Below are 114,110 nucleotides of genomic sequence, written 5' to 3' on the forward strand. Positions count from 1 at the left end.
TGTAGGGTCCCGGATGATTGACTACTCGCTTGGTAAATAGCGCTGGCCGTTTAGCCTCCCATTCTTTCATCGCTGCAATTGGTGATTGATGGTGCAGCGCCTTCTGGGGGATATGGTGATTGTACAACCAACAATACCGCTTCAGCGTCTGCTCTAGATCCTCACCTGATGCATAGCATCGAGTGGCCAGCACATCGCTGATACGACCGTTGAAGCGCTCCACCATGCCGTTCGTCTGAGGCCGCCCAGGCTTGATCAAGCGATGCTCGATGCCATGTGCCTGGCACTCCTGGTCAAACGGATGCCGGCCGCTGGGCTTGCGCTCACCGGCCCGTGTGAAGCGATCGGTGAAGGATTTGCCGTTGTCAGTCAGCACCGTCTGGATCTTGAAGGGCGCCTTCTCTTCCACCTGTTTCATGAACGCGCGAGCATCCTTCGCGGACTGGCTGCTGCGGACCTCCAGATACACCCAGCGCGTTGCCCGGTCGATGGCCACGTACAGGTAGCGCTTCTGCTGCTCGTCAGGCATCTGGGGCAGGTGCTTGATGTCGATGTGCACATACCCCGGTTCGTAGTCCTTGAAAGGCTTGTATCGGGGCGTCTCATCACCGCCGACATCTTGACGGGCCAGCTCCGCGAGCGTTGGCACGTCACGCCGCTTGAGCATGCGGTGCAGGCCGGAACGTGACAGCCGAGGGTTCAGGAACTCGCGGGCAACGATCAGCAGATCATCGAGGCCGAGCCGAAGAAACTCGCGAGCGGCGACCAGCACTTCCTCCTGCTCGTGGGTGAGCGTGGTCAGCAGGTTGTGGCGCGTGTGGGGTCGATCATGGACATCGCCTCGGTAGCGCCAACGGCGAATGGTCGAGTCGGACACACCGTACTGACGGGCCAGTTCGCTGTCACTGATACTGGCGGACGCTGCCTGGATCTCAGCACGAATCTTCGGTGTCGTCGTCGCTTGCTTATGCAGCTTGATGTCCATGAACCTGCTCCCGGATGAATTGCTGTAGAAGCTCTCTGGCTGCCAGCAGAGGATAACTCCTATAGCTCAGTTGATCATCCGGGACCCTACAACTACTGATTCGTTGGTTGCCAGCCCAAGCCGAACTGCCATATCATTAAAGACGAACATGAGCACTGCTGATACCAAGATAACCCACAATAGGACGTATCCATATTGGCTACCTGCTTGGACAGCGGATGTTAGGGCGCCAGGTCCGAATCTCCAGGCGCCAGCCACGAAGGCAGGCCCCATGAGGGCAAGCATTTGTGGAACTGAAAGTGAAAAGCGTGAGCGATTATCAGCTATCGTTGAAGAGGCGGTACTTGGATTTTGCTTTGAGCCACTTTTCATCCTGTTCTCCTGATAAGCTTATATTTTATAAGAAGGAGCGAGAGACTGGCCAGACGGTGATACCCCCTGGGGCACCACCGCCAGGTAATAGCTGTCTCTGAGACAAGCCCACCTTACGGCTCAGGCCAGTCCGGCTTCACGCATGGCGTCAGCAATCTGTCGATCTGCGCCTTCAGCGAGCGGGCGCAGAGGTGCACGTACAGTGGCGTGATCAAGAATTCCGCGAGCTACGAGTGCCCACTTGAGCGCCACGGTGCCTTCCATGTGCGAGCCCCGGTGGTAGACATTCTTGGTCACGGGAAGCAGTCGATCATGAAGTTCCCGCGCCTTAGCGTAGTCCTTGGCCTTGCCAGCTTTGATCATCTCGATAAGTGGCTCAGGAGCAATACCACCGTAACCTACCAGTGCTCCATCCACATCGAACATGGTGTGCAGCAGGTACTCATCGTGGCAAGTCAGGATTTGCAGGTCCGGCTGCTCAGCGCGAATCACAGGAATTTCTGTGTCCCAGCGCTTCATGTTACGCACACCGTTTTTCATGGCAAAGACGCCAGGCTGCGCTGCAATATCAAGCTGTGTCTGAAGGTTGTAGTTGGCCTTGGTGTTATCCGGGTACTGGAAGAGGATGAGTGGCAGCCCACTTTCAGCGTGGATGCGGCGGTAACGCTCCTGCGGGGCACCTTCTTGGTAGCCGAACCGCAGCCATCCATGTGACGGGTAGACCAGCCCCGCAGAAGCGCCAGCCTTGACTGCACGCTTGGCTTCTTCAGCAGCAACGTAATCGCCTTCGCCTGTGATGCCAGCGATGATGGGAATTTCACCTTTCACCGATTCGACGAATGCTTCGATGACGCTTGTTTGCTCTTGGGAGGTGAGGAAGGTGCCTTCCCCGGCATGGCCTAGCACTACCAACCCTTTGACACCATCGATGCTTCCCAGCCAGGCGCCTAATTTGTTGATCGCCGCGTAGTCGATTTCGCCATCACGGGTGAAGGGGGTGACCGGTGCGGGGGTAAGGCCTCGGAGGTCCAGACTCATGGTAATTCCTCATGTACGTGGTTATGATATCGTTCCTGGGAACGATTGCATGGTGGCTCGGGAAGTCAGCCTCGTCAAATACGACTTTGGTCTAGGGCGGCGCTGGGCTGGGCAATTTGCCTTGTCATGGTGGGGTTGGATCGAGGGGGAGGGGGCATGCTGCTGTATGATCGCGACCGAATCGCCCAAGTCGTGTAGGTTAGTAATTGCCTATGAGCACGAAGGGCACCTGGATGGCGCTTCCTTGACGTAGATAGTGGTAGGGACTCGAGCATCGATGAATGAGAAACCGGTAACTATGCGTGACGTTGCTAAGGCCGCAGGCGTAAGCACGTCTACCGTCTCGCGCGTCTTAGACGAACGTCTACCTCCTTCCAAAAGTCCAGCAGCCCAGCGGGTGAAAGAGGTTGCGGACGCGCTCGGATACAAGCGCGATATTCTTGCCTCTAGCTTGCGACGGGGGGGGACCGGCACCATCGGTGTGTTGGTTCCGCGCTTGAGTGACACGGTCATGGCACTGATCTATGAGGCTATTGCTCGTGCCGCTATGGACCGGCAATGTTTTGCCATCGTAGCCACCTGTGGTGACGACCCTGACAGTGAACGCCAGGCGGCTGAGTCGCTGTTGAATAGGCGAGTTGATGGGTTGATCTTGGCGACCAGCAGGCTTGATGATCAGCTACCCTCACGGTTGAGAGCCCAAGGCGTTCCACATTCCTTAGTACTGAGAACCGATGGGATCAGCCCTTCGTCAGTGGGTGACGATTCTCAGGGTGGCTATCTAGCTACCCGGCATTTGCTTGATCTTGGCCACCGGGATATTGGGCTAGTGGCTGGACCGAGTTTCGCCTCCAACGCCCGAGGGAGACAAGAAGGATTCCGTCGCGCAATGCGTGACGCGGGGGTTCAGGTGCGAGAAGAGTGGGTTGTCGAGTCGGGTTTCAGTATTGAGTCAGGGGAAGCGGCTGGTTTCGACCTCCTCTCGCAACAGGAGCGCCCCACAGCTATTTTTGCTGTCAATGATAATCTTGCCATCGGCGTTATGGCCGCTGCACATCGTCTTGGAATCATGGTCGGACAATCGCTTTCTCTTGTCGGTTATAACGACACGCCTCTAGCAAGCCGTCTACCGGTCCCTTTGACCTCTGTGCATATCCCATTCGATGTTATCGCTCAACAGGCAATTGAGCTTCTTTTTAAAGATAACCTTGAAGAAGGTTTGTTTATCAAGCGTGTTATGCCCAGCTTGATTCCAAGAGATTCATCAGTTAGGTATCGGTGAGATAGAGAAGATTTCTTGCCATGGAGCATCATGATTTAACTATACAATATGGAGTGGAGCTACAGGGATTACCACGGCGGCTGGCATTTGGTTCACGGTCGCGACAGGAATAGCCGTTGGCCTGGGGCGCGAGCAAACCGCTGTGCTGTGTACTGCTTTGGCTTGGTTGGTACTATATGTAATGCCTTTCTTCATTCGCTTAACGCTCAAGAAAATTCCATAACCCTGGACACTCAAGCATTAGATTATTTTCAGAACATCGGCGTAACATCTGACTAATCAATTGAATGCGCGCCCCACACCTACAGTCACTTGGCGCTCATGGCTCGCGCCAGTGATCACAGGTTCTTCTTCACATCATATCAACCCTTCGAACGTCCACTCCTGGCCGGATGGAGAAGTTTACGCCACGCTGATGCAAAAGTTTGGCAACTGACGACCCGAAGCGGCCATGTCGGAAAAGGTAGCGGGCGTGCGAATTTTGGGGGCTACCTTCGGATTGGGCAGGCAGGCGAAGGTGAACGGAGTGTCCTAGACTCGCTGGTATGGCGGGGCCGCCGGCAAGCGTGGCCGTTTTCCGGCGCTGCTCGCCCGCAGCGCCTACAGGCGTCCGGCCGCCTCAGTGGAGCGATCCAGGGACTGCGGTGGACTTGTGAACGACGCAGGTGGATTTCCTGTCCTTTCCAAGGGAGGGCACCATGACTTTTCGACCCGACCCGACATTCCACGCCACGGCGCAGCTGGCCATGCGGGCGCCCGTGGAGAACTATGGCTTCACCGTGATGCTCAGCCCGGACGGCGCGCAACCGGACGCGCTCGCCGTGGTCGATCTGAATCCGGACTCGGATCGCTATGGCACCATCGTGCACACCCTGGCCATGCCCTATACAGGCGACGAGTTCCATCATTTCGGCTGGAACGCCTGTTCCTCGTCGCTGTCGCCGATGTCCGGTCATGCCTTCCTCGAGCGCCGCTACCTGATCGTGCCGGGGATTCGGTCCTCGCGCATCTACGTGATCGACGTGAAAGATCCGCTCGACGCGAAGATCCACAAGATCATCGAGCCCGAAGAGGTTTTCGAGAAGACCGGTTATTCGCGCCCCCACACCGTCCATTGCGGGCCCGAGGGCATCTATATCTCGACACTCGGTGGCGGCGGAGCGGACGGTACGGACGGACCGCCCGGCGTCTTCATCATGGATTGCGAGACCTTCGAGATCCTCGGCCGTTACGAGATGGATCGGGGCAAGCAGGACAAGCATTACGATTTCTGGTGGAACCTGCCGCAGGACTACATGGTCAGCTCCGAATGGGGGCTGCCGCCGCAGTTCGAGAATGGCATCGTCGCCGAGGACCTTCTGGCGAACCGGTACGGCCATTCGATCCATTTCTGGGATCTGCGCCGGCGCAAGAATATCCAGACGATGGATTTCGGCGAGAACTACCAGATGGCGCTGGAAATCCGGCCCGCGCACGACCCGAAGAAATCCTACGGTTTTTGCGGCATTGTCGTGGACACCACCAACCTGCAAGGCGCGATCTTCACCTGGTGGCGCGGTGACGATGGCACCTGGCAGTCCAAAAAGACCATCACCATCGATCCGCGCCCCGAGGCGGCGGAAAACCTGCCGCCGCTCCTGCAGGGGTTCGAGGCGGTGCCACCGCTGGTCACCGATATCGATCTCAGTCTCGACGACAAGTACCTGTACGTGGCCTGTTGGGGCCTGGGCGAGATGCACCAGTATGACGTGTCGGACCCCATGAACCCGGTCCTGACCGGAAAGGTGGAACTGGGCGGCATCGCCCGAGGCACGCCCCATCCAGGCGGCGGGGCCTTCGTCTTTGGCCCGCAGATGGTCGAGATCAGCCGCGACGGTAAACGGGTCTACTGGACCAACTCGCTCTATTCCTCATGGGACAATCAGTTCTATCCCGGGCAGGAGGGCGGCCAGATGGTCATGGCCCGTGTCGGTGACAATGGCGGTCTGACGCTCGATCCCGATTTCTACGTCGATTTCCCCAAGGGCTATCGCGCCCACCAGATCCGGCTTGAGGGCGGCGATTGCTCGACCGACAGTTTCTGCTATCCCAACCTCTGAATGGGGCTCGACGACGCGGGCACGGTGACGGCCCTTTGGGGGGCCGTCCTGCTTTCCGGGTTCTATCACGGCGTCAATCCCGGGATGGGGTGGCCGCTTGCCGTATCGTCCGGCTTGATGGACGGGCGGGGCCAGGCCATGGTCAAGGCGCTCGGGGCGCTGGCGGCCGGCCACCTTCTGGCGATGCTGGCGATCCTGCTGCCCTTCTCCATGATGACCGTACTGCTCGACTGGCAGACCGAAATCCGCGTCGGCGCCGCAGCACTGGTGATTGCCGCAGGCGCCTACCTGCTGATCAATCGCCGGCATCCGAGGATTCTTGCCCGGGTGCATCCCTCGCGCCTGGTGCTCTGGTCGTTTCTCGCCGCGATGGCGCACGGTGCGGGCTTGATGCTGCTGCCGATCTACCTGGGCATTTCCGGAACTGAGCCGGGCGAGGCCGGCCACGCGGCCGCGCGCGAACTGATGGGGCGCAACATCGGCTCGGCGTTCGTCGTGGCGCTGGCGCATACCGCCGCCATGACGGTGGCCGGTGGCGTGATCGCCACAGGGACCTATTACTACCTCGGGCTCAGGTTTCTGAAGCGCACATGGTTCAACCTCGATGTGGTCTGGGCGTTGAGCCTGATCCTCGTCGGTCTCTCGGGGCTGTATCTGGCCATCAACGGGCACTGAGGCAGGCGCGGACACGATCTCGGGCCGAGCTGTTTGCCAGGCTGTTTGGTGGTGCGTGGCGTAGGCTTTGCAACGGTTCGCGGCGACTGTCGAGGGGGCGATATCGCCGACGTCGGCCTCGGCCGTGACCAACGCTCTGCCCTCAGCAGTGCTCCTTGCGGGAGAATGGGGCCACAATAGGGCAATGCCACAGCCTTCACATAGCCTCGCGACTTCTCCGGTGGTTACCCCATCACGCCTCGTCTTCCACTTCCTGACTCATCACGACCCGGTTCCTGCCGCCGTGCTTCCCGGCGTATAGAGCCTGGTCGGCCTGGTTTATCAGGTCGGCCAAGTCGGTCTCCTCGTTGACAACTCCGGCGATACCGATGGTGACGGTCAGGCGGTGTCGGGCATCTCCTCCCTCACCGGTAGCTCGGCGACCTTGCTCTGCAGGCGCTCCGCTACCATGTGCGCGTCCTTCAGGTGCGTGTCCGGCAGGGCCACGATGAACTCCTCGCCTCCGAAAAGACCGATCACATCCTGGGGCCGGAGGGATCGCTTGCAAGTTTCCGCGATCGCGGCCAGCACCCGGTCGTCCTGGCTGTGCCCCCAGGTATCGTTGATGGCCTTGAAGTGGTCCACGTCGATCATCATCAGGCTGAAGGGTGACCTGTCGAATTGCGCTCGCAGTAGCAGGTCCTGGGCTCGGGTCATGAAATGACCGCGACTGTCCAGGCCCGTCAAACCATCCCGTTCGGCGACCCTGCGCAGCTGGGCTTCCAGCGACTTCCGGTGAGAGATTTCCTCGGCCATCTGCTGGTTCTGGATACGCTCTTCCTGCAGAAGCTCGAACTGCTTTCGCTGCAGCTTTTCCAGGCGCAGCAGCGCGAAGAAGCCCACGGCATTGGTCATGATGAGCAGCAGCGATATGCGCAGTGCCACCACTGCAGGAGTGTCCGCCACCATCACCGCTGAGGCCAGGAAACCCAGGCTCAGGTAGAGGCTGGCGGTGGCCACCACGGGCAGCAGGTTGGGGATCAGCAGGTAGAACGCCATGGTGGCGACCACCACCGCGGTGACTTGGGTGGGCAGGCTCTCGGGGCGCAAGGGAATGATCAGGATGATGCCCGTCGCCAATATCCAGAGGGGCAGGGCGTGCAGCCACACCCGGCGGTTATAGTCGCCGGCGCGTCCGATCAGGAAGGCCAGCACCAGGCAGGAAACCACCACCAACAGGCGCATGGCGAGCAGCAGGGTGAGCTCGGTGCTCACGCCGGTGTAGTGGTAGTCGGAAATGGCAAACATGCCGAAGACCAGGGCCGCCACGCAGAGCGCAAGGCCGGACTCGAGGCGCACCCTGGGCGTGATCTCCCGGCGATACGTCGCCTCCCTGACCGGTTCGCGAAACTGACCGGTCAGCCGGTGCAGCGGGTCTCTTGTGATGGGTGACGACAAAGGGCGACTCTCCCTGTCCCTTAGAGATCTAGGCTTTGTCCGAAAACTGGCTGCGCTCGGGCCATACGGCGTTAAAAATCGACTCAAAGTACTCATTTACACCTCGTAAACTCTGTCTTTTCGCCGATTTTTTCCTTGTCTGACCTTCGGTCGCCGACTTTTCAGAAAAAGCCTAGTATCTCGGTGATCTTTAGCTCGCCGTTCGACAAGACCTTGGATGAGAGAGACAGCGGAGTCCCCCTGCTCTGCCAGCTTCCGTTGCCAGCCTCGGCGTCTGATAGAGTCATCTTGCTGTTGTGGTACCAGCTGACAAATTCAGAGTCTTGCAGCAAGGAACCGAGAGACTCGCGCACCCTTGCTCCCACCGCGCTCTGATCGGGGCTGATCAGGCTGGCAAGAATACGCTGCAGCTCAGGATGTCGAGTCGAACAGCCTCCATGACACGCTGCCACTGCCGCCAGCGAGCCATGTCATCTGACTCGGCTTGCAAGTCCTCGAGCGTGTCCCACACCTCACATTCCAGGTAGAGGCCTGCCTCTGCCAGTGGCGCGCCGAACTCCTCGAGCAGCCTAGCGGCTTTATCTCCCGACAACTGCCATCTACCGTCTTTGCCTTCCGAAATGCGGGAGTCCGCCACCTAGAGCGTATAGCAATATTCCTGCACATTCTTTGAATCGCCCCGGGTATTCTAGACATACGTCAAGCTCTGAGTGTAACGCCGTTCGTGCTCGATAAGGGACAGGTAATCGATCAGTCAGACAGGGTTGCCGCCTATTTGCCATCCACTAGGATTTACTATAATTCGACGGGAAATAAGCTAAGACCAAAATTTTCGGTATTTGTCTATCGCAGACTGCCCGATATCTCACTATCTTTCAATTATAAATTTTGATGACGATAGCTGAGTTTCTCCCCTGCGCTTGCGCTATCGCGGCAGGGATTTTCTGTGCTGGATGTCGGAAATTGAGTCGACTGTGGAGAGCAGAGGGCAGGTTTTCAGCGTACTTGGCTCCATGCTATCCGGATTCGAGGTGCATCGGATGGTTACCGATAGACTCAACAGCAGTTAGCGGCTTTTGAACTTGGGGAAAAAAGGCATTTTTTGCAAGACTTCGACCTTATGGGAGTACCTGTGCCATGAAGTGTCGTGCAGTTCTCAAGATTTCGGCGTGCCTGCTGTTGCTGCCCGCAGCGACGGCCTCGGCGAATGCGGACTTCATAGTCAAGTTCGCCACCAGCACCACCCAGGGCATCTTCGACGACGGCAATAACAACCTTTCCGACGGACGCCCGGACGGAGCCTGTGGCGTTGGCTTCGGCGACGTGCCGCTCGCCACGGACAACGACGCCTCGAGCTCCGATCCCGGCGACATCTACGCGTCCACCGCCTCCAACGGCCTCGGCGCTGCGCAGCTCTACACGAGCTTCCCGACGCTGAGCCTTTTGCGGGTGTATTTCGGAGGGTTCGGCGGCAACTGCCCGGCGACCAATGTGTACGAGAACAACAACGGCAGTCCGTGGGGCTTCTTCAACGGCGAGACCGCGCTCTGGATCGAGGCCAGCAGCTTCGTTTGGATCGACGCGAACGGCCTTGCCATCGACGACGGGCCGCCGCGCCCCATCGGCCCGATCCTGGATCCGGACAGCAGCGGCACGTTGGGGACGGAGATCGAGACGATCGATTTCCTGCTGAAGAGCCTGGTCCTGAAGGCTAACGTGGAGCGGAACGCGGAGATCGCTACGGCAGTGGCCGGGCGTCTCGACGGCTTTAATCGGTCGCGCAGCGATTACGACAAGGAGGCCCGCTCGATGGTTTCGGAGACGCTGGACCGCGCAGCCAAGGCCGCTGGCTGGTGCGACGACGCGATCGCCGCGTTCCGGGCTGCGCAGGACGACTCTGACGCCTTGATCCGCGAGGCGCGGCGAGGCGTGGCGCAGGAGACCTGCGCCGCGGCGGCGACGCTCGCGGGTCAGGTGCGCCTGGCGCGCGACGTGGAGCGCAGCATCGGCGAATGAGAACGGCGTCTCCCGGGCGCGAGGCGGTGCGCGGTTGACTGGTCCGGTCAGCTCTCCCGGGAGCTCTTTGTGAGCGATTCCGCGAAGGGCCGGATCAGGTAGTCCAGCGGGGCGCTCGCCGGTCAGGATCACGCGCCGCGAAAATGCCGCACTCCTTCCATGATCATGTTCGATCTGTTCGTGAAAACGACTGCCATGATCATGTTCGATCTGTTCGTGAAAACGACGCGAGCATTTCGATTTGCTGGAGGAATAATGATGCTTCGACAAATTTTGTACTACGATTTTGCCCTTGCTGGGCAAGCGATTGATCGTTCAGGACATTTCAATCACGGCCACCACACGTCGACCAATGCGACGTCGGGTCCAGGGGACTTTCGCGGCATCGCCTTTCTGTCAGAGCAGAGCCGCGTGACGGTCCCGCATCAACGGTCGTTTAACATCATGACGGCAGTGCGGGTGGATATAAGGTTTGAGCTTGAAGCCTTGGAGCGACGGGTCAACCTCGTTGAAGCCGAGCGATCGTTCGCGCTGTTCGTCCGCGGGGACGGCGTGATCACCTTCGTTTACTACGCCCCGGCCGAGCAGGGTGAGCCGGAGGGCACGCTTTTGGGCGCCAGCGGGCTCACGTTGACACCCGCCCCAACGGGCTCGACTGACCCGTTTTCGGTGGAGTCCTTGACGGCAAATCCGCCACCGCCGATGCCGAACTATGAGTGGCACGGGTTGAACACGTCCGCCGAGTTCAGCCCGGACGGAGCGGAGCGGACGGTTGGGGTGGACAGGTTCCACACGGTCTCCGTGCTTCACGACGGGCTTGCCACCATGAGCATCACTCTCGACGGGGTTCTGGCAGCCTATCGATCCGACATTCGCTATCCCGTTGTGCCGATCCAGGCGCCGGGGGCTATCACGATCGGTGCGTGGCCCCACGACGGCCGCTACACGCTCAATGGGCGGCTCGATTTCGTCCGGATCTGGCGCTACGACCCGGCGAACAATTTTAGGCAATTCAACTGCCGGCCCATGTCACAGGAGGCCCGCAATGCCTGGCGCGCCCTGAAACGACGGGTGCTCGATGGTCTTCAGGATCCGGCCGAGCGGGCTCATCTTGCCAAGCTTTTCGTGTGTCTTGATGAGCTAGAGGGCGAATTCTATCGCCGGATCGCCAAGGCAGGACCTGCGGCGATCGACCAGCTGGAGACGTTTGCGCGCCGCTATGTGGACCTTTGGTGCGGGGGGCGTGTGAGCGGCCAAGATATGAAGGTGCTCATGCAGGAGTTCTTCGCCTGGCTGGCCGTCGTTGATCCGGACTTTCTCGAAAAATCATTCGGACAGATGCTGTTTTGCCTGAAGGGGATCGGGCAGCTCGATTTCTGCGATACGACAATGAAAGTGGCAACGTGTGATCCGGACTGGGGCACGCTCGTCGACGTGATTGCGGAGGCAATCCCCAACCCGATTTGCCCGGACGCCCGCCCGGGGTGCATGCACCGCAAAAGCCATACGGAGGAGACTCGGTATGACCCTGACACTTGAGGAAAAAGCCGTACTGATCGACGCTTACGAGCCGATCGTCTACTACCATCCGCAGGAAAAATTTCCGCCAATCAACCCTGCCACGTTTATGCGAGCGTCGGCCATGTGGTGCAACAAGCCGCCCCGCCACCGGCTGGAAAGTTGGGGCAACTGCGCGCATGATCCAGAGGAGACGGCCTTCCCCCGGGCGCCGCTCATACCCCTCGGCCAGTTGAAACTGACACCCGAGGAGCATGGCATCGACGGCGGAATTTGGATCGGCAATCAGCCTACCGGAGACGGGTTCTACCGCTATCTTGCCGACAACGAAGAAGCGGGGCTATTCCTCCAGCGGGGCGACTGGACAGGTCGTGGCCCGAACGACGTCCAGCCGCCTGACCCCGGCGACCTCATGTTTGCCGGGATCGCCGCGGAGCCGTCGCCGTTCGGCGCCAACATGGTCCACGTCTGGGCCGATGTTCGCGACCAGGACACCGCGCCACTCGTACCTCAGAGCACCACGGCGGCGCTCCCGCCTGGCATTGCCAACGTCATGCAGATCCATTATCCCCGCGGATACTGGATGATTACGTACCACTACTTTTATGCGTATCACGAAGAACGGCTCATCGATTGCGAGATCGACAGCGAGTGGGCCCGCGCCCGCATCGACGAAGAACCGATGCACGTGCTGCCCCACGGGACGTATGAAGGGGAGTGGCAGGCCGTCACAGTCCTGGTGCCGAACCCCGGGGCGCCGCCGCAGCAGGGATCGCCAACGCATGTGCCGCCAGGGCCAGAGAGTCCGCTCAACATCGACCCGGAAGACATGCCTCAACCGGATCAGATCGGTCTCAGCCGGCGTGCACGGGGTGTGCTTGCCAATTTCGTTGGACGTACCGCGCAACCGGAAGACCTCACCTTTATGGTCACTCGGTCATTCGTCGGTACCGATGTTGCGAGGATCGACCGCCACGCAAAGGTCTTCGTTGCGCGTGGAACCCATAACATGTACTTCGAGGCTGGCCAGCAGACGGCGCCGAAGTTAGACAATGCTCTGCCCTATCAGGTCGACATCCCCGATATTTGCGAAGACTACGACAGTGTGATCGATGAGTGGCAGGGCTGGATCCAAACGATCGACCAGACCCGGTTTCGCTTTCGAAAGGGAAGGGAGGTGTCGGTCGGCCTCAACAAGATCTTCATGGGAATTGCGGTTGGCGGGATCATTGGCGGGCTCTTTGGGTTTGTCACAAGCGTGCATGAAGGGGTGGCCCAGAGCCGCCGCACCTTCGACCCGCCTGAGTGGCCACAGGGCCCCGAAGAGGTCGATGATGAGGGCCCGCCGGTGACGCCTCCAGAGGGGCAGCCGAATTTTGGGCTGGTGCTTGCGCCGGCGGCCCTGGTGGAGGCAGTTGAGGCGGACCTCAACGTGCTTGGGCAAACCGCGCAGCAGGTGAGTTCGCCGGAGGGAGAGGCGGCCGAGCGGGTCGTCATTCGCGACCTTCAACGCCAACCCTGGTGGCAGCCGGACGGGCAGAGCCCCGTCGGCTATGAAGGGCGCTGGGGGATTGTGACCGAACGCGATCCCTTCGATCGGCGATCAGGGTCGAAGATCCCCGCCTTCGAGGCGGTGTTCCTGAACTCACTGTTCCTTGAGTAGGTGCGCTAGGGCGCCATCAGTTCATCACGACGTTGTGCCCCGCCCCAACCTCTTTGTCGAACGCGCGCTGGTAGAATTCGGCGGCCATATCGCGTTCGGTTTGGTCGCACTTGTTGAGAAAGTGCACCTCAAAGGCGAACGCAACGGCAACGAAAATTTCACTGATTATACAAATAATTTATAATGTATTGATGAGGCGCCCATCACTGTTGCCTAGTTGTATGGTCCCGGGAAGTAGTGGACGGGGGCTTCATGAAATCTCTCGGGATCATCCTGCCAGCGTTCAAGCATGAACCAAATGGGAGTTTTCCTTGAGCGAACGGAGCGGACGAGCAGTATTGTACGCCCACAGGTAGTCCTTCAGATAGTATCTAAGACGTGACGATGGTGGCGCTCGCGGTGAGCGCCCCTGCTGCCGGCCTGGTGCAATATAAGCGTTTCTAGGTAGCGGTAAAACGGGCGGCTGCCAACGCTTATCTGGCGCCCAGTCCGCTCACCCGCATCACGCGCCTCTCCACCGCCTCCGGCAACTGGCCGCGTCCGGTCTCGACCAGGGTAAGCCAGTGCCTGGCGCGGGTGATGCCGGTGTAGACCAGCTCCCGGGTCAGGATGGGGTTTGGGGCGTCGGGGAGCAGCAGGGCGGTGTGGGTGAACTCCGAGCCCTGGGACTTGTGCACCGTCATGGCGTAGACCGTCTCCACCGCCTGCAGGCGGCTGGGCAGCACCCACTTGATCTGGCCGCTGCCATCCCCGGCGGGGAAGGCGACGCGCAGCGCCGGGCCGCGTTTGGTGCCATCGCTTGAGCTTGCCGGCTGCGGCAGCGCCAGGCTGATGCCGATATCGCCGTTCATCAGCCCCAGGCCGTAGTCATTGCTGGTCACCAGCACCGGGCGGCCGGGGTACCAGAGCCGGCGGCCATCGCCGGTGTCGATCAGCCCCTCCCGCTCCAGTGCGGCGCGGATGCGCTCGTTCAGCCCCTCCACGCCCCAGGGGCCGCGGCGCAGGGCGCAGAGCAGCTGGAACTGGCCGTGGGCGGTGAGCACCGTGCGGGCCCAGTCATCCAGGGCCTCGCGGTCGATCTCGCCATCCTCTCCTGACTGCGGCGCGGCGGCCCTCATGACCTCCAGGTAATGGCGATAGCCCACCGGCGGCAGCAGTGGCTGGCCGCGCAGCGTGCGGCCCTCGCCTGAATTCGGGAAGGCCGCGGCGTGGCCCGAGACCACCAGCCGCTCCAGGCTGCGATCCTTGTCCGTTTCCAGCTTGAGGTGGGAGAGGTCGGCATAGCCGTGGCCCAGCACGCCGCGGATGGCGGCGCGCTTCTGCTTGCCCGGTTCATCGCGGTTGACGGCGCCGGCGAGCTGGCCGATGCCGCTCTCGGCATTGAAGCGGTGGCTCACTCGTAGCATGGCGATGGCCTGGTCCAGCAGGGCACCCTCGGCGTCGCGCATCGCCGCGGGCAGCGCCTGGCCGGTGGCCTCGGTGAGCCAGTCGGCGGTCTCGGGCGTGTAGTGGCCGCCCTCGGCCCGGGCGCACAGGTCGCCCAGCACCGAGCCGGCCTCCACGGAGGCGAGCTGGTCCTTGTCGCCCAGCAGCACCAGGCGCCCACGGGGCGGCAGGGCATCGAGCAGGGCGGCCATCATCTCCACGTCGACCATGGAGGCCTCGTCCACCACCAGCACGTCCAACGGCAGCGGGTGGCGGGCGTTGTGGCGGAAGTGGCGGGTATCGGGGCGCGAGCCCAGCAGCCGGTGGAGGGTGGTGACCTCCTTGGGGATGGCGGATCTGAGCCTGCTGACACTGCCATCGCCGAAGTGTCGGACCACCAATAAATTGGGCTCCCACACTGGGTTGCTGCCCTCATCCTTCTCGGAGGCAGTCAGCAGTGGGGCCAGGCTATCCAGTTGCAATGAGCTGACCTGCCCGGCAATGGATTCATTGAGGCGCGCGGCGGCCTTGCCGGTGGGGGCGGCCAGGCGGATGCGCAGCGCTCGCTGGCCCGCGCCCAGCGCCAGGGTCTGCAGCAGGGCGAGCAGCTTGACCACGGTGGTGGTCTTGCCGGTGCCGGGGCCGCCGGTGATCACCGCGAAGGGCGAGCGGGCGGCCAGGGCGCAGGCGGCCTTTTGCCAGTCCAGGGAGTCGCTGGAGGGAAAGAGGGCGGCCAGGGCCTGGGCCAGGGTGGTGGTGTCGTGGGCGTCGGTGGCGCCGCTTTCCAGCCGGGCGGCGATATGCTGCTGGATCGAGCGCTCGTGGTGCCAGTAGCGGCGAAGGTAGAGCCGGGTGCCGTCGAGCACCAGCGGGGTGTTGCCGGGGCCGTCGCCGATGATCAGAGGGTGAGTGAGCGCTTCCTGCCAGTCGGCCAGCGCCAGCTCGCCGAGCAGCTGGCTGGGCCGCGGTGGCGGGTCCTCCAGGCTGTCACCCTCCGGCGGCAGCGAGAGCGCCAGGTCCGGCTCGGCCAGGGTACGTTCGAGGTCCAGGCAGACATGGCCGCGGCCGAACTGGTGGCTGGCCAGCGCCGCGGCCAGCAGCAGCGGGGCGGGGGCGTCCGGCACCTCGCGGGCCAGGAAGGCGGCAAAGGCGCGGTCCAGGGCGCGCAGCCATCCGCGGGCCACCCAGCGGTCGAGCAGGGCGAACAGCGCCTCGGTATCGTGCAGGGCCTCGTTGGGGGCGGCCTCGTCGGTATGCGGGTGGTCACTCATGGCTGGTCTCCGGAGTGGCATCGGCGTCGCGGAACAGGGCGTCCAGCGCCTCGATCAGCTCACTTGGCGGACGCTCACGGTGCACGCCGCGGGAGGGCGCGTGCTGGCCGCGCAGGAAGACATAGAGCGCCCCGCCCAGGTGGCGGTCGATGTCGTAGTCCGGCAGCCGCGCCTCGAGCAGGCGGTGCAGGGCCAGCAGGTAGAGACAGTACTGCAGGTCGAAGCGCTTCTCGCGCACCGCCTCCGCCATGGCCGCCTCGGCGTAGGCCTCGTCGTCGCGGCCTAAGTGGTTGGACTTCCAGTCGAGCACGTAGAAGCGACCCTCGTGCTCCACCACCAGGTCGATGAAGCCCTTGAGCATGCCGTTGAGCCGATCGCGTTCCAGTGCCGGGCGAGCGGCGCCGCCCAGTGTGTGAGCGCTCACGAGGGCGTCCAGGCGGCCGGTGTCGACCTTGTGGGCGGCGAACCAGAACTCCAGCTCCACCTGGTAGTGAGCGCTCTCCAGCCGATCCAGGCGCAGCGGCGTCACCGCCCCCTCCGGGGCCTGCGGCACCGGCAGCTCGCTTTCCAGCAGGCCATGCAGCCAGGCCTGCAGCGCCGGGATGCGCTCGCGCCAGCCGCGCAGGTTGGCGCGCCGCGCCAGGGTGTCGTCGAGGCGCTCGGGGTCGGCGGCCAGCCGCGCAAAGCCCTCGTGCCCAGCCCACTCCAGCAGGCCGTGCAGGAAGGTGCCGGCCGCCGGGCCGCGGGGGAAGCGGTGGAGCGAGGCCTCGCTTACCGTCGCGGGAGGATGGGCCGTGTCCTGGGGCTCGTCGCGCATCTCCCGCGCGGTGGCCTCCAGAGCGGTCTCGGGCTCTTCCATAAAGAGCGCAGTCTCGGGCTCTTCTATCAAAACCGAGGGCAGGAGCGCGGTCTCGGGCTCTGGCAAGGTCGTTGTTTCGGGCGATTCCTCCCCCTCACCGATGCGCTCGACACCCAGCCTCAGCGCCGAGTAGCTGGCGATCCACCAGTGCTCCCGGGCGCGGCGGGCGGGGGTGAGCGCCTCGCGCAGGGCCTCGTCGTGGGCCTCGATGGGCACCACCCGATCATCGGGCTCGGGCGCCGGTTCCACCGCCAGCACGCCATCGCGGCCACCGGCATCCTCCACCAGCGGGAAGAGCGCATCCAGCAGGCCGTCTGTCGAGAGCGGCGCCCCGGCGGTCAGCACCTGGCCGATGGCGCTGCGCTCCAGCCCCTTGAGCGGGGCGATGCCCAGCCAGGTGGCATGGCGGGCGCGGGTCAGGGCCACGTAGAGCTTGCGCAAGTCCTCGCCCAGGCGCTCGTCGTCGGCGCGGGCCAGCACCGTGTCGTCGGCCTCCAGGGAGAGGTGGCGTCGGCCCGCCTCGTCGTGCCAGGTGAGCGGCAGGTCGCTGGCCTTCTTCTCGCGGAAGGCGCAGATGAAGGGCAGGAAGACCAGCGGGTACTCCAGGCCCTTGGACTTGTGGATGGTGATCACCTGCACCAGGTCGGCGTCGCTCTCCAGGCGCAGGCGGTGGGTGTCGGCCTGCGCCGGCGGTTGGCTGCGGGCCTCGCTGAGGTGGCGCAGCAGGGCGTGCTCGCCGTCCAGCTCGGCGCTGGCCTGCTGCAGCAGTTCGCCCAGGTGCAGCAGATCGGTGAGGTGTCGCTCGCCACTGGCGCTCCTGAGCAGCCGGGTGGGCACCGCGAAGTCGGCCAGCAGCCGGTGCAGCATGGGCAGCACGCCCTGGCGCTGCCACTGGCGGTGGTAAGCCCGGAACTGCAGCACGCGCTCCTCCCAGGCCAGCTCGTCGTGCTGCAGGGCATCGAGATCGTGGAGGCCCATCCCCAGGCTGGGCATGGCGAGCGCGGCGTGCAGGCGCCGCTCGCTGTCGGGCTCGGCGCAGGCGGCGAGCCACACCTCCAGCTCCAGGGCCGCCGGGGTCTCGAACACCCCCTCCTTGTCGGAGAGGTAGACGCTCTTGATGCCGCGCTCGAGCAGCGCGCCACGGATCGCCCTGGCCTCGTTCGCGTTGTTGACCAGCACGGCGAGATCCGAGGGCTTGAGCGCTCGGAAGGCCTCGCCCGGCGAGCCGAAGCCGGTTCGCCCGGCCTGGCCCTCGCGCAGCAGCTCGGCCATCCGGGTGGCGCAGCGCGCGGCCATCTCCTTGAAGTAGGCGCCCTTGCTGAGTCCATCGCTTGGCCCCTCGGTTTCGTCGCTCGCGAGATGCCCGCCCGTCAAGTGCCACAGGGTCATGGCCGGCAGCGGTTCGCCGTCGCGGGTCAGGGCGTCCTTCCTGCCCTTTGCCGCCACGGGTAAAAAAGGTACCGGGTTGTCGCCCTCGGGCGTCTTGAACAGGAAGGCGCCGCGGCCGGCGGGATGGGCCTCGGCGAAGCGGAACACCCGGTTGACGGCCTCCACCATGGCGGTGGCCGAGCGGAAGTTGGTGCCGAGCGTCACGTGGCGCCCCGCGGTGTCGCGCCGCGCCTGCAGGTAGGTGTGGATGTCGGCACCGCGGAAGGCGTAGATCGCCTGCTTGGGGTCGCCGATCAGCAGGACGGCGCTGGGGTCCTCGGGATCCGGCGCCCGGGCCAGCCGGTAGACGTGGTCGAAGAGCCGGTACTGCACCGGGTCGGTGTCCTGGAACTCGTCCACCAGGGCCACCGGGAACTGGCGACGCACGTGGGCCGCCAGCGCCTTGCCGGCGGGGCCCTCGAAGGCGCGGTCGAGGCGCTCGAGCAGGTCATCGGGGCCGAGCTCGTCGCGGCGCTGCTGCATGCGCTCACGACGCTCTGCCATCCAGTGCACGGCATGGGCCAGCAGGTCGGCGTGGGCGTCGGGCAGGGCCTCGAGCCGCGCCGGCAGCTCGGCCAGGGCGTGCAGGGCCGGGTGGTCCAGCGGTTCGCCCTGCTGCCAGATCTCGGCCATGCCCTCCGGTGTCAGGCGCTTCCAGGCGGTGTCGGTCAGCGCCGGCGTGGCGAGTTCGGGGTCGTTGGCCCAGTCGCGCAGCGCTCCCAGCCAGCCGGCACGGCTTCGGCTGTTGAGCTTGCGCTGGTCGAAGGCCTTGGCGGCGGCGGCCGTCTCCAGCCGCTCGGCGAGCTCATCCAGCCAGGCGGGCCAGGGCGCCTTGAGCTCGGAGAGCACCCGCGCGCGTTCGGCCTGCATGCTGGCAAGTGCCCCGGCGGGGGGCGGGGCGTCGGGCAGCAGGTCGGCGTCGCCCTGCAGGCGGCGCACGTCCTCGGACAGGGCATCGGGGGTCTCCCAGTAGCGGGTGACCACCGCCAGGGCCTCGGCGTCCAGGGCGTAGTAGAAGCTGCGCCAGTAGTCCCGGGCGACCTCGAGCTCGAGCTCCGACTGGTCGAGGTTCATCTCCAGCGAGAAGAGGCTGCCGCTCTCGAAGGCGTGCTCCCGCAGCATGCGATGGCACCAGGAGTGGATGGTGGAGACCGAGGCCTCGTCCATCCACTCGGCGGCGAGCTGCAGGCGGCGGGCGCAGGCGGGCCAGCGCTCGCGGGGGAAGCTGTCGCGCAGGGCCAGCAGCGGGTCGCTGGAGGGAGCGGAGCCAGCGGAGGAATTATCCACTGAGCCCAAGTTATCCACTGGCGGTTCGTCGAAGAGGTCTCCCGTCGGGCTATCGTTCGAGCTGGACGTGGCAGAGTCGGCGGCAGGCCGAAGAGGATGTCCTATGCCAGGGATGGCGTCGGTAGCGCCCAGGGAGGGGTTCACAGCGCCTCCTCGCAGGCCTGCCGCCGACGATCCGTCTCCATTCCTTGACGCCAGAAATGCATCCGCCGCCTCCACCAGCCGGGCGCGGATGCGGTCGCGCAGCTCCCGGGTGGCGGCGTTGGTGAAGGTCACCACCAGGATCTCCGGCGGGGTGAGGGCACGGGGGAAGCTCTCGGCGTCGGCCTCGTCCCGCGGGCCCAGTACCAGGCGCACGTAGAGCAGGGCGATGGTGAAGGTCTTGCCGGTGCCGGCGCTGGCCTCGATCAGCCGGCTGCCGGTGAGCGGCAGGTGGATCGGGTCCAGGGTGGGGGGCGTCTGGTCCTGTGCGCTCATGCCTGGCCTCCCTTGCCCTTGTCGCCATTCCCCTTGGGGCTCTTCTCCTTCGGCGTCTTCACCGCGCGCAGCAGCGGGGCGTAGAGCCGCTCGGCCAGCACCGCAAAGCCGCCACCTTCCGCCGACTGGACCAGCGCCTCCAGCTCCGGCCACTGGCGCATCAGGTAGGGGTCGCGGCCACGCTCGCCGTGGTCGTTGTTGTAGCCGCTGCCGCGGAAGGCGGTGTCGGCGGCCTTCCAGGCCTTCTCGTTCTCCTCGTCGGCGGCGCCGGCGAGGCAGCGTTGCATGGCCTGGGGGGTGCCGCCCTTCTCCAGCCAGGCGAAGGCGGTGTCCCGGGCCAGCGGCAGGGGCGTGGCCATGCCGTGTTGCCAGGCCGCGGCGATGTCGGCCAGGTGCGCGCGGGCCTGCTCGGCGGGGATCGGGGCGAGGGTGCCGCCACCTGCGCGGGAGAGCAGCCGCGTGGTCATGGGGCCCGCCACCTGGCCGGCCAGGTGGGCCACCCAGGGGGTGAGCCAGTGTCGCCACTGGTACTTGTTCTTCTTGACCAGGCTGCTGGTGATAAGCAGCACCCGGCAGCGCTCGCCGGCGTCGTTGACGCGCAGCTCGCCCAGCCAGTCCTCCAGTGCCAGGCCCTCGCCCTGCTCCCGTTGCAGGTCCAGCGAGACACCGAGCGGCTCGTCCAGGGCGTGGGGCCACGCCTCGAGCACCTGGCGGTAGTCGGCGAAGAGCGTGTCCATGGGCTCGACGAGATCGTCGCGCATGCGCTCGGCGAAGCCGCCCATGGCCAGGCGGCCCTGGCGCTCGAGGCGCTCCAGGGTGGCCAGCATGGCAGGCTCATGGGGCTCGCCGGCCTCCACCGCCTCGCGACTCGCCTCGATCAGCACGTGCTGCAGCTGCCAGTGATCGAGGCCATCAAGCCGGAAGGGCTCGTGGTCGAGCCGCTCCATGGCCTCCGTTTCCAGATGGACCTTGAGCCGGGTGGTGTAGAAGGCCTGCACCGGCGCCTTGAGGAAGGCGCCCAGCTGGCCCAGCGTCAGCGGGGCCTCCTGCCGGAACGGCGCCAGCAGCGGCTCCGCGGCAGGGGCCGGCGCGGGCTCGGCGTCGGGGCGGTGCAGCTCGCGCCACTCGTGGGCGTAAGTGAAAAGGCTGGATCCCTCTCCACCGGTGCCCGATGCCGCACCCTCCATATCGGTGCCCGATGCCGCACCGCGGAAGTATTCGATGCTGAAGGGCTGCAGCGGGTGCTCGGTGGTCAGCGCGGCCAGCAGCGCCTTACCGTCATCGTACTCGTTCCCGGCCAGCCGCCAGCCGCGGGCCAGGTGGTCGCGTAGTTGGCCGAGCAGCACCGAGGGCGGCTGCTCCGTGTTGTCGATGATGCTGCGCCCTACCCAGCTGATGCTCAGCCGGTCGCGGGCCGAGAGCAGCGCCTCGAGGAAGAGGTAGCGGTCGTCCTCGCGGCGCGAGCGGTCGCCGGGGCGGTAGTCCTGGGCCATCAGGTCGATGTCCAGCGGGCGCTGGACCCGCGGGTAGTCGGCGTCGTTCATGCCCAGCAGGCAGACGTGGCGGAAGGGGATGGCGCGCATCGGCATCAGGGTGGCGATGTTCACCGCCCCGGCCAGGAAGCGCTGGGAGAGGCTCGCCTCGTCCACCTGGGCGAGCCAGTGTTCGCGCACAACCGAGAGCGGCAGCGGCTCGGTGAGCCCGGCCTCCTCGGCACTCTCCTGCCAGGCTTCCAGCGCCTGCTCGAGCCGGGTCAGCGCCATCAGGTCCTGGTTGGAATCGGCCAGGAAGCAGGCCTCCAGCAGGCCGCGCAGCCGCTCGCCCCAGGTGGCCACGTCGCAGGGCCTGGCCAGGGTCTGCCACTGGGCCTCCAGGGTGTCGATCAGGGTGACCAGCGGGCCGGCCAGCGCCGCCTCCAGCCCGCCGATGTCGTCATAGGGCTCGATGCCCTGCCAGTGACCCTCGGTGGCGCTGCCCACCGCATAGCCGAGCAGCAGCCGGCGCAGGCCGAAGGCCCAGGTGTTGGCGGTGAGGCCTTCCGGCAGGTCGAGGCTCTGGCGCTGGCGGGCGTCGAGTCCCCAGCGGATGCCGGCGCCCTCGATCCAGCGGCGCAGGGTGGGCAGGCCGGCCTCATTGATGCCGAAGCGCGCGCGGATGGCCGGCACCTCCAGCAGGTCGAGCAGGTCGCTCACCGAGAGACGCAGCTCCGGCAGGCGCAGCAGCGATTCGAGGGCGATCAGTAGCGGCAGGCGGTGGCGGCTGGCCTGGTCGGAGAGGGTGAAGGGGATATGGCGCGGGTCGTCGGGGTCCAGCCGGCCGAACACCGCCTGCACCGCGGCGGCGTACTGGTCGACGTCGGGCACCATCACCAGGATGTCGCGGGGCTTGAGGGTGGGGTCCTCGCTGAAGGCGGCGAGCAGCTGGTCGTGGAGGATCTCCACCTCGCGCAGGGCGCTGTGAGCGACCTGGAAGCGCAGCGAGCGGTCGCGGGCCGGGGCCGCGGCGGGCCAGGCCTCGCGGGTCTCGGCCAGCGGGCGCAGCTCCAGGATATCGTCCTGCAGCTGTCGCAGCAGGCTGGGCTCGGCGCTCTTCTCTTCGGTGCCTTCCGCGTCTTCCAGGGGAGAGTCGAAGAGGTCGATGCGCAGCGCCTCGCCCTCGAAGAGGCCCCGGTAGGCCTGCTGCTCGTCGAACTCGTCGAGCAGGCGCAGGTAGTCGCGGCCCTGCTTGCCCCAGGCGGCCAGCAGCGGCTGGGCGTGCAGGTGCAGCTCGGTCTCGGCGAGGTCCGCCGGCATGCCGGGGCGGCGCTGCTGGCGGCGGCGCTCGGCGCGCAGCAGGTCCTTGTGCTCGATGATGTCTGCCCAGTAGTGGCGGCAGGGGTTATGCACGCAGAGCAGCACCTGGCTGACCCGCGCCATGGCGGCCAGCGCCTCCAGGGTCTGGGCGGGCAGCGAGGAGATGCCGAACACGATCACGCGGCGCGGCAGGCCGGGGGGACGGCTGGCCGGATCGAGCGCCTGGCATGCCTCGAGGAAGCGCTCGTGCACCGCCGCGCGGCTGGAGGCCAGGCCCTCGGGGCCCTGGGCTTGAAGAATGTCATCGCGCAGCGCGCGCCACAGCTCGGCCTGCCAGCGCTGCTCCTCGGCCAGCGGGCGTGCCTCGCCGCGAGCGGTGAGGATCACCTCCTCGCCCGCCGCCCAGGCTGCCAGCCAGTCGGCGCGGTAGACCTGGTACTGGTCGAGGAGGTCGGCCAGGCGCTCGGCCAGCTGGTGACGCTTGCGCAGATCGTCGTCGTCTTCCAGGAAGCGCGCCAGGGGCGCGAAGGTGGGCGAATCGAGCAGGGCGGGCAGCAGGCGCATCAGTCGCCACACCAGCCGCGGCTTGTCGAAGGGGGAGACCGGCGGCACCGCGTCTTCTCCCAGCACGGCCCGGTAGGCCTGCCACAGGAAACGCGCCGGCAGGGTCACGTCCAGGGCGGCAGCGATGCCGGCGCCGCCGTGGGCGCGGTCCTCGGCGAGCGCCAGCTTGAGCCACTGGCTGATGCCGTTGCTCTGCACCAGGATCGTCTCGTTCTCCAGCGGCCCCAGCGGGTGGCGGCGCATCCACTCCACCGCCAGGCCGCGCAGCGCCTCCAGGCGATTGCCGTGGATCACCATGAAGCCGGGTTCGAGTTCAGGGCCCTGGAGAGCGGTGAGGGACATGGCGCGGTTCCTTCGCTGGGTGCCGGGGCCTCTCATGGTGCCACAGGGCAAGGGTTGCCGCTGCCCCGGAGGCAAGGGGGACGTGCACCGCGGCCGACGTACCGTGAACTATGCTGGGAAGCAGGCCGCGATATGGCCAAGGTCATACCCAGAAGATCCAGAAAGGAGGCATGTGATGACAGGCTTCACCCCCCTCGCCAAGGGCGCCTGGTGCCCGCTGGCCGTCGTGCTGCTGGTCGCGGCGGCGCCCACCCTGGCCAGTGAGGGCCATGACCTCACCTTCAGCGGCGACGGCACCTTCATCGCGCCGCATGGCGGCCAGGCCATCCGGGTGGCGCTCTACGACGTGACGGCGGGCGAGGTCGTGGCCACCGAACAGGGCACCGTGGCGGCGGAGGAGCCGCCGGCCTTCTCCTTCACCTTCCCCGGCGCGCTGGAGGAGGGCCGGCTCTACGACGTCCACTACTGGATCGACGCCAACTTCGGCGGCGGCAGCGAAGGGAGCTGCGACCCGGTGAACGTCGACCACCAGTGGCGTGCCGCCCTCACGAACGTCAGCGAGCCGGTCAGCCTCGAGGTGGCCCACGACCCCGCCCAGCAGGCGCCCGTCTGCACCAGCTTCGAGTAGTCGTGTCGGCGTCCCTTGGACAACTGAGGCCCGCGGAGGCGACACTCTCGGGCCCGACCCCTGAAGCGAGACCACACCATGAGCGACTACCTGCTGGAGGAGCACGGGCTGAGCCCGGGCAAGATCTACCGCCTGCTCTCGGGCAGCATCTGCCCGCGCCCCATCGCCTGGGTCTCGACCCGGGACGCGGCGGGCAACACCAACCTGGCACCCTTCTCGTTCTTCAACGTGGTGAGCGTCAACCCGCCGGTGCTGGGCTTCTCGCCGCTGCTCGACGGCGATGCCAATCCCAAGGACACCATCCGCAACCTCGGCGAGGTAGGCGAGTGCGTGGTGCATATCAGCGGCGAGGGGCTGGTGGAGGAGATGAACGCCACCAGCGCGGGGCTCGAGCACGGCGACGACGAGTTCGCCCACGCGGGCCTGGAGAAGGTCGCCATGGCGGGTGTCTCGGTGCCGCGGGTGGCCTCGGCGCCGGTGGCCTTCGGCTGCCGGCTGCGCGAGATCATCCGCTTCGGCGACCAGCCGCTGGCCGGCAACCTGGTGCTGGCCGAGGTGGTGTCGATCCATGTCGACGACGCCCTCTGGGACGGGCGCCATGTGGATGCCGAGGCGCTCAGGCCCATCGGCCGCATGGCCGGCAACGATTACGCCCGCTGCAGCGACCTCTTCGAGGTGGAGCGCCCGGCCTCGGGCAGCGCCATGAGCCGCCAGCAGCGTGGCGGCTGAAGGCCGCTCCTAGGGAAGGCCGAGCCGGTCGGCCAGGTCATGGAAGTCGTCGGCCACCAGGTCGACGCAGGGGTCGACGCTGAGGTCGGGCGTGGCATCGGGGCCATGCTCCAGGGGGCGCGGCACGAAGGCGGTGCGAAAGCCCTCGCGGTGGGCGGCCTGGAGGTCGTCCAGGTGGGCGGCGACCATCAGCACCCGCTCGGGGGGCTGGTCGAGCAGGCGGGCCGCCATGCGGTAGACCTCGGGGTCGCGCTTGTAGTGGCCGGCGAGCTCCGCCGAGAGCACGCAGTCCCAGGGCAGGCCCGCGCGCTTCGCCATGTTCACCAGCAGCGACATGTTGCCGTTGGAGAGGGTGGCCAGCACGTAGCGCTCGCGCAAGCGGGCCAGCCCGGCCACGCTGTCCGGCCAGGGATCCAGGCGGTGCCAGACGCGGTTGAAACGCTCCCGTTCGGCCTCGTCGAGGGCGTCGGCGATGCCGAAGTCGTCCAGCAGGCGGTCCAGCGTCATGCGGTGCAGGTCATCGAGGCGCGTCCAGGGCAGCTCGCCGTGGCGCACCCGGTCCATGGCGGGCGCATAGCCGCCGCGCCAGGCGTCGGCGAAGGCCGCCCAGTCCACCGCCAGGCCCAGGCGAGCGCCCAGCGTCTCGCCCTCGAGGATGACGCTGCTGCGCCAGTCCACCACGGTACCGAAGACATCGAAGGTCAGGGCCCTGACATCGGCCAGGGCGGCAGGCGGTCGCGGGCTCATGTGTTCTCCAGGGCCTCCTCGAGCAGTTCCAGGCGGTCCTGGCCCCAGAAGGGCTCACCGTCGAGGAGGTACCAGGGCGCCCCGAAGCAGCCATCGGCCAGCGCGGCCTGGCAGGCCTCGTCCAGGCGCTGCTGGCCCGCCCCGCTCTCGGCGTCCTCCAGCAGCGCCGCGCCGTCCAGCCCGCAGGCCGCGGCGATCTCCCGCAGGGTCCCGGGGTCGGCGATGTCGCGCTCCTCGGCCCAGCAGGCCCGCATCAGCGAAAGCGACAGCCCGGCGATGTCGTGCCCCTGTGCCTTCGCCGTCAGTGCCAGCCGGGCCGCCGGACGGTCGTCGGTGGGAAAGTGTGCCGGTTCCAGGTTGAGGGCAATACCCAGCCGCTGGGGCCAGCGCCTGAGCTCGGCCATGCGGTAGGCCTGCCGCTCCGGGGCGCGCTTGGCCAGCGGCAGCCCGCCGGTCCGGGGGAAGATCGCCCCGAGGGTGATCGGCACGTAGTCGATCCTGGCCCCATGACGGGCGGCGATCTCGCCGAGGCGCGCGTGGCCCAGGTAGCTCCACGGCGAGACGTGGGTGTAGTAGTAGCGGATCGTGGTCGGCACGGACGCTCCTCAGTGATAGGTGTCCTGGTACTGCTCGCGCAGCTGGTTCTTCTGCACCTTGCCCATGGTGTTGCGCGGCAGGCTGTCGGCGAAGAAGACCCGCTTGGGCTGCTTGTACTTGGCCAGCTGGCCCTGCAGGTGGTCGAGCACCCGCGCCTCGTCCAGGCTCGCCCCCGGCTCGGGTACCACCACGGCGGTGACCCCCTCGCCCAGGTCGGGATGGGGCAGGCCGATCACCGCGGACTCATGGACACCCTCGAGCTCGTCGATCACCTGCTCGACCTCCTTGGGATAGACGTTGTAGCCGCCGGTGATCACCAGGTCCTTGTCGCGGCCGACGATGTGCACGTAGCCCCGCTCGTCGACCATCGCCAGGTCGCCGGTGACGAAGAAGCCATCCTCGAGGAGCTCCTCGCGGGTCTTCTCGGGCATGCGCCAATAGCCGACGAAGACGTTGGGCCCGCGGATCTCCAGCATGCCGATCTCGCCCTTCGGTACCGGCTCGTGGGTCTCGCGGTCGGTGATGCGGTACTCTACGCCGGGCAGCGGCATGCCCACGGTGCCGGCGCGGCGCTCGCCGTCGTAGGGGTTGGAGAGGTTCATGTTGGTTTCGGTCATGCCGTAGCGCTCGAGGATGGCATGGCCGGTCTTCTGCTCGAACGCCTGGTGGGTCTCGGCGGTGAGCGGCGCCGAGCCGGAGACGAACAGGCGCATGTTGGCGGTGACCTCCGGCGTCAGCCGCTCATCGGCCACCAGCCGGGTGTAGAAGGTCGGCACGCCCATCAGCACGGTGCCGCGGGGCATCTCCTCGAAGATCACATCGGCGTCGAACTTCGGCAGGAAGAGCATGCTGGAGCCGGCCATCAGGGTGACGTTGCAGGCCACGAAGAGGCCGTGGGTGTGGAAGATCGGCAGGGCATGGATCAGCCGGTCCTCCTCGCTGAAGTGCCAGGCCTCGGCCAGGGTGGCGGCGTTGGAGCCCAGGTTGCGGTGGGTGAGCATGGCGCCCTTGGAGCGCCCGGTGGTGCCCGAGGTGTAGAGAATCGCCGCCAGGTCGTTGTCATCGCGCTCGACGATGGCGTCGCGGGGCGTGGCCGTCTCGGCCGCCTCCATCAGGCTGCCGTCGGCCGTCGTGCCCAGGGTGGCGACCTGCGGGCAGCCGGTATCGGCGGCGATGCTGCGCGCGTCCTCGGCATCCCCCGGCCGGCAGACGAACAGCGCCGGCTCGGCATCGCCGAGGAAGTAGTGGATCTCCTCTCCCGTATAGCCGGTGTTGAGCGGCAGGTAGACCCCGCCCACGCGCAGGGTGGCCAGGTAGAGCAGGATCGCCTCGGGGCTCTTGTCGACCTGCACCGCCACGCGGTCGCCCGGCGTCACGCCCAGTTCGACCAGGGCGCCGGCCAGGCGTGCGGTGGTGGCCAGGGCCTCGGCGTGGCTGTAGCCGCGGCCCTGGCGGGTGGTGATGAAGTCGGCGTCGCCGCGCTCGCGCATGCGCCGCGCGAAGGTGGCGAAGAGGTTGTGATTCATTTTGTATTCTCTCCCTTGGCCAGCTTCCTGGCCTTGCGGACGAGGTCCTTGACCTCGCTCGAACGAGCCACGGTGGCGTTGGCCGTGTAGTTCTCGTGGTTGCGCTCGATGTCCTCGAGCACGTAGAGGTAGTTGACCATCATGCCGGCGGCCTGCTTCAGGCCCTTCTTCGAGACGTCGCCCAGCCAATTGATGCGGTGCAGCTCGGCACCGTTGCCGAGGTGGAAGCGGGCCACCGGGTTGAGCGGCAGGCCGCGGGCGTTCTTCTCCTCCACCAGGTAGCGGGCGGCCAGTGGCTTGACCACTGCCTTGAGTCGCTCGGCCCGCTCGGCGTCGCCGTGCCAGTCCGGCGTTTCCAGTTCGGCGAGGGTTTCGCGCACCGCCTCGGGCAGGGACTCGTCCTCGCGCCGTTCGGCCAACCACTGGGCGAAGCCGGGCACCGGCGAGAGGGTGACGAAGTGCTTGAGCTGGGGCAGCTCCTGCTTGAGCTCCTGGACGACCTGCTTGATCAGGAAGTTGCCGAAGGAGATGCCGCGCAGGCCGGTCTGGCAGTTGCTGATGCCGAAGAAGGCGGCGGTGTCGGCGATCTCGGGGTCGTCGATGCCGACATCCTCGCCGGCGAGTATCGGCTGGATGCGCGCCGGCAGGCCCTTGTGCAGGGCCACCTCCACGAAGATCAGCGGGTCGTCGCCGATCGCCGGGTGGAAGAAGGCGAAGCAACGCCGGTCCCGGGCGTCCAGCCGGCGACGCAGGTCGTCCCAGTCGCGGATCTCGTGCACCGCCTCGTAGCGGATGATCTTCTCGAGTATCGAGGCCGGGGTGTTCCAGTCGATGCGCTTGAGCATCAGGAAGCCGCGGTTGAACCAGGAGCCGAAGAGGTGGGCGAAGTCGGCGTCGACGGCCGAGAACTCGGGGTGCTCGCGGAGCAGGCCGAGCAGGTCCTCGCGCATGCGCACCAGCTCGGCAGTGCCGCCGCTGGTCAGGTTGAGGCGGCGGATCAGCTCCTGGCGGCGCGGCTCGCAGGCCTCGAACAGCGCCTCCAGGCTGTCGTTGTCGCGCTGCTCGGCATAGCGCGCGTAGGCCGCGTCGATCTCCGTCGGCTCGGCGGCAAAGTCGCTGGCCAGCCGCTCGAAGAAGCGCAGTCGCTCGGCAGGCTCGAGGCGCTGGTACATGCCCAGGGCACGGCTGGCCAGGGCAATGCTCGAGGCCTCCCCGTCGCTCTCCAGCAGGCGGTGGCAGGCCTCCACCAGGCGGCGGTGGTCCGGCGGCGTTCCGTCTCCCTGGCGGCGGCGCAGCAGGGCGTCGCGCTGGGTGATCGACTGGAACATCTCCTGCAGGAAGGTCATGTTCACGTTCGAGAATCCTCCGTCAGCCCATGAGCAGATCGGGTAGCCAGGTGGCCAGCCCCGGGAAGAAGCACAGCAGCAGGATCCCGAGCACCATGCACAGCGCATAGGGCAGGCTGCCCATCAGCACGTCACGCAGCGAGATGTCCGGCGCGATGCTGTTGATGATGAACAGGTTCAGCCCCACCGGTGGCGTGATCAGTCCGATCTCCAGGTTGATGGTGAGGATCACCGCGAACCAGTAGGGATCGAAGTTCGCGGCCAGGATGATCGGCAGCAGGATCGGCGCCGTCATCACGATCACCGCCACCGGCGGCAGGAAGAAGCCGGCCACCAGCAGGAAGACGTTGATCACCCCCATCAGCACCCAGCGATTGACCTCGAGGTCGGCGATGGCGCCGGCCACGGTCTGGGTGATGAACAGCGACGACAGGGCATAGGCGAAGACCTCGGCGGCGGCGATGATCAGCATGATCATCACGCTCTCGCGCAGCGCGTCGCGCATGATCAGCGTGAGGGGCCTGACCTGCCACATGCGGTAGATGATGACGGCCAGCGCTATACAGAAGAAGGCGCCGACGCCGGCGGCTTCGGAGGGGGTGGCGACCCCACCATAGAGCGCGAAGAGGATGCCGATCACCACGGCCAGGAAGGGCAGCACCCGCACCAGTGCCTTGAGGTTGGCGTCGACATTCTGGCGCACCGTCTGCTTGATCTTCTCGGTGGCCGTGACCATGGGAGTGCCGTAGCCGCCGGCCAGCTTGCAGGCGATCAGCGTCCAGACCATGAACAGCCCGGCGAGCATGAAGCCGGGCACGATGCCGGCGATGAACAGGCGGCCGATGGAGGTCTCGGTGGCGATACCGTAGATGATCATGGTCACCGAGGGCGGGATCAGGATGCCCAGGGTGCCCCCGGCGGCGATGCAGCCTGCGGCCACGCCATCGGGATAGCCCCGGCTGCGCATCTCGGGAATGCCCATCTTGCCGATGGCCGCGCAGGTGGCGGGTGACGAACCGGAGAGGGCGGCGAAGATCGAACAGGCGCCGATATTGGAGATCGCCAGGCCACCGGGTAGCCTGCCGAGCCAGAGATCCAGCGAGCGGTAGAGGTCGCGTCCGGTGGGCGATGAGGCCACCGCGGCGCCCATCAGGATGAACATGGGGATCGCGACGAAACCGAATTCCGCGATGCGGTCGAAGAAGGTTTCCCCGAAATAGGTCAGCTCTGCCATGCCGCGGTCGGCGACCAGGGCGATCAAGGAGATGGCGCCCAGCGCGAAGGCGATGGGTGTACCGATGGCCATCAGCACGACCAGGCCGATGGCGACGAGAATGCCGGCGGTAACGGGATCCATGTTCACCCCTCCCCACGCAGTATTTCAGCGACGTACTGAAGCGTCAGCAGGGTGATGCCGATGGCCATGGGCAGCAGGGCCGGCCACAGGGGCGGGTTCCATACGGAGCCGGTGGTCCATTCGCCATGCCAGGCCTCGGCGACGTAGATCCAGGAGGCGTAGGCCAGGGCGGCACAGAAGCCGAGGCCGACCAGGGCCGCGATGAGCTTCATCAGCTTGCCGATCACGCCACCGATCGCGTCCGGCAGCAGGGTAATGGCCACGTGGCCGCCGGTCATCAGCACATAGGGGCTGCCCATCAGCATGGCGGCGGTCACGGAAAAGACCGTGAACTCGGTCTGCCAACTGGTGCTCTGGCCGAGGATGTAGCGCACGAACACCATCTGGCAGACCACCACCACGCCGGCGATGAAGAAGGCGGCGGCGAGAAAGGCGGTGGCGCCAGAGAGCCTGTCCATCAGGCGTATATAGCCGCCGACGAGCCCGCCGGGCGTCGTGGCGTCAGTGCGGGAGTGTTCCATGAGGCCCTCCGATATGGCGGATGGCCGCCCTCGCAGGGGCGGCCGGTCGGGTCCGAGTGGATCGCAGCGTTGGCGTCATTCCACGGCGAGGGCGGCGTCGATCAGGGCCTGGCCGTTCTCGACATTATCGGCGAAGTTCTTGTAGGAACTCTGCTTGGCGATCTCCAGCCAGGCGTTGTAGTCCTCCTCGCTCATGCTGACCACCTCGACGCCGTTCTCCTCGAACACCTCGACCATCTGCTGGTCGATGGCGGCGGCCTCGGCAGCGAAGAACTCCTCGGCCTCGTCGGCGGCGGCCGTCAGCGCCTCCTGCTGCGCCTCGTCGAGCTCCTGCCAGACCTGCTCGGAGATCAGGATCGGCTCGTACATGAACCACAGGGCGTGCTCGCCGGGCTCGGTCAGGCACTCCACCTGCTCATAGAGGCGGTAGGAGACGAACGACATGGAGGAGGTGTTGGCGGCGTCCAGCACCCCGGTCTGCATGGCGGTGTAGATCTCCGAGGAAGGCATGGAGGCTATCGAGGCCCCGGCGGCCTCCAGCATCTCCTCGAAGGCGGGCCCGGCGGCGCGGAAGTTCTGTCCTTCCACGGTCTCCGGCGAGGTGATGCAGTTCTGGCTGGAGGCAAAGGCCCCGGAGAGCCAGGCATCGGCCAGTACCCGCGCGCCGCCTTCCTGGATGACCTCCTTGATCATCTCCATGTATTCGGAGTCGTTGAGGCGCTGGGCGTGTTCATGGTTGCGTACCAGGCCGGGCATCAGGGTGGCGGAGAACTCGGGATGGCGGCCGCTGGCGTAGTCCAGCGGCAGCGCGGTGATGTCCAGGCGTCCGCGAACCAGAGCGCCCCACTGCTCGTCGGCCTTGAACAGCGACTGACCGGGATAGACCTGGATCTCCAGACCGACATCGGCCTCGGCGACCTTGTCGGCCATCATCTGCACCATCTCGTCGCGCACATCCCCTTGTCCGCCGGGGAACTGGTGGGAGGCGCGCAGCACGGTCTGGGCGGACGCGACGGAGCTTGCGGCGAGGGCGGCCAGGGCCAGGCCCGCCACGACGGGGGTGAGTGAGGGTTTCATGGCATCTCCAGAGACATTGTTGTTGTGAAATGTTGTTGTGAAATGAAATGTCCATCAGCATCGCTGATGTATACATCAATAGACCCTTGGCTATACTAGTGTCAATTTGGTCGGGCTAGACAAAGGTGGAAGCCCTGCCGTGTTCGGCGCCGAAACCGGCGCAGGGGAGGAGGGGAAAGCGCATGAAACGCTCCAACGCCCAGCGGCTCCGGGACGCCCTGGAGGACGACATCATCAATGGCCGCCGGGCGCCCGGCGAGCGCCTCGAGCCCGAGGCCCTGTGCCGTGACTTCGAGGTATCGCGCACCCCGGTGCGCGAGGCCATCCAGCAGCTGGTGGCCAGCGGCCTGGTCACGGTTTCGCCGAAGAAGGGCACCTTCGTCGCGCGGGTGGGCCTCGACCAGCTGGTCGAGATGTTCGAGGTGATGGCGGAGCTGGAGGGCATGTGCGGGCGGCTCGCCGCGCGGCGCATCACCGAGGAGGAGCTCGACGCCCTGCGCGAGGCCCTGATGCGCTGCGAGGCCGCGGCGAAGGCCGGCGACACCGACGAGTACTACTACGAGAACGAGGGCTTCCACCACGCCATCTACGCGGCCAGCCACAACGGCTTCCTGGCCGAGGAGGCGCGCCAGCTCAAGCAGCGCCTCAAGCCCTATCGCCGCCTGCAACTGCAGGTCCGCAAGCGCATGGGCCGCTCCCTGGACGAGCACCGGGAGATCCTCGCGGCCATCGAGCATGGCGATGCCGAGCGGGCGGAACGCCTGCTGCGAGCGCACGTGGTAATCCAGGGCGAGCGTTTCAGCGACTTCGTCTCCAGCGTGCGCCGCTTCGGGGCCCGACTCGACGCCGTCTGACGGCGTCGGTCGACCCGCGGAGCCTGCCCCGGGCGGACGCTTCGCCGCCCGTCAGAACAGCCCCAGCGGTATCTCCCCCGCCTCGTGGGCGAGCAGCCACTGCTTGCGCCCCAATCCACCGGCATAGCCGGTCAGGCGTCCGTCGCTGCCGATCACCCGGTGGCAGGGCACCACGATGGCGAGGGGATTCCTGGCATTGGCGGCACCCACCGCGCGCTGGCCGCCCTTGCAGCGCAGCTGTTCGGCGATCTCGGCGTAGTTGCGTGTCTCGCCGAAGGGGATGGTGGCGAGTGCCGCCCAGACCCGCTGCTGGAAGTCGGTGCCCGTCGGCGAGAGCGGCAGGTCGAAGTCGCGGCGGGCCCCGGCGAAGTAGTCGTCCAGCTGCTCGCGGGCGTGATCGGTCAGCGCGTTCGGCCGTGCGGGGGCGTCCGCCTCCTCGACGAACTCGATTCCGGTAATGCCGGTGGCGCTGGCGTGAATGCGCACCAGGCCCAGGGCGTCGCTGCCGGGCGGGCGATAGTAGTCCAGATAGTGATCGGGGGGGATGTCGCGGTTCATCGTCTGGCCTCCAGGGTAGCGGGCGGGTGCCCTGCCACGGGCAGGGCGCCCGGAGCGGCTCTACCCTTGAGTGTATCGCAACGTGCCCCGCTGTCAGCGGGAGGCGGTCATGCTGCCGGCGAGCACCAGCACCGCGGCCACCGGCAGCCGCCAGTCCGGCGCGGTGACCCCGGCCAGCACCAGGAACAGCGTGGCGAGCACCGGCACGGCGTGGGCCAGGTTGCCCAGCCGCGCCGCCTGCGGGTCATCCAGGGCGCGGTCCCAGGCGAGCATGGCGATGCCGTAGGGGCCCAGGCCCAGGGCCACGGTGGCCAGCAGTGCCTGGGGCGAGGGCAGCTCGCTGACTCCCTCCAGCAGCAGGCTGGCGACGCCGGTCATGACGCTGGCGGTGAGCAGCAGGTGCGGCATGCGCTCGCCGAGGCGCCAGCCCGGGACCTGGCAGGCCAGGGAGTAGAGCGCCCAGCACAGCGCCGCCACCAGCGCCAGCAGGTAGCCGCTCCAGGCGCCGGAGAGCCCGCCCGCCAGGGCCTGTGGCGCGACCAGCAGGGCGGCGCCCGAGAACGCCAGCAGGGCCCCGCCGAGGGTGGCCAGGGTCAGGCGCCCCTGCACGAGCCAGCGACTCGCCAGCAGGAAGAGCACCGGCCAGGTGTAGGTGATCAGTGCGGCCTCGGCGGGGGGGGCCAGGGAGAAGCTGGCGAAGCAGGCGCCCACCGCCCCGGCCACCAGCAGCGCCACCCCGACATGGACCACTATGCCATGGCCTTTCGAGAGCGCCGCGCCCCGGCGCTGGCGGCCGTGTGCCATGGGCAGTGTGCCCAGCGCCCCGGCCAGCAGCGCCAGGGCCGAGAGGCGCAGCGGCGGCAGTTCCCCGGCGGCGCTCACCAGCAGCGGTACCAGGGCCCAGAGCACCACCGCCAGCGCGGCGGCGCTCCCGCCGAGCCAGGGGGAGCGAATGAGCCGAGAGGTATGGAGCTGCATGGTCGTGGCCTCCGATAGCGTGTGGACAAGTCCGGGTGGATGGTGCCGCCATGCTATCCATGCCATATTCATCACGATAACGATCATTTTTGATCCAATTCATCAAGACTGGTGATGTATCGATGCGTGCCCCGACCCTCGACCTCAGCCTGCTGCGTACCCTGGTGGCCGTCGCCGACACGGGCAGCGTCACCGCTGCCGCGCGGCGCCTGGCCTATACCCAGTCCACTGTCAGCATGCAGCTACAGCGGCTGGAGAGCGCGCTGGGCGTCGCCCTGCACGAGCGGGAAGGTCGACGCCTGCGCTTCACCGCCGAGGGGGATCGCCTGCTGGGCCATGCCCGCCGGATGCTGGCGCTCAATGATGAGGCGCTGGCCGACATGCGGACGCGGCGCGTCACCGGCGAGCTGAACCTCGGGATTCCCGAGGACTACGCCAGCCTGCTGACCTCGGTGTTCTCCTGGTTCCACCAGCTCTATCCCGAGGTGCGCCTGCAGGTGACCTGCGGCACCAGCGCCGACCTGGTCGAACGCGTTCGCGCCGACGAGCTGGACCTGGCGCTGGTCACCCGCCAGCGAAATTCGCCCGGCGGCGAGATGATCCGACGCGAGCCGCTGGCCTGGGCGGTCGGGCTGCAGCACCAGCCCGCGTTGTCCGACCCGCTCCCCCTGGGGCTCTACTCGCCCGGGGCCGATCTCTTCCGCGAGGTGGCCGAGGACGCCCTGGCCGCCGCCGGCCGCGACTGGCGGGTGGCCTACACCAGCCAGTCCATGGTCGGCCTCGGGCCGGTGGTGCAGGCGGGGCTGGCCATCGTGGTGGTGACCCGCAGCATGCTGACGCCGCAGCTGCGCGCCCTGGACGAGTCGAGCGGCCTGCCGCCGCTGCCCGCCGTGGAACTGGCCCTGCACCGTGCCGCACGGCGACCCACCGAGCCGGCCCGACGCCTGGCCGAGCTGATCCGCGAGCAGCTCTCGCCGGTGTCAAACGCGGATTGAGCGCTCCGGCCGGCCATGGGCACGATGGGTCGAAAGCGGTAATCCCGAGCGTTATACTCAGGTATTCATCCTCAGGCCGAGTCTCGGCCGTCGATCGGAGTCGCCATGTTTCCCGAGTTCACCCTTCGCTACGCCCGCCTGCCGGATCGGTTCTTCCTGCGCTTCGATCCCGTCCCGGTGAAGGCCCCGCGGCTGGTGGCCTTCAACCGGCCGCTGGCCGAGCAGCTGGGCTTCGACCTGGCCGCTTTCGACGAGCACCAGGCCGCCGAATGGTTCGCCGGCAATGCCGTGCCGGAAGGCGCCGAGCCGCTGGCCCAGGCCTATGCCGGCCACCAGTTCGGCCACTTCAACCCCCGGCTGGGCGACGGTCGGGCGGTGCTGCTCGGCGAGGTGACCGACCGCGAGGGGCGGCTGCGCGATATCCAGCTCAAGGGAGCCGGCATGACGCCCTTCTCGCGCGGCGCCGACGGCCGTGCCCCCCTGGGCCCGGTGCTGCGCGAGTACCTGGTCAGCGAGGCGATGCATGTGCTGGGCGTGCCCACCACCCGGGCCCTGGCCGCGGTGACCACCGGCGAGCGCGTGTTCCGGCGCGTCCCGGAGCCCGGCGCCGTGCTGACCCGCGTCGCCGCCAGCCACCTGCGGGTGGGCACCTTCCAGTACTTCGCCGCCCGCGATGACCTGGAGGCCGTACGCACCCTGGCCGACCTGGCCATCGAGCGCCATTACCCGGCGCTCGCGGAACGGGAAGAGAGCGAGCGCTACCTGGCCCTGGTGGAGGCGGTACAGGCCCGCCAGGCGTCGCTGGTGGCGAAGTGGATGGGGCTGGGCTTCATCCACGGGGTGATGAACACCGACAACTGCAGCATCGCCGGCGAGACCATCGACTATGGCCCCTGTGCCTTCATGGAGGCCTACGACCCGGCCATGGTGTTCAGCTCCATCGACGAGGGCGGCCGCTACGCCTACCGCAACCAGCCGTGGATCGCCCAGTGGAACCTGGCGCGCCTTGCCGAGACGCTGATTCCGCTGATCGATGACGACCAGGAGCGTGCGGTGGAGCGTGCCACCGCGGTGATCAAGGCCTTCGAGGGGCAATACGAGGCCGAGTGGCTGGCGGTGATGCGCGAGAAGCTGGGGCTGGTGAAGGAAGAGGAGAGCGACCGTGCGCTGGTCGATGCCCTTCTCGAGGCCATGCAGGCCGGTCGCGCCGACTTCACCCTGGCCTTTCGCCGCCTTGGCGAGGCGCTGGAGGAGGATGCCCCCGCGCTGCTCGCGCTGTTCGAGGACGACGAGGCCCTGAAGGCCTGGCTGCCGCGCTGGCGCGAGCGGCTGGTCCGAGAGGACGTCGGCATGGCGGAGATCGCCGGGCGGATTCGCGCGGTCAACCCGCTCTATATCCCCCGCAACCACCGGGTGGAGGAGGCCCTGGCCGCCGCCGCCGAGGGCGACTTCGCGCCCTTCGAGACCCTGCGCCAGGTGCTGGCTGACCCCTTCGCCGAGCAGCCCGGCCGCGAGGACTACACTCGGCCGGCCCCGCCCAGCGAGGCCGTCTTCCGTACCTTCTGCGGGACCTGAGTGCCGCCACTCGCCAGACAGACAGAAAGACGCCCGGGTGCAGTTCATTACCCGGGCGCCTCTGTATAAGCCAGGCTGCTTGCCCGGCTTGGAGCACTGTCACGCCTGGAGCTTCTCCAGGTCGAAGCGGTCGGCGTTCATCACCTTGGTCCAGGCCTTGACGAAGTCCCTGACGAACTTCTCCTGGTTGTCGTCCTGGGCGTAGACCTCGGCGTAGGAGCGCAGGATGGAGTTGGAGCCGAACACCAGGTCGATGCGGCTGGCGGTCCACTTCACCTGGTCGCTCTTGCGGTCGCGAATCTCGTAGAGATTGTTGCCCGCCGGCTTCCAGGTGTTGCCCATGTCGGTCAGGTTGACGAAGAAGTCGTTGGTCAGCTGACCCTCACGGTCGGTGAACACGCCGTGCTTGCTGCCGCCGTGGTTGGTGCCGAGCATGCGCATGCCGCCGACCAGCACGGTCATCTCCGGGGCGGTCAGCCCCATCAGCTGGGCGCGGTCGAGCAGCATCTCCTCCGGCTTGACCACGTAGTCCTTCTTCTGCCAGTTACGGAAGCCATCCGCCAGCGGCTCCAGGTACTCGAACGAGGGGGCGTCCGTCATCTCGTCGCTGGCGTCGCCGCGACCGGGCGCGAAGGGCACCAGGATATCGTGGCCGGCGGCCTTCGCCGCCTGCTCGATGCCCACGCTTCCCCCGAGCACGATCACGTCGGCCACGCTGGCGCCGCTGTCGGCGGCGATCTTCTCGTAGACCTTGAGCACCCTGGCCAGGCGATCCGGCTCGTTGCCTTCCCAGTCCTTCTGCGGGGCCAGGCGAATGCGTGCGCCGTTGGCGCCGCCGCGCATGTCGGAGCCGCGGAAGGTACGGGCGCTGTCCCAGGCGGTGCTGACCATCTCGCCGATGGACAGACCGCTCCCGGCGATCTGCTTCTTGACCGTCTCGACGGAGTAGTTGGTGTTACCGGCCGGCACCGGATCCTGCCAGATCAGGTCCTCGTCCGGCACTTCCGGGCCGATGTAGCGCGACTTCGGCCCCATGTCGCGGTGGGTCAGCTTGAACCAGGCACGGGCGAAGCAGTCCTTGAAGTATTCCGGATCCTTCATGAACTTCTCGCAGATGGCCCGGTAGGTCGGGTCCATCTTCATCGCCATGTCCGCATCGGTCATCATCGGGTTGTGGCGAGTGGACATGTCGGTGGCGTCGACCGGCTTGTCCTCCTCCCTGATGTCGACGGGCTCCCACTGGTTGGCGCCGGCGGGGCTCTTCTTGAGCTCCCACTCATGGCCGAACAGCATGTCGAAGTAGCCCATGTCGAACTCGAGGGGATTCTTGGTCCAGGCCCCTTCCAGGCCGGAGGTGACGGCGTTGGCGGCCTTGCCCTGCAGGTTGGGGTTGAGCCAGCCGAAGCCCTGGGCCTCGACGTCGGCGGCCTCCGGCTCCGGCCCAAGGGCCTCGGCATCGCCGTTGCCGTGGGTCTTGCCGACCGTATGGCCCCCGGCGGTCAGCGCCGCGGTTTCCTCGTCGTCCATCGCCATGCGGGCGAAGGTCTCGCGGACTTGCTCGGCGCTCTTGAGCGGGTCCGGGTTGCCGTTGACCCCCTCGGGGTTGACGTAGATCAGGCCCATCTGCACCGCGGCCAGCGGGTTCTCCATGGTGTCGGGCTTCTCGACGTTGCCGTAGCGCTCGTCGGACGGTGCCAGCCACTCCTTCTCGGCCCCCCAGTAGATGTCCTTCTCGGGATGCCAGATGTCCTCGCGACCGAAGGAAAAGCCGAAGGTCTTGAAGCCCATGGACTCGTAGGCGACGTTGCCGGCCAGGATGAAGAGGTCGGCCCAGCTGACCTTGTTGCCGTACTTCTTCTTGATCGGCCACAGCAGGCGCCGCGCCTTGTCGAGGTTGCCGTTGTCCGGCCAGCTGTTGATGGGAGCGAAACGCTGGTTGCCGGTGCCGCCGCCGCCACGGCCGTCGGCGATGCGGTAGGTGCCGGCCGCATGCCAGGCCATGCGGATCATCAGGCCGCCGTAGTGGCCCCAGTCGGCCGGCCACCACTCCTGGCTCTCGGTCATCAGGGCGTGCATGTCCTTCTTGAGCGCATCGAAGTCGAGCTTCTTGACCTCCTCGCGATAGTCGAAGTCCTCGCCCATCGGGTCTGTCTTGCGATCATGCTGATGAAGGATGTCCAGGTTCAGGGACTCCGGCCACCAGTCGGTGTTGGAATGACCGCTGGCGGTCTGGCCTCCGTGCATCACCGGACACTTGCCGGCGTTCTGCTGATCACCCATATCGCTCTCCAATCTGGCTGCGTTGATTGAACTGCTACCTGTGTATAGACGATGGCAGTCCTGCGGGACAATGAGCCGGTCAACCCTCGGCCTCCCGGTGGCCTGACGGCCGGGACTCCTTGCCCTGTGACTTCAACTTACGCCCCGGCGGTCCATAAGCTCAATGTGACATTGCCGACCATGTCGATAGCGAATCTTTATCGTGCCACCCATGCCCGGGCTGTTTCGCCTGACAATGGCACTCGGGCCAGGCCGGTGGGCACCAGCAGGCCGCGGGTTCGCCCTGCGGCATGCCGCCAGGGACCTCGTGTCGGGAGCCTTCGTTCGTGCGTGCTCCGGCGCCCCGGAGGCGTGCCCTCAGTAGGGGCCGACCTCGGGGACCACCATCGTCTTCGCCTCGCCCATCAGGAAGGCGCGATTGGTCTCCAGCGCCTCGCGCAGGAAGTCCCACAGCAGGCGTACCCGGGCCAGGCGGCGCTGCTCCTGGCGGGCGGTGATCCAGAACTGGCGGTCGATCGCCACCTCGTCCGCCAGCACGTTCACCAGCGACGCCGAGGCGCTGGCCATGAAGCAGGGCAGCACGGCGAGGCCCGCCCCGTGCAGGCAGGCGGCGTGCTGGGTGGTGACGCTGGTGCTGCGCATGGCGAAGTGCGGCCCGGGGTGGCCCACCACGGCGGGGTCGAGCAGCGGCTCCAGGTAGCTGAGCTGCTCGCTGAAGATCAGGTCGTCGACGTAGCCCACCAGGCGGTGCTTGCCCAGCTCGGCGAGGCGCTGCGGCCTGCCGTGGCGGGCCAGGTAGCCCTCGCTGCCGTAGAGGCGCAGCCGGTAGTCGCAGAGCCGCGAGATCACCAGGCCCGGGCTCACCGGGCGCTCCACGGTGATGGCCAGGTCCGCCTCATGGCGGCTCAGGTTGACCACCCGGGGCAGGGCGAGCAGGTCCAGGGTGACACCCGGATGGCGCTCGCAGAAGGACGAGAGCAGCGGGGCGATCACCCAGGTGCCGAAGCCCTCGGTTACCCCCAGGCGGATCTGGCCGCTGATCTGGTGGTTCTTGTCGGTGAGGCTCTCGCCCGCCTCGAATGCGTGGCGGGCCATCTCCTCGGCGTGGGCGAGCAGCTGCTGGCCGGCCTCGGTGAGGTGGTAGCCGTGGGTGCTGCGCTCGAACAGCTGGGTGTTGAGCGCCTGCTCGAAGCGCCGGGTGCGCCGCGACAGGGTGGAATGGTCGAGCCCCAGCCGGCGCGCGGCGTCGGTGAGCCGCTCGCTGCGCGCCACCTCGAGGAAGATCTGGATGTCCTGCCAGTCGAGCATGGAGGCCCTCGTTGGTCGCGGGTCGTGCCCGGGTTCTTGTGACCGGTTGTTGTGCATAGGTGCACAAACAATGTGCCCGAGTGCCCGTTGTCACGCCATCCGACGTCTGTATAGACTCGATGTCACCACGTTTCGTGTATACATACACACAAAGTCTAATGCCCCGGCCCGCCAGCGCGGCGCCGCACGATGGCCGACCACAACGACAAGCCAGTTCGCGGTCGGGGCAGGAACAGCCCAGAGGAGCATGCCACCATGTCCGTTCGCGAGATTCCCATGTACATCGACGGCCAGCCCGTCCAGTCCCAGAGCCAGGAGTGGCGCGACGTGGTCAACCCGGCCACCCAGGAAGTTGTGGCCCGGGTGCCGTTCTGCACCGCCGAGGAGGTAGAGACGGCCGTGGCCAGCGCCAAGGAGGCCTTCAAGACCTGGCGCAAGGTGCCGCTGGCCAAGCGCATGCGCATCATGCTCAAGCTGCAGGCGCTGATCCGCGACAACACCGACGAGCTGGCCGCGCTGATCACCGAGGAGCACGGCAAGACCCTGCCCGACGCCGCCGGCGAGGTGGGCCGCGGCCTCGAGGTGGTGGAGCACGCCTGCTCGATCACCAGCCTCCAGCTGGGTGAGCTGGCCGAGAACGCCGCCAGCGAGGTGGACGTCTACACCCTCAACCAGCCGCTGGGCGTGGGCGCCGGCATCACCGCCTTCAACTTCCCGATCATGCTGCCCTGCTTCATGTTCCCGCTGGCCATCGCCACCGGCAACACCTTCGTGCTCAAGCCCTCCGAGCAGGACCCGAGCTCCACCATGCGCCTGGTCGAGCTGGCCCACGAGGCGGGCATCCCGGCCGGGGTGCTCAACGTGGTCCACGGCGGCCCGGACGTGGCCAACCAGATCGCCGACCATAGCGACATCAAGGCGCTCTCCTTCATCGGCTCCACCCACGTGGGCTCGCTGCTCTACAACCGCGCCGCGGCCGCCGGCAAGCGCATGCAGTCGATGATGGGCGCCAAGAACCACTGCGTGATCATGCCCGACGCCAACCGCAGCCAGGCGGTCAACAACCTGCTGGGTTCCGCCTACGGTGCCGCCGGTCAGCGCTGCATGGCCAACTCCGTGGTGGTGCTGGTGGGCGAGGCCCGCGAGTGGCTGGACGACATCGTCGAGGGCACCCGCAGCATGAAGGTGGGCCCCGGCACCCAGACCGACGCCGACCTCGGCCCGCTGGTCTCCCCCCAGGCCAAGGAGCGCGTCGAGCGGCTGATCACCGCCGGCGAGAAGGAGGGCGCGAAGCTGCTGGTCGACGGCCGCGGCTGCCAGGTGGAGGGCTACCCGAACGGCAACTTCGTCGGCCCGACCCTGTTCGCCGACGTGACCGCCGAGATGACCATCTACCGCGAGGAGGTCTTCGGCCCGGTGCTCTGCGTGGTGAGCGTCGACACCCTGGATGAGGCGATCGCCTTCATCAACGCCAACCCCAACGGCAACGGCACTTCCATCTTCACCAACTCCGGCTGGGTGGCGCGCCGCTTCGAGACCGACATCGACGTCGGCCAGGTGGGCATCAACGTGCCGATTCCGGTGCCGGTGGCCTACTTCAGCTTCACCGGCTCTCGCGGCTCCAAGCTCGGTGACCTGGGCCCCAACGGCAAGCAGGCCATCGCCTTCTGGACCCAGACCAAGACCGTGACCGCGCGATGGTTCGAGCCGGAGAACGTCTCCAGCGGCATCAACAGCACCATCTCGCTGAGCTGATCCCGGCCCGCTGCGAGGCTGTCGGCGGCCCCGTCTCGAGAGAGGCGGGGCCGTACTTTTTTGTGGGAGCGCAATTTATTGCGCGATAGCAGTGATCTGAGCCGGTTATGACCACCTCTCAGCCTGTGGGCACTCGGGTTTCCGGCGGTTCGACGCCTCGACGAATGATGTTGCAGGCGCCCAGCGCCTGTCGGTTACTGCTACCCTGGACGGCATCGACAGGGCAGGGAAGATACACCATGGAACGGTTACCGGAAGGGCTCTACGAGCGGCTGCTCGATGAAGAACTAATGGCGCAGTTGGAAGCGCACCCAGAGCTTAAGCCGGTGCTTCGCTCTCTCGATGATGAGACCGCGCCCCATGCCTACTCCCAGTTTGTCGGCCAACTGCTTCACCGTGCTCTACGGATCGTGGACGCCCAGCAGCGGCTTCCTCTCCTGAACCGCATTATAGAGCTGGTGTCAGCCACCGACGGCCTCGACTATCTGACTCGCAAACGGCTGCTCAGCGCCGACAAGCCGATTCTTACTGAGATCGGGCATAGCCGCGAGCCGTTACCCCGCCCGAATACCCCGCTTTCTACGAGTGCACTACTCACCGGCTTGGGACATGACCCGCCATTGGAGCATGAGCTGCGGGCCGAGATGGCGACGGCAGATAGCGTCGATGTCCTGATCTCGTTCATTAAGTGGTCCGGTCTGCGGCTTTTGATGCCCGCCTTCGAGCGCTTGGCCGAGAGAGGCGTGCCAGTTCGCCTGATCTCCACCAGCTATATGGGCGCGAGCGACCCTACGGCATTGGAGTGGCTGACCCAACAGCCCAATGTCAGCGTGCGCGTCTCCTACGATACCGGTGGTACCCGCCTTCACGCCAAGGCCTACCATTTCTGGCGGAATAGTGGCTTTTCCACCGCCTATATTGGCTCGGCGAACATGTCCCACTCGGCAATGACCCAAGGTCTGGAATGGACCGTCAAGGTCACCGCTCAGGACATGTCACATATCCTCGAACGTTTCGAGGCGGAGTTCTCGGCCTATTGGGAGAGCGATGAGTTCGAGCCCTACACTCAGGCGGACTTTATCCGCTTTCGACAAGCGATCGCGGCGCACAAGGATCGTGACCGCCGAGGGATGACCTTCTTCGCCGAGATTACGCCGCGGCCGTTCCAACTACGAATCCTGGAAGCGATCGATGCCGCGCGTCAGCGCGGTTCCTACCGCAATTTGGTCGTGGCGGCCACCGGTACCGGAAAGACCGTGATCTCATCACTGGACTATCGACGGATCTGTGAGCGCGAGGGTCGTCAGGTACCGCTGCTGTTCGTCGCCCATCGCAAGGAGATCTTGGAGCAGGCCCAGGCCTGCTACCGCACCGTGCTTCGTGATCAGAACTTCGGCGAACTCTGGGTGGGCGGGCATTCGCCGACGGAGCACCGTCACCTGTTTGCCTCGGTGCAGACGCTGAATGGACAACGGCCTTGGGAATCCCTTGGAACAGACCACTTTCACTATGTGGTGATTGATGAGGCGCATCATGAGACTGCTAGCAGCTATCGGGCGCTACTCGAGGAGCTAAAACCTGCCGTGTTGCTGGGGCTGACGGCCACGCCCGAGCGCATGGACGGCACCAGTATTCTTCCGGATTTCGATGGCGACTTCGCCGCGGAAATTCGCCTGCCCGAGGCGCTTGAAGAAAAGCTGCTGTGTCCCTTCCACTACTTCGGGGTCAGCGATAGCGTAGACCTCAGCGACGACAGCCTGTGGCGCAATGGACGCTATGATGCCCGCCAGATTGAGAATCTACTGACCGGCGATGATTTTCGTGCTCGACAACGGGTGGATACCGTCCGACAGGCACTTGAGCGTTACCAGCCTGACCTGACCGGCGTGCGGGCGGTGGGATTCTGTGTCGGGGTGCGCCATGCCGAGTATATGGCTGAGTGCTTCAACAGGTTGGGCGATGACTATCGGGCCGCCGTTCTAGTCGGTGACACTCCGGCAGAGATTCGCGCTGAGCGGCTTCGTGAGTTCCGCGAGGGCAGCTTACCGTTTCTGTTTACTGTCGATGTGCTAAGTGAAGGGGTGGATGTTCCGGATATCAACTTGGTGATGTTTCTACGCCCCACCGAGAGCCTGACGGTATTTCTGCAGCAGCTGGGGCGCGGACTGCGTCACGCGCCAGGTAAGGAGTGTCTGACTGTCTTGGACTTTGTGGGCCAAACTCACCGGCGTTATCGGTTGGATACCAAGTTCACTGCATTGCTTTCCGGCCAGCGGCAGCGACTTGACCGAGAGGTAGAGGCCGAGTTCCCCAGCCTGCCCCCTGGCTGCAGTATTCAGCTTGAACGGGTCGCTCGGGAGCGAGTTCTAAGCAAGATTCGCGCGGTGCTAAGCGACCTCAATCAGTTTATCCCCGAGACCCTGCGCACTTGGCCGGAGGAAGTAGGGCAGCCACTGACGTTTGGGCGTTTCCTGGAGGTGACGGGACTGTCCCCGGTACAGGTGCTGTCGCGCAGGAGTTGGTCGGAGTGGAAGGCGATAGCCGACCGCAACCCACTCCCTGCCGACCCGGACCTCGATCAGGCCCGCAAGGCGCTACCGCGTATCGCTTTGCGTAGCGATCCAGTGCTCTTGAGAGCCATCGAGGACATTGGCGGTCAAGATGGGACGGTTCAGGAGGCGCTGGGGCGCTACGACGTGGCACAGCAAACGGCGTTGCACTATCTGCTGTGGGCCCGGAAGGGCGGACTGGTCGGGGTGGATAGCCTTGAGCAGTCGATGCAGAAGTGGCGCGCTAACCCCAGTGTGGCGGCCGATGCCGTGGAGATTGCCGCCTGGCGGCGTGGCCATCTGCGAGTACCGCTGCAACCCCTGAATGATTTGCCGTTCGGCTGCGGGCTACTGCTGCATGGTGCCTACGGTACCGCCGAAATTAAGGCGGCTCTGGGATTGGCCAGCCTTGAGAAACCGGGCGCAATCGGGGTGGGCGTCATCCACGCCAAGGACATTCGTGCCTATATCCACTTGGTCACCTTCCAGAAGGACGATGGAGACTTCTCTCCTACCACGCGTTATCGCGACTACCCCATGAGCCGGAGACTGTTGCACTGGGAGAGCCAGTCAACCGTCACTCAGGAGAGCCCGACGGGGCAGAACTATCTCCATTTCGAAGAGCGTGGCTATACGATCCTCTTCTTCGCTCGCCTGACCAAGCGGATCGAGGGAGAGACGGCACCGTTTATCTTCTTGGGACCGGCCAAGGCGTTGAAAAGCTATCAAGGAGATCGTCCCATCGCCATGACCTGGGAACTGGAGTATCCGATGCCCGCGGAGCTCTTCGAGGATGCGAGGCCGGCATAGCGACAGGGTAGCCAAAGCGGAATACCGGAGGAGGTTCGACCTTTGCCGGCATGTTGACGTTGACGTTAACTGATATCTTGGTGGCATTGCCAACAACCACAACGCCTGGAGCCTCCATGTCCGCGCCGATCAGCCGCTTCTCCGTCCCCGAATCGATCCACGACCTGCCCGATGATGTCCGCGATGCCATGCTGACGGTACAGGAGAAAGCCGGCTTCGTGCCCAATGTTTTCCTGATGCTGGCTCACCGACCGGCCGAGTTTCGCGCCTTCTTCGCCTACCACGATGCCCTGATGGAGCGCGAGTCCGACACGCTCACCAAGGCGGAGAAGGAGATGATCGTGGTGGCCACCAGCGCCCGCAACCGCTGCCTCTACTGCGTGGTGGCCCACGGCGCCCTGGTGCGGATCTACAGCAAGGACCCGCTGCTCGCCGACCAGGTGGCGATCAATCATCGCACCGCGCCGATCAGCGAGCGCCATCGCACTATGCTGGACTTCGCCCTCTACTGCGGCCTGGAGGTGGGAGAGCTCACCGACGAGTGGGAGGCCCGCCTGAAAACGGCCGGGTTCACGCACGATGACATCTGGGACATCGGCGCCATCGCCGCCTTCTTCGGGCTCTCCAACCGCCTGGTCACCCTGACCGGCACACCTCCGAACGAGGAGTTCTACCTGATGGGGAGGGTGCCGCGGGAGAAGTGATGAATACCGCCAGTTAGGTTAGGATTGACTTCGACCTACCAAGAGGTAGGTCCCACAATCCATTCACTTGTCGCCAGGGGAGTCCCGCCGCCGAGAGCGTCGGCCGGGGCTGAGAGAGCGCATGGCGCTGACCCTGGAACCTGATCCGGTTCATACCGGCGGAGGAAGTGCGACATGCCCTACCTGACGTCTGCCGTGCTCGGCGCGGCGCTGCTCTGCTTTGCCTTCCTGGGCCTCAGGGCCCGCCGGGCCGATGGCCCCCTCGACGACTATGTTACCGCGCGCAACTCCCAGGGGGCCCAGTCGCTGGGCCTCTCCTTCCTGGCCTCCGGGATGGGGGCCTGGATCCTCTTCGCGCCCCCCGAGATCGGGGCCTTCGTCGGCCCGATGGCGCTGGCCGGTTATGCCATCGGCTCGGCGCTGCCGTTCATCGTGCTCGGGCTCTACGGCCCGGCGATCCGCCGCCACCTGCCGGAGGGGCGCAGCATCGGCGAGTTCGCCGAGGCCTGCTATGGCGTCGGGGTGCGGCGCTGGGTGTCGCTGGTCTCAGTCCTCTACATGGCCTGCTTCCTGGCCGCGGAGTTGACGGCCATCGGTGCCATCACCGCACTGCTCTCCGACGTGCCGCCGGCGCTGGTGGTCATCGGCGTGGCGGTCTCCACGCTGCTCTACACGGCGGTGGGCGGCCTGCGGGCGAGCCTGGCCACCGACCGCTGGCAGGCCTGGCTGCTGATCGCGCTGCTGGCCCTGGTCGGTGGCGTGGCGCTGATGCGCATGCCCGCGATGCAGGTGGACGCCGCGCTGCCGTCGATCCCCGCCGGCAGCGCGCTCGCCGTGGCGCTGACCCTGGTGATCGCGGTGACCGCGGCCAACCTCTTCCACCAGGGCTACTGGCAGCGGGTGTGGGCGGCGCGCGACGACCGCGCCCTGGGCCGCGGGGCCTGGCTGGGCGGCGGCGTCACCGTGCTGGTGGTGATGGTGGTGGGCGGCCTCGGCATGCTGGCCGCCATGGCCGGCGTGGCGCTGGGCGAGCCGCCGATCCCCTTCTTCGCGCTGCTCGCGGAGGCGCCGGGCTGGCTGGCCCTGCCGGCGCTGGTGCTGGCGGTCACCCTGGTCGCCTCCAGCGTGGATACCCTTCAGAACGGCCTCGCCTCGCTGGTGGTGGCGGGCTCCGGCCGGCGCGGGCTCTCCATCGGCGCGGCACGGCTGGTCACGGTGGCGCTGATGGTGCCGGTGGTGGTCGTGGCGCTGCAGGGGCTCTCGGTGCTGCGGCTGTTCCTGATCGCCGACCTGCTCTGTGCGGCCATCGTGGTGCCGGTGCTGCTGGGGCTCTGGTCGCGGATGAGCGCCACGGCCGCGGTGGCCGGCGGCGTGGCGGGCATGCTCGGCGCCATCCTGCCGGGCTGGGTCGCCCAGGGCAGCCCCGCGGCGGGCGTGCTGGCGGCGAGCTTCCCCGGCAGCATCCCGACCCTGCCGCCGTTCCTGGGGGCGCTTCTCGCCTCCACCCTGGTCAGCCTGCTGATCGCGTGGCTCCGGCCGGCGGGGAAGGCGCGTCCGGCTTGAGACGTTGCCAGTTCGGCGGAGGGCGGCCACGCTGAGGGGGTCCATCCGTGTTCGCGAGGAATCGCGCCATGCAGGTCTGCTCACCGGTGCGCCCCGGGGTGCTTCTCCTGCTCGGGCTGCTGGCGGGCTGTGCTGCCAGTCCCGACTGGCGCTCGGATGTTGTCGACCGCGACCCGCGGGACGCCCGCTGCCTGGAGCGGCTGGCCGCCTTCGATGCGGCGGTGGCAGAGGCCGGGGTGACCGATGCCGGGGCGGCCCGGGTGGCCGGCTTCCCCTACCTGCGTACCGACCGTCTGCTCGCGAGCCTGGGTGACGAACTGGACACCGACGCGGCCTTCGCCGACTGGGTGACCCGGATGCGCGGGCTGGATGCCGAGGCGCGCGCCATCGAGGCCGCTAACCTGCCGGCTGCCGGACGGGACCCGCTGCCGACCCGCCCCGGCGCCGAGCCGGCCGAGGCCGTCCATGCCTGCGCAGAGCGCCTGATGCAGCGTGAGCTGCTGGCCGGGGTGGGAAGCGGGCCGGCCCGCGAGCGGTTGCGGGCGGCGGTCGAGGCTCCCGACCACTACCGGACCTGGCGCCGGGCGCTGGGGCTCTATCCCCTGACCCGCCTCGGCCTGGCCATCGGCTACAACCGCTGGAAGGCAGGCCACCTGGACACCTTCGAGGCCTCCTTCGCGACGATGCCGGCCGAGGCTCCCCTGGTCCGCTATGCGCCGCCCAGCGGCCAGCCTCGGGATGCCGACGCCGCCGCTCGGTGGCTTCGCGAGGCGCCGCGCAGCCCGCTCGGCTTCGTCGAGCTCGAGCGCGAGGCGCTACTGCGCCTGGCGGCGTACCATGCCCCGGTGTTTCTCGTCGAGACCCGGAGTCACGACGACCGTTTCGGCGCCCCTTACTGGTTCGCCGGCCCCGAAGGACCGCTACCGCGGGTGGACACCACCCGTCCGGTGGCCGACGTGCGGCTGAGCCATACCCGCTTCGAGGGCGAGCTGTTGCCGCAGCTGGTCTATATCCTGTGGTTCCCGGCTCGCTCCAGGCAGGGCGCGCTGGACCTGCTCGGCGGGCGCCTCGACGGCCTGGTGTGGCGGATCACCCTCGACGAGCGGGGGCGGCCGTTGATCCACGACAGCATCCATCCCTGTGGCTGCTACCACCTCTTCTTTCCCGTGCCGCCCCTCGAGCGTGTCGAGGTGGCCGCGGACGCGGACCTGCGCGAGGCGCCGCTGACGCCCAGCGAGGCACCACGCCTGGTGGCGGGACAGCGGCTGGCGGTGCGCCTCGCCGCGGTCAGCCATTATGTGGAGAACCTCGGCCTTGCGGATTCCCACATCGGCGTGGCCGAGACGCGCCGCTACGCGCTCAAGGCGGCGTCGGCGCCACCCGACCATGGCCGGCGCTCCCTGGCGCTGCCCGGTGGCGGACGCCGCAGCCTCTATGGCCCCGATGGCCTGGTGCCGCATACCGAGCGCCTCGAGCGCTTCCTGCTGTGGCCATCGGGCATCCTGAGCCCCGGCGCCATGCGTCAGTGGGGGACCCATGCCACGGTTTTCGTCGGCCGGCGCCACTTCGACGACCCCCGGCTGTTCGAGGCAGCCTTCGAGCGGCCGGCCTCCGCTCTCGCAGCGACACGCCAAGATGCCGTACCCTGACGACCACCCTCGGGGGGAACCCCCGACACCGCAAGAGGACGCCCGACCATGAGTGACACACCTGACGATCGCCGCCGCCGCCATTCCGCCGAGGTAGTGGACGGGGTCGGCAAGTCCGCCAGCCGCGCCATGCTGCGAGCGGTGGGCTTCACCGACGAGGACTTCGCCAAGCCCCAGGTGGGCATCGCCTCCACCTGGAGCAACCTCACGCCCTGCAACAGCCATATCGACGAGCTGGCCCGCCGGGCCAGCGACGGGGCCGACGGGGCCGGCGGCAAGGGGGTGATCTTCAACACCATCACCATCTCCGATGGCATCGCCAACGGCACCGAGGGCATGAAGTACTCGCTGGTGTCGCGGGAGGTGATCGCCGACTCCATCGAGACGGTGGCCGGCTGCGAGGGCTTCGACGGCCTGGTGGCCATCGGCGGCTGCGACAAGAACATGCCGGGCTGCCTGATGGGGCTGGCGCGGCTCGACCGGCCGAGCGTCTTCGTCTACGGCGGGACCATCCTGCCGGGCACCGGGCATACCGACATCGTCTCGGTGTTCGAGGCCATGGGCGCCTACAGCCGCGGCGACATGGACCTGATCGAGGTGAAGCAGATCGAGGAGACGGCCATCCCCGGCCCCGGCTCCTGCGGCGGCATGTACACCGCCAACACCATGGCCTCGGCCATCGAGGCACTGGGCATGAGCCTGCCCGGCAGCTCGGCGCAGAATGCGGTGTCACGCGAGAAACGCGCCGACTGCGAGGCAGCCGGCGCGGCGGTGCTCGAGCTGCTCGAGCGCGACATCAAGCCCTCCGACATCATGACCCGCCAGGCCTTCGAGAACGCCATCACTGTGGTGATCGCCCTGGGTGGTTCCACCAACGCGGTGCTGCACCTGATCGCCATGGCCAGCACCATCGGGGTGGAGCTGTCGCTCGCCGACTTCACCGAGATCGGCCGGCGCGTGCCGGTGGTCGCCGACCTGCGCCCCAGCGGCCACTACATGATGAGCGAGCTGGTGGCGATCGGCGGCATCCAGCCGCTGATGAAGACCCTGCTCGACGCCGGCCTGCTGCACGGCGATTGCCTGACGGTGACCGGTCGCACGCTGGCCGAGAACCTGGCCGATGTCGCCCCCTATCCCGATGACCAGCAGATCATCGCGCCGCTGGATCGCCCGGTGAAGGCCGAGAGTCACCTGCGCATCCTGCACGGCAACCTGGCGCCGGAAGGGGCGGTGGCCAAGATCACCGGCAAGGAGGGCACGCGCTTCTCCGGCTCGGCGCGGGTGTTCGGCTCCGAGGAGGAGGCCCAGGCACGCATCAACGACGGCACCGTGGTGGCCGGCGACGTGGTGGTGATCCGCTACGAGGGGCCCAGGGGCGGGCCCGGCATGCGCGAGATGCTCACCCCGACCTCGGCGATCATGGGCCGGGGGCTGGGCAGCGAGGTGGCGTTGATCACCGACGGGCGCTTCTCCGGCGGCAGCCACGGCTTCGTGGTGGGCCACGTGACGCCCGAGGCCTTCGACGGCGGCCCCCTGGCGCTGGTGGAGGATGGCGACCTGATCACCATCGACGCCGAGGCGGACACCATCGACGTCGACCTCTCCGACGAGGAGCTGATCCGCCGCCGCGCCGCCTGGCGCCAGCCGGCGCCGCGCTACACGCGCGGGGTGCTGTCGAAGTACGCGCGCACGGTGAGCTCGGCCTCCACCGGGGCGGTAACCGACCTGCCGGAGTAGCCGGCAACCGCCTTCCCCCGCCTCCCGGCCGGCTGCCTGTATCGCCCGGCCGACGGGAGACGACCTGCTCCGCGGGCAAGCCATGCCTCCCCGCGGAGTCCCGTCCATCAGCGTGGTCATCCGCCCCGGTGACTCGCTGCGTTGCCCGGTGGCAAGGAGCTTCGTCATGTCTGCCCCCGCCCTTGGCGTGCATTCCGAGACCGGCACCCTGAGGCAGGTGATCGTCTGCCGTCCCGGCCTGGCCCATCGGCGGCTGACGCCCTCCAACTGCGATGCCCTGCTGTTCGACGACGTCTTCTGGGTCAAGCAGGCCCAGAAGGATCATGACGTCTTTGCCGGCGTGATGCGGGCCAGGGGCGTGGAGGTGCTCGACGTCAATGACCTGCTGGCCGAGACCCTCGATATCAAGGAAGCCCGCGCCTGGGTGCTGGACCACCGGATCACCTGGAACCACATCGGGGTGGGCATGGTGTCGGAGCTGCGCGCCTGGCTAGACGAGCTGCCGAGCGAGGCCCTGGCCGAGTTCCTGATCGGCGGGCTGGGGGTGAGGGACCTGCCGTTCGAGCCGGTGGGGCTGTTCGGCAACCATCTGGGGCATTCCGGTTTCGTGCTGCCGCCCCTGCCCAACTTCCTGTTCACCCGCGACTGCAGCGCCTGGATTCATGGCGGCGTCACCCTCAATCCCATGCACTGGGCCGCCCGCCAGCCCGAAACCCTGGTGATGGCGGCCATCTATCGCTTTCACCCGGCCTTCGCCGGCCGGGTGAAGGTGCACTGGGGGGATCCCCTGGCCGACCACGGCCTCGCCACCCTCGAGGGCGGTGACATCATGCCGGTGGGGAACGGCACGGTCCTGGTGGGCATGGGCGAGCGCTCCTCGCCCCAGGCCATCGGCCAGCTGGCGAAGGCACTGTTCGACGATGACAGCGTGACCCGGGTAGTGGCCTGCCAGCTCCCGAGGTCCCGCTCGGCCATGCACCTGGATACCGTCTTCACCTTCTGTGGCGGCAACGTGGTGACCGCCTTCAAGGAGGTCGCTGAGGCGGTGGTCTGCTATGACCTGCGCCCCGGCGAGGGTGACAGGCCCCTGGCGTTCCAGCGGGACCCGCGCCACCTGTTCGATCTGGTCGCAGACGTCCTGGGCTATCCGGCGCTGGAGGTGGTCCCCACCGGCGGCGACAGCCCGGAAGAACGGGAGCGCGAGCAGTGGAACGACGGCAACAACGTGCTGGCGTTGAGCCCCGGTGTCGTCGTCGGCTATGACCGCAACGATGACACCAATGCGGCGCTGGAGGCGGCGGGTATCGAGGTGCTGGCCATCCCCGGCGCCGAGCTGGGCCGAGGCCGCGGCGGCGGGCGCTGCATGAGCTGCCCGACCCGACGTGATCCTGTCTGACAGGGGAGGGGAAGCATCATGGCATACGCTCTCGAGAGCCTTCAGCAGGATCCTCGTCGCGACCCGGGGAGGCTGACATGCTGGTAGTGGCGGCGTTGGGCGGCAATGCCCTCCTGAAGCGCGGGGAGCCGCTGACGGCAGCGGTGCAGCGGACGAACGTGCAGGTGGCGGTCCGCGCACTGGCCGACATCGTGCGTGCCGGGCACCGCCTGGTGATCACCCATGGCAACGGCCCCCAGGTGGGCCTGCTGGCGCTGCAGGCTGCCGCCTACCAGCCGGATGAGGCCTATCCGCTGGACCTGCTGGGGGCCGAGACGGAGGGCATGATCGGCTACATGATCGAGCAGGAGCTGGAGAACGCGCTCGACCATGATCGGCCGGTGGCCACCCTGCTGACCCAGGTGGTGGTGGATCCCCGGGATCCCGCCTTTGCCGCCCCCACCAAGTTCGTCGGGCCGGTCTACGAACGGGCCGAGGCCGAGCGTCGGGCGTCGGCGGCCGGCTGGCGCATCGCCCGGGATGGCGACAGGTGGCGCCGGGTCGTGCCGTCGCCGACGCCGCTGGAGATCCCGGACCTGCGGGTCTTGCAGCTGTTGCTCGCCCAGGGCGTGGTGGTGGTCTGCACCGGGGGCGGCGGGATCCCGGTGCTGCGCCGGGAGGATGGCAGCCTGATCGGCGTGGAGGCGGTCATCGACAAGGACGCCGCCAGCGCGCTGCTGGCTCGCCAGCTGGGCGCCGACGCCCTGCTGCTGCTGACCGATGTGGAGGCGGTGTACCAGGATTACGGGACCGATGCCGCGGCACCGGTTCACGAACTGACGGTTGCCCAGGCCCGCGAGATGGACCTGCCTGCCGGTTCCATGGGGCCGAAGCTGGCGGCCGCCTGTGACTTTGCCGAAACCGGCGGTATCAGCGGCATCGGCCGGCTGGTCGATGCCGTCTCCATCCTCGAGGGAAGGGCGGGGACACGGGTGTCCGCCGACGCATAGGCCGCGCAGGTCCTGAACCCCCGGCGCAGGGCCCTCAATGGGCGCAGGTGCGAAAACCGGCGAGGATGTCCTGGCGGTCCGGTGTGAAGAAGTTGCGGTAGCTGTTATGGGCCAGCCGCGAGCGGGTGGCCCAGGCGCCGCCGCGCAGCACGTAGCGCCCCTCCCGGAACCAGGGGGCCGAGTAGTCGCGGTAGAGCTCGGGCTCGAAACCCGGGAAGGGGGCGAAGGGCGAGGCCGTCCACTCCCAGACGTTGCCCAGCATCTGGCGACAGCCGAAGGCGCTGTCGCCCTCGGGCAGCGCCGCCACGTCAAGCCGGCCCAGGCGCCAGCCGTCCAGGTTGGCCCAGCCGGCATCCGGCGGCGCGTCGCCCCAGGGGAAGCGTCGCTTGCCGGGGGCGAGCGAGCCCCCGTCCGCGGACGGCGAACGGCTCGCGGCGACCTCCCATTCGGCCTCGCTCGGCAGGCGCCGGCCGGCCCAGCGGCACCAGGCCTCGGCCTCGTGCCAGCTGACGTGCACGACCGGCTGGTGGGGAGCCAGCGGCAGCCAGCGGTCGAAGCAGCGCTCCTCCCAGTGGCCATTGGCGTCACGGCGCCAGTAGATCGGCCCCTGCAGCGCCTGGTGCTCGCGCCACTGCCAGCCGGCCTCGCTCCACAGCTCGCGGCGCGCGTAGCCGCCGTCCTCGACGAAGGCGGCGAACTCGCCATTGGTGACCGGCGCCCGGGCGATCGAGAAGGGCGCCACCTCGACCTCCAGGGGCGGCTTCTCGTTGTCGAAGCGGAAGGGCACGGCCTGGTCGGAGCCCAGCCGGTGGCGCCCGCCGGGGATGACGACGTCGCCGGGCAGCCCGCCGGCGGGGCCTTCTTCCGGGTGCTCTTCCGGAGCCTGGCCAGGAACGGGCGTGCCCAGGTCCGGGGCCGGGTCGCCGAGGGTCTGGCGGGTATAGAGGAAGGCCTCGCCGTGCATGTCCTCGTGCAGGGTGGTGAGCTGGTATACATAGCTCTGGGCGGCGCTGGCCTCGCCATCGGGCAGGCGCTCGAGCATCGCCTGCTGCACCCGCGAGAGGTAGTCCAGGGTCTCGTCGCGGGAGGGCAGCGGTAGCGCCCAACGGTCGTCGTGGGCGATGCTGCTCGAATCGAACAACCGGTCGGCGTCGGCGAGCTGGTAGTCGGGCAGGCCATAGAGGCCGCGCAGGGCGAAATGGTCGTGGAAGAACCCCAGGTGGCCGAGCTCCCACAGCGGCGGGTTGACGATCGCCAGGCGCGGGCCCAACTCGCGGGCCTCGAGGGTATCGCGCATCAGTGCCAGGCTGCGCGTGCGGGCATCGATGAGCATCTCCGCCAGCTCATCGGCGCCCCGGGGTGGCGTCGGTGGTGTACCGAGTGTTGTGGATGGCATCTCGACCTCTTCAAGGAGACAGCATGGGATTGAAGGTAGCCCTGATCACCCCGGCGGGTCGAGGGTCACGCGCCGGCAACCGCGCCACGGCGACCCGCTGGGCGGGCCTGCTGCGAGCGCTGGGCTGCCGGGTGAGGGTTGTTGGCCCCGAGGACGACACGGGCCAGTGGCACATCGCCGGCCGGCCGCCCGACCTGGTGATGGCGCTGCATGCCTGGCGCAGCCATGCGGCCATCCTCGCCTGTCGCGATGCCTTCCCGGGCTGCCCGCGGGTGGTGGTGCTGACGGGCACGGACGTCTATCGCTTCCAGTACAGCCATCCCGAGGTGTTCCAGGAGAGCCTGGCCGCCGCGGATGCCCTGGTCGGCCTGCATGACTGCCTGGCCGAGGACCTTCCCTCGGGTTTCCTGTCACGGCTGCAGGTCGTCCACCAGTCGGCGCTGCCCCTGCCGCCGCGTGCCCCGCCGCCGGGGCGCCGGCACCTGGACGTGCTGGTGGCGGGCCACCTGCGCGAGGAGAAGGACCCGCTGCGTGCCGCCCTGGCGGTGCGCGAGTTGCCGGCGGCGTCGCGCCTGAGGATCATCCAGCTGGGCGGCGCCCTGGATGATGCCTGGGCACGGGCGGCACGTGACGAGATGGCGGGCAATCCCCGCTACCGCTGGCTGGGTGACCAGACCCGCTGGCGGGTGCGCCAGTGGATGGCGAGGGCCCGGCTGATGGTGATCAGCTCGCACATGGAAGGGGGCGCCAACGTGGTCAGCGAGGCCTGCGTGGCGGGCCTGCCGGTGCTGGCCTCCGACATCCCGGGCAACCGCGGCCTGCTGGGCGACGACTATGCCGGCTATTTTCCGGTGGCCGATACCGCGGCGCTGCGCGACCGGCTGCGCCGCGCCGAGGCGGAGCCGGCCTTCGTCGACCGGCTGCGCCGGCAGGTTCTGGCGCGCGCGCCCCTGTTCCGGCCCGAGGCCGAGCGCGAGGGGCTGGCGCGGGTCATCGCTGCCTGTGGCCTGATCCCCTGATACCGTCCCGCCCCGGCAGTCTCCGCACGCTATCTTCGGCCCTCAGCCCGTCAGGTGGATGGGCTCCAGCGCCTCGCCGGGGTCGAGGACCCGGCCTATGACGCTGGCCCGGGCATAGCCCAGGGCATGCAGGGCTTCCAGGCAGGCCTCGGCGCGCTCGGCGGGCACGCTGGCCAGCAGGCCCCCGGCGGTCTGGGGGTCGAAGAGGAGCGGGTAGCGGGGGTGCTCGACCCAGTCGGCCTGGTCGCGGATGGCCCGGCGCAGGCGCACGTTGGCGGGCTGCAGGGAGCTCAGGATGCCGGCGGCGACGGTCTCCTCCGCGCCCTCGAGCAGCGGCAGGGCCGCCAGGTCGAGCTCGGCATCCACGCCCGAGGGGCGGGTCATCTCGACCAGGTGACCCAGCAGGCCGAAGCCGGTGAGATCGGTGCAGGCGGTGGCGCCGTGCTCGCGCAGGCAGCTTGCCGCCTGGCGGCTGGACTGGCACATGCTCGCCAGGGCGGCATCGATCCAGCGCCCGCGGGCACCGAGCCGGGCATGGGCGGCGAACAGGGTGCCGGTGCCGATGGGCTTGGTCAGGATCAGTGCCTGGCCGGGTCGGAGGCCGCCTTTCGTCAGGGCGCTGTCGCCGCCGGCATCGATCAGGCCATTGACGGCAAACCCCAGTGCCAGTTCGCTGCCCTCGCCGGTATGTCCGCCGACCAGGGCGCAGCCGGCCTCGTTGAGCACCTCCACGGCGCCGCGCATCATCTGGTAGACGGTGTCCTCCACCTTGGCCTCGAGCCCCTGGGGCACCGTGGCCACGGCGGTGGCGGTCTGCGCCTCGGCGCCCATGGCGAAGATGTCGCCCAGGGCGTGGTTGGCGGCGACCTGGCCGAAGACATAGGGGTCGTCGATGAAGGCGCGGAAGAAGTCGATGGTATGCACCATGTCCTTGCCCGGCGGTACCCGCACCACGGCGGCGTCGTCCGGGGCATGCAGGCCGACCAGCACCTCCTCGCGCGCCACCGGCTCGAGGGTCGAGAGGGCCCGGGAGAGCACCGAGGCGCCCACCTTGGCCCCGCAGCCGCCGCAGCGCATGGCGATGGCCGAGATCGCCTGGGCGTTCTCCTCCTCGTCCAGCACCACCCGGCTGTGGGCCGGGGCCTTCATGGTGTTCTCGTCCATGGGCGGCAGGTCGTTGAATCGAGCCATGAAGCGCCGGTCGATGCCGTCCTTCCAGCGCCACACCCAGTCGCCGGCGAGGCAGAGCCCGCCCCGGGAGGCCACGGCGTGGCGGTCGCCGGTGCTGATCAGGGCCAGCCATCTCGCCTGGGGGCGGTAGGGCGCCAGGGGGCGGCCGGTCACCGCGGCGCGCAGGTTGTCGGCCAGCGGTCGACCCTGGCGCACGGCGAAGACCCCGGCCTTCTCGCGGGGATGGTTGACCTGGCGGGCGATGTCGCCGGCGGCGAAGATGCGCGGGTCCGATGGTGAGCGCAGGGTGTCGTCGACCTCGATGAAGCCGTCGTCGTCGAGGGCCAGCCGGGTGCCGCGCAGCCAGGCGGCGCCGCCGGCGTTGGTCACCCAGACGATCTCGTCGGCGGGGTGCCAGGTGCCGTCGGCGGCCTGCAGGCGGCCCGCCTCGACGTCGACGACCTCGGTGGCGGTGTGCACCTCGACGCCGCGGCGGGCCAGGGTGTCGCGGAACTGCGCCCGTACCCGCGCATTGTGGGTCGGCAGGATCTGCTCGCCGCGGGTGAAGAGCGCGAAGGAGAGCTCGGCCGGGTCACGTCCCCGGGCGGCCAGTTCCCTGCCCAGCCGGTACTGCATGGCCAGCAGCAGTTCGACGCCGCCGGCGCCGCCGCCGACCACCGCGACACGGGTCCGGCCAGCGTGCTCCTCGAGGCGCCGGAGCAGCGTCTGCCAGCGGTCGTTGAACTGGTGGATCGGCTTGACCGGGACGGCATGCTCGCCGGCGCCGCTGACCGCCTCCACGCGCGGCGTCGAGCCGATATTGATCGACATCCAGTCATAGGGGACCGGGGGGCGCGAGCGGCAGAGCACGGTCCGGGCAGCGTGGTCGATGCCGATTACCTCGTCGCTGAAGAAGCGTGCCCCGGCATATTCCGCCAGTCGGCGCAGGTCGATATGCACGTCGTCGTAGGTGTAATGCCCGGCGACGTAGCCCGGCAGCATGCCCGAGTAGGGGGTATGGGTGTCGCGGCAGATCAGGGTGAGCCTGACGCCCGGTTCGGGCTTCATGGCGAAGCGCTTCAGTACGCCCACGTGGGTGTGTCCGCCGCCGACCAGGACGATATCCCGTAACGCTTGTAACCCCTGGGGCTGCTGCGGTTGCTGCATGGTCAGGTTCGCTCTAGATTGGTGAGACATCGGCGTTGCCGCCTCAGTCTAAAGGTAAAACGATGGTACGACGCCATCGCGATGGCCGCGTGTTGTCGTCTCCTGCCACCCGAACCTTTCGCCCGCGAGGGACCTCGATGACCACTGCCGTGCAGTTCCATGACCAGCATCTCGACGAGGCGGGGCCCTCGTTTCGCGAGGAGGTGATCATCGGGCTTGGCCGCTCGCCCAAGGCCCTGTCGCCCAAGTATTTCTATGACGAGCGGGGCTCGCGGCTGTTCGAGTCGATCTGCGAGCAGCCCGAGTATTACCTGACCCGCACCGAGGAGGGCATCCTCTCCACGGTCGCCGACGAGATCGCGGCGCTGGTCGGGCCGGAATCGCTGATGGTCGAGCTGGGCAGCGGCGCCAGTCGCAAGGTCAGGCTGCTGCTGGAAGCGATGCGTCCCCGCCGCTACCTGGGCATGGATATCTCGCGCGACTTCCTGCTGCAGAGCACCCGCCGCCTGGCGGCCGACTATCCGTGGCTGGAGGTGCATGCCGCCTGGGGGGATTTCTCGCGTCGCCTGGCGCTGCCGTCGGGCGTCGAGGGTCGCCGGGTGGTGGCGTTCTTTCCCGGTTCGAGCATCGGCAACTTCATGCCGCGCGAGGCCGAGGCCTTCCTGGCCCGCCTGCGCCAGGCGATGCCGCCGGGCAGCGGGGTGCTGATCGGCGTTGACCTGGTCAAGGACCACGACATCCTGGAGGCGGCCTACAACGACGCCGCGGGTGTCACGGCGGCCTTCAACCTGAACCTGCTGGAGCGCATGCGCCGCGAGCTGGGGGCCGACGTCGAGGTGGAGGCCTTCCGGCACCGGGCCTTCTTCAATGCGCCGGCATCGCGCATCGAGATGCACCTGGTAAGCCGGCAGCAGCAGGCCATCACCCTCGACGGACAGCACTTCGCCTTCGAGGAAGACGAGACGCTGCATACCGAGAATTCCTGCAAGTACAGCGTGGCGGGGTTCCGGGCCCTGGCGGCGTGTGCCGGTTACCGGTCACGCGCCGTCTGGTGCGATGACGAGGCGCTGTTCAGCGTGCACTATCTCTCGAGCGACTAGCCGCTCGGCTGGCCGAACAGCGCTGCCTGTCAGGCCTCGAGCCGGGTCACGCGGATCGGCAGGCCCTGGCGCACGGCGGCGCCGCTGATGGGCTCCAGCCAGGTGCCGTCCACGCTGCGGGTGGGGTCCTTGAAGCCCAGGTCGTTGATGTTGATGCCGGCCCGCAGCCACTCGAGGTCGGGCTGGGACTCGCCGTCGATCACGTGGGGGGTGGCTCCCAGGTCGCGGTGGCCATAGCCGTGCTCGATGCCCAGGGCCCCTGGCATCACTCCCTCGCCGACCAGTGCCAGTGCCACCACGCTGCCGCCGGGGCTCTCGATGCGGATGGTATCGCCGTGAGTGATGCCGAAGCGCTCGGCGTCCTGGCGGTGCATCAACACCGGGTTGTAGGGCTTGATCATGCGCAGCCGCTCGAGGCCGATGGCGTAGGAGTTCATCAGGTTCGACTTGAACGAGAACGCCAGCAGCGGCCACTCCTCCTCGGTGAACACCTCGCGCATGGCGCGGCCGTCGGCCAGCTTCGGCATGCCGTGGAAGGGCACGCCGCGGTTGGGCTCGCCGTTACGGGTGTCGATGCTGGTGCCGACCTGCTCGTTGTAGACGCACAGGGTGCGCTTCCAGGTGCTGGTGAGGTTCTCGCCCTTGAAGTGGTCCTTGACGTCCTCGAAGCGTCCGCCGCGGGCGTAGAGATAGGCCACCGGGCCGTGCTCCTCGGGCTTCAGGGTACGCTCGATGCGCGGCATCAGTGGCGCCAGGCCGGCGTGGGCGATATCGCTCTCGTCGGCGGCGGGCAGTGGCTCACCCTGCATGGCCACATTGGCGGCGGCGCGCAGGTAGAAGTCCTCCGCGCGGTGGAGCGGATGCAGCTTGCCCTCGGCGTCGGGGATGGCGTCGTCGCCGAAGCCGGCCAGGCCCAGGCGCTTGGCCACGGCGATGAAGAAGCTGTCCATGGAGACCGGCTCCCCCTCTTCGCTCTTCTGCTGGCGCGGCTCCACCACCGGCCAGCAGGCGGTGGTCATCTTGCCCAGGCTGCCCTTCCACGAGCCGGTGAAGCCCCACACCTCGTACATCACCGAGTCCGGCACGATGTAGTCGGCGTAGCGGTTGGTCTCGTTGAGGAAACCGTCGACGGCCACGAACAGACCCAGGCGCTTCGGGTCCTTGATCTTCTCGGCGATCAGCGCCTCCAGGCCCGCCTGTCCATAGATGGGGTTGGCCATGCAGCCGATCACCGCCTTGATGGGGTAGGGGTAGCCGTCCAGCGCCGAGGGCAGGTGCTCGGTGAGGGTGGGCGGCGCCAGCGAGCGCCAGGGGGCGCGGGCCGGGTAGGGGTCCTCGCCGGCGGCCACCTTGCGCTGGTACTCGGAGGACTTCTCGTAGGGGAAGCGCGAGCGGGAGAGGAACACGCCCTGGGGGCCGCGCTTGCCGGGGAAGTTGGCCAAATCGTAGCGGGGGCCTTCGCCCACGCCGTTGAACTGGCCGCCGCCCACGGCGCTGCCGCCCTTGCGGTTGTGGTTGCCGGCCAGCACGTTGAGCATCTGCATGCCGAAGGCGGCGTAGAAGCCGTTGCCCGACATCATGCCGCCGTGGGAGTTGGCCACCGCGCGGCGGCCGTGGCGGGCGAAGCGCTGTGCCAGGTCGACGATGGTGGCCTCGGGGATGCCGCAGTGCTCGGCGTAGCTGGCCAGGCTGTGCTCGTTCGCCGCCTCGCGCAGCAGCACCATGCTGCTCTTCACGCGCACGCTCGCGCCGTCGGCGAGCTCTACCTCGCGGTCGACGAAGAGCTCGGCGGCCATCACCGCGTCGCTCGCCACCAGCTCGTCGTCGGCCACCACCATGGGGAGGTCGGCGTCGCTTCCGGCCTCGGCCTGGCCCAGGTCGCTGGCGCGCAGGAAACGGCCGCGGCGCGGGTGACCCTCGGTATCGATCACCAGGTGGGTGGCGTTGGTGTGGGTCGCCTCATTGGCGGCTTCGGCGGCGGGCTGGCCGGGCAGCTCCAGGAACGCCTTCGCATAGCCCTCGTTGTCGAGCAGCCACTGGATCATGCCCATGGCCAGGGCGCTGTCGCTGCCCGGGCGGATCGGCACCCAGCGGTTGTGATCGGCGGCATGCGATGCCGAGGCGTTGAGGCCCGGGTCGACCACCACGTAATCCAGGGTGCCGGCGGCGCGCGCCTGGGCGATCAGGCGGCCCTGGCGCTTGAAGGGGTTGCCGGCCTGGCTGGGGGCGGTGCCCACGTAGAGGATGAAGCGGGCGTTCTGGATGTCCGGCTTGGTATGGGCGTTCTTGGCCAGGTCATCCATCACGGCGCCTGCGCCCATGCGATAGGCCAGGCCGCAGTAGGAGCCGTGGTGGCCATAGTTGCGGGTGGCGAAGGCGTTCATGGTGAACCGCTTGAGCAGCGCGGAGCGGCCGTAGTCGGTGGCCTCCATCACCATCAGCTGGTTGGCCTTCGGGCCGAACTCGGGGTTCTCCGGGTCGATCAGGGTGTCGTGGTCATGGATGGCGCGCAGGCCGTCCACGTCGCCCTCGCCGAACAGGTCGCCCCCCTCGCAGATCTCCTCGATCAGCTGCTCGAAGGAGATCTTCTGCCACTGGCGACCGCCGCGCTCGCCCACCCGCTTGAGGCAGTGGGTGACGCGGAAGGGGCTGTCGATCTGCGCCATCATGGCGTTGCCGCGGGCGCAGGCGGTGGAGCGGTTCTGCTGGCCCTGGTCACCATGGGCGCTCAGCCCGCGCAGGGCCTCGACCACCGGGGTGCGCATCGGCAGGTGCTCGTCGGCGGAGAGCGGGTGGTAGGGGTTGCCGGAGACACGCAGCACCTGGTCGGTGTCGTTGTCCACGCGCACCCGCACGCCGCACTTGGTGGTGCAGCCGTAGCAGACGGTGAAGGCCACGCGCTGGTCCGGGTTGAGGGTCAGCTCGCCGCTCTCGGGGTCGACGGTGTACTCCGGCGCCAGGGCGTTGCCATGGATGCGGTGCTCGGGCTTCTCGCCGGCGCTGCCGGTGACGCCCTTGCCCATCTTGAGCAACGGGTCGGAGTAGCCGGCGGCGAAGGTGGCGGCGCCGCCGGCGGCGACGGCGCCCTGGATGAAGCGACGACGTGACTTATCCATGGCTGGGCGCTCCTTCAACGTCATGTGATGCCGGTTCGGCGGGGGAGATGTCGGCGGCACTGCCGCCCTGGCGGGCCTGGCGCCACGGCACGAAGAGGTCGACCAGCAGGAGGGCGGCGAGCCACAGGCCGAAGGTGCCGACGATGCCGAGGATGCCGGAAGAGCCGGCGGGAATGCCGTAGTGGTGGAAGCCGGCGCTGTGGCGGGCCACGGTCTGCACGTCCATCAGCACCACCCAGCGGAACATCCAGCCGACGTGCAGGGCCACCAGGCCGAGCACCCAGGCCCAGGCATGGAGTGCCGGGCGGCGTGAGGCGGGGCGGGTGAGCAGGGTGAGCACGGCGCCGAACAGGACCACGCCGGTGAGGCCACCCCACAGGGCGGTGCTGCGCCACTCGGCGCTGCCGCGCACCGACTCCATGGCCGCGGCCACGGAGCCGACGTTGGCGTTGATGCCGTCGAGGAACCAGCTGCCGGCGATCATGCCGGCGAACAGGCAGGCCCCCAGCAGCACCTTGAGCATCTGCCTGCTGACCGTCGTGCTGCGCTCACCGGCCACACGATTGAGCACCAGGATCAGCCCGCTGGCGGCGATGAAGCCGGTGGCCACGAACATCGGCGGCAGCCACACGGTGTGCCACAGCGGGCGGGCCTTGACGATGGCCACCTCGGCGCCGGTGTAGAGCATGATGCCGGTGGAGAGGGCCAGGGTACCCAGACCCACCAGCACCAGCAGGGCGCGCGGGGTGGGGGCATCACCCAGCGACACCCAGCGGGCGACCAGGCCACTGAGCCCGGGGACCTGACGATGGGCCTGCAGCGCCGGGCGCCAGGCGAGCCAGGCCAGCACGATCACGCCCACCACGTAGAGGGGCAGGATCAGGCTGCCGATGGACATCCAGGAGTGGCTGTTGGCATAGGCGTAGAAGTGCCAGAAGCGCAGCGGCTGGTGCAGGTCGGCGAGCAGGGCCACCGGGGCCACCAGGGTGGTGGTGAGGCAGGCGAGCAGCGCCAGGCGCGCGGTGGGCAGCCAGCGCTGCTTGCCGAACACCAGCGCCGGGACGGCCAGCCACAGGGTGGCGTAGGACAGCGCGATCAGGAAGAAGTACTGCACCGCCCAGGGGTACCAGGCGATGTCGTAGCGCGGGGCGAGCAGCTCAATGGCGGAATTCATAGCCCATCTCCTGGCCGTGGGGGTCGAGGACGTCCAGGGCCACCGGCTCGGCGTCGGGGCGAGTGACGAAGCGCTCGTCCATGCCGAGGTAGAAGACCTGGGGCAGGGTGTTCTTCTCGGGCTGAAGCACCATCAGCTCCTCGCGATGCTCGGCGATCATGCGGCTGATCTGGCTCTCGGGGTCGCGCATGTCGCCGATGATCCGCGCGCCGCCCACGCAGCTCTCCACACAGGCCGGCAGCAGGCCGGCTTCCAGGCGGTGGGCGCAGAAGGTGCACTTGTCGGCGGTCTGGGTGCGCTCGTTGATGAAGCGGGCGTCGTAGGGGCAGGCGTTGACGCAGTAGGCGCAGCCCACGCAGCGGTCGCTGTCCACCACCACGATGCCGTCCTGGCGCTGGAAGGTGGCCTCCACCGGGCACACCGGCACGCAGGGCGGGTTCTCGCAGTGGTTGCACAGGCGCGGCAGCATGAAGGTGGCGACCTCACCGGTCTCCTGGTGCGCGACCTCGTACTGGGAGACGGTGGTGCGGAAGCTGCCCAGCGGGGCGGCGTTCTCGATATGGCACGACACGGTGCAGGCCTGGCAGCCGATGCACTGGCGCAGGTCGATGAGCATGCCGTAGCGCTTGCCGGGGTCGCCTTCGCGACGGGGTGGCTGCTGGTTGATGCGGGCGCTGGCGACGCTCGAGAGCGGCACCATCGCGGCGCCCGCGCTGAGGCGGGCCAGCTGGCCGAGCAGGGTGCGGCGAATGGGGTCCATGGCGCCTCCGGTGGCCTGGGTGGGGCGGAATTTCCGCACGACGGGTCAGGGGGTGATACCGGAAGGCTACCTGCGACCAAGGTCTAGGCACTTGATGTCGATCAAGAGATCGTTAGCAAGCTCTTAATCCTGGCGTAATGTTACGGCAAGCCATTGAGGCGTAAGGGATTTTTCTCCGGGCAGGCAAGAAAAAACGCCCCGCCTGCAGGGCGGAGCGTTCGCTGTTCGTCATCGTGCCGGCCTCCCGCGGGAGGGGCGATCAGGGCGGTGAGCCGCTCGGGTCGATGGTGCGGTAGACGAGGCGAAGCTCGTCGACGGAGAGGTGCTCCAGCTTCCCCGAGAGGAGGTCGCTGATCTTCTGCATCGGCAGACCGGCGCGGCGTGCGATCTCTCGGCTACCGAGGTCCGACACGGCGATCAGTCGCGTGATGATGCGCATGAGGCGTGTACGCTTTTCCAGGTCCCTGACATCGAGGTCAGGGCAGCTTCGCGGGGGGTCGGTGAGTTCCGCGTGGGCGGTGTGACGTGCCGTGCTCATGATGCTCCAGTGGGCGGTTTCGACAGCCACACTATGGGGTCTATACGGCGATTTTGCCAGTATCGATTCGATGATTCTTTGGTGGGATACGGGGGCCCGTCGCGGGGTTGCGGCCCGAGGCAGGGTGTGCAGAATATCGAACTTCCGGGCGGCTCCGCCGATGGCCGGCAAGTGGCGCGGGTGGCAGTCTCTGGATACGCATATCCTTATATTGCAAGGCCTCCCGAGGGGAGGCATCGCCCTGACTTGTGGGGGATTCCGCGACTTGCATGGGGGTGGCTGCGACAAATGTCTAGTCGCCGGGTGTTCAATATTTCTTGAACGTTTGTCCTTCGTTTACTATTTTTGTCGATGTTTCGTGAAAAAATCTTACATCATGACAATCGACAACTGACCAAGAGGCTGACATGAACAACGAGACGTCCACGGAGACGCACCTGACGCGAGTCCTAGCCCGAAAGGATGTGCTGGCCCTGGCCTTCGGCGCCATGATCGGCTGGGGCTGGATCGTGCTGACCGGCAGCTGGATCCAGTCGGCCGGCAGCCTGGGAGCGATCACCGCCTTCCTGATCGGCGGACTGATCATCGTGCTGGTGGGCCTGACCTACGCCGAGCTGGCCTCGGCGATGCCCCAGGTCGGGGGCGAGCACGTCTACAGCTACCGGGCCATGGGGCACTTCGCCTCCTTCCTCTGCACCTGGGCCATCACCCTGGGCTACGTGAGCGTGGTGGCCTTCGAGGCCGTGGCGCTGCCCACCGTGGTGGAGCACCTCTTCCCGAACTATGCCGTGGGGCAGATGTGGAACATCGCCGGCTGGGACGTGAAGGCCACCTGGGTCGCCGTCGGCGTGGCCGGGTCGGTGCTGATGATGTGGATCAACTACATCGGCGTGCGCACCGCCGCCCTGGTCCAGAAGGTGGTGACGCTGCTGATCCTGGCGGTCGGCATCCTGTTCATCACCGGCGCCCTCTTCCAGGGCAGCACCGAGACCATGCAGCCGCTGTTCAGCGTCGAGGAGGGCGTGATGGGCGGCATCATGATGGTGATCATCATGGTGCCCTTCATGTTCGTCGGCTTCGACGTGATCCCGCAGGCCGCCGAGGAGATCAACCTGCCGTTCCGCGAGATCGGCCGGGTGCTGATGATCTCGGTGATCCTGGCGGTGTTCTGGTACTCCTTCATCATCCTGGGGACCGCGCTGATGCTCGATCCCGAGGCGCTGGGCGCCAGCTCCCTGGCGGTGCCGGATGCCATGCAGGCAGCCTTCCAGGCGCCCTGGGCCGGCAACCTGATGATCCTGGCCGGCATCGCGGGCATCATCACCAGCTGGAACGCCTTCTACATCGGCGGTTCGCGGGCCATCTACGCGCTGGCGCACTCCGGCATGCTGCCGGCCTTCCTGGCCAAGCTGCACCCGAAGCACCGCACCCCGACCAACGCCATCCTGGTGATGGGGGTGCTCTCTTCCATCGCGCCCTTCTTCGGCCGCCAGGCGCTGGTCTGGCTGGTGGTGGCCGGCGGCCTGGGCATCGTCATCGCCTACCTCTTCGTCGCGCTCTCCTTCGTGGTGCTGCGCCGGCGCGAGCCGGAGATGGCGCGCCCCTTCCGGGTCCGCCGTGGCAAGACCGTGGGGGCCCTGTCGGTGATCCTGTCGGTGATGCTGATCGGCATGTACCTGCCGGGCAGCCCCTCGGCGCTCTCCACCATCGAGTGGTTCATGTTCGCCGGCTGGATGGCGATCGGCCTGGTCCTCTATGCCTGGTCGCGTAACCGCTATGGCGTCGCCTACAGCGATACCATGATGAAGCGCGAGCTGGCCGGCGCGGACCCCTATCCCGGTCGCTGATCCCTCGGCCCTGCAGGCGGCCGCCCCGGGAGCCCGGGGCGGCCATCGAACACAGAGCGCAAAGGATGGCCAATGGCCGTCCTTTATTTTTGACAAAAATAAAAAATGTAGATATTTTTAGATTGTGTCCACGTAATGCCATGGAGCCCCTGACATGACCGTACTGACCCAACTTCCCGAGACCGCCATGCCCCTGCCCGCCGATATCCGCGGCTTCACGCTGGCGCCTTCCGCCCAGTCGCCGCGCCTGCTGCAGCTGACCGTCAGCCGCGAGGTGGTCGAGGCCTTCCTCGAGGCCGTGGTCGAGTGGCCGGTGCAGGCCCTGGAGTACAAGTCCATGCTGCGCTTCCGGGTGGCGAGGATCCTCGATGACCTCTGCGACAACACCCTGCAGCCGGTGCTGGTCAACACCCTGGTGGATCGCGCCACCGGTGGCTTCCAGGTGGTTCCCGAAGGGCTCGGCTCCGTCGAGCAGGCCGACGAGATGGTCAAGTTCGCCACCGCCGTGGCGCACCTGATGGGTCGCTCCAACTACGACGCCATGAGCGGCCAGTACTATGCCCGCTTCGTGGTGCGCAACGTCGACGAGTCCGACAGCTACCTGCGCCAGCCCCACCGGGTGATGGAGCTGCACAACGACGGCACCTTCGTCGAGCAGGACACCGACTACGTGCTGATGATGAAGATCGACGAGCAGCACATGGAGGGCGGCAACTCGCTGCTGCTGCACCTGGACGACTGGGAGGGGCTGGAGCGCTTCTACCACCATCCGCTGGCGCGCCGGGCGATGCGCTGGACCGCACCGCCCAGCAAGAACGTCGCCAAGGACGTCTACCATGCGGTCTTCGACGTGGACGCCAGCGGCCTGCCGATCATGTCCTACATCGACCAGTTCGTGCAGCCCAAGGACTTCGAGGAGGGCAACTGGCTGACCGACCTCTCCGAGTCGCTCGAGAACAGCCCGGCGATCCTCTCGGTGCCCAATCCGGTGGGCAGCTTCCTGCTGATCAACAACCACTTCTGGCTGCATGGCCGCGACCGCTTCAAGGCACATCCGGAGCTGCGTCGCGAGCTGATGCGCCAGCGGGGCTACTTCACCCATGCCAAGACCCTGCGCAACCCGCGCCAGGTCTGAGGCGCCGGAACCCGACCGAGGGGTTAGACTGACGAGGCCACGCCGTGACGACGGCGTGGCCGTCTCATTGGAGGAGCGAGGACGGCATGTACGATTTCATCATCATCGGCGGGGGCATCCTGGGCATGTCCACCGCCATGCAGCTCAAGCAGGCCTATCCGGATCGCCGCATGCTGGTGGTGGAGAAGGAGCGCGAGGCGGCGCGCCACCAGACCGGCCACAACAGCGGCGTGATCCACGCCGGCGTCTACTACACCCCCGGGAGCCTCAAGGCGCGCTTCTGCCTGGGGGGCAACCGGGCCACCAAGGCCTTCTGCGACGTCCATGGCATCCCCTACGACAGCTGCGGGAAGCTGCTGGTGGCCACCAACGACCTGGAGATGCGGCGCATGCAGGCGCTGTGGGAACGCACCGAGGCCAACGGCCTGGAGCGCGAGTGGCTGGGGCCCGAGGCACTCGCCGAGCGCGAGCCCAATATCACCGGGGTCGGCGGCATCTTCGTGCCCTCCAGCGGCATCGTCGACTACGCCGCGGTGACCCGGGCCATGGCCGCCGAGTTCGAGCGGAGGGGCGGCGAGATCCGCTACATGGCCGAGGTCACCGCCCTGGAGGAACGACGCCAGGAGGTGGTGGTGACCACCGGCGCCGGCGAGTTCACCGGGCGCTATCTCGTGACCTGCTCGGGGCTGATGGCCGATCGGGTGGTACGCATGCTGGGCCAGGATCCCGGCTTCACCATCTGTCCCTTCCGCGGCGAGTACTATCGGCTGCCGGAGACGCACAACGACATCGTCAACCACCTGATCTACCCGATCCCGGATCCCTCCATGCCCTTCCTGGGCGTGCACCTGACGCGGATGATCGACGGTTCCGTCACCGTGGGCCCCAATGCGGTGCTGGCCTTCAAGCGCGAGGGCTACCGCCGGCGTGACGTGTCGCTCGGTGACATGGCGAGGATGTTCAGCGACCCGGGCATCCTCAAGGTGCTGGGCCGCAACCTGCGCCCGGGCCTCACGGAGATGAAGAACTCGCTGCACAAGCGGGGCTATCTCGAGCTGGTGCGCAAGTACTGCCCCAGCCTGGGGCTGGAGGACCTGGGCCCCTATCCGGCCGGGGTTCGGGCCCAGGCGGTGTCCCGCGACGGCAAGCTGGTGGACGACTTCCTGTTCGTCAACACGCCACGCACCGTGAACGTGGGCAACGCCCCGTCGCCGGCGGCCACCTCGGCGATCCCCATCGGGGCGCATATCGTCGACAAGGTGAAGGCGCTGGTCGAGGAATGAGGACAGGGTTCGACCTTGGATGAATTGCCGAAAATCCCCGGGAACGTAGAAATAGTGGCATTGGGTTCTCACGCAGCGACCATGCTAGCGTGAGGCGAGGCGCCACGAGATGCCGGCGCCGCTACAATTCACAACAAACCTGGTCCCAGGATCGGAGGATTGCCATGCGATTTCGCAAGTACGCCGCCGCCGCCACGCTGATGGCCACGGCCCCCCTGGCTGCTGCCCAGCAGCTCTCCATCGCCACCGGCGGTACCGGCGGTACCTACTATCCCTACGGGGGTGGCCTGGCCGAGCTGATCGGCAACCATATCGAGGGCTACGAGGCCGTGGCCGAGGTGACCGGTGCCTCCGTGGAGAACATGGGGCTGGTGTGGCGGGGGGACTCCGACCTTGCCCTGGCGCTGGCCGACACCGTCTACCAGGCCCACAACGGTACCGGCGACTTCGAGGGCCGCCAGCTGGAGAACATCCGCGCGCTGGCCTCCATCTACCCCAACGCCGTCCAGATCGTCACCCTGGCCGATTCCGGCATCGAGTCGCTCGCCGACCTCGAGGGCAAGACGGTCTCCGTGGGCGCGCCGGGCAGCGGCACCGAGGTCAACGCCCAGGCCCTGCTCGAGGCCAACGGCATCACCTATGACGACTTCGACCCGCGGCGCCTGAACTTCAACGAGACCGCCGACGCCATCCGCGACGGCGACATCGACGCCGGCTTCTGGAGCGTGGGGCCGCCCACCAGCTCGATCATGAACCTGGCCACCACCCGCGACATCCGCCTGATCGGCCTGACCGAGGAGGAGATCGACAAGGCCAGGGAAGCCGAGCCCGTGTTCGCCGCCTACAAGCTGAAAGCGGGCCTCTACGAGGGCATGGACGAGGCGGTGCAGAGCATCGGTATCCCCAACGTGCTGGCGGTGAGCAGCGAGATGGACGAGGAGCTGGCCTACCAGATCACCAAGGTCCTCTTCGAGTACACCGACGAGCTGATCGCCATCCACCCGGCGGCCAACGATACCACCGTGGAGTTCAGCGCGGAGTCGACCCCGGTTCCCTTCCATCCGGGCGCGCTGCGCTACTACGAGGAAGTGGGTGCCGAGATCCAGGATCACCAGCGTCCCTGAGGCGATGCGTGATTCGTGCCTGAAAGCAGGGCGGGCCAGGCTGCCCGCCCTGCTGCTTTGTGCGGGCCTGGCGGCCGGTAGCCCAGCGTTCGCGGTCGACCAGGCTCGGCTGGAGGTGCTGGACGCCGACGGCGAGCGCCTGGTGAGCGTGCCGATGCCCGAGGGGGAGGGCTGGTGCCTGGAGTGGAACCACTCGGTCGAGGGATTCCCGGTGCTGGACTGCTATCGTCACCGGGAGGGTCGCATGGTGCTCGAGCGTAGCCACCTGCCCGACTTCGCCGCGGGGCTGGACCATATTCCCGGGCGCGGCCGCCAGGTCTCCGACGGCGAGGGCGGCTACTGGATCGAGGCGATCGACGAGCCGGTACCGGGTAACGCCTACCGATTGCGGGTGGGCGCCCTGCGCGTCGACCACCGCCTGGTGATCGACGGCACCCGGGTCAGCCTGAGCGGCCTGGCCGAGAACCGGCGGGTGACGATCCGCCTGACCCTGCCCGCCGCCTCCCCCGACTGAACGACAACCCTGCGAGAGAACCACGATGAGCGATTCGGGTACCTCCCCCATCATTCCCGGCAGCCAGGCGAACCATTCCCGCCCGGTGCTGTGGCTGATCACCCTGGTGGCGGTGGGACTGTCACTGTTCCAGCTCTACTCCGCCGGCATCCAGCCGTTGGGCCTCTTCTACCAGCGCAGCATCCACCTGATGCTGATCATGATGCTGGCCTTCCTGATGTTCCCGCTGCTGGGGCCGAAGCATGATCGCGGGCCCGTCAGCGGACTGGTCGACGCGGTCTTCCTCGGCGGGGCGCTGATCACCGGCGGCTACCTGGTGCTCTACCTCGACGAGATCATCAACCGCGCCGGCTTCTGGAGCCAGACCGACATCGTGGTCGGCTGCATCGCCACCATCACCGTGCTGGAGGCGGCGCGCCGGGCGGTGGGCCTGGGCATGACCATCATCGGGATGGTCGCCATCCTCTACGCCTTCGCCGGCCCACGTGGCGAGCTGCCGTGGCTGGGCCAGTTCCTGCCCGGCATCCTCGAGCACCGCGGCTACAACCTGGACCGCCTGGTCGGCCAGCTCTACCTGGGCCAGGAAGGCATCTTCGGTCTGCCCATGGGCGTGGCGGCCACCTACATCTTCATCTTCGTGCTGTTCGGGGCCTTCCTGGAGATCACCGGCGCCGGCAAGTTCTTCATCGACCTGGCGTATGCCGCCACCGGGCGTCAGCGCGGCGGCCCGGCGAAGGCGGCGGTGATCGCCTCGGCGGGCATGGGCTCGATCTCCGGCAGCGCCATCGCCAACGTGGTGACCACCGGGGCCTTCACCATCCCGCTGATGAAGCGCCTGGGCTACAAGCCCCACCAGGCCGGCGGCATCGAGGCGGCCGCCTCCACCGGCGGGCAGATCATGCCGCCGCTGATGGGGGCGGGGGCCTTCCTGATCGCCGAGTACACCCGGATGCCCTACCTCGAGGTGGTCAAGGTCAGCATCCTGCCGGCGATCATGTACTTCGCCACCGTCTACCTCTTCGTGCACATCATTGCCCTGAAGCAGGGCATGCAGGGCATGGCGCGCTCCGAGTTGCCGCAGATGCGCGACGTGATGGGCGCCGGCTGGCACTTCCTGCTGCCGTTGCTGGTGCTCGTGTGGCTGCTGGTGATGAACATGTCGCCGATGCGGGTGGGCTACTACGCCATCCTCACCATGCTGGCCGTGGCGGTGCTGCGCTTCGCGGTGTGGTTCCTGTTCATCGCACCCCGCGAGGGGCAGAAGGTCACCGGGGAGACCCTGCGCGAGGCGCTGAAGGCCGGCCTGGTCAAGCTGGTCGGCGGCCTGGAACTGGGCGCGCGCAATGCCGTGGCCGTCTCCATGGCCTGTGCCGTGGCCGGCGTGATCGTCGGCGTGGTGGGCCTGACCGGGCTGGGGCTGAAGTTCTCCTCCATGATGATGGCCTTCTCCGGCGGCAACCTGCTGCTGGCGCTGGTGATGGTGCTGCTGGCCAGCCTGGTGCTGGGCATGGGCCTGCCGGTCACCGCCAGCTACATCGTGCTGATCGTGCTGGTGGGGCCGGCGCTGACCGCCGAGTTCGGCGTGCCGCTGCTGATCGCCCACCTGGTGGTGTTCTGGTACTCCCAGGACTCCAACGTCACGCCGCCCATCGCCCTGGCCGGCTTCGCCGGCGCGGCCATCGCCGGGGCCAAGCCCATGGAGACCGGCTTCCAGGCCTGGAAGTTCGCCAAGGGGCTCTACCTGATCCCGCTGTTCATGGTCTACAACCCGGAGATCATCATGGGCGGGTCGCTGCCGGTGCTGGTATGGACCGCGTTCATCGGCTTCCTGGCCCTGGGGGCCTTCGCCGCGGCCCTTGAAGGTTTCCTCTTCACCTGGATGTCCTGGCCGGTGCGCATGGTGCTGCTGCCGGCGATCGTCGCGGCCTTCTACCCCAACCTGATGGTGGAAGTGGCCGGCGTGGCGGTGATGGTGCTGGGGCTGGCCGGCAACTGGCTGGCCAGCCGCCGCGAGGCGAGGGCCTCGGTCGGCTGAGGGGCATGGCAGGACGCACTGGGCCCGCCCGGGAATGCCGGGCGGGCCCAGTCGTTTCGGCCGGTCGGCTTACTGGGAGGTGGAAGTCTCGGCCTCGGACTCGGTGTCAGCATCGGCCTCGGACTCGGCGTCCGCATCGGGGTCGGCCTCGGCGTCCGCATCGGCCTCGGACTCGGCGTCTGCACCGGCCTCGGACTCGGTGTCCGCATCGGCCTCGGACTCGGTGTCCGCATCGGCCTCGGACTCGGCGTCCGCATCGGGGTCAGCCTCGGCCTCGCCGGTTTCCTCGCTGGCGGTTTCCTCGTCGGCGGCCGCGTCGGCCTGGGTGTCGTCGTCGACAGCCCCTTCCGTCTCGGCGTCGCCGGTGGTCTCGGCAGTGTCGTCAGAAGCCTGGTCGGCAGTCTGCTCGGCCGACTCTTCCGCCTGCTGGAGCTCCTGCTCGGCCGCCTCTTCCTGCTCCTGCTGTGTGGCCTGGTCGGTCGGTTCGCTGTCGGAGTCGCAGCCGACAAGCAGCAGTGAGCCGGCCAGTACCGAAGTGAAAATCAGTGAACGCTTCATGATCATTCTCCTTGAGAGTTTCCAGGTGGGCTTGTCCTTGCGGCCTTCTCACATTGAAGCTAGCAACCAATATCGCATCCAGCATGCAAACGGGTGTCTTGATGCGGCGACAGCAGGGGAGGGGGAGCGGCTGTCCGACTGGTCAAGATGACGGTGCAGGCCCGCAGCGCTAGAATGTCCGGCTTTCCTTTCCGCACTCTTTCCCGCACAGAGGCAGCCGCCGAGGAGCAGGCCATGCAGTCCGATACACAGGCGCCGAAGGTCGGCGTGATCATGGGGTCGAAGTCCGACTGGCCGGTGATGGAGCATGCGGTGACGATGCTCGAGCGACTGGGCGTGCCCTGCGAGACCCGGGTGGTCTCGGCCCACCGGACCCCTGACCTGCTCTTCGACTACGCCAAGAGCGCGGCCGAGCGGGGCCTTTCGGTGATCATCGCCGGTGCCGGCGGGGCGGCCCACCTGCCGGGCATGGTGGCCTCCCAGACGGCGCTGCCGGTGCTCGGCGTGCCGGTGGAATCCAAGGCACTCAAGGGCCTGGACTCGCTGCTGTCCATCGTGCAGATGCCCGGCGGCATCGCCGTGGGGACGCTCGCCATCGGCAAGGCCGGCGCCACCAATGCGGGGCTGATGGCCGCGCAGATCGTGGGCCTGCAGGATGCCGGGGTGCGGGCCGCGGTGGAGGCCTTCCGTGCCGAGCAGACCCGCACGGTGCTGGACCACCCTGATCCCCGGCCCGACCCGCGTCCGCAGCCCTGATCGACAGCGATGAGTGAGGAGCCAACCATGAATATCGGAGTCCTGGGTGCCGGCCAGCTCGGCCGGATGCTGGCGCTCGCCGGCTATCCGCTGGCCAACCACTTCACCTTCCTCGACACCACCGGGCACCCCAGTGCCGGCATCGGGGACGTGATGATCGATACCGACCGCAAGCATCTCGAGGCCTTCCTGGAGAAGGTGGATCTCGTGACCTACGAGTTCGAGCACCTGCCGGTCTCGCTGGTCCAGGCCATCGAGGAGGTCAGGCCGGTCTATCCCTCCAGCGAGGCGATCCGCGTCTGCCAGAACCGCGCCGAGGAGAAGGCGCTGTTCGATCGCCTGGGCATCCCCACCCCCGCCTACCGCCTGGTCGAGCACGCCGACGAGCTGGAGGCCGCGGCCCGCGAGCTGGGCTGCCCGGTGGTGGCCAAGTCGGTTACCGAGGGCTATGACGGCAAGGGTCAGGCGGTACTCCGCGACCCGGCCGAGGCGCACGAGGCGTGGCGAGCGATCAACCACCCGCGGCTGGTCGTGGAGGCCTTCGTCGACTTCGTGCGCGAGGTGTCGATCATCGCCGTGCGTGGCCGCGACGGCGAGGTGGCCTTCTATCCCATGGCCGAGAACCAGCACGTGGACGGGATCCTGCGCTACTCCATCGCGCCCCTGCCGGACCTGGACGAGGGGGTCGAGCGGGTCGCCGACGGCTACATCCGCTCGCTGCTCGACGAGCTCGACTACGTGGGCGTGCTGACCCTGGAGCTCTTCCAGTGCGCCGATGGCAGCCTGCTGGCCAACGAGATGGCGCCCCGGGTGCACAACTCCGGCCACTGGTCGATCGATGGCGCGGTGACCAGCCAGTTCGAGAACCACCTGCGTGCCATCCAGGGGCTGCCGCTGGGCGACACCACGGCGCGCATGCCGACCTGCATGGTCAACGTGATCGGCCGGGAGGGCGAGGCGGCCGAGATCCTGGCCCTGCCGGATGCCCACCTGCACCGCTACGACAAGAGCGAGCGCCCCGGTCGCAAGCTGGCCCACGTCAACCTGCTGGCGCCCACTCACGGCGCGCTGCTGGAGCGGGTGCGCGCCTGCGCAGCCCTGCTGCCGGACGCCCCGGCACCGCGCTTCAGCTTCGAGTAGGCCGGGTTAGTCCGCCGCCATGAAGAAGGCCCCGCTGATGCGGGGCCTTCTTCATGGCGGCAGGGCAGGGTGGGGGATCAGCTGGCGGTGCGGCGCCCCTTGAGCCCCACAACGGCACAGGCGATCCCGATGAGCACCATCACGGCACTGACCCAGAAGGGGCTGTAGAAGGTGGTATAGACCTCCCACCCCATCAGGCCGAGCACATCGGAAAACAGCGTCGGAGCACCGACAAGATGGCCACCCAGGGTGCCGGCAGCGGCGAAGAAGAGCCCGCCGATCAATGCCAGGATCACCAGCACCCAGCGCCGTGCCCCGTCGAAGGCCGCGCTGCCCGCGCGCCAGACGAGCACGGTCAGCATGGCGAAGATACCCAGCGACCAGAGTGCCATCAGGATGTGATTGCGGGCCAGCGGACTGTGCGTGCTGGCCTCCAGTGGCCAGACCAGGAACCCCGTGACGATGGCGGCCAGGGCGCCGAGCAGGCTGAGGACCAGGACCGGCAGCAGGGCGGCGCGACTGAGTTCGGCCATCCGGCCGGGCAGCAGGGCGCCGACCAGGATCATCAGGGTGGCGAGTGCCCAGAAGCCTACCGGGAAGTGGACGAGCATATGGTGCATGCCTGTCATGAGCGGTCTCCTTCACGATTCGAACGGAAGCCGGGGAGCAGGGCGAGGGTCACGCCGAGCATGGCGACCAGTCCGGCCAACAGGGTCATCCACCACCGCCAGGTGATGGCGTCATTGAACTCCATCTCCACCCCATAGAGCGCCAGCTGCTTCTCGCTGTGGCGCGTGCGCACCGGGGTGCCCTCGGCGATGTCCTCCGCACCGGCATGGGCGCGGCTGATCAGCAGCGGCCAGTCAACCTGCCCGGGATAGAAGAGGGTCATGTCGAACCAGTCATCGCTCCAGTCGGGCGAACTACCGGAGAAACTGACGGCCTGGAGGTCGGCATCACGCCCCAGCCCCAGGGAGTAGGGATGGGAGACATAGTGCCAGCGGCTGCCGGTGGCATTGCGGTAGACGGCGATGCCGACGTCATAGATCCCCTGCTCGGTGAGGATCTTGTCGTCCAGCGGGTTGCCGGTGTCCAGGTCGCGCACCAGGGTCACGTCCCAGTAGCCGTCCTCCCAGCGTGCCTGGCCGTGGACGGCGATGCTGCCCCGAGAGCCCTCGGGCTGGCGCAGCAGGCGGCGAGGGATGACGTCGCCCTCCTGCCAGTCATGGTCGGGATCGAAGTCGGTCCGGTTCTCTTCCGACAGGTAGTAAAGGCCGTCGAAATCGACCTCTCCGGATACCACGTCCTCCCAGCGCAAGGCACGCTGGCCCGTTTCCTCGGGGTCGAGCATCCAGAGTGGCTGGTCGTTGTCGCCATCCCAGTTGGTGGTATAGGGCCCCGAGCCGGCATCGCTGTTGCGGTATTCGCCGACCCACTGGTCATCCGAGGCGCCAATGGGGTTGGAGCGCCCGGCCCGCCAGTGCCAGAGGTCGAGGAAATAGCCGGCTTCACGCTGGGCGGCGAGGACATCGGCATCCGCCACGCTTCGCCAGTCGTTCTGGTCGGTGCGGGTGGCGGGCAGGTACTTGCGGACGTCGCTGTGCCCCAGCTGCTGCCCGAGGTGGGGGTGCTCCGAGACCTCTGCCGGGCTCGCCGAGTCGCTGAAGAAGCGCATCCGGTCACCCACGGTGATGTAGCCGCCATAGCGACCGAAGTCGGGGACGCCGCCGTCGTCCACCAGCATGGCGACCCGATCCTCGTAGGTGCCATCGGGATCGGGGCCCGGCCGGGAGTTGCCGTGGCGGACCCACTCGCCATCCGTGTAGCGAAGCATGTCATGGTAGACATGGGCCTGTTCTGCGGGCCAGCGATACCTGAAGTAGATCTGCTCCTCGTTATAGGCGGCCTGGACCTGCAGCGGCAGGGTCAGCTGATCGGGGATCGAGATGTTGCGTTCCGGGTCGTCCTCGATCACCCCGGTTCCCTGGGTGATCCAGGCGAGGCCCAGCGCGACGGGCAACCCCAGGACCAGCCAGGGGGTGGCGCCCTTGTCTTGACGTGCCATGTGACCTCCTGAATCAGGGAGTGAGGTGATGTGTCGGACCTTCAGTGTGGACCCTGGCAATCCCCATGGCATGACACAGGTCAAGCCGGGTGCGACAAGGCGTCACATGCCTTGATGGCGAGGCCTTCGGCGTCCCTGGCCTGTCCTGGCTGACCGGGATCAAGGAAGCGTCGACTCGTGACGCTTTCCATTGATCCCGGCACCATCAGGACAACAATGGGAGGATGACACCGGGGCAGGGGAGGGAGGATGCGACACCATCCGAGAGCGGGCGATCTCGCCCTGGCGGTGGCCGTGCTGCTGCCGCTGGTGGTGGCACTGCCGCGGCTGGGGTGGCCCGCCAACGATGCCGGCGACTGGCTGGCGTGGGCTGGCCGTGCCACGGGGATCCTGGGCCTTGCCATGATGCTGCTGGCGGCAGCGATCAGCGTCCGGGTGCCGGGGTGGGACCGTCCCTTCGGGGGGCTGGCCCGGCTCTGGCGGTTGCACCACGCCCTGGGCTTCGGCGCCTTCGTGCTGCTGATGGTCCACGCCCTGGCGCTGGCACTGGCGGCGGTGCCGCAGGGACTGCCGGTGGCGGTGGAGGTGCTCTTTCCGCCCTTCTCCCGAGGCGCCATCTGGCTCGGCTGGCTGGCCTGGCTGGCGATGGTGCTGTTCCTCGCCCCCACCTTCGGCTTCTTCGGCCGGCCCCGCTACCAGGCCTGGAAGCGTCTGCACCTGGTGTCGGCCGCCGCCCTGCTGCTGGCCCTGACCCACGCCCTGCCGCTGGCGGGGGAGGCCTGGCCCTGGTGGCTGCTGGGGCTGGCAGGCTTGACGGCCATCGCCTGGCGCAAGCTGGGCTCGCCCCGGGCGCGACTGGCCTATCGCATCGAGGCGGTGGAGCCCCTGGCCCGCGGGGTGGTGGAGCTGGTGCTCGCCCCGCAGGGGCGGCGGCTGGTCCACGAGCCCGGCCAGTTCGTCTACCTGGCCCCGCTGGACGAGACGCTCTCGGCCGGCCGTGGCGAGGAGCATCCCTATACCCTCGCCTCGGCCCCGGCCGATGACCGCCTGCGCCTCGGCATCAAGGACCTGGGGGATGCCAGCCACGCGCTACAGTCGGTGACGCCGGGCTCGATGGCGCGGGTCGAGGGTCCCTACGGCGACTTCTTCGGCCGTCATCCGCCGGGGCGCCACCGGCTCTGGCTTGGCGGGGGCATCGGCATCACGCCCTTCGTCGGCGGGGCCCGCGACCTGCTGGCGAGGGGAGCGGTGGAGGGGCAGGTGCTGCTGGTCTACCTGGCCAACCGCCCGGAGCGGGCCTACTACCTGGACGAGCTCCAATCGATCGCCGAGCGGCTGGCAGGCTTCTCGGTGGTGGCGCACTACTACCTCGAGCGGGGTACCCTCGACGTGGCCTTCCTCGCCGCGCACTGCCCCGACTTCGCCGCGCGGGAGATCCACCTCTGTGGCCCGCCGGCCATGAACGCCCACCTGAGGCGGCTGCTCGTCGGCCAGGGGGTGCCACGCTCACGCATCCATAGCGAGGTCCTCGGTTTCCTGTGAACACCTTCGCCTACACCGCCTTCGTCGCCTTCCTCTCCAGCGTGCTGACCCTGGTATCGATCCATGCGCTCTCCTCGCCGGATGCGGCGGTCCCCGGCGACCCCGAGACCATCACCCGCGAGGAGCTGGCCCGCCACGACAGCGCCGAGAGCTGCTGGAAGGCCATCCACGGCACGGTCTACGACGTCACCGGTTTCATCGCCGACCACCCGACCCCTGCGGCGGTGATCCTCGAGTGGTGCGGCCGCGATGCCAGCGATGCCTGGGACAACAAGCGCCCCGGTCGGCCCCACAGCAGCTTCGCCGAGGGCATGCTGGAGCGCTTCCGGATCGGCCGGCTGGTCGACTAGGCGGTTGCGTCTCCATGCTAGGCTGGGCGCTCGACTACCCGCCCCCGAGCGATGAGGAAACGACACGGTGACTCTCCCCGACACACTCTCCTGGCTGCCCGTCGATCCGAGCTTTGCCGCGGCCAGCCTGATGCTGCTGGGGGTGATCCTCTCCACGAGCATCCTCGCCGACGTGGTGGCCAGCCGAACCCGCCTGCCGCGCATCTCGCTGCTGGTGCTGGTGGGCGTCGGGGTGGCGGTCATCCAGCAATGGGGCCTGGACCAGCCCGGTGCCCGGCCCCTGGATGGCTTGGCCGAGCCGCTGATCCAGGTGGCCCTGGTGATGGTGGCCTTCCTGCTCGGCGGGGAACTGACCCTGGATCGCCTGCGCAGCACAGGCTCGCTGATACTGATCGTCTCGCTGTCGGTGATCCTGGCCGGAGTGCTGTCCGTCGGCCTCGGCCTGCTGGCGCTGGGATTCCCGCTGGCGGTGGCGGTGTCGCTGGCCGCCATCTCCGTGGCTACCGACCCGGCGGCGGTCAGCGAGACGGTCAACGAGAGCGGCGACAGCCGACTGCGCGCCCGACTGCTGCTGGGAATCGTCGCCATCGACGACGGCTGGGGCATCCTGGCCTTCGGCCTGGCCATGGCGCTGCTCGGCTGGTGGCTCTCGGGCGATGGCGGCCTGGCACTGCTGCATGCGACCTGGGAACTGGGCGGAGCAATTCTGCTGGGGGCCGCGATCGGGCTGCCGGCTGCCTGGCTGACCGGCCGACTGCGCCGCGGGGAGCCGACCCAGGTCGAGGCCATCGCGCTGATCCTGCTGCTGGCAGGAACCTCCGCCTGGCTGGGGGTCTCGTCGCTGCTGGCCGCCATGCTCGCCGGGGCCCTGGTGGCCAACCTCTCCCGCCACCACACCCGCTCGTTCAACGAGATCGAGCACATCGAGTGGCCCTTTCTGGTGTTCTTCTTCGTGCTCTCGGGCGCCAGCGTCGATCTCTACCACCTGGACGAGGCGCTCGGCCTGACCCTGGCCTACATCCTGCTGCGCCTGGCGGGGCGCTACCTGGGGGGCATGCTCGGTGTCCGCCTCGCCCGGGAGCGCCAGGCCGAGCTGCCGGGGAACCTCGGCCTGGCGCTGACCCCCCAGGCGGGGGTAGCGATGGGCATGGTGCTGCTCGCCGCCGAACGCTTTCCCGAGCACGGCCCGGTGCTGCTCTCGGCGGTGGTGGCCTCGACCGTGGTCTTCGAGATCCTCGGACCGCTGCTGGTCAGGCGGGTGCTCCGCTGACGGACGCCGCCTGGTGGCCGGGTGGGGCCTTCAGCCGAGCTGGCCGACGAGCCACAGCCACAGCGCCATCGCCGCGAAGTGGCCCGGGTACCAGGCGAGCCACAGCCGGCGCGGCATGGCCATCGGGACCGCCGGGGTCAGGCGGTGGGCGCCGGCGGCCAGCAGCAGCGCCGCCAGGCAGGTGGCGACGGTGAACGACTTGGCTATGTCGGAGCTGTTCATCAGGCCGGCGACAGCCAGCACCGGCAGGGCCATGGCGGTGGCCTTCAGCCGGTCGACGAGCGCGCTTCCGGCCAGGTGCAGGTATTGCATGGCCAGCATGTAGAGGGGGATCATCAGCAGGCCATGGTGGCCGTACTCGACCCAGAGGCCGGCGAGCCACCACACGCCCAACGCAACGGCGGCCTCGGCGACCAGCCTCGGCGGGCCGAGGGTGCCGGCGGCGAGGCGCGCCGACAGGCCGCGTAGCCAGACGCCCCCTGTCAGGCCCAGCGAGAGGGTGAAGCAGATATTGAGGATCAGGGCGTCGGAGGCGCGCGGCATCAGCATGTAGGGCAGCTGGGCGACCAGGCCGATCACCAGGATGCGCCGGGCATAGCGCAGCGGGTTGCGGGTGTTGAAGAGCCCGTGCCAGGCGACCATGGCGGCGAACAGCGGGAAGGCGATGCGGCCGATGGAAGAGCCGGCCCAGCCCAGCTCCCAGGCGTCCGGTACTATGTAGCGGGACAGGTGGTCGACGGTCATGGTGATCAGTGCCAGCCACTGTCCCCAGCCGGTCCAGGTGGACGAAGGACGGGGGCTGCCCGTCACGGCCTGGGCCGTGGCATCGGCGGTGGCATTTCCCTGTGGGGTCATCGGAACCTCCCTGGCGTGACGATGCGGACCGATTGACCGGAGCCGCCGCCGGGAGTTCCCGGTCGCCATTCGGCGACAGCAAGGTGCCGGGAGAGCACGGGATGCGAAACGGATTCGGATTCGACCTGCGCAGCATGGAGATCTTCGTCGAGGCCCTCGAGCAGGGCAGCCAGAGTGCCGCCGCCCGGCGCCTCGGGCTGACGCAGTCCTCGGTGTCGCAGTGCCTCGCCAACCTGGAGCATGCCCTGGGGGTGGCCCTGTTCAAGCGCCACAGCCGGCCGCTGGAGCCCACCAGCGCCGGGCGGCTGTTCCACGACCGGGCCAGGCGGATGCTGGAGGAGGCCCGGGCCACCCGGCGCGAGCTGCTCACCGGGGCGGCGGGACGGCTGCACCAGGTGCGCATGGCGCTGGTGGACTCCCTGGCCACCGCGGTCGGCCAGCCGTTGATCGAGGTGATCCGGCGCCACACCGGGGATTATACCCTCACCACCGGGCTCTCGCACATGCACGGCCATGCGCTGCTCACGCGGCATGTGGACATCATCATCTCCGATGACCGGCTGGAGAACTACGACGGCCTGGAGCGCCACGCCGTGCTCGGCGAGCCCTTCGTGCTGGTGGTGCCCGAGGAGGTGCCCGGCCCTCTGGACAACCTGCGCTGGCTGGCCCGCCAGCTCGATTTCATGCGCTATACCCCCCAGTCGCTGATCGGCCAGGCGATCGAGCGCCACCTGCGCCTCAACCAGCTGGAGCTGCCGACACGCCTGCACCTGGACAATACCTTCGCCCTGCTGAGCCTGGTGAGTGCCGGGGCAGGCTGGACCATCACCACGCCGCTGTGCCTCTACCAGGCGGGCCTGACGGGGCTGCGAGTGCGGGTCGCGCCCCTGCCCACCGGCCCCTTCGCCCGCCAGCTGACCCTGGTCGCGCGCCGCGACGAGCTCGGTGACCTGCCGGCCCTGCTGGCCAGCGACAGCCGTCGCCTCCTCGAGCGCCACTTCCTGGCCGAGATCACCCGCGAGCTGCCCTGGCTGCCCCAAGGGATCCACTTCGACGGCTGAGTCGCCGCGGCGCTGCCCCCTCACGGGGCTGGGCGTTCGGCGCTGCCCCTCCGGCATGCACTATCGGTTCTGTCGATAGTGCAGCCGTTGTCGAAGCCGATGCTCCTTGCGGTTCCTCCCGGGCCTGCCAAGACTCCAGGCATCGTCGGCCCTGAACAACGACAACACCATGCCGAGAGCCATCGTCTGCTACGTGCGCTGGGTGGATGCCTTCAACCGTCGGGTGGGGCGCCTGGTCATGCTGCTGATCTTCGTGATGATCGGCGTGCTGCTCTATGCCTCCGTCTCGCGAAGCCTGTTCAACAGCCCGCTGGTGTGGGGCGTCGAGGTCTCCCAGTTCCTGATGGCCAGCTACTACCTGCTGGGTGGCGCCTACTCCATGCAGCTCGATTCCCACGTGCGCATGGACCTCTTCTACTCGCGCTGGTCCGCTCGCACGCGAGCCCTGGTCGATGTCCTGACCATGCTGCTGCTGTTCGTCTTCCTCGGGGCCCTGCTGGCGGGGGGCATCTCCAGCACCGGCTATGCGCTGCGCTACGGCGAGACCAGCTACACCACCTGGGCCCCGCCCCTGGCGCCGATCAAGATCATCATGACCTTCGGCATCCTGCTGATGCTGCTGCAGTGTCTCTCGACCTTCTTCAAGGACATCGCGCGGATCCGCGGGGAGGTCATCGAATGACCTACCAGACCATCGCCGCGCTGATGTTCTCGACCATGATGCTGCTGCTGCTCACCGGGCAGCGGGTCTTCGGGGTCATCGGCTTCGTCGGGGCCGCCTCGGCGCTGCTGCTGTGGGGCAACGGCGGGGTGGAGATGCCGTTCACGGCGGCGATCCAGCTGATGAACTGGTATCCGTTGCTGACCCTGCCGCTGTTCATCTTCATGGGCTACATGCTCTCGGAATCGGGCATCGCCGGCGAGCTCTACGAGATGTTCCACGTCTGGATGGGCTCGCTGAAGGGGGGGCTAGCGGTGGGTACCATCGGCCTGATGGTGGTGATCTCGGCGATGAACGGCCTGAGCGTGGCGGGCATGGCCATCGGCGCCACCATCGCGCTGCCCGAGCTGCTGCGCCGCGGTTACGACAAGACCATGGTCACCGGGGTGATCCAGGCGGGCAGTTCCCTCGGCATCCTGGTGCCGCCCAGCGTGGTGCTGGTGCTCTACGGCATGATCGCCCGCCAGCCGGTCAGCCAGCTGTGGCTGGCGGGGGCCATCCCCGGGCTGATCCTGGCCGGGCTCTTCGTGCTCTACATCGTCGTGCGCTGCCACTTCCAGCCCCACCTGGGCCCGGCGCTGCCCGCCGAGGAGCGCAACCTGTCACTGGCCGAGAAGCTGCGCCTGCTGCGCGCCGGCATCCTGCCGCTGCTGATCTTCTTCTTCATGACCGGCCTGTTCCTGATGGGCGTGACCAGCCTGGTGGAGAGCTCGGCCGTCGGCGCCCTGGCAGCGACCCTGGCGGCGCTGGCCAAGCGCCGGCTCAATGGCAAGGTGATGGAGGCGACGCTGCACAAGACGCTGGGCATCAGCTGCATGTTCATGTGGATCATCCTCGCGGCGCTCTGCTTCGGGGCGGTGTTCGACGGGCTGGGTGCCGTGCGCGCCATCGAGGGGCTCTTCCTCGACCGTATCGGCATGAGCCCCTGGCAGATACTGGTGATGATGCAGCTCTCCTACATCCTGCTCGGCATGTTCCTCGACGATACCGCCATGCTGGTGATCGTCGCGCCGCTCTACGTGCCACTGGTGATCAGCCTGGGCTTCGACCCGATCTGGTACGGGGTGCTCTACACCATCACCGTGCAGATCGCCTACATGACCCCGCCCTTCGGCTACAACCTCTTCCTGATGCGGGCCATGGCGCCGCCGGAGATCTCGCTGGGGGACATCTACCGCAGCGTCTGGCCCTTCGTGGGCATCATGCTGGTGGGACTGGCGCTGATCACCGCCTTTCCGCAGCTGGCGCTGTGGCTGCCGCAGCTCTATCGCGGCTATTGAGCGACCGGGGCGAGCGCGCCCAAGGAGGTGCCGACACGCGACTGCAACGACCTTGCCGAACAACAACCACCATCGCAGGAGAAGAACCATGACCAACCGTCGCGATTTCCTCAAGAAGGCCGGGGTGGCCACCGCCGCCACGGTCGGGGCGGCCACCGTCGGTGCCCCCTACGTGAAGGCGCAGTCCAGCCCCATCCGCTGGCGCCTGCAGACCTATGCCGGCCCGGCGCTGGCCGAGCACGTCATCAAGCCCTCCATCGATGCCTTCAACAAGGCCGCCAACGGCGAGATGGAGATCGAGCTCTACTACGCCGACCAGCTGGTACCCACCGGGGAGCTGTTTCGTGCCATGCAGCGCGGCACCATCGATGCCGTGCAGAGCGATGACGACTCCATCAACGCCCCGGTGGATGTCTCGGTGTTCGGCGGCTACTTCCCCTTCGCCTCGCGCTACAGCCTCGACGTGCCGGCGCTGTTCCACCACTACGGCCTCAAGGAGATCTGGGAGGAGGCCTACGGCGAGGTGGAGGGCGTGACCTGGCTGGGGTCCGGCTCCTGGGATCCCTGCAACTTCGTGACCCGGGACCCGATCCGCAGCATCAAGGATCTGGAGGGCAAGCGGGTCTTCACCTTCCCCACGGCGGGTCGCTTCCTCAGCCGCTTCGGCGTGGTGCCGGTGACCCTGCCCTGGGAGGACATCGAGGTCGCCATGCAGACCCGCGAGCTCGACGGCATCGCCTGGGCCGGCATCACCGAGGCCTACACCGTGGGCTGGGCCGACGTCAGCAACTACTACCTGACCAACAACATCTCCGGCGCCTGGGCCGGGTCGTATTTCGCCAATACCGAGCGCTGGGAGGAACTGCCGGAGCACCTCAAGACGCTGTTTCGGCTGTGCATGGACAGCTCCCACTACTATCGCCAGCACTGGTACTGGTGGGGCGAGGCGCACTACCGCACTACCGGCGGCAAGCTGGAGCTGACCTCGATCCCCGAGGAGGAGTGGCAGACCATCGAGGATGAGGCGCTGGCGTTCTGGGACGAGATCGCCCAGGAGAGCGAGCGCAGCGCCCGGGTGGTGCAGATCCTCAAGGACTATCGCCAGACCATGCAGGAGGCCGGCCCTCCCTACCGCTACTCCTGAGCAGTGGACGGGGTGGTGCGGCCTATGTCGCCCGCCCCGCAGGGTCGCCGTTCGTCGGCGGCAAGACAGGACCAGGCAGGATGAGGAGGTGCCATGAGCCGATTGCAGCCAAGAGCGGTGGCCAGTGCCGAGGACGCACGCCGCATCGTCGAGGCCCGGGGCCTCAGCCACGTCAAGGTGGGGATGTTCGACATCGACGGCGTGATGCTCGGCAAGTACATGGGACGCGAGAAGTTCTTCGCCTCCCTGGAGAAGGGCTTCCCGTTCTGCGACGTGGTGCTGGGCTGGGACAGCAAGGACGAGCTCTACGACAACGTGCGCTTCACCGGCTGGCACACCGGCTATCCGGATGCGCCGCTGCGGATCGTGCCGGAGAGCTGCCGGGAGGTGCCCGCCGAGGGCGACATGCTGCTGTTCCTCGCCGAGTTCGAGGGCCCCGCCGAGGCGATCTGCCCGCGCGGCCTGCTGAGGCGGGTGCTGGCCCGGGCCGAGGCGATGGGTTTCACGGCCCGCGCCGCCCTGGAGTACGAGTTCTTCCTCTTCCATGAGACGCCGGAATCGGTCCGCGAGAAGGGCTTTCGCCACCTGCGACCGTTCACCCCCGACATGATGGGCTACTCCATGCTCAGGAGCTCGGTGCATGGCGAGCTCTACCACGAGCTGCTGGCCATGGCCGAGGCCATGGACTTCCCCATCGAGGGGCTGCATACCGAGACCGGCCCCGGGGTGCTCGAGGCGGCCATCGGGGTGGACGAGGCGCTCGCCGCCGCCGACAAGGGGGCGCTGTTCAAGACCTTCACCAAAGTGTGGGCCCAGCGTCGCGGCCTGATGGCGACCTTCATGGCCAAGTGGTCGCCGGACTATCCCGGGCAGAGCGGCCATGTCCACCTGTCGCTGCGCCACGCCGGGAGTGGCGCCTCGGCCTTCTTCGATGCCGCGGCGCCGGACCGGATGAGCGACCTGCAGCGCCACTTCGTGGCCGGCCAGCAGGCCCTGATGCCGGAGCTGCTGGCGATGTTCGCGCCCACCATCAACAGCTACACCCGGCTGATCCCCGGCTTCTGGGCGCCCACCGATGCCACCTGGGGCGTCGAGAACCGTACCACCGCGCTGCGGGTGATTCCCGGCAGCGAGGCCTCCCAGCGGGTCGAGTACCGCCTGGGCAGCGCCGATGCCAACCCCTACCTGGCGATGGCCGCGGCCATCGCCTCGGGGCTCTGGGGCATCGAGCAGCGCCTCGAGCCCGACCCGCCGGTCGAGGGCAACGCCTACGACCGCCAGCATCCGCCGCACCAGGCGCTGCCCCGCACCCTGTGGGATGCCGCCCAGCGCCTGCGGGGCTGTGCGGCGGCCCGCGACCTCTTCGGCGACGACTTCGTCGAGCACTTCGCGGCGACCCGGGAGTGGGAGGAGCGCCAGTTCCGGCGCCATATCACGGACTGGGAGTTGGATCGCTATTTCGAGATCATCTGAGCGCCGAGCGCCGAGCGCCGAGCGCCGAGCGGCGCCGGGGACAGGTCGTAGCGGGGGTCCTATGCCAGGGGTGAGGAGCACTGCTCCGAACGGGCTGGCCAAGGATGGCCAGCACCGGACCTGCAAGCGGAGCGGGACGCGAGAGCGAAGCGGGGCATCGGTAGCGTCCAGGGAGGGATTCACAGCGCCCCCGCGATGGTCCGACATTTCGGGACCTGTCGCCGGATCAGCCGCGAGTGCTGACACCGGTTGACCTGTCATTTGTCCGAGGAGGGGAGCATGGCCATACAACGCACGATTTCACCGGTGGACGGCTCGGTCTACGTGGAGCGGGAACAGGCCTCCGCGGCGGCCATCGAGGCGGCCCTCGAGCGGGCGGTGGCGGCGCAGCGCGCCTGGCGCGAGGTGCCGGTGGAGGAGCGCGCGCGTCTCTGCTCGCGCATGGTGGATGCCTTCGTGGCTCGCCGCGACGCCCTGGCGGAGGAGCTGACCTGGCAGATGGGGCGGCCCATCGCCGCGGCCGCCGGCGAGGTGGGCGGCTTCGAGGAGCGGGCGCGGACCATGATCGTCCTGGCCGAGGAGGCGCTGGCGCCGATCCACCTGGCACAGAAGCCCGGCTTCACGCGCTACATCACCCGCGAGCCGCTGGGGGTGTCGCTGGTGGTGGCGCCCTGGAACTACCCTTACATGACCGCGGTGAACGCCCTGGTGCCGGCGATCATGGCCGGCAACGGCGTGCTGCTCAAGCACTCCGCCCAGACGCCGCTGTGTGCCGAGCGCCTCCAGCAGGCCTGCGACGAGGCGGGGCTGCCGGCAGGCGTCTTCCAGCACCTGCACCTCGCCCACGCCGACACCGAGGCGTTGATCCGTGACCCGCGTATCGATCACGTCGCCTTTACCGGCTCGGTGGCGGGCGGGGCCATGGTCGAGCGCAACGCCGCCGGGCGCTTCATCGCCACCGGCCTGGAACTGGGGGGCAAGGATCCGGCCTACGTGCGCGCCGATGTCGATCTCGACGCCGCGGTGGAGGGGGTGATGGACGGGGCCTTCTTCAACTCGGGGCAGAGCTGCTGCGCCATCGAGCGCCTCTACGTGGACGCCTCGATCCACGACGCCTTCGTCGAGCGCGCGGTGGCCTGGGTGCGCCAGCTCCGGCTCGGCAACCCCACCGACCCGGCGACGACCCTCGGCCCGCTGGTCAGGCCGGCGGCGGCGGACTTCGTGCGCGGCCAGGTGGAGGAGGCGGTGGCGGCCGGCGCCACGGCCTGGATCGACCCCGGCGACTACCCGCTCTCGGTACCGGGCAGCGCCTACCTGGCGCCCCAGCTGCTGACCGGGGTCGACCACACCATGCGCGTGATGACCGAGGAGAGCTTCGGCCCGGTGGTCGGCGTCATGCCGGTGGCCGACGACGAGGCGGCTATCGCGCTGATGAACGACAGTGCCTTCGGCCTGACCGCGGCGGTGTTCACCCGCGACCTCGTCGCCGGCGAGGCCATTGCCCGGCGGCTGGAGGCCGGCACGGTCTTCACCAACCGCTGCGACACCCTGGACCCGGAGCTGGCCTGGACGGGCGTCAAGTGCTCCGGTCGCGGCTGCTCGCTGTCGCGGCTGGGCTACGAGACCCTGACCCGACCCAAGTCCTTCCATCTCAAGCATGCCTGACGGCGGAGGTCCCCATGAGCTTCGATCCCGACCACTACCGCATGGGCTGGAACTACCCGGCCCCCATCCTCACCGGGCCCGGCCGTATCCGTGAGCTTCCCGGGCTATGCCGGGAACTGGGCATGACCGCGCCGCTGCTGGTCACCGACCCGGGCCTGGCCGGCCTGCCCATGGTGCGCGACATCCTCGACCTGGCCCGGGCCGATGGCCTGGCCATCGGGGTGTTCAGCGAGATCAAGGGCAACCCCACCGGGGCCAACGTGCTGGCCGGGGTGGCCGCCTTCAACGACGGCGGCCACGATGGGGTGATCGCCTTCGGCGGCGGCTCGGGGCTCGATGCCGCCAAGGCCGTGGCGCTGATGGCCCGCCAGCGCGAGGGGCTCTCGCTGTGGGCGCTGGAGGACGTGGGCGACAACTGGACCCATGCCGACGGCGCGGCCATCGTGCCTTGCGTGGCGGTGCCCACCACCGCCGGCACCGGCTCCGAGGTGGGGCGCGCCTCGGTGATCACCGACGAGGCGGCCCACGTCAAGCGCATCATCTTCCATCCCGGCATGCTCCCGGACCGGGTCATCCTCGACCCGGAGCTCACCATCGGCCTGCCGGCGACCATCACCGCGGCCACCGGCATGGACGCGCTCTCCCACTGCCTGGAGGCCTGGTGCTCGCGGCAGTTCCACCCGATGGCGGAGGGCATCGCCGTGGAGGGGGTGCGGCGGGTGCGTGACTTCCTGCCCCGGGCCTATGCCGACGGCGGGGACCTGGAGGCGCGCATGAACATGTTGGTGGCCTCGAGCATGGGCGCCACCGCCTTCCAGCGCGGCCTGGGCGCCATGCACGCCCTCGCCCATCCCCTCGGGGCCCTGCATGACGCCCACCACGGCACCCTCAATGCGGTGCTGATGCCCTATGTGCTGCGCGCCAACGAGCGGGCCATCGGCGAGCCCATGGTGCGCCTGGGGCGCTACCTCGCCCTGGCCCAGCCGGGGACGGCCAGCGTGATCGACTGGGTGCTGGAGTTGCGCGAGCGGCTCGGCATCCCGCACACCCTGGCCGAGCTGGGCATCGACAGCGGGCGTGCCGACCGGGTGGGGCGGATGGCGGTGGAGGATCCCTCCTCGGGGACCAACCCCGTCGCCTTCACGGCCGACGCGTACCGCGACCTCTTCGTGGCGGCCGTGGAGGGCCGGCTCTGAACGGGTCGAGCGGGTGGCCGGCCGCGGCGCCGCGGTGCTGGGCTTGAGGCAGGGGGCGAGATGACGCGGGGAGGGCAGGGCATGGTGATCGGACTGCTGCAGTGTGACGACGTGGCACCGGAGCTGCGCGGGACCCACGGCAACTATCCCGAGATGTTCGAGGTGCTGTTCCATCGCGTCGACCCGAGCCTGGCGTTCAGGGTCTGGCGCTGCCTGGACGGCGAGATCCCCGACGACATCGAGGCGGTGGACGCCTGGCTGACCACGGGGTCGAAGTTCGGGGTCAATGACGACCTGCCCTGGATCGCCGCGCTCGAGGCCTTCGTGCGCGCCCTCTGGGCGGCGGGCAAGCCGCTGGTGGGCATCTGCTTCGGCCACCAGCTTATGGCAAGGGCGCTGGGCGGCGAGGTGGCGAAGAGCGGCAAGGGCTGGGGCGTAGGCATGTCGTTCAACCGGGTCACCGAGCGGGCCGACTGGATGACGCCCTGGCAGCCGGGACTCGACCTGCTGGTGAGCCACCAGGACCAGGTGGAGCGGCTGCCGGAGGGTGCCCGGGTGCTCGGCGGCAGCGACTTCTGCCCGGCCTACCTGATGCAGGTCGGCGAGCACTTCCTCGGCGTGCAGGGCCATCCCGAGTTCACCCGGGCCTACTCCCGGGACCTGATGGCGCTGCGCGCCGACCTGGTCGGCCACCACCGGGTACGCGAGGGGGAGGCGTCGCTCTCGGCGCCGGTGGACGACACCCTGATGGTGCGCTGGATCCTGGCCTTCATGCGCCGGGCCATCCAGAGGCGCGAGAACGCCCCCCAGGCCCCGCCCTGAGGGTCGGGCCCGAACGCAGGACCGGGGCCACTGGGGCCCCGGTCGTGTCGGCTGGCAGCTGAGCCGCTCGGGTCAGTCCGTGCTGAAGTACCTTTCGTGGATCTCGTCGTAGGTGCCGTTGTCCTTCAGCGTCGCCAGGGCCGCGTTGAAGGCCTCGGCCAGCTCCTGGTCTCGCTGGCGGAAGGCGATGCCGAAGCCTTCGCCGAAGTACTCCTTGGGCTCGGTGATCTTCTCGCCGACCAGCTTGTAGTCCCCGGCCTCGCTGTCGAGGAGGGTTGACTTGCCGATCGGGAAGTCGAGGAAGACGGCGTCGAGGCGACCGGAGTCCATGTCCAGCACCATGTCGTCGGCGGTGGCGTAGCGGTTGACGTCGGCCACGTCGCCGTACAGGTCGGTCACATAGTTGTCCTGCAGGGTGCCGCGCTGCACGCCCAGGGTCAGGCCGTCGAGGGTCTCCTCGGACGGGGTGCCGATCTCGACGTCGGCGGGGGCGAACCAGGCCGACGGCGGGGTGATGTAGGGTTCGGAGAACAGCACCTGTTCACGGCGCTGCTCGTTGATGGTCATCGAGGACATGATGGCGTCGTACTTGCGCGCCTGGAGGCCGGGGATGATGCCGTCCCAGCCCTGCACGACCCATTCGCACTGGATGCCGATCTCCTTGCACAGGGCATTGCCCAGGTCGATGTCGAACCCGGTCAGCTCGCCCTCTGGGGTGCGGTATTCCATGGGCTCGTAGGGCACGTCGACGCCGATGCGGATGTCGCGGACCTCGGCACTGGCGCTGCCGGCGACCAGGGCGGCGCCGAACACGCCGAGACTCAGGATCTTGTGAAGTTTCATGGGTGTCTTCCCGTGTTGTTGGTGGTTTCACCTCGTGGGTGACGACGGAACCACGATAGCGGATGCCCGGGCCCGTCGGAAGGGGGAGCCGGCCGCATTCAAACGCCGGTTCCCAACGCTTGTTTTACGCTCCTTGTCGTTGCCTGTCAGCCGCTGACCGGCTTGAGGTGCGCCAGCAGGCGCCGTTCCAGGTAGCGGAACAGGTAGAGGATGGCGAACGTCAGGCAGAGGTAGATGGCCGCCACGAACAGGAAGGCCTCGAAGGGCGCGTAGTAGCGCGCATAGACGAAACGGGCCGCCCCGGTCAGGTCCATGATGGTGACCACGCTGGCGATGGCGCTGGCGTGGAGCATGAAGATCACCTCGTTGCCGTAGGCGGGCAGGGCGCGCCGGAAGGCGCTGGGCAGCACGATACGCCGCAGCATCAGCCCCCGGGACATGCCATAGGCCCGCGCCGCCTCGATCTCCCCCCGGTCCGTGGACTTGATGGCGCCGCGGAAGATCTCGGTGGTGTAGGCCGCGGTGTTCAGGGTGAAGGCGATCAGCGCCGGCACGAAGGGCTTCTCGAGGATCACCCACAGCCAGGTCTCCTGGATCCCCTCGACGAACACCACGCCATAGTAGATCAGGTAGAGCTGGACCAGCAGCGGCGTGCCGCGGAACACGTAGCAGTAGAGGAAGATCGGCAGGCTGATCCAGCGATGCCGCGAGCCGCGCCCGATGGCCAGCGGCACCGCCAGCACCAGGCCGATGATCAGCGACAGGGCCACCAGCTGCACGGTGGTGACCAGGCCCTCGCCGTAGTAGCCGAGGGTCTGCAGGGTGAAGATGCTGTTGTCGGCGAGCTGGGCCTCCAGCCAGGTCATCAGGGCTTCCATCAGTCCGCCTCCCGGTAGCCGACGTCATAGCGTTTCTGCAGCCGCGCGAAGCCCCACTCCGAGGCCGTGGCGATCAGCAGGTAGACGGCCGCGACGATGATCATGAAGGTGAAGGGCTCGCGGGTGGCCTTGGAGGCCTCGGCGGCCACGCGGACCATGTCGGTGAGGCCGATCACCGAGACCAGGGCGGTGGTCTTGAGCAGCACCATCCAGTTGTTGGAGAGGCCCGGGATGGCGTGGCGCATCATCTGCGGGAAGCGGATGCGCCGGAACACCAGCCAGTGGTTCATGCCATAGGCGCGTCCGGCCTCGATCTGGCCGCTGTCCACCGCCAGGAAGGCGCCCCGGAAGGTCTCGCCCATGTAGGCGCCGAAGATCAGCCCGATGGTGACCACGCCGGCGACGAACTCGTTGACGTTGATGAAGACGTCCCACCCGAAGCGTTCGTAGAGCTGGTCGGTGACCATGTTGATGCCGATCTGGCCGCCGAAGAACAGCAGCATCATCAGCACCAGGTCGGGAACGCCGCGGATGATGGTGGTGTAGAGGGTGCCGATGCGGTGGGCCAGCCAGTTGCGCGACATCTTGGCGCTGGCGGTCGCGAGGCCCAGCACGATGGCCAGGACCAGCGAGAGCACCGCCAGCTCGATGGTGATCAGGGCGCCTTCCGCGAGGCGTGGGCCGTAGCCGTGAAGATCGATCATGGGGCTCTCCTCATGGGCTGGCTCAGTGCTTGGGCGCCAGGAACTGCTTGAGCCGCTCGGAGCGCGGGCTGCCGAACACCGCCTCTGGCGGGCCGTATTCCTCGATCACGCCCTGATGCAGGTAGATCACCTGGCTGGAGACGTCGCGGGCGAAGGCCATCTCGTGAGTCACCAGGATCATGGTGCGCCCCTCCTCGGCGAGGTCGCGCATGACCTTGAGCACGTCGCCCACCAGCTCCGGGTCCAGCGCCGAGGTGGGCTCGTCGAAGAGCATCACCTCGGGGTCCATGGCCAGCGCCCGGGCGATGGCGCCGCGCTGCTGCTGGCCGCCGGACATCTGTGCCGGATAGGCGTCGGCGCGCTCGGTCAGGCCCACCCGCTCGAGCAGTGCGCGGGCGTGCTCGACGGCCTCCTTCTTCGGCTTGCCGAGCACATGCACCGGGGCCTCGATGATGTTCTCCAGCAGGGTCATGTGGGCCCAGAGGTTGAAGTTCTGGAAGACCATGGAGAGCTTGGCGCGCATGCGCACGACCTGCTTCCAGTCGGCCGGTTCGCGGCCGTGTCGGGTCTTCTTGAAGCGGATCTCCTCGCCGTGGACGATCAGGTCGCCCTCGTCGGGTTGCTCGAGCAGGTTCATGCAGCGCAGGAAGGTACTCTTGCCGGAGCCGGAGGCTCCGATCAGCGTGATCACATCGCCCTTGTGGGCCTTCAGGGAGAGGCCCTTCAGGACCTCGGTGTCGCCGAAGCGCTTGGTGATGTCGCGCACTTCCAGCGGAATCGGGGTATCGGCCATGGAACGGGCTCCAGATCGTGGGCGGTCCGCCGCATCGAAGGTCGGCCGGCGCGGGCCGGGATCGAGAAGGGGGCGATTCTAACAGGCCGGAGGATTTCCGGAAGGGCACCGCGACGCGCCGGGTATTCTACCGCGGTCCGGGACGGGGATGGCATGGGGCATGGGGAGTCTCCTGGCGGTTGTTGTTGTGGGGGTGCCGGGGCGGCGTCAGTCCGGTGGCGGGCTCGGCACCACCAGCAGCGCCGCCCGGGCGCCGATCTCGACCTCGGCATTGGGAAAGACCACCGACAGGGGGGTCTCGCCGACGCGGGTCTCGCCGGCCACGGCGTCTTCCGCCAGCCGGGTGCCGGGCGGGAACTCGCTGAAGTTGGGTGTATCGTCCGGGAAGCAGAGCCGGAACGCCTCGCTGTGGCGCAGCAGCTCGTGCTCGGCGCGAAAGAAGGCCAGGGTGCCGGGGGCGGCGGTGGCCGGCTCGCGGCCCTCGACCAGCGCCTGGAGGAGCCGGCCCATGGGGGCCAGGGGGGCGAGATCGTTGTGGCCGAAGGGCAGTGCACGCCCCAGTTCCAGGGTGAAGGCCGCCGCGCCATGGTAGTGCTTGGCATAGTGCGAGAAGGTCCAGCTGTGACGGTGCTGGTGGAGCACCGCCTGGATGCCGGCGGCGGCCAACCAGCGCCACTGCTCGGGGGGTGTCGGCGCCTCGGCGAAGGGCTCGACCACGAAGCGCGGGTAGCGGCTCTCGCGGATCGCGGTGTGCAGGTCGTAGTGCAGGCGGGAGAGGCCTGCATGGCGGGCGTAGAAGGCGTCCACCGCGGCCATCAGCACCCGGGCCCGGTCGGGTTCGTCACCCGCCTCCTCGAGGTCGCGGCGGAACAGCCGGTTGAGGTTGGTGGCGACATACCGCTCGCCGCGCCGGATCGCCTCGGGATTGCCCAGGATCACCAGCAGCGGGGCCCCCAGGCAGAGCTGCCCGGCCTCCAGCCGGGCCAGGACCTCGCCCAGCAGCTCCATGGGGGCCGTCTCGTTGCCGTGGACGCCGACCGAGAGCACGCAGGCCCTCGCCTCCGGCGCGGGGTCGTCCGGCACGAGCTCGAGCACCCCCGGGGCGGACAGCCGGAAGCGCCCCCCGGACACCCTGCCCTCGGCGCGGGAAGGGGGGCGCCCCTCCAGGCCCTGGTCGAGCCACTCAGCCAGCATGGTCGGAACCGGCGTCGGTGGACTCGAAGATCCGGTCGGCGCTGGCGGCGACGAAGCCCTGGTAGAGCCGGCCCTCGGCATCCGGGTAGCGGCGAGCGAACTCGTAGTAGCAGGTGGGGATCTCCTCCACCCGGCCGCCGGAGAAGGTGAAGGGCATGCGGTCGGCGAGCGTCGAGGCCTGCTCGAGCAGCACCTCGGGGGAGCCCTTGATGCGTCCGCCGGACGCATTGATGGCCAGTCCCAGCGACTCGACCTTTGCCAGCAGCTTCTCCAGGGTGTCGTGGCGGCGCAGGTGGTTGACGCTGACCGTGAAGTGGTTGGCCCGCAGCCCGATGATCGACAGCCAGGCGGCGTACTCGCTCTCCTCCGCCAGGGTCCGGTATTCCCCCCAGGTCGGGGTCTCCCACAGGCGGCCGGCCCACATCACCTCGGGCGAGGCGATCCGCGCAGGGTCGATCTGGTCCACCAACTCGTCGATGATCTCCTGGGCCCGGGCCGAGAGCTCGCGGCACTTCAGCTCCGAGAGGAAGACCCTGGGCTGGTCCTCTCGCGGTGGCAGGTAGCCCCAGGCGCGCAGCTTCTTGGCCTCGAAGTCGTAGGGTTCCAGCCGGGTGTAGCCCAGCGCCAGCAGGTGGGGCTCCAGGTCGGCCAGGCGGACGGGGCCGCGGTCGAAGGTGCGGAAGGCCACGTGGTCGTTGACGACGGTCTCGCCATCGGCGACCAGGGCATCATGGATGCGGCTCGCCTGGGGCGTCATGGCGGTGTAGTCGTCCCAGAGGCGCGAGAAGAACTGCTCGAGGCTCATGTCGGAAGGCATGTGGGCACCTGTTGTCGATGTTGTGGTGGCTGACGACACCATCCCGTCCGTCGCCGGTGGACTCAAGGGCGAGCGTCGGTCGGATGAAAGTGGCGGGGCCCAGGGTGAAAATCCGCGCCTGGCCAGGGGCGAGGCCTACTGCCGTAGCACTTCGAGCCGCGGCGCGGCTGTGACCATTGCACGATGGGGAGCGAGGCCTTCCACGGCTAGACTGGCAACGCCGCGTACCCACAGGAGAGTGCCATGACCGACCATGCCCGCCACCTCGATGCCCACTATGATGCGCCGGGCGCGCGGAGCGGACAAAGCCTGACGATGCGGCTGCGGGCGGCCTTCCGCGAGGCGGGGTGCGACCCGGACCATCTCACCCTGGACGAGGTCGCCGGCATCGACCAGCTGCACCTGGGCGGACGACGGGCCAGTCGCTCCCTGGCTGCCCTGGGAGGCCTCGCCCCGGGCAGCCGGGTGCTGGACGTGGGCTGCGGCACCGGCGGGGCGAGCCGGCTGCTGGCGGCGGAATTCGGCGGCGAGGTCATCGGGCTGGACATCACCGCGGCCTTCGTCGACGTGGCCGGCTGGCTGAGCCGCGCCACCGGCCTCGACGACCGGACGCGCTTCCTGTGCGCCGATGCGGCGCACACGCCCCTGGCGGATGGCACCTTCGACGTGGTGTGGTGCCAGCATGCCTTGATGAACATGCCCGACATCGCCGCGGTGCTCGCCGAGTGGCACCGGCTGCTGGTGCCGGGGGGCACGGTGCTGCTGCACGAGGTGGTGGCCGGCGACGCCCCCTCACCGCTGTGCCTGCCGGTCCCCTGGGCGCGCCGTGTCGAGACCAGCCATCTGCGTTCCCGGCATGCCCTGGAGGCGCTGCTGGCCGAGGGCGGCTACGCTCCGGTGGTGGTGCAGGACGTCACCGAATCGGCGCTCGCCTGGCGACGCAAGCACAGCCGCCGTGAGGGTGATGGGACGCCGCCTGGGCCCGCGCTGCCCGGGCCGGCGCTGATCTTCGGTGATGTCTTCGCGGAAATGGGGCGCAACCTTCGCGACAATCTGGCCGCGGACCGGGTCAGGATCATCGAGGGCGTCTTCCGGGCGTCCCGCCCTTCATCGGACTTCTAGGCGTCCTGCCGCTGTCTCGCCATTTCCTGCCGATAGTCGTCGGCAAGATCGGTTTTCTGGTGCTCCGCAAGCCCCCGGCCGGCGAGTTGAAAGACCTCGTGCTCCTCCTCATCGAGGTGATGAATCACCAGCTCGCTCAGCTTCCTGGCCTGGGTCAGCCATGCAGGCGAGGCGTAGTCGGTGGCCTCCAGGGTCTCGAGTTGCTCGTCGATCTCATGGTGCTCTGCCACGCTGTGTCGTGCCTTCTCCTGGGTCAGGTCGATCGCCAACATCGGCATGTAGAGCGCGCGTTCTTCGGCGGCAGCATGGTGCTGAAGCTCGGCGCGCAGTTGGTGGTGAAGTCGCTCTCGCTCCTGGCTGTCGCCGGACGTCTGCAGAAGCTTTTCCAGCAGGTCGCGCTGGATGTCATGGTCCGCGCGCAAGGCTTCGAAGATCGTCATGGTGGGGCTCCTCGATCTGGGGACATCGGGCCGTGGCCAGCTAGAGGCCCTGCGAGTGCGATGCATCGCAGGCCCGAATCAGCATAGGCCAGGATCTCCCGCAGGAATATCGGGCCAGGCATCGATGCCATCGGGTGTTCAGGACGACGCGTGCGGGCCCGTGGTCAAGACATCCCTGACGCGCGTCACCTCCGGCCGGTTGCTGCCTGCCATTGCTGGCCGCGGACCGGGTGCGGATCCTCGAAGGGGTGTGGTGCAGGGGGGGCGTTTCGAACGTGTCGATCGTTAGCGTCGAGATTCTTCGCTTCCTTTCGTTTCTGTCGATTCTACACTGAGAGTTGCTACACGACTGACCCGCAAGAGGAGGCATGCGAATGACCCGGATACTGGTGCTCTACCACTCCATGTACGGCCATATCGATACCCTGGCCCGCACCGTGGCGGAAGGGGCGCGCGTCGTCGAAGGCGTCGAGGTCACCCTCAAGCGGGTGCCCGAGACCATGGACCCCGAGGCCTTCGCCAAGGCCGGCGGCCGCTCCTTCGATACCCCCGAGGCGAGCCCCGAGGAACTGGCCGACGTCGACGCCGTGATCTTCGGCAGCCCGACCCGTTTCGGCAACATGTCCGGCCAGATGCGCACCTTCCTCGACCGGACCGGCGGCCTGTGGGCGGGCGGCAAGCTGCGCGGCAAGGTGGCGAGCGTCTTCACCTCCACCGGTACCGGCGGTGGGCAGGAGACCACCATCACCTCCTTCTGGAACACCCTGGCGCACCACGGCATGGTGATCGTGCCACTGGGCTATGGTATCGGCGAGCAGTACGTCTTCGACCAGGCCGGCGGCGGCAACCCCTACGGCGCCTCCACCATCGCCGGGGGCGACGGCTCCCGCCAGCCCGACGAGCGGGAACTCAAGATCGCCCGCTTCCAGGGCGAGCACGTGGCGCGCATCGCCGCGAAGCTGGCCGGCTGACGCCGCTCCGCGCCATCCGGTCGCACCCCAGGCCCCGCCCGCACTCTGCGCGCAGAGCGCGGTCCGGCGTCCTGTCACTTGAGGGTTTCAGTATCGGCGGGGGCCGCGGACCAGGTAGCTCAGCGGGTGCAGCACCAGCCAGGTGAGCAGGGCGACGCCGAGCGCCGCCGCCACCAGCGCCGCCCAGTCGGTGGCCGTGGCCACGAAGGCGAGGCGCGAGCCGGTCAATTGCGGCAACCACCACAGGGTCGAAAGCCCCGCCAGCAGTGCGACGATGGTGGCCGGCACGCAACGGTAGGCGGTGAACCGATAGCCGCGCAGGCGGCCGAGCAGTTGCGCGATCACCAGCAGTGCCAGAAGCGCCAGGATCAGCGGCAGGAAGGGCGGGATGGCATGCGACAGCACCGCGAGGATGCCGGACAGCGTGAAGTTCATGGTCAGGTCTCCTCAGACACGTCCTTCCAGCATGGCGTAGTAGGCGGGCTGCAGAAGGTAGTCCTTCAGTACCCAGGCCACCCAGGACTCTTCCTTCGGGTCGATGAAGGAGAAGGAGGGCAGGAAGGCCATGTCGTTGTCGTAGCCGAACTCCACCAGCATGGCCTTGCCGATATCGGTGATCAGCGGGCAGGAGGTGTAGCCGTTGTGGCGGGCGGGCAGCGCCTGGCCCTGGAGCTGGGCCAGCAGGTTGGCCTCTACCACCGGTGCCTGGGCCTTGACGCTGGCCGCGGTCTTGTTGATCGGGGCGCCGATCACGTCGCCGATGCCGAACACCTCGGGGTAGCGGTTGTGCTGCAGGGTGTGGATGTCGGTATCCAGCCACTCGCCGCGGAAGGGGCCCTCCCGGGCGATGAGGTCACTCTCGCGGATGACGTCCGGGGCGCTCATGGGGGGCACCACATGGATGAAGTCATAGTCGATCACCTCGGTCATCTCGCCCTCGCGACCGAACTCCGCCTGGCGAAGCTCGTGGTGGGAAGTGAACTCGCTGGCCGGTCCGACGAAGGTGAACTCCGCCTGACGGGCCCCCGGGTCGATGGCGGAGAGTCGGTAATGGTGGCGACGCTGGACACCCTCGTCGTCGAAGCGTCGCTTGAGGAAGTCATCGACCCAGGGCTGGCTGAACATGGCCTCGCCCGGGGTCAGGTAGTCGAGCCGGAAGGCGTCGCGTCGTCCGGTATCCTTGATGCGAGAGAGGGTGGTGAAGGTCATCTTGAGCGGCGCGCCGGCGCACTTCACCGGGGTGGGCGCCGCCGTGAAGAGGCCCTGACCGCTGCCCCTGGCGAGCCACTCGTCGATGGCGTCGCGAGTGCGGGTGGCGCCCTCGAGGCTGGCATAGACGCTGCCGATGCCGTGGCTACCGATCAGCTCCGGCGACATGCCATCGATCAGGTGATAGTTGAGCTGCAGGCCGGTGGCGACCACCAGGTAGTCGTACTCCGCGATACTTCCGTCGGCCAGGGAGACCCGGCGCTGTTCGGCATCGACCCCGACGGCGGGCTGGCGGATCCAGTCGATCCCGCGGGGCATGAAGTCGGCATTGGAGCGCAGGGTCCTGTCGGGATGCCAGACGCCGCAGGCGACGAGGGTCCAGCCCGGCTGGTAGTGGTGAATCTCGCGCGGCTCCACTACCGTGATGCGGGCGCCGGAGAGCCGCATGGCAAGGCGATTGGCCATGGCCATGCCCGCGGCACCGCCGCCGAGGATGACGATGTGGGCACGCGTCGGGACGGTGGTGGCCTCGAGGCCGGCCAGTGGCAGCAGGCCTGCCGCGCCGGCACCGAGTCCCAGCTTGAGCAGCTGGCGGCGGTCCATTCGAGGGGGGGCGAGGTGGCGTGTCATGTCAGGACTCCTGCGCAAGGGGTTGGCAGCCTAGTCATGTCCTATCATTTATAAGCTTATAACCTAGCCTATCCTGCGCGTGCACCCTTCATTGGCATGCGGGAGCTTGATGCACGTCAGACTTCCGGCGTTTATCCAGAGGCGATGATCTCCGGCCGGGAGGAAGTACACGACGACGAGGTGATCGAGCGCCGTTCCTGAGGGGGTAATGAAGGGAGCCGGAACGACGACGGCCACCGCCTGCGCGGTGGCCGTCGCGTATCGGGAGGGTGAGCTCGCTCAGCCGGCGATGCGTTCGGCGATGGCGCGGCCCAGGGCCTCGGTGGTGCCATGGCCGCCGACGTCCGGCGTCAGCACCGCCTTGTCGCCCTCGGCGAGCACCGCCTCGAAGGCATCGACGATGGCCTGGCCGGCCTTCGGGTGGCCCAGGTGCTCGAGCATCATGGCGGCGGACCAGACCTGGCCGATGGGGTTGGCGATGCCCTTGCCTGCGATGTCCGGGGCGCTGCCGTGGACCGGCTCGAAGAGGCTCGGGAAGTGGCCGTCCGGGTTGATGTTGGCCGAGGGGGCCACGCCGATGGTGCCGGTGCAGGCCGGTCCCAGGTCGGAGAGGATGTCGCCGAACAGGTTGCTGGCCACCACCACGTCGAACCAGTCGGGGTGCATCACGAAGTTGGCGGTGAGGATGTCGATATGGAACTGGTCCACCGACACCTCGGGGTAGTGCACGCCCATCGCCTTCACGCGCTCGTCCCACCAGGGCATGGTGATGGCGATGCCGTTGGACTTGGTGGCCGAGGTGAGCTTCTTGCGCGGGCGGCTCTGGGCCAACTCGTAGGCGTACTTCAGCACCCGGTCGACCCCGGTGCGGGTCATCACGGTCTCCTGGATCACCACCTCGCGATCGGTACCCTCGAACATCTTGCCGCCGACGCTGGAATACTCGCCCTCGGTGTTCTCGCGTACCACGTAGAAGTCGATATCGCCGGGTTTGCGATCTGCCAGCGGGCTCTTCACGCCGGGTAGCAGCTTGCACGGGCGAAGGTTGACGTACTGGTCGAAGCGGCGACGGAACTGCAGCAGGGAGCCCCACAGGGAGATGTGGTCAGGTACCGTCTCCGGCCAGCCCACGGCACCGTAGAAGATGGCATCGGCGCCCTTGAGCTGCTCGAACCAGTCGTCGGGCAGCATCTGGCCGTGCTCGGCATAATAGTCGCAGCTGGCGAAGTCGAAGTGCTCGAGGCTCAGGTCGATACCGAAGCGCTTGGCGGCGGCCTCGAGGGCGCGAAGCCCCTCGGGCATCACCTCCTTGCCGATGCCGTCGCCGGGAATGACGGCGATGCGATGGGACATGGATCTCCTCCTGGGGTGCATGGGTCGTGCCTGCCAGTCTAGTCCTGCACGGAGGAAAGATAATCGGGTTACCATTCAACTCATTGTTGAATGAAAGTGGAGAATGGCATGACGCCCCTCGATGACCTGGCTTTCTTCCGGCGCCTGGCCCATGCCGGCAGCCTCACCGCCACCGCCCGCGAACTGGGCCTGTCGCTGTCGGCGGTAAGCAAGCGCCTCAAGCAGCTCGAGGCGCGGCTGGGGGTCGAGCTGGCCAGCCGCACCACACGGCGCCTGACGCTGACCGCCGAGGGCGAGCGCTACCTGGCGCGGGGCGGGATGATCCTCGAGGAGCTCAGCGAGCTCGAGGAGTCCCTCGGCGAGCATCGGGCCGAGCTCTCCGGCCCCCTGAGGGTCAACGCCACCTTCGGCTTCGGCCGCCGCCACGTGGCTCCGCTGCTTTCGGCCTTCTGTCGGGACCATCCCGGCATCGAGGCGAGCCTGGAACTTTCCGGCTTCCCGTTGAGCCTGGGCGACCAGGCCTTCGACATCGGCATCCGCGTCGGCGAGCCGCCGGACTCCCGGCTGGTGGCCCGACGGATCCTGGCCAACCGTCGTGTGCTCTGTGCCGCCCCCGCCCGGGTGGCGGCCCTTCCGCCCCTGATCTCGCCGGCGGACCTGTCGGGGCAGGCGTGCCTGCTATTGCGCGAGAACGACAGCGACTTCGCGGTGTGGCGCTTCCAGCAGCGCGAGGACCCCGGGGTGGAGCAGGCGGTGAAGGTGGCCGGGCCGCTGGCCAGCAACGACGGCGAGGTGGTCATGCGGCTGGCGCTGGATGGGCACGGCATCGCGCTGCGCTCCTGGTGGGACGTCCACGACCACCTGGCCCATGGTCGCCTGGTCGAGCTGCTGCCCGACTGGCAGGGGGTGCGTGCCGACTTCCACGCCGTCTATCGCCAGCATCGGCACGTGCCGGCGCGCATCCGCGCCTTCGTCGCCTATCTTGAACAGGAGATGGCCAGCCGCGTGCCCTCCCTGCAGAATGTCGCCACTGCCAGCCGAGGAGCCTTGTTGCCGTGAATGTGTTGATGTTCACCAATACCTACCTGCCCATCGTCGGCGGGGTCAGCGAGTCGGTGCAGCGGCTCAAGCGCCAGCTGCAGGTCGCCGGCCACCGGGTGCTGGTGGTGGCGCCGCGTCTGGAGGGGCAGCCGCGAGAGGAGCGCGACGTGGTTCGGGTGGTGGCGGTGCAGCACTTCAACGGCAGCGACTTCTCGTTGCCGGTGCCGATTCCCGGCCAGCTCCACGAGGCGATCGAGGCCTTCGAGCCCGATATCGTCCATGCCCATCACCCCTTCCTGCTGGGCGATACGGCCGCCCGGGCGGCGGAGACCTACGGCCTGCCCCTGATCTTCACCCACCACACGCTCTACGAGCACTACACCCACTATGTGCCCGGCGACTCGCCGCGCATGCAGCGCTTCGCGGTGGCGCTCGCCACCCAGTACACCTGGCTGTGCGACGAGGTGATCGCACCCAGCGAGAGCATCCGTGACCTGCTGCACCGGCGCGAGGCCAATCCCCGCATCAGCGTGGTGCCGAGCGGCGTGGATACCGCGCGGTTTGCTCTTGGCGACGGCCGGGACTGGCGCGCACGCCTCGGCATTCCTGACGGGGCCTACGTGATCGGCCACCTGGGGCGCCTGGCGCTGGAGAAGAACCTGGCGTTCCTGGCCGAGGCAGTGGCCGAGGCGCTGGTGCGCGAGTCCGGGGCCCACTTCCTGGTGGTGGGCGAGGGCGAGGCCCGCGGCGACATCCAGGCGCTGGCGGACGCCCGGGGCGTGGCGGGGCGCCTGCACTTCACCGGTCGCCTGCAGGGCCAGGCGCTGATCGATGCCTACCACGCCATGGACGTCTTCGCCTTCGCCTCCCACAGCGAGACCCAGGGGATGGTGGTGGCCGAGGCCATGGCGGCCGGCCTGCCCGTGGTGGCCATCGATGCCCCCGGGGTGCGCGAGGTGGTGGTCGACGGCCGCAACGGGCGGCTGCTCGCCACGGATGACGTGGACGCCATGGCCGAGGCGCTGGTCGCCCTGGCGGATCCCGGCGTCCGCCGGCCGCTGGCCGAGTCCGCCCTCGAGACCGCGGCCGACTACGACGAAGGACGCTGCGCCGAGCGTTGCCTGGCGGTCTATCGCCGTGCCATCGCCCGGGGCGGCCCCTTCACCCATGCCGACGAGGGCGGCTGGGAGCGGGTGCGCCACCGGCTGGGGGCCGAGTGGCATATGCTCCGCCATCGCGGCCGCCTGTTGCGCCACCTGGTGCAGGAGGAGTGGGAGCAGGACCGTCCCGCCTGGTGGCCCGGCCACCGGGCGGAGGACGAGAGCGAGGTGCCGCGGAAATAGCCCCGTCAGCGGGCGCGGCGGCGCCGGTCGGACCAGGCCTTGAGACCGGCCAGCAGGGCGATTCCCGCCAGCAGGCCACCGGCGGCCCAGAGCAGCTCACCGCGGCTCTCGGCGGTGGCCAGCTCGCCCAACTGGCTGCCCAGCAGGGTGACGCCGGCCAGCCCGGGGACGATACCCAGCATCGAGCCGATCATGTAGTCGCGAAAGCGCAGGCGGAAGGCCCCGGCCATCATGTTGGTCAGGGTGAAGGGGGCCAGCGGCAGCAGGTTGACCAGGGTCATGGTGCGGATACCACGCCCCGACAGGTAGCGCGAGACCCCGCGCAGGTGCCGGCCGCCGTGGCGCATCAGCGCCTCGCGGCCGAGCCGGCGGCCCACCCACCAGGTCAGCATCGAGGCCGCGAGGGTACCCGCCAGCGCGTGGGCAAAGCCCCACCAGGGGCCGAACAGCAGCCCGGTCAGCGCCACCAGCAGGCTGAGCGGGAACATCACCAGCGACGCCCCGGCGTAGATGGCCATCACCACCAGCACCGCCCAGGGGGCGTCGCGCCAGGCCAGGGAGCCCTGGACCAGGCGCTGCAGCGTGGCGACGGTCAACAGGTCCTCGCTGGCCAGCCACTGCCAGCCCACGGCCAGGCCGGCGAGCAGGATGAGGGCGATCAGCGGAAGCAGGAGCGGACGGGGCATGCGGGCGGGCGCCTTGGCGGCTGGGAAAGCGACAGCATACGGGGCGGGGGCATGCTGGCCAATGGCCGGCCGGCGGTGAGCCGGGTCAGGCGTGGCGCGCCAGCACCCGCAGCCGCGACTCGAGCATGTCGCGGTCGAGGTAGGTGCCCTGAAGGTGGCGTCGCCCGCTGTCGGGGTCGAAGGCGCCGCGGCCGTGCAACACGCGGCGATTGTCGAAGGCGACCATCTCGCCCGGGGCCAGGCTGAACGCGAGCCGATGACGGGGTTCGTGCAGCAGCGTCCAGAAGCGATGATAGGCGGCGTACCAGGCCTCGATGAGCTCCGCCGGCAGGCGCAGGGTGTCGCGGATCCAGTTGTTGAAGCGCACCTCCACCACGCGCCCGTCGGCGTCGCAGTGCAGGATCGGCGCGCGCACGGCGATGTCCTGTTCCTCGTCCTGAAAGCGGAAGTCGATGGGCGTCTCGCTGAGCAGGCGAAAGGCCTCCGGGTCCTCGCGGCGCAGGGCCTCGGCGACCCGGTAGCCGTCGGCGAACAGCGACTCGCCCCCCTCGGCGCCGTTCTCCAGGCAGTAGAGCAACTGGATGTCCGGCGGCTGGCGCCAGTTGGGCAGGTCGGTGTGCAGTGCCAGGCCGATGGCGGTGTAGGCGGCGTTGTTGGGGTTGGGCTTGGAGCGGACATCGAAGCGGGCGCCGAAGTTGGTCGAGCGCAGCGGGCCGATTCGCCTGGCCAGGCGGCTCACCTCCTCGTCGGCCAGCGGCCCGTTGTCGAGCAGCACCAGGCCGTCGCGCAGCAGGGCCTCGAGCCAGGCCCGCTCACCCTCGACAGAGCCGGTGAAGGCCGCGTGGTCGACCCGCTCGGGGCGAAAGCCCTCGGGCCAGGGGCGCGGGGCGGGCAGCGCCGTGGCCGCTTCCACGCCGGGGCGACGCTGGTGAAGCCAGCCGCCGTCGAAGCGGCTCTCATGCCCATCCTCCCATACCAGGTGCAGGTGGCCGGCCTCGATGCGGGCCTCCCGGGGGCGGGTGATGGTCGCCAGCGGCAGGACGAGGCGCTCGCGGGTCTGGGCATGGCGGCAGGCGCGGCAGGCACAGTGGTCGCGCAGCCAGAGCCAGGGAAGGCGGGCCTGCTCGCCATCCTCCCAGGCCAGGTGGATGCCGCTATCGTCGGCCCGTCCGTCGCGTAGCCGCGGGGCCTGGGCGTAGGGGGCCAACTCCTGCATCTCCACCGGCTCGGCGGTGGCGGCGTGGGGGGCAGTGGCGTCCATGCGGTCCTCCTCTTGAATGTCGGGCATGACGGTGACGGGGAGCCCCGAGGGTGACGGCTGGCCCGGCGGCTGACAAACGAATAATCTGGCCCCTATGACCAAGCACAGCTTATGGGTGGCTATTTCATGAGTTCCTTGCCCCCGCTGATCTGGCTACAGGCCTTCGAGGCGGCCGCGCGCACCCTGAGCTTCACGGCCGCCGGTCGCGAACTGGGGGTGACCCAGGCGGCCATCAGCCAGCGCATCCGGCTGCTCGAGGACCGCCTGGGGCAGAAGCTCTTCGTGCGTCACCCGCGAAGCCTCACACTGACGCCGGTGGGCCAGGCGTGGCTACCCAGCATCCACGAGGGGTTCGCGCGCATCGGCGAAGGCACCCGAGAGGTCTTCGGCAGTGCAACGGCACGCTCGGTCACGTTGCGCACCACGCCGGTCATCCAGCAGAACTGGCTGGCGCCCCGGCTGCTGGCCTTCCATCGTGCCCATCCGGCGATCGCCGTGCGCCTGGTCAGTGCCATCTGGTCCGGCGAGTTCGGCCCCGAGGGGGCGGATATCGAGATCCGCTACGGAGGCGGCGGCTGGTCGGGCATGGAGGCGCTGTCGCTGGGTGTCGAGCGCCTGTTGCCGGTGTGTGCCCCGGCGGTGGCACGCGGCCTGGCGGCACCCGCCGACCTGGCGGGCGTGACCCTGCTGCATGCGGCAGGCTTCGCCGTGGGCTGGCCGAGCTGGCTGGAGCGGGCCGGGGTGGCCGGCCTCGACGCGCGCTCGCCGGCGCTGACCTGCGACAACCAGGCCATGACCCTGGCGCTGGCCAGCCAGGGCGGAGGCGTGGCGTTGACCCACCGGCGCCTGTTCGAGGGGCGTGATGACCTCGTCGCTCCGTTCGATCTCGCCGTGCCCACCGACGAGCGCTTCTGGCTGGTACGTTCGGCGCGGGGTCAGCGTCAGGAGGAGGCGTCGCTGCTGTGGTCGTGGCTCGCCCGCGAGGTGGATGCCGAGCCGGGATGAGCCGCAGTGGCCGGCGGACAGCGGGCCAGGGGATCCTGGCGGAAGTAGCGAACCAGCAGCGCATAGAGCGCGGGGTAGGCCTGCACGAGCACGTCCGGGGCGGTGAAGAAATGCTCGCAACAGACCGCGAAGCACTCGCCGGGGTGGGTCGCCGCGTAGTCGTCGATGGGCGTCGGCTCGCCGCACGCCAGGCGCGACTGCAGGTCCTCCCAGACGCCCATGAAGACCCGGTGCCACTCCTTCGGGTCGATCTCCCTGGGCAGCGGTGGAAAGCCATCCACGTCCAGGGAGTTGCCCAGGTCGAGCTTGTGGGCCAGCTCGTGGATCAGCACGTTGAAGCCCGAGAAGTCACCGCTCTCCATCAGGTCGGGAAAGGAGACCACCACCGGCCCCTGGGAGGAGGTCTCGCCGGCGCGTTCGTCGACATACTCGTGGACCACGCCGGCCTCGTCCATCTCCTCCACCCGGCGCCGGAAGGCGTCGGGCAGGATGAGGATCTCGTGAACGTTGGCGAAGGCCTCGCGGTGCTCCTCCTCCTCCCAGCCCAGGGTCAGCAGGCAGGCCTGGGCCGCCAGGGCCAGCCGGGCGGGTGGGTCGAAGTCGGTGGTCTCGGCAAGCTCCGGGTGCAGGCTCAGGCGCTTGGCATGCACGAACTGCCAGGCGCGCTGGCCGAGCCGCTCGGCATCCTCTTCGGGCAGGGCGGCGAGCAGCGGCACGCGTTCCCGGGCCTCCCGCCAGAGCGCCTCGGGAAAGGGGTGGCGCGCCTCGAAGCGCTGGCCCCCCAGGCGCAGCAGCCGGCCGAGCATGGCGTCAGCCCTCCTCCAGGTTGGCCCCGGACTTCCAGGACCAGTCCCGCCAGCGCAGGTCGAAGAGGTCCTTGCGGCGGTCCTTGAGGTTGGTCACCGAGCCCTCGGCCCGCACCACGGTCAGGCGGGTCAGGTCGAGGTCCGAGAACATGATCATCTCGGTGTTGGGCGTGGTCTCGGAGAGCACGGCATCGTGGGGGAAGGCGAAGTCCGAGGGCGAGAAGACCGACGACTGGGCGTACTGGATCTCCATGTTCTCGATGGAGGGCACGTTGCCGACGCTGCCGCACAGCACCACGTAGCACTCGTTCTCGATGGCCCGGGCCTGGGCGCAGTGGCGCACCCGCAGATAGCCGTTCTTGGTGTCGGTCCAGAAGGGCACGAAGAGGATGTCCATCTCCTGGTCGGCGAGCAGCCGTGAGAGCTCGGGAAATTCCACGTCGTAGCAGATCTGGATGCCCACCCGGCCGGCATCGGTCTGGAACACCAGCAGTTCGTCGCCGCCCTCGATCACCCAGTCGCGGCGCTCCTGGGGCGTGATGTGCAGCTTGGCCTGGCGCTCGATGCTGCCGTCGCGATGGCACAGGTAGGCGATGTTGTAGAGGAGGTCATCCTCGCCCAGCTCGATCATCGAGCCGGCGATGATGTTGATGTTGTAGGAGACCGCCATGCGCGACAGCTCGGTCTTGAACTGGTCGGTGAAGCCGGCCAGGAAGCGGATGGCAGCCATCTGGTCCTGCTGGGCGGCGCGGTCCTGCAGCCCCATCAGCGGGGCGTTGAACAGTTCCGGGAAGACCGCGAAGTCGCTCTGATAGTCGGCCAGGGCATCGACGAAGTACTCCACCTGCTGCAGCACCGACTCCACCGAGTCGAACTCGCGCATCTGCCACTGCACGGCGCCGACGCGGACCTGGGTGGGGCGGTTCTCCAGCACCCGTTCCGCCGGCTCGAAGAGGATGTTGTTCCACTCCAGCAGGGTGGCATAGCCCTGGGACTTCTCGTCCTCCGGCAGGTACTTGCGCAGCAGGCGTTTGACCTGGAAGTCGTTGGCCAGCTGGAAGGAGAGGATGGGGTCGTGGATCTCCTTGCGGGCCACCTTGTCGAGGTACTCGGCCGGGGAGAGCTCGTGAGCGTGCTCGTGGTACTGGGGGATGCGCCCGCCGGCCAGGATCGCCCGCAGGTTCATGGAGCGACACAGCTCCTTGCGCGCCTCGTAGAGGCGCCGGCCCAGCCGGTAGCCGCGATAGTCCGGATGGATCAGCACGTCGAGCCCGTACATGGCGTCGCCATCGGGGTCGTTGAGGATGGTCTCGCGCTTGCCGATCAGGTCGTCGTACTGGTGGGGATTGGAGAAGGTGTCGTAGTCGACAAGCGCGGTCAGGGCCACGCCGACGATGGTCTCGTCGTCCTCGATGACGATCTGCCCGTCGGGGAACTCCTTGATCAGCTTGTCGATGGTGGGCCTGGGCCAGGCGCCGCCGATGTCGTCGTAGACCCGGTCCATCAGCGCCTGGAGCTGCGGGTAGTCGTCCGGGGTGAGGTTGCGCAGGTTGAGGTGCAGGTCGTCGAGGGACATGGCGCGTCCTTCCTTCGGGTCAGGGGGCAGTCTCGCCGCAGTCTACCATGCTCAGCGCGGGCCCCGGTCGAGGCGCGTCGCCCCTGCCGAGAGCCGCCCCAGCGGCCGGGTGAGGGTCTGGGCCATGATGACCCCCGCCAGCACCAGGGCCCCACCGAGCAGGTGGAACGGCGCGATCCGCTCGCCGAGTAGGGCCATGGCGATCAGGGCGCTGAACACCGGCATCAGGTTGATGAAGATGCTGGCCTGGCTGGCACCGATCTGGCGGATGGCCCGCATCCACAGGAAGGTGGTGACGATCGAGGCGGGGATGCCCGCATAGAGGATCAGCCAGACGTTGTGACCATCCACCGGCGTCATGGGGCCGAGCAGGTAGCCGGGCAGCAGGAAGAGGGTGGCAAAGGCCGCCTGGAGGTAGAGCACCACCCAGGGCGGCATGTCCAGGGGCCAGCGCTTGAGCATCACTCCGTAGAGGGCATAGCAGGTGGCGGCCACGACCATCAGCAGGTCACCGAGGGCCACCTCGAGCTCGAGCAGCGACCGCGGGTCGCCATGCCCCAGCAGCACCGACACACCGGCCAGTGCCAGCACCCCGCCCAGGGTGCCGCCGAGGCTCGGGGCCTCGCGCAGGATCAGCGCGCTGAGCAGCACGGTCAACAGCGGCACCATGGCGGCGAGGATGCCCATGTTGGTGGCCGAGGTAGTCTCGGCGGCCACATAGGCCAGTCCCTGCCACATGGCCATGCCCAGCAGCCCCAGCAGGGCGAGCTTCGGCCACTGGCGGCGGATGGCGTCGCGATGGCGCCAGGCCACGGGCACCACGAAGGGTGTCAGCACGGCCAGCGCCAGCACCCAGCGCAGGAAGGCGATGCTGCTCGGGGCGATGCTGCCCACGGTGAGCTGGTTGATGGTCATGTTGCCCGACCAGATCAGCACGGCGCCCAGCGGGGGCAGGAAGGTGAGCAGTGGCATGGCATCCTCGACACGTTGAATCCGGGCCTCATGCTGCCAGAGGCCGGAAAGAAGAGCATGGTAAACTGATGCTCCTTGACATCCCATCGCCAGAGGAAGTCTGCCATGAGTGATCCGAGCGACCCGACGAACGATCCGTCATCGCACGCCGCCAACAGCGACATGGAGACGGATTACGTCGTTGGCCAGGATAATATCGAGGGGCAGCTGGGGCCTTTCGGCTTTGATATTCATAACCGAGTCTTTGTCGTATCGGCGCTCGCGTCGGTCGTCTTCATCGTGCTCACCCTGCTGTTCCCCGAGCGAGCCGGGAGCATCTTCCAGTCCATCGTCGGCTTCTCGACCGGCTCGCTGGACTGGTATTTCATGATCGTGGTCGATTTCTTCATCCTGTTCTGCATCGCGCTCGTGCTGCTGCCCTACGGATCGATACGGCTGGGTGGTCCTGACGCCCGGCCGGATTACGGTTATCTCTCCTGGTTCGCGATGCTGTTTGCCGCCGGCATCGGCATCGGGCTGCTGTTCTTCGGCGTGCTGGAGCCGGTCTATCATGCCAATGTCTCCCTGCCGCTCGGCATCCCTTCGCCTTTCGGGGCCGACGGAGCGCTGGATCCAGAGGCCATTCCCGAAGCAACCGCCCTGGGTATTGCCGGCACCTACCTCCACTGGGGCATCCACGGCTGGGCCGTGTATGTGGTGATGGCCCTGGCGCTGGCCATCTTCACGTTCAACAAGGGGCTGCCCTTCTCCATTCGCTCGGCCTTTTTCCCGATCCTCGGCGATCGTGTCTGGGGCTGGTGGGGGCATGTCATCGATATCCTGGCGGTCTTTTCCACCCTGTTCGGCCTGGCCACCTCCCTCGGGCTCGGCGCACAGCAGGCCAATGCGGGGATGAATTTCGTCTTCGGCCTGGAGGTGAGCGCCGCCACTCAGGTCATCATCATCATCCTGGTGACGGCGGTGGCGCTAGTGTCCGTCTGGCGCGGTCTCCAGGGCGGTGTGAAGAAGCTCTCCGAGCTCAACATGATCCTGGCCGTGCTGTTCTTCTTCTTCGTGCTGTTCGCCGGCCCGACGCTGGTGGCCCTGAACGGGTTCTGGACAGGCCTGGTGAGCTATGTGACGGACTTCGTCGCGCTGTCGGCGCCCTTCGGGCGCGACGACGATGCCTATCGCCAGGACTGGACGATCTTCTACTGGGCCTGGTGGATCAGCTGGGCGCCCTTCGTCGGCATGTTCATCGCCAGGGTCTCGCGGGGCCGCACCATCCGGGAATTCGTGACCTGCGTGCTGGTCATTCCCAGCCTGTTCATCTTCATCTGGATGGGCGTCTTCGGTGCCACGGCGCTCGACCAGCTCTATGCCAACCCGGACGCCAGCCTGGTCAAGGAGTACGTGATCGACAACTACAGCCCCGAACTGTCGTTGTTCGGGATGCTCAACGAGTTGCCGCTGACGGGGCTGATGTCCACCCTCGGCATCGTCCTGGCGCTGATCTTCTTCGTGACCTCGTCGGATTCGGGCTCCCTGGTGATCGACACCATCACGGCCGGCGGCAAGGTCGATGCGCCCAGGACCCAGCGCATGTTCTGGGCGACGGTGGAGGGCCTGGTCGCCATCGTGCTGCTTCTCGGCGGCGGCCTGTCGGCGCTTCAGGCCGGGGTGACGGCAACGGCGATTCCGTTCTCCATCGTGATGCTGCTGATGTGCTACTCCATCATCATGGCGCTGAACGGCGAGCTTCGCCGCACGTCCTCGCCATGACGCACCCTTGGCCTTGCCGAGCGTGTTGCCGCGCGGCCGGACAGGAAAGGGAGGGGGCATGGCGGTCCCCTGCCGGCGGAACCGTCTCCCGCTAACGCCGGGCCGGGAGCATCAAGCAAGGCTGCCGCGGGCAGTGAGCTGAATGCGAGGGAGACTCCCGTGACGAGATTCCCCTTGTGGTCCCCCTGGATTGCCGCTTAGCTCAAGGAGCGGCATGCCCCCCCTTACCACTTGCAAGGAGTCTGCACATGAACACGTTGCTGGCCGTCCTGGCCCTTTCCCTTCTGGCGACGACGGCAGTCGCCCAGGAGTCCTCGGGATCCTCCGGTAGCGAGACCGGCCCAGAGGAGTCCAACGAGCGAATGCAGGAGCATCTCGACAAGTCTGAATTCAAAGAGCAGGGCACCACGGAGGCGCCGGGAGGCGGGGCCGAACCGACGGAGAACTGGTTCGGGTGCCCCCCCGATGAAGCGGACGAGGAGGAGTGTGAGGAGCAGACTGACGAGACGGACGATGAGGAAGGGGCATCCTGAGTGACAGGGCGCATTCGGCCGGAAGCCGGGGCGCGTCAGCGCAGTTGGCTGTCCTTGCTGCCGCGGCGGTTGTAACCGGCGTGGCCCGACGGGCGCTTGTCTCGCTCGGCCTGGCAGGTGACGCAGAAGCGCACGCCCCTTATCGCCTCGCGGCGCGCCTGGGGGATGGGGTCCCCGCACTGCGCGCAGTGTTCGGCGCTTTCGCCGTCCGGCAATTGCCGGCGCGAGCGCGCCAGGGCATCCTCGACGGTGCTGTCGATCTGCTCCTGGACGGCGCCATCTTTCGACCATCCTCCCGCCACTGAGCCCTCCCTGCGCGCTTGTCGCGTCGGTCTGCCCGGCTATCATCTCAGTCTGGACCATTCCCGGGGGGAGTTCCATGCCCCGGCGGCGAGCGTCACTGCCATCAGAAAGGCCCCGCACAAGCGGGGCCTCGTCGTGAGCAGGGCGCTAGACGCTCAGCCGATGGCGGCGACGCCGGCCTTGGCGACCTGGACGTCCTGGTCCGGCTTGACGCCGGAGATGCCGACGCTGCCGGCCACCTGGCCATCGACGAGCACCGGGACACCGCCGGCCAGTAGGGCCTGCATGGGGGCCGTCACGAAGGCGGTCCGGCCGTTGTTGATCATGTCCTCGAAGACCTGGGTCTCCTTGCGTCCGATGGCGGCGTTGCGCGCCTTTTCGGTGGCGACGTCGGCGCTGAAGGGCGGGGCACCGTCGAGGCGGCGCAGGCCGAGGAGGTGGCCGCCATCGTCGGCCACGGCCACGGTCACGGCCCAGTCGTTGGCCTGGGCTTCCTGCTGGGCGGCGTCGAGGATGGCGTTGACGTCATCCAGGGTCAGTACGGGCTTGGTCTGCATGGTGTTCTCCTTAGGGGGTTAGTGCCTGGTCGACGATCTCGATCCAGTGCCTCACCGGGGTGCGGTTGGCCCCGGCCAGGTGGGTCTGGCAGCTGAATGATTGAGCGCGGTGACGATCCGTCATGCCAGTGCCTCGTCGACGATCTCGATCCAGTGTCGCACCGGGGTCCGGTTGGCGCCGGCCAGGTGGGTCTGGCAGCTGAATGATTGAGCGCGGTGACGATCCGTCATGCCAGTGCCTCGTCGACGATCTCGATCCAGTGCCTCACCGGAGTGCG

95 protein-coding genes and 1 riboswitch (1 of these 96 running past the window's edge) are annotated in these 114,110 nt (G+C 67.9%); of the genes, 48 read left to right on the plus strand and 47 right to left on the minus strand.

Annotated features, from left to right (window positions below; genetic code table 11):
• From QLQ83_RS08900 to QLQ83_RS08910, 3 genes are all read right to left on the minus strand, one after another.
• A partial coding sequence (locus tag QLQ83_RS08900) for an IS481 family transposase (RefSeq protein ID WP_282734302.1) occupies positions 1-985 on the minus strand: 985 nt, incomplete at its 3' end.
• A gap of 66 nt (positions 986-1,051) precedes the next feature.
• A complete protein-coding gene (locus QLQ83_RS08905; RefSeq protein WP_326521404.1) occupies positions 1,052-1,357 on the minus strand; it encodes a divalent metal cation transporter in 306 nt (101 codons plus the stop codon).
• A gap of 120 nt (positions 1,358-1,477) precedes the next feature.
• Entirely contained in the window at positions 1,478-2,395 is a 918-nt protein-coding gene (locus tag QLQ83_RS08910) for a dihydrodipicolinate synthase family protein (RefSeq protein WP_282735171.1), read from the minus strand.
• Positions 2,396-2,672: 277 nt separating this feature from the next.
• Here QLQ83_RS08910 and QLQ83_RS08915 point away from each other — a divergent pair, with 277 nt between their 5' ends.
• The 4 genes from QLQ83_RS08915 to QLQ83_RS08930 all read left to right on the plus strand — a co-directional run bounded on the left by QLQ83_RS08915 (position 2,673) and on the right by QLQ83_RS08930 (position 6,451).
• Positions 2,673-3,677 (plus strand): LacI family DNA-binding transcriptional regulator, encoded by a 1,005-nt coding sequence (locus QLQ83_RS08915; RefSeq protein WP_282735172.1) that lies wholly within the window; start codon positions 2,673-2,675, stop codon positions 3,675-3,677.
• A 67-nt stretch (positions 3,678-3,744) separates the two neighbouring features.
• On the plus strand, positions 3,745-3,900 hold the full coding sequence (locus QLQ83_RS08920; protein WP_282735280.1) for an MgtC/SapB family protein: 156 nt from the start codon (positions 3,745-3,747) through the stop codon (positions 3,898-3,900).
• Between the two features lie 475 nt (positions 3,901-4,375).
• Entirely contained in the window at positions 4,376-5,776 is a 1,401-nt protein-coding gene (locus tag QLQ83_RS08925; RefSeq protein ID WP_282735173.1) for a selenium-binding protein SBP56-related protein, read from the plus strand.
• The gene (locus QLQ83_RS08930) at positions 5,777-6,451 is read left to right on the plus strand and encodes a hypothetical protein (protein ID WP_282735174.1); all 675 of its coding nucleotides are present in this window, start codon (positions 5,777-5,779) and stop codon (positions 6,449-6,451) included.
• A 232-nt stretch (positions 6,452-6,683) separates the two neighbouring features.
• Here the strand turns inward: QLQ83_RS08930 and QLQ83_RS08935 are convergent, their stop codons facing one another.
• Together QLQ83_RS08935 and QLQ83_RS08940 are read right to left on the minus strand one after the other, a co-directional pair.
• Entirely contained in the window at positions 6,684-6,785 is a 102-nt protein-coding gene (locus tag QLQ83_RS08935; protein ID WP_282735175.1) for a hypothetical protein, read from the minus strand.
• A gap of 44 nt (positions 6,786-6,829) precedes the next feature.
• The gene (locus tag QLQ83_RS08940) at positions 6,830-7,888 is read right to left on the minus strand and encodes a GGDEF domain-containing protein (protein WP_282735176.1); all 1,059 of its coding nucleotides are present in this window, start codon (positions 7,886-7,888) and stop codon (positions 6,830-6,832) included.
• A gap of 1,137 nt (positions 7,889-9,025) precedes the next feature.
• Here QLQ83_RS08940 and QLQ83_RS08945 point away from each other — a divergent pair.
• From QLQ83_RS08945 to QLQ83_RS08955, 3 genes are all read left to right on the plus strand, one after another.
• Complete coding sequence (locus tag QLQ83_RS08945; protein WP_282735177.1) at positions 9,026-9,904, plus strand: hypothetical protein; 879 nt, start codon at positions 9,026-9,028, stop codon at positions 9,902-9,904.
• Positions 9,905-10,063: 159 nt separating this feature from the next.
• Positions 10,064-11,443, plus strand: coding sequence for a LamG domain-containing protein (locus tag QLQ83_RS08950; RefSeq protein ID WP_282735178.1), 1,380 nt, complete (start codon positions 10,064-10,066; stop codon positions 11,441-11,443).
• Positions 11,427-13,085 carry a hypothetical protein gene (locus QLQ83_RS08955; RefSeq protein WP_282735179.1) on the plus strand — a complete coding sequence of 553 codons (1,659 nt, stop codon included), beginning with the start codon at positions 11,427-11,429 and terminating at the stop codon, positions 13,083-13,085. Before QLQ83_RS08950 ends, QLQ83_RS08955 begins: the two co-directional genes overlap by 17 nt.
• 473 nt (positions 13,086-13,558) lie before the next feature.
• Here the strand turns inward: QLQ83_RS08955 and recD are convergent, their stop codons facing one another.
• The 3 genes from recD to recC are packed head-to-tail and all read right to left on the minus strand — an operon-like array spanning position 13,559 to position 23,530.
• On the minus strand, positions 13,559-15,781 hold the full coding sequence (gene recD, locus QLQ83_RS08960) for an exodeoxyribonuclease V subunit alpha (RefSeq protein WP_282735180.1): 2,223 nt from the start codon (positions 15,779-15,781) through the stop codon (positions 13,559-13,561).
• A complete protein-coding gene (gene recB, locus QLQ83_RS08965; RefSeq protein WP_282735181.1) occupies positions 15,774-19,832 on the minus strand; it encodes an exodeoxyribonuclease V subunit beta in 4,059 nt (1,352 codons plus the stop codon). Before recB ends, recD begins: the two co-directional genes overlap by 8 nt.
• Complete coding sequence (recC, locus tag QLQ83_RS08970; RefSeq protein ID WP_282735182.1) at positions 19,829-23,530, minus strand: exodeoxyribonuclease V subunit gamma; 3,702 nt, start codon at positions 23,528-23,530, stop codon at positions 19,829-19,831. The genes recB and recC overlap by 4 nt, the downstream gene beginning before the upstream one ends.
• A 175-nt stretch (positions 23,531-23,705) precedes the next feature.
• On the opposite strand from recC, the gene QLQ83_RS08975 reads away from it, so the two are divergent.
• Together QLQ83_RS08975 and QLQ83_RS08980 are read left to right on the plus strand one after the other, a co-directional pair.
• Positions 23,706-24,158 carry a hypothetical protein gene (locus QLQ83_RS08975; RefSeq protein WP_282735183.1) on the plus strand — a complete coding sequence of 151 codons (453 nt, stop codon included), beginning with the start codon at positions 23,706-23,708 and terminating at the stop codon, positions 24,156-24,158.
• A 78-nt stretch (positions 24,159-24,236) separates the two neighbouring features.
• Positions 24,237-24,887, plus strand: a complete 651-nt coding sequence (locus tag QLQ83_RS08980; protein ID WP_282735184.1) for a flavin reductase family protein — start codon at positions 24,237-24,239, stop codon at positions 24,885-24,887.
• A 9-nt stretch (positions 24,888-24,896) separates the two neighbouring features.
• On the opposite strand, the gene QLQ83_RS08985 is transcribed toward QLQ83_RS08980, so the two are convergent.
• From QLQ83_RS08985 to dctP, 7 genes are all read right to left on the minus strand, one after another.
• Positions 24,897-25,634: a haloacid dehalogenase type II gene (locus QLQ83_RS08985; protein WP_282735185.1), complete on the minus strand. Its 738-nt coding sequence runs from the start codon at positions 25,632-25,634 to the stop codon at positions 24,897-24,899.
• Positions 25,631-26,230, minus strand: a complete 600-nt coding sequence (locus QLQ83_RS08990) for a 2-hydroxychromene-2-carboxylate isomerase (RefSeq protein ID WP_282735186.1) — start codon at positions 26,228-26,230, stop codon at positions 25,631-25,633. The genes QLQ83_RS08985 and QLQ83_RS08990 overlap by 4 nt, the downstream gene beginning before the upstream one ends.
• Positions 26,231-26,239: 9 nt before the next feature.
• Positions 26,240-27,757 (minus strand): malonate--CoA ligase, encoded by a 1,518-nt coding sequence (locus tag QLQ83_RS08995; RefSeq protein ID WP_282735187.1) that lies wholly within the window; start codon positions 27,755-27,757, stop codon positions 26,240-26,242.
• On the minus strand, positions 27,754-29,109 hold the full coding sequence (locus QLQ83_RS09000; RefSeq protein WP_282735188.1) for a malonyl-CoA decarboxylase: 1,356 nt from the start codon (positions 29,107-29,109) through the stop codon (positions 27,754-27,756). Before QLQ83_RS09000 ends, QLQ83_RS08995 begins: the two co-directional genes overlap by 4 nt.
• Before the next feature lie 16 nt (positions 29,110-29,125).
• Complete coding sequence (locus tag QLQ83_RS09005) at positions 29,126-30,460, minus strand: TRAP transporter large permease (RefSeq protein ID WP_282735189.1); 1,335 nt, start codon at positions 30,458-30,460, stop codon at positions 29,126-29,128.
• Between the two features lie 2 nt (positions 30,461-30,462).
• Entirely contained in the window at positions 30,463-30,981 is a 519-nt protein-coding gene (locus QLQ83_RS09010; RefSeq protein WP_282735190.1) for a TRAP transporter small permease subunit, read from the minus strand.
• A 75-nt stretch (positions 30,982-31,056) separates the two neighbouring features.
• Positions 31,057-32,058, minus strand: a complete 1,002-nt coding sequence (dctP, locus tag QLQ83_RS09015) for a TRAP transporter substrate-binding protein DctP (protein ID WP_282735191.1) — start codon at positions 32,056-32,058, stop codon at positions 31,057-31,059.
• 182 nt (positions 32,059-32,240) lie between these two features.
• Here dctP and QLQ83_RS09020 point away from each other — a divergent pair, with 182 nt between their 5' ends.
• The gene (locus tag QLQ83_RS09020; RefSeq protein ID WP_282735192.1) at positions 32,241-32,912 is read left to right on the plus strand and encodes a GntR family transcriptional regulator; all 672 of its coding nucleotides are present in this window, start codon (positions 32,241-32,243) and stop codon (positions 32,910-32,912) included.
• A 51-nt stretch (positions 32,913-32,963) separates the two neighbouring features.
• Here QLQ83_RS09020 and QLQ83_RS09025 read toward each other — a convergent pair whose 3' ends face one another.
• Both QLQ83_RS09025 and QLQ83_RS09030 read right to left on the minus strand, forming a co-directional pair.
• On the minus strand, positions 32,964-33,470 hold the full coding sequence (locus tag QLQ83_RS09025; protein ID WP_282735193.1) for a methylated-DNA--[protein]-cysteine S-methyltransferase: 507 nt from the start codon (positions 33,468-33,470) through the stop codon (positions 32,964-32,966).
• A gap of 93 nt (positions 33,471-33,563) precedes the next feature.
• Positions 33,564-34,448, minus strand: a complete 885-nt coding sequence (locus tag QLQ83_RS09030) for a DMT family transporter (protein WP_282735194.1) — start codon at positions 34,446-34,448, stop codon at positions 33,564-33,566.
• A 122-nt stretch (positions 34,449-34,570) separates the two neighbouring features.
• Here QLQ83_RS09030 and QLQ83_RS09035 point away from each other — a divergent pair, with 122 nt between their 5' ends.
• Both QLQ83_RS09035 and QLQ83_RS09040 read left to right on the plus strand, forming a co-directional pair.
• Entirely contained in the window at positions 34,571-35,443 is an 873-nt protein-coding gene (locus QLQ83_RS09035; protein WP_282735195.1) for a LysR substrate-binding domain-containing protein, read from the plus strand.
• 105 nt (positions 35,444-35,548) lie between these two features.
• Positions 35,549-37,018 carry a protein adenylyltransferase SelO gene (locus QLQ83_RS09040; RefSeq protein ID WP_282735196.1) on the plus strand — a complete coding sequence of 490 codons (1,470 nt, stop codon included), beginning with the start codon at positions 35,549-35,551 and terminating at the stop codon, positions 37,016-37,018.
• Between the two features lie 99 nt (positions 37,019-37,117).
• On the opposite strand, the gene katG is transcribed toward QLQ83_RS09040, so the two are convergent.
• Both katG and QLQ83_RS09050 read right to left on the minus strand, forming a co-directional pair.
• Positions 37,118-39,298 carry a catalase/peroxidase HPI gene (katG, locus tag QLQ83_RS09045; protein ID WP_282735197.1) on the minus strand — a complete coding sequence of 727 codons (2,181 nt, stop codon included), beginning with the start codon at positions 39,296-39,298 and terminating at the stop codon, positions 37,118-37,120.
• Between the two features lie 357 nt (positions 39,299-39,655).
• Positions 39,656-40,606, minus strand: coding sequence for a LysR family transcriptional regulator (locus QLQ83_RS09050; RefSeq protein WP_282735198.1), 951 nt, complete (start codon positions 40,604-40,606; stop codon positions 39,656-39,658).
• Between the two features lie 255 nt (positions 40,607-40,861).
• Here QLQ83_RS09050 and QLQ83_RS09055 point away from each other — a divergent pair, with 255 nt between their 5' ends.
• The 8 genes from QLQ83_RS09055 (at position 40,862) to arcC (ending at position 53,758) form a co-directional block, all read left to right on the plus strand.
• Positions 40,862-42,361 carry a CoA-acylating methylmalonate-semialdehyde dehydrogenase gene (locus QLQ83_RS09055; protein WP_282735199.1) on the plus strand — a complete coding sequence of 500 codons (1,500 nt, stop codon included), beginning with the start codon at positions 40,862-40,864 and terminating at the stop codon, positions 42,359-42,361.
• 239 nt (positions 42,362-42,600) lie between these two features.
• A complete protein-coding gene (locus QLQ83_RS09060) occupies positions 42,601-45,720 on the plus strand; it encodes a DUF3427 domain-containing protein (RefSeq protein WP_282735200.1) in 3,120 nt (1,039 codons plus the stop codon).
• Positions 45,721-45,836: 116 nt separating this feature from the next.
• On the plus strand, positions 45,837-46,424 hold the full coding sequence (locus QLQ83_RS09065) for a peroxidase-related enzyme (protein WP_282735201.1): 588 nt from the start codon (positions 45,837-45,839) through the stop codon (positions 46,422-46,424).
• Positions 46,425-46,489: 65 nt separating this feature from the next.
• A riboswitch (TPP riboswitch) is annotated at positions 46,490-46,609 on the plus strand.
• A complete protein-coding gene (locus tag QLQ83_RS09070; RefSeq protein WP_282735202.1) occupies positions 46,599-47,987 on the plus strand; it encodes an SLC5/6 family protein in 1,389 nt (462 codons plus the stop codon). It overlaps the preceding riboswitch by 11 nt.
• 68 nt (positions 47,988-48,055) lie before the next feature.
• Positions 48,056-49,636, plus strand: a complete 1,581-nt coding sequence (locus QLQ83_RS09075) for a hypothetical protein (protein WP_282735203.1) — start codon at positions 48,056-48,058, stop codon at positions 49,634-49,636.
• 48 nt (positions 49,637-49,684) lie between these two features.
• On the plus strand, positions 49,685-51,373 hold the full coding sequence (gene ilvD / locus QLQ83_RS09080; protein WP_282735204.1) for a dihydroxy-acid dehydratase: 1,689 nt from the start codon (positions 49,685-49,687) through the stop codon (positions 51,371-51,373).
• Positions 51,374-51,539: 166 nt separating this feature from the next.
• Complete coding sequence (locus tag QLQ83_RS09085) at positions 51,540-52,769, plus strand: arginine deiminase (protein ID WP_282735205.1); 1,230 nt, start codon at positions 51,540-51,542, stop codon at positions 52,767-52,769.
• A 77-nt stretch (positions 52,770-52,846) separates the two neighbouring features.
• Positions 52,847-53,758, plus strand: a complete 912-nt coding sequence (gene arcC / locus QLQ83_RS09090; RefSeq protein ID WP_282735206.1) for a carbamate kinase — start codon at positions 52,847-52,849, stop codon at positions 53,756-53,758.
• A 34-nt stretch (positions 53,759-53,792) separates the two neighbouring features.
• On the opposite strand, the gene senA is transcribed toward arcC, so the two are convergent.
• Positions 53,793-55,154: a selenoneine synthase SenA gene (gene senA / locus QLQ83_RS09095; RefSeq protein ID WP_282735207.1), complete on the minus strand. Its 1,362-nt coding sequence runs from the start codon at positions 55,152-55,154 to the stop codon at positions 53,793-53,795.
• Between the two features lie 23 nt (positions 55,155-55,177).
• Between senA and senB the strand changes: the two genes are divergently transcribed.
• Complete coding sequence (gene senB / locus QLQ83_RS09100) at positions 55,178-56,173, plus strand: selenoneine biosynthesis selenosugar synthase SenB (protein ID WP_282735208.1); 996 nt, start codon at positions 55,178-55,180, stop codon at positions 56,171-56,173.
• 42 nt (positions 56,174-56,215) lie between these two features.
• Here the strand turns inward: senB and selD are convergent, their stop codons facing one another.
• Positions 56,216-58,510 carry a selenide, water dikinase SelD gene (gene selD, locus QLQ83_RS09105; protein WP_282735209.1) on the minus strand — a complete coding sequence of 765 codons (2,295 nt, stop codon included), beginning with the start codon at positions 58,508-58,510 and terminating at the stop codon, positions 56,216-56,218.
• Between the two features lie 137 nt (positions 58,511-58,647).
• Between selD and egtD the strand changes: the two genes are divergently transcribed.
• Complete coding sequence (egtD, locus tag QLQ83_RS09110; protein ID WP_282735210.1) at positions 58,648-59,610, plus strand: L-histidine N(alpha)-methyltransferase; 963 nt, start codon at positions 58,648-58,650, stop codon at positions 59,608-59,610.
• Between the two features lie 29 nt (positions 59,611-59,639).
• Here the strand turns inward: egtD and QLQ83_RS09115 are convergent, their stop codons facing one another.
• The 4 genes from QLQ83_RS09115 to QLQ83_RS09130 form a co-directional block, all read right to left on the minus strand.
• The gene (locus QLQ83_RS09115; RefSeq protein WP_282735211.1) at positions 59,640-62,726 is read right to left on the minus strand and encodes a molybdopterin dinucleotide binding domain-containing protein; all 3,087 of its coding nucleotides are present in this window, start codon (positions 62,724-62,726) and stop codon (positions 59,640-59,642) included.
• Positions 62,719-63,900 (minus strand): NrfD/PsrC family molybdoenzyme membrane anchor subunit, encoded by a 1,182-nt coding sequence (nrfD, locus tag QLQ83_RS09120; RefSeq protein ID WP_282735212.1) that lies wholly within the window; start codon positions 63,898-63,900, stop codon positions 62,719-62,721. Before nrfD ends, QLQ83_RS09115 begins: the two co-directional genes overlap by 8 nt.
• Positions 63,884-64,660, minus strand: a complete 777-nt coding sequence (dsrO, locus tag QLQ83_RS09125; RefSeq protein WP_282735213.1) for a sulfate reduction electron transfer complex DsrMKJOP subunit DsrO — start codon at positions 64,658-64,660, stop codon at positions 63,884-63,886. Before dsrO ends, nrfD begins: the two co-directional genes overlap by 17 nt.
• A 259-nt stretch (positions 64,661-64,919) precedes the next feature.
• Positions 64,920-65,198, minus strand: coding sequence for an XRE family transcriptional regulator (locus QLQ83_RS09130; protein WP_250060479.1), 279 nt, complete (start codon positions 65,196-65,198; stop codon positions 64,920-64,922).
• Positions 65,199-65,605: 407 nt separating this feature from the next.
• Here QLQ83_RS09130 and QLQ83_RS09135 point away from each other — a divergent pair, with 407 nt between their 5' ends.
• The 6 genes from QLQ83_RS09135 (at position 65,606) to QLQ83_RS09160 (ending at position 73,136) form a co-directional block, all read left to right on the plus strand.
• Positions 65,606-67,045 carry an APC family permease gene (locus QLQ83_RS09135; protein WP_282735214.1) on the plus strand — a complete coding sequence of 480 codons (1,440 nt, stop codon included), beginning with the start codon at positions 65,606-65,608 and terminating at the stop codon, positions 67,043-67,045.
• Positions 67,046-67,199: 154 nt separating this feature from the next.
• Positions 67,200-68,180 carry a glutarate dioxygenase GlaH gene (gene glaH, locus QLQ83_RS09140; RefSeq protein WP_282735215.1) on the plus strand — a complete coding sequence of 327 codons (981 nt, stop codon included), beginning with the start codon at positions 67,200-67,202 and terminating at the stop codon, positions 68,178-68,180.
• A gap of 86 nt (positions 68,181-68,266) precedes the next feature.
• Complete coding sequence (gene lhgO, locus QLQ83_RS09145; protein WP_282735216.1) at positions 68,267-69,463, plus strand: L-2-hydroxyglutarate oxidase; 1,197 nt, start codon at positions 68,267-68,269, stop codon at positions 69,461-69,463.
• 164 nt (positions 69,464-69,627) lie between these two features.
• Positions 69,628-70,587 (plus strand): TAXI family TRAP transporter solute-binding subunit, encoded by a 960-nt coding sequence (locus QLQ83_RS09150; protein WP_282735217.1) that lies wholly within the window; start codon positions 69,628-69,630, stop codon positions 70,585-70,587.
• A 4-nt stretch (positions 70,588-70,591) separates the two neighbouring features.
• Entirely contained in the window at positions 70,592-71,101 is a 510-nt protein-coding gene (locus QLQ83_RS09155; RefSeq protein WP_282735218.1) for a DUF1850 domain-containing protein, read from the plus strand.
• A gap of 25 nt (positions 71,102-71,126) precedes the next feature.
• Positions 71,127-73,136 (plus strand): TRAP transporter permease, encoded by a 2,010-nt coding sequence (locus QLQ83_RS09160; protein WP_282735219.1) that lies wholly within the window; start codon positions 71,127-71,129, stop codon positions 73,134-73,136.
• 69 nt (positions 73,137-73,205) lie between these two features.
• On the opposite strand, the gene QLQ83_RS09165 is transcribed toward QLQ83_RS09160, so the two are convergent.
• Positions 73,206-73,694, minus strand: coding sequence for a hypothetical protein (locus QLQ83_RS09165; protein WP_282735220.1), 489 nt, complete (start codon positions 73,692-73,694; stop codon positions 73,206-73,208).
• 234 nt (positions 73,695-73,928) lie between these two features.
• On the opposite strand from QLQ83_RS09165, the gene purE reads away from it, so the two are divergent.
• Together purE and QLQ83_RS09175 are read left to right on the plus strand one after the other, a co-directional pair.
• Positions 73,929-74,450 carry a 5-(carboxyamino)imidazole ribonucleotide mutase gene (gene purE / locus QLQ83_RS09170; protein WP_282735221.1) on the plus strand — a complete coding sequence of 174 codons (522 nt, stop codon included), beginning with the start codon at positions 73,929-73,931 and terminating at the stop codon, positions 74,448-74,450.
• Positions 74,451-74,477: 27 nt separating this feature from the next.
• Complete coding sequence (locus QLQ83_RS09175) at positions 74,478-75,590, plus strand: 5-(carboxyamino)imidazole ribonucleotide synthase (RefSeq protein WP_282735222.1); 1,113 nt, start codon at positions 74,478-74,480, stop codon at positions 75,588-75,590.
• 77 nt (positions 75,591-75,667) lie between these two features.
• Here the strand turns inward: QLQ83_RS09175 and QLQ83_RS09180 are convergent, their stop codons facing one another.
• Entirely contained in the window at positions 75,668-76,219 is a 552-nt protein-coding gene (locus QLQ83_RS09180) for a DUF2231 domain-containing protein (protein WP_282735223.1), read from the minus strand.
• The gene (locus tag QLQ83_RS09185) at positions 76,216-77,655 is read right to left on the minus strand and encodes an ethylbenzene dehydrogenase-related protein (RefSeq protein ID WP_282735224.1); all 1,440 of its coding nucleotides are present in this window, start codon (positions 77,653-77,655) and stop codon (positions 76,216-76,218) included. The genes QLQ83_RS09180 and QLQ83_RS09185 overlap by 4 nt, the downstream gene beginning before the upstream one ends.
• A 249-nt stretch (positions 77,656-77,904) precedes the next feature.
• Between QLQ83_RS09185 and QLQ83_RS09190 the strand changes: the two genes are divergently transcribed.
• From QLQ83_RS09190 to QLQ83_RS09200, 3 genes are all read left to right on the plus strand, one after another.
• The gene (locus QLQ83_RS09190) at positions 77,905-79,197 is read left to right on the plus strand and encodes a ferredoxin reductase family protein (protein ID WP_282735225.1); all 1,293 of its coding nucleotides are present in this window, start codon (positions 77,905-77,907) and stop codon (positions 79,195-79,197) included.
• Complete coding sequence (locus QLQ83_RS09195) at positions 79,194-79,547, plus strand: cytochrome b5 domain-containing protein (protein WP_282735226.1); 354 nt, start codon at positions 79,194-79,196, stop codon at positions 79,545-79,547. Before QLQ83_RS09190 ends, QLQ83_RS09195 begins: the two co-directional genes overlap by 4 nt.
• A gap of 67 nt (positions 79,548-79,614) precedes the next feature.
• Positions 79,615-80,817, plus strand: coding sequence for a cation:proton antiporter (locus QLQ83_RS09200; protein WP_282735227.1), 1,203 nt, complete (start codon positions 79,615-79,617; stop codon positions 80,815-80,817).
• A 30-nt stretch (positions 80,818-80,847) separates the two neighbouring features.
• Here the strand turns inward: QLQ83_RS09200 and QLQ83_RS09205 are convergent, their stop codons facing one another.
• Positions 80,848-81,672, minus strand: a complete 825-nt coding sequence (locus tag QLQ83_RS09205) for a TraX family protein (RefSeq protein ID WP_282735228.1) — start codon at positions 81,670-81,672, stop codon at positions 80,848-80,850.
• A 101-nt stretch (positions 81,673-81,773) separates the two neighbouring features.
• Here QLQ83_RS09205 and QLQ83_RS09210 point away from each other — a divergent pair, with 101 nt between their 5' ends.
• From QLQ83_RS09210 to QLQ83_RS09245, 8 genes are all read left to right on the plus strand, one after another.
• Positions 81,774-82,733 (plus strand): LysR family transcriptional regulator, encoded by a 960-nt coding sequence (locus tag QLQ83_RS09210; protein WP_282735229.1) that lies wholly within the window; start codon positions 81,774-81,776, stop codon positions 82,731-82,733.
• A 169-nt stretch (positions 82,734-82,902) separates the two neighbouring features.
• Positions 82,903-83,415: a TRAP transporter small permease subunit gene (locus QLQ83_RS09215; RefSeq protein ID WP_282735230.1), complete on the plus strand. Its 513-nt coding sequence runs from the start codon at positions 82,903-82,905 to the stop codon at positions 83,413-83,415.
• Entirely contained in the window at positions 83,412-84,734 is a 1,323-nt protein-coding gene (locus QLQ83_RS09220; RefSeq protein ID WP_282735231.1) for a TRAP transporter large permease, read from the plus strand. The genes QLQ83_RS09215 and QLQ83_RS09220 overlap by 4 nt, the downstream gene beginning before the upstream one ends.
• Before the next feature lie 88 nt (positions 84,735-84,822).
• Positions 84,823-85,878, plus strand: a complete 1,056-nt coding sequence (locus tag QLQ83_RS09225; RefSeq protein WP_282735232.1) for a TRAP transporter substrate-binding protein — start codon at positions 84,823-84,825, stop codon at positions 85,876-85,878.
• A 93-nt stretch (positions 85,879-85,971) separates the two neighbouring features.
• Positions 85,972-87,351, plus strand: a complete 1,380-nt coding sequence (locus QLQ83_RS09230) for a glutamine synthetase family protein (RefSeq protein ID WP_282735233.1) — start codon at positions 85,972-85,974, stop codon at positions 87,349-87,351.
• A 279-nt stretch (positions 87,352-87,630) separates the two neighbouring features.
• Complete coding sequence (locus QLQ83_RS09235; RefSeq protein WP_282735234.1) at positions 87,631-89,016, plus strand: aldehyde dehydrogenase family protein; 1,386 nt, start codon at positions 87,631-87,633, stop codon at positions 89,014-89,016.
• Between the two features lie 14 nt (positions 89,017-89,030).
• Positions 89,031-90,212 (plus strand): iron-containing alcohol dehydrogenase, encoded by a 1,182-nt coding sequence (locus QLQ83_RS09240; RefSeq protein ID WP_282735235.1) that lies wholly within the window; start codon positions 89,031-89,033, stop codon positions 90,210-90,212.
• Positions 90,213-90,293: 81 nt separating this feature from the next.
• On the plus strand, positions 90,294-91,034 hold the full coding sequence (locus QLQ83_RS09245) for a glutamine amidotransferase-related protein (RefSeq protein ID WP_282735236.1): 741 nt from the start codon (positions 90,294-90,296) through the stop codon (positions 91,032-91,034).
• A gap of 72 nt (positions 91,035-91,106) precedes the next feature.
• Here the strand turns inward: QLQ83_RS09245 and QLQ83_RS09250 are convergent, their stop codons facing one another.
• The 6 genes from QLQ83_RS09250 to QLQ83_RS09275 form a co-directional block, all read right to left on the minus strand.
• Positions 91,107-91,877 carry a transporter substrate-binding domain-containing protein gene (locus QLQ83_RS09250; protein ID WP_282735237.1) on the minus strand — a complete coding sequence of 257 codons (771 nt, stop codon included), beginning with the start codon at positions 91,875-91,877 and terminating at the stop codon, positions 91,107-91,109.
• 146 nt (positions 91,878-92,023) lie between these two features.
• Complete coding sequence (locus tag QLQ83_RS09255) at positions 92,024-92,755, minus strand: ABC transporter permease (RefSeq protein WP_282735238.1); 732 nt, start codon at positions 92,753-92,755, stop codon at positions 92,024-92,026.
• Positions 92,755-93,459: an ABC transporter permease gene (locus QLQ83_RS09260; protein ID WP_282735239.1), complete on the minus strand. Its 705-nt coding sequence runs from the start codon at positions 93,457-93,459 to the stop codon at positions 92,755-92,757. The genes QLQ83_RS09255 and QLQ83_RS09260 overlap by 1 nt, the downstream gene beginning before the upstream one ends.
• A 22-nt stretch (positions 93,460-93,481) precedes the next feature.
• Positions 93,482-94,252 carry an ABC transporter ATP-binding protein gene (locus QLQ83_RS09265; RefSeq protein WP_282735240.1) on the minus strand — a complete coding sequence of 257 codons (771 nt, stop codon included), beginning with the start codon at positions 94,250-94,252 and terminating at the stop codon, positions 93,482-93,484.
• A 207-nt stretch (positions 94,253-94,459) separates the two neighbouring features.
• Positions 94,460-95,446, minus strand: a complete 987-nt coding sequence (locus QLQ83_RS09270; protein WP_282735241.1) for a succinylglutamate desuccinylase — start codon at positions 95,444-95,446, stop codon at positions 94,460-94,462.
• Positions 95,436-96,263: a DUF1338 domain-containing protein gene (locus QLQ83_RS09275; RefSeq protein ID WP_282735242.1), complete on the minus strand. Its 828-nt coding sequence runs from the start codon at positions 96,261-96,263 to the stop codon at positions 95,436-95,438. Before QLQ83_RS09275 ends, QLQ83_RS09270 begins: the two co-directional genes overlap by 11 nt.
• A 243-nt stretch (positions 96,264-96,506) precedes the next feature.
• On the opposite strand from QLQ83_RS09275, the gene QLQ83_RS09280 reads away from it, so the two are divergent.
• Entirely contained in the window at positions 96,507-97,385 is an 879-nt protein-coding gene (locus QLQ83_RS09280) for a class I SAM-dependent methyltransferase (protein ID WP_282735243.1), read from the plus strand.
• Here the strand turns inward: QLQ83_RS09280 and QLQ83_RS09285 are convergent.
• On the minus strand, positions 97,382-97,825 hold the full coding sequence (locus QLQ83_RS09285; RefSeq protein ID WP_282735244.1) for a hemerythrin domain-containing protein: 444 nt from the start codon (positions 97,823-97,825) through the stop codon (positions 97,382-97,384). The two genes, QLQ83_RS09280 and QLQ83_RS09285, sit on opposite strands and share 4 nt — an antisense overlap.
• Before the next feature lie 374 nt (positions 97,826-98,199).
• Between QLQ83_RS09285 and wrbA the strand changes: the two genes are divergently transcribed.
• On the plus strand, positions 98,200-98,796 hold the full coding sequence (gene wrbA, locus QLQ83_RS09290; RefSeq protein ID WP_282735245.1) for an NAD(P)H:quinone oxidoreductase: 597 nt from the start codon (positions 98,200-98,202) through the stop codon (positions 98,794-98,796).
• Between the two features lie 87 nt (positions 98,797-98,883).
• Here wrbA and QLQ83_RS09295 read toward each other — a convergent pair whose 3' ends face one another.
• The 3 genes from QLQ83_RS09295 to QLQ83_RS09305 form a co-directional block, all read right to left on the minus strand.
• The gene (locus tag QLQ83_RS09295; RefSeq protein ID WP_282735246.1) at positions 98,884-99,231 is read right to left on the minus strand and encodes a hypothetical protein; all 348 of its coding nucleotides are present in this window, start codon (positions 99,229-99,231) and stop codon (positions 98,884-98,886) included.
• A 12-nt stretch (positions 99,232-99,243) separates the two neighbouring features.
• On the minus strand, positions 99,244-100,635 hold the full coding sequence (locus tag QLQ83_RS09300) for an NAD(P)/FAD-dependent oxidoreductase (RefSeq protein WP_282735247.1): 1,392 nt from the start codon (positions 100,633-100,635) through the stop codon (positions 99,244-99,246).
• A gap of 279 nt (positions 100,636-100,914) precedes the next feature.
• Positions 100,915-101,988 (minus strand): tartrate dehydrogenase, encoded by a 1,074-nt coding sequence (locus QLQ83_RS09305; protein WP_282735248.1) that lies wholly within the window; start codon positions 101,986-101,988, stop codon positions 100,915-100,917.
• Positions 101,989-102,096: 108 nt separating this feature from the next.
• Here QLQ83_RS09305 and QLQ83_RS09310 point away from each other — a divergent pair, with 108 nt between their 5' ends.
• Positions 102,097-103,047: a LysR family transcriptional regulator gene (locus QLQ83_RS09310; protein ID WP_282735249.1), complete on the plus strand. Its 951-nt coding sequence runs from the start codon at positions 102,097-102,099 to the stop codon at positions 103,045-103,047.
• Positions 103,044-104,372 carry a glycosyltransferase gene (locus tag QLQ83_RS09315; RefSeq protein ID WP_282735250.1) on the plus strand — a complete coding sequence of 443 codons (1,329 nt, stop codon included), beginning with the start codon at positions 103,044-103,046 and terminating at the stop codon, positions 104,370-104,372. Before QLQ83_RS09310 ends, QLQ83_RS09315 begins: the two co-directional genes overlap by 4 nt.
• 5 nt (positions 104,373-104,377) lie before the next feature.
• Here QLQ83_RS09315 and QLQ83_RS09320 read toward each other — a convergent pair whose 3' ends face one another.
• Together QLQ83_RS09320 and QLQ83_RS09325 are read right to left on the minus strand one after the other, a co-directional pair.
• Entirely contained in the window at positions 104,378-105,058 is a 681-nt protein-coding gene (locus QLQ83_RS09320; RefSeq protein WP_282735251.1) for a TVP38/TMEM64 family protein, read from the minus strand.
• Positions 105,059-105,143: 85 nt separating this feature from the next.
• Positions 105,144-106,319 carry a TauD/TfdA family dioxygenase gene (locus tag QLQ83_RS09325; protein WP_282735252.1) on the minus strand — a complete coding sequence of 392 codons (1,176 nt, stop codon included), beginning with the start codon at positions 106,317-106,319 and terminating at the stop codon, positions 105,144-105,146.
• A gap of 126 nt (positions 106,320-106,445) precedes the next feature.
• Here QLQ83_RS09325 and QLQ83_RS09330 point away from each other — a divergent pair, with 126 nt between their 5' ends.
• Positions 106,446-107,324 carry a LysR family transcriptional regulator gene (locus QLQ83_RS09330; protein WP_282735253.1) on the plus strand — a complete coding sequence of 293 codons (879 nt, stop codon included), beginning with the start codon at positions 106,446-106,448 and terminating at the stop codon, positions 107,322-107,324.
• Here the strand turns inward: QLQ83_RS09330 and QLQ83_RS09335 are convergent.
• From QLQ83_RS09335 to QLQ83_RS09345, 3 genes are read right to left on the minus strand one after another with little or no spacing between them, the layout of a single operon-like run.
• Entirely contained in the window at positions 107,261-108,130 is an 870-nt protein-coding gene (locus tag QLQ83_RS09335) for a M90 family metallopeptidase (RefSeq protein ID WP_282735254.1), read from the minus strand. The two genes, QLQ83_RS09330 and QLQ83_RS09335, sit on opposite strands and share 64 nt — an antisense overlap.
• Positions 108,131-108,134: 4 nt before the next feature.
• Complete coding sequence (locus QLQ83_RS09340; protein ID WP_282735255.1) at positions 108,135-109,706, minus strand: bifunctional GNAT family N-acetyltransferase/carbon-nitrogen hydrolase family protein; 1,572 nt, start codon at positions 109,704-109,706, stop codon at positions 108,135-108,137.
• Between the two features lie 51 nt (positions 109,707-109,757).
• Complete coding sequence (locus tag QLQ83_RS09345; RefSeq protein WP_282735256.1) at positions 109,758-110,678, minus strand: DMT family transporter; 921 nt, start codon at positions 110,676-110,678, stop codon at positions 109,758-109,760.
• 105 nt (positions 110,679-110,783) lie between these two features.
• Here QLQ83_RS09345 and QLQ83_RS09350 point away from each other — a divergent pair, with 105 nt between their 5' ends.
• On the plus strand, positions 110,784-112,439 hold the full coding sequence (locus QLQ83_RS09350) for a BCCT family transporter (protein ID WP_282735257.1): 1,656 nt from the start codon (positions 110,784-110,786) through the stop codon (positions 112,437-112,439).
• A 248-nt stretch (positions 112,440-112,687) separates the two neighbouring features.
• Positions 112,688-112,972, plus strand: a complete 285-nt coding sequence (locus QLQ83_RS09355; protein ID WP_282735258.1) for a hypothetical protein — start codon at positions 112,688-112,690, stop codon at positions 112,970-112,972.
• Between the two features lie 35 nt (positions 112,973-113,007).
• Here QLQ83_RS09355 and QLQ83_RS09360 read toward each other — a convergent pair whose 3' ends face one another.
• The 3 genes from QLQ83_RS09360 to glcF all read right to left on the minus strand — a co-directional run.
• Positions 113,008-113,274: a DksA/TraR family C4-type zinc finger protein gene (locus QLQ83_RS09360; RefSeq protein ID WP_282735259.1), complete on the minus strand. Its 267-nt coding sequence runs from the start codon at positions 113,272-113,274 to the stop codon at positions 113,008-113,010.
• 156 nt (positions 113,275-113,430) lie between these two features.
• Entirely contained in the window at positions 113,431-113,832 is a 402-nt protein-coding gene (locus QLQ83_RS09365; protein ID WP_250060435.1) for a GlcG/HbpS family heme-binding protein, read from the minus strand.
• 227 nt (positions 113,833-114,059) lie between these two features.
• Positions 114,060-114,110: the final stretch of a glycolate oxidase subunit GlcF gene (glcF, locus tag QLQ83_RS09370; protein WP_282735260.1), read on the minus strand. 1,182 nt of this gene lie beyond the right edge of the window; 51 of the gene's 1,233 nt are visible here — the last part of the coding sequence; its start codon lies off the right edge, out of view; the stop codon is at positions 114,060-114,062.

The organism is Halomonas rhizosphaerae (assembly GCF_030010555.1).
GTDB lineage: Bacteria > Pseudomonadota > Gammaproteobacteria > Pseudomonadales > Halomonadaceae > Halomonas > Halomonas rhizosphaerae.

Coding starts and splice junctions, on each gene's coding strand:
- QLQ83_RS08905 (WP_326521404.1), bottom strand. CDS start 1,357: ATGAAAAGTGGCTCAAAGCAAAATCCAAGTACCGCCTCTTCAACGATA.
- QLQ83_RS08910 (WP_282735171.1), bottom strand. CDS start 2,395: ATGAGTCTGGACCTCCGAGGCCTTACCCCCGCACCGGTCACCCCCTTC.
- QLQ83_RS08915 (WP_282735172.1), top strand. CDS start 2,673: ATGAATGAGAAACCGGTAACTATGCGTGACGTTGCTAAGGCCGCAGGC.
- QLQ83_RS08925 (WP_282735173.1), top strand. CDS start 4,376: ATGACTTTTCGACCCGACCCGACATTCCACGCCACGGCGCAGCTGGCC.
- QLQ83_RS08930 (WP_282735174.1), top strand. CDS start 5,777: ATGGGGCTCGACGACGCGGGCACGGTGACGGCCCTTTGGGGGGCCGTC.
- QLQ83_RS08945 (WP_282735177.1), top strand. CDS start 9,026: ATGAAGTGTCGTGCAGTTCTCAAGATTTCGGCGTGCCTGCTGTTGCTG.
- QLQ83_RS08950 (WP_282735178.1), top strand. CDS start 10,064: ATGATCATGTTCGATCTGTTCGTGAAAACGACTGCCATGATCATGTTC.
- QLQ83_RS08955 (WP_282735179.1), top strand. CDS start 11,427: ATGACCCTGACACTTGAGGAAAAAGCCGTACTGATCGACGCTTACGAG.
- recD (WP_282735180.1), bottom strand. CDS start 15,781: ATGAGTGACCACCCGCATACCGACGAGGCCGCCCCCAACGAGGCCCTG.
- recB (WP_282735181.1), bottom strand. CDS start 19,832: ATGAGCGCACAGGACCAGACGCCCCCCACCCTGGACCCGATCCACCTG.
- recC (WP_282735182.1), bottom strand. CDS start 23,530: ATGTCCCTCACCGCTCTCCAGGGCCCTGAACTCGAACCCGGCTTCATG.
- QLQ83_RS08975 (WP_282735183.1), top strand. CDS start 23,706: ATGACAGGCTTCACCCCCCTCGCCAAGGGCGCCTGGTGCCCGCTGGCC.
- QLQ83_RS08980 (WP_282735184.1), top strand. CDS start 24,237: ATGAGCGACTACCTGCTGGAGGAGCACGGGCTGAGCCCGGGCAAGATC.
- QLQ83_RS08985 (WP_282735185.1), bottom strand. CDS start 25,634: ATGAGCCCGCGACCGCCTGCCGCCCTGGCCGATGTCAGGGCCCTGACC.
- QLQ83_RS08995 (WP_282735187.1), bottom strand. CDS start 27,757: ATGAATCACAACCTCTTCGCCACCTTCGCGCGGCGCATGCGCGAGCGC.
- QLQ83_RS09005 (WP_282735189.1), bottom strand. CDS start 30,460: ATGGATCCCGTTACCGCCGGCATTCTCGTCGCCATCGGCCTGGTCGTG.
- QLQ83_RS09010 (WP_282735190.1), bottom strand. CDS start 30,981: ATGGAACACTCCCGCACTGACGCCACGACGCCCGGCGGGCTCGTCGGC.
- dctP (WP_282735191.1), bottom strand. CDS start 32,058: ATGAAACCCTCACTCACCCCCGTCGTGGCGGGCCTGGCCCTGGCCGCC.
- QLQ83_RS09020 (WP_282735192.1), top strand. CDS start 32,241: ATGAAACGCTCCAACGCCCAGCGGCTCCGGGACGCCCTGGAGGACGAC.
- QLQ83_RS09025 (WP_282735193.1), bottom strand. CDS start 33,470: ATGAACCGCGACATCCCCCCCGATCACTATCTGGACTACTATCGCCCG.
- QLQ83_RS09030 (WP_282735194.1), bottom strand. CDS start 34,448: ATGCAGCTCCATACCTCTCGGCTCATTCGCTCCCCCTGGCTCGGCGGG.
- QLQ83_RS09035 (WP_282735195.1), top strand. CDS start 34,571: ATGCGTGCCCCGACCCTCGACCTCAGCCTGCTGCGTACCCTGGTGGCC.
- QLQ83_RS09040 (WP_282735196.1), top strand. CDS start 35,549: ATGTTTCCCGAGTTCACCCTTCGCTACGCCCGCCTGCCGGATCGGTTC.
- katG (WP_282735197.1), bottom strand. CDS start 39,298: ATGGGTGATCAGCAGAACGCCGGCAAGTGTCCGGTGATGCACGGAGGC.
- QLQ83_RS09050 (WP_282735198.1), bottom strand. CDS start 40,606: ATGCTCGACTGGCAGGACATCCAGATCTTCCTCGAGGTGGCGCGCAGC.
- QLQ83_RS09055 (WP_282735199.1), top strand. CDS start 40,862: ATGTCCGTTCGCGAGATTCCCATGTACATCGACGGCCAGCCCGTCCAG.
- QLQ83_RS09060 (WP_282735200.1), top strand. CDS start 42,601: ATGGAACGGTTACCGGAAGGGCTCTACGAGCGGCTGCTCGATGAAGAA.
- QLQ83_RS09065 (WP_282735201.1), top strand. CDS start 45,837: ATGTCCGCGCCGATCAGCCGCTTCTCCGTCCCCGAATCGATCCACGAC.
- QLQ83_RS09070 (WP_282735202.1), top strand. CDS start 46,599: ATGCCCTACCTGACGTCTGCCGTGCTCGGCGCGGCGCTGCTCTGCTTT.
- QLQ83_RS09075 (WP_282735203.1), top strand. CDS start 48,056: ATGCAGGTCTGCTCACCGGTGCGCCCCGGGGTGCTTCTCCTGCTCGGG.
- ilvD (WP_282735204.1), top strand. CDS start 49,685: ATGAGTGACACACCTGACGATCGCCGCCGCCGCCATTCCGCCGAGGTA.
- QLQ83_RS09085 (WP_282735205.1), top strand. CDS start 51,540: ATGTCTGCCCCCGCCCTTGGCGTGCATTCCGAGACCGGCACCCTGAGG.
- arcC (WP_282735206.1), top strand. CDS start 52,847: ATGCTGGTAGTGGCGGCGTTGGGCGGCAATGCCCTCCTGAAGCGCGGG.
- senA (WP_282735207.1), bottom strand. CDS start 55,154: ATGCCATCCACAACACTCGGTACACCACCGACGCCACCCCGGGGCGCC.
- senB (WP_282735208.1), top strand. CDS start 55,178: ATGGGATTGAAGGTAGCCCTGATCACCCCGGCGGGTCGAGGGTCACGC.
- selD (WP_282735209.1), bottom strand. CDS start 58,510: ATGCAGCAACCGCAGCAGCCCCAGGGGTTACAAGCGTTACGGGATATC.
- egtD (WP_282735210.1), top strand. CDS start 58,648: ATGACCACTGCCGTGCAGTTCCATGACCAGCATCTCGACGAGGCGGGG.
- QLQ83_RS09115 (WP_282735211.1), bottom strand. CDS start 62,726: ATGGATAAGTCACGTCGTCGCTTCATCCAGGGCGCCGTCGCCGCCGGC.
- nrfD (WP_282735212.1), bottom strand. CDS start 63,900: ATGAATTCCGCCATTGAGCTGCTCGCCCCGCGCTACGACATCGCCTGG.
- dsrO (WP_282735213.1), bottom strand. CDS start 64,660: ATGGACCCCATTCGCCGCACCCTGCTCGGCCAGCTGGCCCGCCTCAGC.
- QLQ83_RS09130 (WP_250060479.1), bottom strand. CDS start 65,198: ATGAGCACGGCACGTCACACCGCCCACGCGGAACTCACCGACCCCCCG.
- QLQ83_RS09135 (WP_282735214.1), top strand. CDS start 65,606: ATGAACAACGAGACGTCCACGGAGACGCACCTGACGCGAGTCCTAGCC.
- glaH (WP_282735215.1), top strand. CDS start 67,200: ATGACCGTACTGACCCAACTTCCCGAGACCGCCATGCCCCTGCCCGCC.
- lhgO (WP_282735216.1), top strand. CDS start 68,267: ATGTACGATTTCATCATCATCGGCGGGGGCATCCTGGGCATGTCCACC.
- QLQ83_RS09150 (WP_282735217.1), top strand. CDS start 69,628: ATGCGATTTCGCAAGTACGCCGCCGCCGCCACGCTGATGGCCACGGCC.
- QLQ83_RS09155 (WP_282735218.1), top strand. CDS start 70,592: ATGCGTGATTCGTGCCTGAAAGCAGGGCGGGCCAGGCTGCCCGCCCTG.
- QLQ83_RS09160 (WP_282735219.1), top strand. CDS start 71,127: ATGAGCGATTCGGGTACCTCCCCCATCATTCCCGGCAGCCAGGCGAAC.
- QLQ83_RS09165 (WP_282735220.1), bottom strand. CDS start 73,694: ATGAAGCGTTCACTGATTTTCACTTCGGTACTGGCCGGCTCACTGCTG.
- purE (WP_282735221.1), top strand. CDS start 73,929: ATGCAGTCCGATACACAGGCGCCGAAGGTCGGCGTGATCATGGGGTCG.
- QLQ83_RS09175 (WP_282735222.1), top strand. CDS start 74,478: ATGAATATCGGAGTCCTGGGTGCCGGCCAGCTCGGCCGGATGCTGGCG.
- QLQ83_RS09180 (WP_282735223.1), bottom strand. CDS start 76,219: ATGACAGGCATGCACCATATGCTCGTCCACTTCCCGGTAGGCTTCTGG.
- QLQ83_RS09185 (WP_282735224.1), bottom strand. CDS start 77,655: ATGGCACGTCAAGACAAGGGCGCCACCCCCTGGCTGGTCCTGGGGTTG.
- QLQ83_RS09190 (WP_282735225.1), top strand. CDS start 77,905: ATGCGACACCATCCGAGAGCGGGCGATCTCGCCCTGGCGGTGGCCGTG.
- QLQ83_RS09205 (WP_282735228.1), bottom strand. CDS start 81,672: ATGACCCCACAGGGAAATGCCACCGCCGATGCCACGGCCCAGGCCGTG.
- QLQ83_RS09210 (WP_282735229.1), top strand. CDS start 81,774: ATGCGAAACGGATTCGGATTCGACCTGCGCAGCATGGAGATCTTCGTC.
- QLQ83_RS09215 (WP_282735230.1), top strand. CDS start 82,903: ATGCCGAGAGCCATCGTCTGCTACGTGCGCTGGGTGGATGCCTTCAAC.
- QLQ83_RS09220 (WP_282735231.1), top strand. CDS start 83,412: ATGACCTACCAGACCATCGCCGCGCTGATGTTCTCGACCATGATGCTG.
- QLQ83_RS09225 (WP_282735232.1), top strand. CDS start 84,823: ATGACCAACCGTCGCGATTTCCTCAAGAAGGCCGGGGTGGCCACCGCC.
- QLQ83_RS09230 (WP_282735233.1), top strand. CDS start 85,972: ATGAGCCGATTGCAGCCAAGAGCGGTGGCCAGTGCCGAGGACGCACGC.
- QLQ83_RS09235 (WP_282735234.1), top strand. CDS start 87,631: ATGGCCATACAACGCACGATTTCACCGGTGGACGGCTCGGTCTACGTG.
- QLQ83_RS09240 (WP_282735235.1), top strand. CDS start 89,031: ATGAGCTTCGATCCCGACCACTACCGCATGGGCTGGAACTACCCGGCC.
- QLQ83_RS09245 (WP_282735236.1), top strand. CDS start 90,294: ATGGTGATCGGACTGCTGCAGTGTGACGACGTGGCACCGGAGCTGCGC.
- QLQ83_RS09250 (WP_282735237.1), bottom strand. CDS start 91,877: ATGAAACTTCACAAGATCCTGAGTCTCGGCGTGTTCGGCGCCGCCCTG.
- QLQ83_RS09255 (WP_282735238.1), bottom strand. CDS start 92,755: ATGGAAGCCCTGATGACCTGGCTGGAGGCCCAGCTCGCCGACAACAGC.
- QLQ83_RS09260 (WP_282735239.1), bottom strand. CDS start 93,459: ATGATCGATCTTCACGGCTACGGCCCACGCCTCGCGGAAGGCGCCCTG.
- QLQ83_RS09265 (WP_282735240.1), bottom strand. CDS start 94,252: ATGGCCGATACCCCGATTCCGCTGGAAGTGCGCGACATCACCAAGCGC.
- QLQ83_RS09270 (WP_282735241.1), bottom strand. CDS start 95,446: ATGCTGGCTGAGTGGCTCGACCAGGGCCTGGAGGGGCGCCCCCCTTCC.
- QLQ83_RS09275 (WP_282735242.1), bottom strand. CDS start 96,263: ATGCCTTCCGACATGAGCCTCGAGCAGTTCTTCTCGCGCCTCTGGGAC.
- QLQ83_RS09280 (WP_282735243.1), top strand. CDS start 96,507: ATGACCGACCATGCCCGCCACCTCGATGCCCACTATGATGCGCCGGGC.
- QLQ83_RS09285 (WP_282735244.1), bottom strand. CDS start 97,825: ATGACGATCTTCGAAGCCTTGCGCGCGGACCATGACATCCAGCGCGAC.
- wrbA (WP_282735245.1), top strand. CDS start 98,200: ATGACCCGGATACTGGTGCTCTACCACTCCATGTACGGCCATATCGAT.
- QLQ83_RS09295 (WP_282735246.1), bottom strand. CDS start 99,231: ATGAACTTCACGCTGTCCGGCATCCTCGCGGTGCTGTCGCATGCCATC.
- QLQ83_RS09300 (WP_282735247.1), bottom strand. CDS start 100,635: ATGACACGCCACCTCGCCCCCCCTCGAATGGACCGCCGCCAGCTGCTC.
- QLQ83_RS09305 (WP_282735248.1), bottom strand. CDS start 101,988: ATGTCCCATCGCATCGCCGTCATTCCCGGCGACGGCATCGGCAAGGAG.
- QLQ83_RS09310 (WP_282735249.1), top strand. CDS start 102,097: ATGACGCCCCTCGATGACCTGGCTTTCTTCCGGCGCCTGGCCCATGCC.
- QLQ83_RS09320 (WP_282735251.1), bottom strand. CDS start 105,058: ATGCCCCGTCCGCTCCTGCTTCCGCTGATCGCCCTCATCCTGCTCGCC.
- QLQ83_RS09325 (WP_282735252.1), bottom strand. CDS start 106,319: ATGGACGCCACTGCCCCCCACGCCGCCACCGCCGAGCCGGTGGAGATG.
- QLQ83_RS09330 (WP_282735253.1), top strand. CDS start 106,446: ATGAGTTCCTTGCCCCCGCTGATCTGGCTACAGGCCTTCGAGGCGGCC.
- QLQ83_RS09335 (WP_282735254.1), bottom strand. CDS start 108,130: ATGCTCGGCCGGCTGCTGCGCCTGGGGGGCCAGCGCTTCGAGGCGCGC.
- QLQ83_RS09340 (WP_282735255.1), bottom strand. CDS start 109,706: ATGTCCCTCGACGACCTGCACCTCAACCTGCGCAACCTCACCCCGGAC.
- QLQ83_RS09345 (WP_282735256.1), bottom strand. CDS start 110,678: ATGCCACTGCTCACCTTCCTGCCCCCGCTGGGCGCCGTGCTGATCTGG.
- QLQ83_RS09350 (WP_282735257.1), top strand. CDS start 110,784: ATGAGTGATCCGAGCGACCCGACGAACGATCCGTCATCGCACGCCGCC.
- QLQ83_RS09355 (WP_282735258.1), top strand. CDS start 112,688: ATGAACACGTTGCTGGCCGTCCTGGCCCTTTCCCTTCTGGCGACGACG.
- QLQ83_RS09365 (WP_250060435.1), bottom strand. CDS start 113,832: ATGCAGACCAAGCCCGTACTGACCCTGGATGACGTCAACGCCATCCTC.